This is a genomic window from Butyricicoccus pullicaecorum (assembly GCF_002160355.1).
In the GTDB taxonomy this organism is placed as follows: Bacteria; Bacillota; Clostridia; order Oscillospirales; family Butyricicoccaceae; genus Butyricicoccus; species Butyricicoccus pullicaecorum.
Genome location: NZ_NFKK01000002.1, coordinates 57672 through 173014, shown reverse-complemented (window position 1 = coordinate 173014; position 115343 = coordinate 57672). Strand labels below are relative to the sequence as shown.

The 115343-nt window shown below is 55.1% G+C and carries 112 protein-coding genes, 3 tRNA genes and 2 pseudogenes (2 of these 117 cut by a window edge); 46 read left to right on the top strand and 71 right to left on the bottom strand.

The window, feature by feature from the left end:
- From B5F17_RS02545 to B5F17_RS02535, 3 genes are all read left to right on the top strand, one after another.
- Positions 1-11: the final stretch of a LacI family DNA-binding transcriptional regulator gene (locus tag B5F17_RS02545; protein WP_016147427.1), read on the top strand. It extends 1027 nt beyond the left edge of the window; 11 of the gene's 1038 nt are visible here — the last part of the coding sequence; its start codon lies beyond the left edge, outside the window; the stop codon is at positions 9-11.
- Positions 12-543: 532 nt separating this feature from the next.
- Positions 544-1572, top strand: coding sequence for an inorganic phosphate transporter (locus B5F17_RS02540; RefSeq protein WP_087370431.1), 1029 nt, complete (start codon positions 544-546; stop codon positions 1570-1572).
- 16 nt (positions 1573-1588) lie between these two features.
- The gene (locus tag B5F17_RS02535; protein WP_087370427.1) at positions 1589-2188 is read left to right on the top strand and encodes a DUF47 domain-containing protein; all 600 of its coding nucleotides are present in this window, start codon (positions 1589-1591) and stop codon (positions 2186-2188) included.
- A gap of 104 nt (positions 2189-2292) precedes the next feature.
- On the opposite strand, the gene B5F17_RS02530 is transcribed toward B5F17_RS02535, so the two are convergent.
- From B5F17_RS02530 to B5F17_RS02515, 4 genes are all read right to left on the bottom strand, one after another.
- The gene (locus B5F17_RS02530; RefSeq protein ID WP_087370424.1) at positions 2293-3246 is read right to left on the bottom strand and encodes an alpha/beta hydrolase; all 954 of its coding nucleotides are present in this window, start codon (positions 3244-3246) and stop codon (positions 2293-2295) included.
- Between the two features lie 105 nt (positions 3247-3351).
- Entirely contained in the window at positions 3352-3816 is a 465-nt protein-coding gene (locus tag B5F17_RS02525) for a TspO/MBR family protein (RefSeq protein ID WP_087370421.1), read from the bottom strand.
- 15 nt (positions 3817-3831) lie between these two features.
- Positions 3832-4446: an HdeD family acid-resistance protein gene (locus B5F17_RS02520; protein ID WP_087370418.1), complete on the bottom strand. Its 615-nt coding sequence runs from the start codon at positions 4444-4446 to the stop codon at positions 3832-3834.
- 204 nt (positions 4447-4650) lie between these two features.
- Entirely contained in the window at positions 4651-5505 is an 855-nt protein-coding gene (locus B5F17_RS02515; RefSeq protein WP_087370415.1) for a Crp/Fnr family transcriptional regulator, read from the bottom strand.
- Positions 5506-5569: 64 nt separating this feature from the next.
- On the opposite strand from B5F17_RS02515, the gene B5F17_RS02510 reads away from it, so the two are divergent.
- Positions 5570-8188 (top strand): S-layer homology domain-containing protein, encoded by a 2619-nt coding sequence (locus B5F17_RS02510; protein WP_162608054.1) that lies wholly within the window; start codon positions 5570-5572, stop codon positions 8186-8188.
- 180 nt (positions 8189-8368) lie between these two features.
- On the opposite strand, the gene B5F17_RS02505 is transcribed toward B5F17_RS02510, so the two are convergent.
- The 23 genes from B5F17_RS02505 to B5F17_RS02395 form a co-directional block, all read right to left on the bottom strand.
- A tRNA-Ser gene (locus B5F17_RS02505) sits at positions 8369-8459 on the bottom strand.
- Positions 8460-8586: 127 nt separating this feature from the next.
- Entirely contained in the window at positions 8587-9195 is a 609-nt protein-coding gene (locus B5F17_RS02500; RefSeq protein WP_087370408.1) for a hypothetical protein, read from the bottom strand.
- Positions 9196-9264: 69 nt separating this feature from the next.
- Complete coding sequence (locus B5F17_RS02495) at positions 9265-9750, bottom strand: hypothetical protein (RefSeq protein ID WP_016147437.1); 486 nt, start codon at positions 9748-9750, stop codon at positions 9265-9267.
- 118 nt (positions 9751-9868) lie between these two features.
- Positions 9869-11242, bottom strand: coding sequence for a thioether cross-link-forming SCIFF peptide maturase (gene scfB / locus B5F17_RS02490; protein WP_016147438.1), 1374 nt, complete (start codon positions 11240-11242; stop codon positions 9869-9871).
- Between the two features lie 127 nt (positions 11243-11369).
- The gene (scfA, locus tag B5F17_RS02485) at positions 11370-11513 is read right to left on the bottom strand and encodes a six-cysteine ranthipeptide SCIFF (protein ID WP_016147439.1); all 144 of its coding nucleotides are present in this window, start codon (positions 11511-11513) and stop codon (positions 11370-11372) included.
- 30 nt (positions 11514-11543) lie between these two features.
- Positions 11544-11951: a TIGR04086 family membrane protein gene (locus tag B5F17_RS02480; RefSeq protein WP_087370405.1), complete on the bottom strand. Its 408-nt coding sequence runs from the start codon at positions 11949-11951 to the stop codon at positions 11544-11546.
- Between the two features lie 56 nt (positions 11952-12007).
- Complete coding sequence (gene yajC, locus B5F17_RS02475) at positions 12008-12316, bottom strand: preprotein translocase subunit YajC (protein WP_016147441.1); 309 nt, start codon at positions 12314-12316, stop codon at positions 12008-12010.
- A 115-nt stretch (positions 12317-12431) separates the two neighbouring features.
- Entirely contained in the window at positions 12432-13862 is a 1431-nt protein-coding gene (locus B5F17_RS02470; RefSeq protein WP_087370402.1) for a CehA/McbA family metallohydrolase, read from the bottom strand.
- A 193-nt stretch (positions 13863-14055) separates the two neighbouring features.
- Entirely contained in the window at positions 14056-14907 is an 852-nt protein-coding gene (locus B5F17_RS02465; protein ID WP_087370399.1) for an ABC transporter permease, read from the bottom strand.
- A gap of 33 nt (positions 14908-14940) precedes the next feature.
- Positions 14941-16128, bottom strand: a complete 1188-nt coding sequence (locus B5F17_RS02460; protein ID WP_087370396.1) for an extracellular solute-binding protein — start codon at positions 16126-16128, stop codon at positions 14941-14943.
- 22 nt (positions 16129-16150) lie between these two features.
- A complete protein-coding gene (locus tag B5F17_RS02455; protein ID WP_016147445.1) occupies positions 16151-17122 on the bottom strand; it encodes an ABC transporter ATP-binding protein in 972 nt (323 codons plus the stop codon).
- Positions 17123-17151: 29 nt separating this feature from the next.
- Complete coding sequence (locus tag B5F17_RS02450; protein WP_087370393.1) at positions 17152-17994, bottom strand: ABC transporter permease; 843 nt, start codon at positions 17992-17994, stop codon at positions 17152-17154.
- 84 nt (positions 17995-18078) lie between these two features.
- Positions 18079-18750, bottom strand: a complete 672-nt coding sequence (locus B5F17_RS02445) for a glycerophosphodiester phosphodiesterase (protein ID WP_087370390.1) — start codon at positions 18748-18750, stop codon at positions 18079-18081.
- A 555-nt stretch (positions 18751-19305) separates the two neighbouring features.
- A complete protein-coding gene (locus B5F17_RS02440) occupies positions 19306-20097 on the bottom strand; it encodes an HAD-IIA family hydrolase (protein ID WP_087370386.1) in 792 nt (263 codons plus the stop codon).
- A gap of 63 nt (positions 20098-20160) precedes the next feature.
- Positions 20161-20916 (bottom strand): glycerophosphodiester phosphodiesterase, encoded by a 756-nt coding sequence (locus tag B5F17_RS02435; protein ID WP_087370383.1) that lies wholly within the window; start codon positions 20914-20916, stop codon positions 20161-20163.
- Between the two features lie 29 nt (positions 20917-20945).
- On the bottom strand, positions 20946-21533 hold the full coding sequence (locus B5F17_RS02430; RefSeq protein ID WP_016147450.1) for a glycerol-3-phosphate responsive antiterminator: 588 nt from the start codon (positions 21531-21533) through the stop codon (positions 20946-20948).
- Positions 21534-21595: 62 nt separating this feature from the next.
- Positions 21596-21952 carry a DUF1667 domain-containing protein gene (locus B5F17_RS02425; protein ID WP_087370380.1) on the bottom strand — a complete coding sequence of 119 codons (357 nt, stop codon included), beginning with the start codon at positions 21950-21952 and terminating at the stop codon, positions 21596-21598.
- A gap of 18 nt (positions 21953-21970) precedes the next feature.
- Positions 21971-23233: an NAD(P)/FAD-dependent oxidoreductase gene (locus tag B5F17_RS02420; RefSeq protein WP_087370376.1), complete on the bottom strand. Its 1263-nt coding sequence runs from the start codon at positions 23231-23233 to the stop codon at positions 21971-21973.
- A 14-nt stretch (positions 23234-23247) separates the two neighbouring features.
- Complete coding sequence (locus tag B5F17_RS02415) at positions 23248-24678, bottom strand: NAD(P)/FAD-dependent oxidoreductase (RefSeq protein WP_087370373.1); 1431 nt, start codon at positions 24676-24678, stop codon at positions 23248-23250.
- 268 nt (positions 24679-24946) lie between these two features.
- Positions 24947-26080 carry a PepSY domain-containing protein gene (locus tag B5F17_RS02410; RefSeq protein WP_087370372.1) on the bottom strand — a complete coding sequence of 378 codons (1134 nt, stop codon included), beginning with the start codon at positions 26078-26080 and terminating at the stop codon, positions 24947-24949.
- Positions 26081-26119: 39 nt separating this feature from the next.
- Positions 26120-26908 carry a PepSY domain-containing protein gene (locus tag B5F17_RS02405; RefSeq protein ID WP_087370370.1) on the bottom strand — a complete coding sequence of 263 codons (789 nt, stop codon included), beginning with the start codon at positions 26906-26908 and terminating at the stop codon, positions 26120-26122.
- Between the two features lie 91 nt (positions 26909-26999).
- Entirely contained in the window at positions 27000-28358 is a 1359-nt protein-coding gene (locus B5F17_RS02400; protein WP_162608053.1) for a sensor histidine kinase, read from the bottom strand.
- Positions 28355-29029, bottom strand: a complete 675-nt coding sequence (locus tag B5F17_RS02395) for a response regulator transcription factor (protein WP_087370365.1) — start codon at positions 29027-29029, stop codon at positions 28355-28357. Before B5F17_RS02395 ends, B5F17_RS02400 begins: the two co-directional genes overlap by 4 nt.
- A 151-nt stretch (positions 29030-29180) precedes the next feature.
- Between B5F17_RS02395 and B5F17_RS02390 the strand changes: the two genes are divergently transcribed.
- On the top strand, positions 29181-30008 hold the full coding sequence (locus B5F17_RS02390; RefSeq protein WP_087370363.1) for a DNA-3-methyladenine glycosylase family protein: 828 nt from the start codon (positions 29181-29183) through the stop codon (positions 30006-30008).
- A gap of 114 nt (positions 30009-30122) precedes the next feature.
- Entirely contained in the window at positions 30123-32285 is a 2163-nt protein-coding gene (locus B5F17_RS02385; RefSeq protein ID WP_162608052.1) for an S-layer homology domain-containing protein, read from the top strand.
- Between the two features lie 42 nt (positions 32286-32327).
- Here the strand turns inward: B5F17_RS02385 and cutA are convergent, their stop codons facing one another.
- Genes cutA through B5F17_RS02360 form a run of 5 tightly spaced genes read right to left on the bottom strand, consistent with a single transcriptional unit; the run spans position 32328 to position 36186 of the window.
- The gene (gene cutA / locus B5F17_RS02380) at positions 32328-32657 is read right to left on the bottom strand and encodes a divalent cation tolerance protein CutA (protein ID WP_087370359.1); all 330 of its coding nucleotides are present in this window, start codon (positions 32655-32657) and stop codon (positions 32328-32330) included.
- Positions 32658-32673: 16 nt separating this feature from the next.
- A complete protein-coding gene (locus B5F17_RS02375; RefSeq protein WP_087370357.1) occupies positions 32674-33438 on the bottom strand; it encodes an ABC transporter ATP-binding protein in 765 nt (254 codons plus the stop codon).
- Positions 33435-34229, bottom strand: coding sequence for an ABC transporter permease (locus B5F17_RS02370; RefSeq protein ID WP_087370355.1), 795 nt, complete (start codon positions 34227-34229; stop codon positions 33435-33437). Before B5F17_RS02370 ends, B5F17_RS02375 begins: the two co-directional genes overlap by 4 nt.
- A complete protein-coding gene (locus tag B5F17_RS02365) occupies positions 34226-35182 on the bottom strand; it encodes an ABC transporter substrate-binding protein (protein ID WP_087370353.1) in 957 nt (318 codons plus the stop codon). The genes B5F17_RS02370 and B5F17_RS02365 overlap by 4 nt, the downstream gene beginning before the upstream one ends.
- A gap of 11 nt (positions 35183-35193) precedes the next feature.
- A complete protein-coding gene (locus B5F17_RS02360; protein ID WP_087370350.1) occupies positions 35194-36186 on the bottom strand; it encodes a radical SAM protein in 993 nt (330 codons plus the stop codon).
- 357 nt (positions 36187-36543) lie between these two features.
- Between B5F17_RS02360 and B5F17_RS02355 the strand changes: the two genes are divergently transcribed.
- The 4 genes and pseudogenes from B5F17_RS02355 to B5F17_RS02340 all read left to right on the top strand — a co-directional run.
- Positions 36544-36981 carry a PadR family transcriptional regulator gene (locus B5F17_RS02355; protein WP_087370348.1) on the top strand — a complete coding sequence of 146 codons (438 nt, stop codon included), beginning with the start codon at positions 36544-36546 and terminating at the stop codon, positions 36979-36981.
- Positions 36982-37020: 39 nt separating this feature from the next.
- Positions 37021-38406: a uroporphyrinogen decarboxylase family protein gene (locus B5F17_RS02350; protein ID WP_087370346.1), complete on the top strand. Its 1386-nt coding sequence runs from the start codon at positions 37021-37023 to the stop codon at positions 38404-38406.
- A 4-nt stretch (positions 38407-38410) separates the two neighbouring features.
- Positions 38411-39334 carry a CobW family GTP-binding protein gene (locus B5F17_RS02345; RefSeq protein WP_087370343.1) on the top strand — a complete coding sequence of 308 codons (924 nt, stop codon included), beginning with the start codon at positions 38411-38413 and terminating at the stop codon, positions 39332-39334.
- Between the two features lie 140 nt (positions 39335-39474).
- A pseudogene (locus B5F17_RS02340) lies at positions 39475-40092 on the top strand (sigma-70 family RNA polymerase sigma factor); the annotation flags it as partial.
- Between the two features lie 51 nt (positions 40093-40143).
- Here B5F17_RS02340 and B5F17_RS02335 read toward each other — a convergent pair.
- The gene (locus B5F17_RS02335) at positions 40144-40590 is read right to left on the bottom strand and encodes an RrF2 family transcriptional regulator (RefSeq protein ID WP_087370342.1); all 447 of its coding nucleotides are present in this window, start codon (positions 40588-40590) and stop codon (positions 40144-40146) included.
- Positions 40591-41019: 429 nt separating this feature from the next.
- Here B5F17_RS02335 and B5F17_RS02330 point away from each other — a divergent pair, with 429 nt between their 5' ends.
- From B5F17_RS02330 to B5F17_RS02275, 13 genes are all read left to right on the top strand, one after another.
- Entirely contained in the window at positions 41020-41766 is a 747-nt protein-coding gene (locus tag B5F17_RS02330; RefSeq protein ID WP_087370340.1) for a methionine ABC transporter ATP-binding protein, read from the top strand.
- Positions 41759-42442, top strand: coding sequence for a methionine ABC transporter permease (locus B5F17_RS02325; protein ID WP_087370338.1), 684 nt, complete (start codon positions 41759-41761; stop codon positions 42440-42442). Before B5F17_RS02330 ends, B5F17_RS02325 begins: the two co-directional genes overlap by 8 nt.
- Before the next feature lie 145 nt (positions 42443-42587).
- The gene (locus B5F17_RS02320) at positions 42588-43910 is read left to right on the top strand and encodes a dicarboxylate/amino acid:cation symporter (protein ID WP_087370336.1); all 1323 of its coding nucleotides are present in this window, start codon (positions 42588-42590) and stop codon (positions 43908-43910) included.
- A 41-nt stretch (positions 43911-43951) separates the two neighbouring features.
- Entirely contained in the window at positions 43952-44791 is an 840-nt protein-coding gene (locus tag B5F17_RS02315) for a MetQ/NlpA family ABC transporter substrate-binding protein (protein ID WP_087370334.1), read from the top strand.
- A gap of 132 nt (positions 44792-44923) precedes the next feature.
- Positions 44924-45655: an EFR1 family ferrodoxin gene (locus B5F17_RS02310; RefSeq protein ID WP_087370332.1), complete on the top strand. Its 732-nt coding sequence runs from the start codon at positions 44924-44926 to the stop codon at positions 45653-45655.
- Between the two features lie 33 nt (positions 45656-45688).
- On the top strand, positions 45689-46405 hold the full coding sequence (locus tag B5F17_RS02305; protein WP_087370329.1) for an alpha/beta fold hydrolase: 717 nt from the start codon (positions 45689-45691) through the stop codon (positions 46403-46405).
- A gap of 145 nt (positions 46406-46550) precedes the next feature.
- Positions 46551-46685, top strand: a complete 135-nt coding sequence (locus tag B5F17_RS15200) for a hypothetical protein (RefSeq protein WP_275532106.1) — start codon at positions 46551-46553, stop codon at positions 46683-46685.
- A gap of 5 nt (positions 46686-46690) precedes the next feature.
- Positions 46691-48262, top strand: a complete 1572-nt coding sequence (locus B5F17_RS02300; protein WP_087370327.1) for a recombinase family protein — start codon at positions 46691-46693, stop codon at positions 48260-48262.
- A gap of 174 nt (positions 48263-48436) precedes the next feature.
- The gene (locus B5F17_RS02295) at positions 48437-48694 is read left to right on the top strand and encodes a zinc ribbon domain-containing protein (protein WP_051113171.1); all 258 of its coding nucleotides are present in this window, start codon (positions 48437-48439) and stop codon (positions 48692-48694) included.
- Positions 48695-48700: 6 nt separating this feature from the next.
- Positions 48701-49369, top strand: a complete 669-nt coding sequence (locus tag B5F17_RS02290) for a response regulator transcription factor (protein ID WP_087370325.1) — start codon at positions 48701-48703, stop codon at positions 49367-49369.
- Entirely contained in the window at positions 49369-50265 is an 897-nt protein-coding gene (locus B5F17_RS02285; RefSeq protein ID WP_242968690.1) for a sensor histidine kinase, read from the top strand. Before B5F17_RS02290 ends, B5F17_RS02285 begins: the two co-directional genes overlap by 1 nt.
- 157 nt (positions 50266-50422) lie before the next feature.
- Positions 50423-51088, top strand: coding sequence for an ABC transporter ATP-binding protein (locus tag B5F17_RS02280; RefSeq protein ID WP_087370320.1), 666 nt, complete (start codon positions 50423-50425; stop codon positions 51086-51088).
- 5 nt (positions 51089-51093) lie between these two features.
- Positions 51094-53751, top strand: a complete 2658-nt coding sequence (locus B5F17_RS02275) for an ABC transporter permease (RefSeq protein WP_087370318.1) — start codon at positions 51094-51096, stop codon at positions 53749-53751.
- Positions 53752-53929: 178 nt separating this feature from the next.
- Here the strand turns inward: B5F17_RS02275 and B5F17_RS02270 are convergent, their stop codons facing one another.
- The 5 genes from B5F17_RS02270 to B5F17_RS02250 all read right to left on the bottom strand — a co-directional run bounded on the left by B5F17_RS02270 (position 53930) and on the right by B5F17_RS02250 (position 58555).
- On the bottom strand, positions 53930-54466 hold the full coding sequence (locus B5F17_RS02270) for a hypothetical protein (protein WP_087370315.1): 537 nt from the start codon (positions 54464-54466) through the stop codon (positions 53930-53932).
- Positions 54463-55185 (bottom strand): permease prefix domain 1-containing protein, encoded by a 723-nt coding sequence (locus B5F17_RS02265; protein ID WP_087370313.1) that lies wholly within the window; start codon positions 55183-55185, stop codon positions 54463-54465. The genes B5F17_RS02270 and B5F17_RS02265 overlap by 4 nt, the downstream gene beginning before the upstream one ends.
- Positions 55186-55207: 22 nt before the next feature.
- Entirely contained in the window at positions 55208-55543 is a 336-nt protein-coding gene (locus tag B5F17_RS02260) for a PadR family transcriptional regulator (RefSeq protein ID WP_087370311.1), read from the bottom strand.
- 134 nt (positions 55544-55677) lie between these two features.
- Entirely contained in the window at positions 55678-57807 is a 2130-nt protein-coding gene (locus tag B5F17_RS02255; protein WP_087370309.1) for an ABC transporter permease, read from the bottom strand.
- 7 nt (positions 57808-57814) lie between these two features.
- Entirely contained in the window at positions 57815-58555 is a 741-nt protein-coding gene (locus tag B5F17_RS02250; RefSeq protein WP_087370307.1) for an ABC transporter ATP-binding protein, read from the bottom strand.
- Positions 58556-58781: 226 nt separating this feature from the next.
- Between B5F17_RS02250 and B5F17_RS02245 the strand changes: the two genes are divergently transcribed.
- Both B5F17_RS02245 and B5F17_RS02240 read left to right on the top strand, forming a co-directional pair.
- Entirely contained in the window at positions 58782-59483 is a 702-nt protein-coding gene (locus B5F17_RS02245) for a LytR/AlgR family response regulator transcription factor (RefSeq protein ID WP_087370305.1), read from the top strand.
- Positions 59484-59485: 2 nt separating this feature from the next.
- Positions 59486-60811, top strand: a complete 1326-nt coding sequence (locus tag B5F17_RS02240; RefSeq protein ID WP_087370302.1) for a sensor histidine kinase — start codon at positions 59486-59488, stop codon at positions 60809-60811.
- An 80-nt stretch (positions 60812-60891) separates the two neighbouring features.
- Here B5F17_RS02240 and B5F17_RS02235 read toward each other — a convergent pair.
- From B5F17_RS02235 to serC, 12 genes are all read right to left on the bottom strand, one after another.
- Positions 60892-60968 (bottom strand) — tRNA-Arg (locus B5F17_RS02235).
- A 346-nt stretch (positions 60969-61314) separates the two neighbouring features.
- A tRNA-Arg gene (locus tag B5F17_RS02225) sits at positions 61315-61391 on the bottom strand.
- A gap of 103 nt (positions 61392-61494) precedes the next feature.
- The gene (locus B5F17_RS02220) at positions 61495-62742 is read right to left on the bottom strand and encodes a M16 family metallopeptidase (RefSeq protein WP_087370298.1); all 1248 of its coding nucleotides are present in this window, start codon (positions 62740-62742) and stop codon (positions 61495-61497) included.
- 186 nt (positions 62743-62928) lie between these two features.
- Positions 62929-63984, bottom strand: a complete 1056-nt coding sequence (locus tag B5F17_RS02215; RefSeq protein WP_143287654.1) for a DUF4179 domain-containing protein — start codon at positions 63982-63984, stop codon at positions 62929-62931.
- Positions 63968-64462 (bottom strand): RNA polymerase sigma factor, encoded by a 495-nt coding sequence (locus B5F17_RS02210; RefSeq protein ID WP_016147534.1) that lies wholly within the window; start codon positions 64460-64462, stop codon positions 63968-63970. Before B5F17_RS02210 ends, B5F17_RS02215 begins: the two co-directional genes overlap by 17 nt.
- Before the next feature lie 173 nt (positions 64463-64635).
- Positions 64636-66756: a polyribonucleotide nucleotidyltransferase gene (locus B5F17_RS02205; RefSeq protein ID WP_087370294.1), complete on the bottom strand. Its 2121-nt coding sequence runs from the start codon at positions 66754-66756 to the stop codon at positions 64636-64638.
- Between the two features lie 185 nt (positions 66757-66941).
- A complete protein-coding gene (gene rpsO, locus B5F17_RS02200; protein ID WP_016147536.1) occupies positions 66942-67208 on the bottom strand; it encodes a 30S ribosomal protein S15 in 267 nt (88 codons plus the stop codon).
- A gap of 204 nt (positions 67209-67412) precedes the next feature.
- On the bottom strand, positions 67413-67697 hold the full coding sequence (locus tag B5F17_RS14575) for a hypothetical protein (RefSeq protein WP_143287653.1): 285 nt from the start codon (positions 67695-67697) through the stop codon (positions 67413-67415).
- Positions 67698-67724: 27 nt separating this feature from the next.
- Positions 67725-68153 carry a hypothetical protein gene (locus B5F17_RS02195; RefSeq protein WP_087370292.1) on the bottom strand — a complete coding sequence of 143 codons (429 nt, stop codon included), beginning with the start codon at positions 68151-68153 and terminating at the stop codon, positions 67725-67727.
- 88 nt (positions 68154-68241) lie between these two features.
- Positions 68242-69969, bottom strand: coding sequence for a phospho-sugar mutase (locus B5F17_RS02190; RefSeq protein ID WP_087370289.1), 1728 nt, complete (start codon positions 69967-69969; stop codon positions 68242-68244).
- A 252-nt stretch (positions 69970-70221) separates the two neighbouring features.
- Positions 70222-71391 (bottom strand): phosphoglycerate dehydrogenase, encoded by a 1170-nt coding sequence (locus B5F17_RS02185; protein WP_087370286.1) that lies wholly within the window; start codon positions 71389-71391, stop codon positions 70222-70224.
- A 15-nt stretch (positions 71392-71406) separates the two neighbouring features.
- Positions 71407-72495, bottom strand: coding sequence for a 3-phosphoserine/phosphohydroxythreonine transaminase (gene serC, locus B5F17_RS02180; protein WP_016147540.1), 1089 nt, complete (start codon positions 72493-72495; stop codon positions 71407-71409).
- Positions 72496-72645: 150 nt separating this feature from the next.
- On the opposite strand from serC, the gene B5F17_RS02175 reads away from it, so the two are divergent.
- From B5F17_RS02175 to pdxR, 7 genes and pseudogenes are all read left to right on the top strand, one after another.
- Positions 72646-73464, top strand: a complete 819-nt coding sequence (locus tag B5F17_RS02175; protein ID WP_087370284.1) for an epoxyqueuosine reductase — start codon at positions 72646-72648, stop codon at positions 73462-73464.
- Complete coding sequence (locus B5F17_RS02170; RefSeq protein ID WP_087370282.1) at positions 73461-74816, top strand: aminotransferase class I/II-fold pyridoxal phosphate-dependent enzyme; 1356 nt, start codon at positions 73461-73463, stop codon at positions 74814-74816. Before B5F17_RS02175 ends, B5F17_RS02170 begins: the two co-directional genes overlap by 4 nt.
- A 38-nt stretch (positions 74817-74854) precedes the next feature.
- A complete protein-coding gene (locus B5F17_RS02165; protein WP_016147543.1) occupies positions 74855-75178 on the top strand; it encodes a cyclic-di-AMP receptor in 324 nt (107 codons plus the stop codon).
- On the top strand, positions 75178-76068 hold the full coding sequence (locus B5F17_RS02160) for a DNA polymerase III subunit (protein ID WP_087370280.1): 891 nt from the start codon (positions 75178-75180) through the stop codon (positions 76066-76068). Before B5F17_RS02165 ends, B5F17_RS02160 begins: the two co-directional genes overlap by 1 nt.
- Positions 76069-76103: 35 nt before the next feature.
- Positions 76104-76868: pseudogene (locus B5F17_RS15045) on the top strand (PSP1 domain-containing protein); the annotation flags it as partial.
- Positions 76869-77484: 616 nt separating this feature from the next.
- Complete coding sequence (locus B5F17_RS14770; RefSeq protein WP_016147546.1) at positions 77485-77925, top strand: MarR family winged helix-turn-helix transcriptional regulator; 441 nt, start codon at positions 77485-77487, stop codon at positions 77923-77925.
- A 105-nt stretch (positions 77926-78030) separates the two neighbouring features.
- A complete protein-coding gene (gene pdxR, locus B5F17_RS02145) occupies positions 78031-79434 on the top strand; it encodes a MocR-like pyridoxine biosynthesis transcription factor PdxR (RefSeq protein ID WP_087370273.1) in 1404 nt (467 codons plus the stop codon).
- A gap of 398 nt (positions 79435-79832) precedes the next feature.
- Here the strand turns inward: pdxR and B5F17_RS02140 are convergent, their stop codons facing one another.
- Both B5F17_RS02140 and rpsT read right to left on the bottom strand, forming a co-directional pair.
- A complete protein-coding gene (locus tag B5F17_RS02140; RefSeq protein ID WP_162608051.1) occupies positions 79833-80924 on the bottom strand; it encodes an S-layer homology domain-containing protein in 1092 nt (363 codons plus the stop codon).
- Positions 80925-81115: 191 nt separating this feature from the next.
- Positions 81116-81379: a 30S ribosomal protein S20 gene (rpsT, locus tag B5F17_RS02135; RefSeq protein ID WP_016147549.1), complete on the bottom strand. Its 264-nt coding sequence runs from the start codon at positions 81377-81379 to the stop codon at positions 81116-81118.
- Between the two features lie 158 nt (positions 81380-81537).
- On the opposite strand from rpsT, the gene gpr reads away from it, so the two are divergent.
- The 5 genes from gpr to B5F17_RS02110 all read left to right on the top strand — a co-directional run bounded on the left by gpr (position 81538) and on the right by B5F17_RS02110 (position 86517).
- The gene (gene gpr, locus B5F17_RS02130) at positions 81538-82419 is read left to right on the top strand and encodes a GPR endopeptidase (RefSeq protein ID WP_087370269.1); all 882 of its coding nucleotides are present in this window, start codon (positions 81538-81540) and stop codon (positions 82417-82419) included.
- A 69-nt stretch (positions 82420-82488) separates the two neighbouring features.
- Positions 82489-83547: a stage II sporulation protein P gene (spoIIP, locus tag B5F17_RS02125; RefSeq protein WP_087370266.1), complete on the top strand. Its 1059-nt coding sequence runs from the start codon at positions 82489-82491 to the stop codon at positions 83545-83547.
- 45 nt (positions 83548-83592) lie between these two features.
- Complete coding sequence (locus tag B5F17_RS02120; RefSeq protein ID WP_087370264.1) at positions 83593-85029, top strand: spore germination protein; 1437 nt, start codon at positions 83593-83595, stop codon at positions 85027-85029.
- Positions 85026-85676 carry a Ger(x)C family spore germination protein gene (locus B5F17_RS02115; RefSeq protein WP_087370262.1) on the top strand — a complete coding sequence of 217 codons (651 nt, stop codon included), beginning with the start codon at positions 85026-85028 and terminating at the stop codon, positions 85674-85676. The genes B5F17_RS02120 and B5F17_RS02115 overlap by 4 nt, the downstream gene beginning before the upstream one ends.
- Complete coding sequence (locus B5F17_RS02110) at positions 85669-86517, top strand: hypothetical protein (RefSeq protein WP_087370260.1); 849 nt, start codon at positions 85669-85671, stop codon at positions 86515-86517. Before B5F17_RS02115 ends, B5F17_RS02110 begins: the two co-directional genes overlap by 8 nt.
- A 457-nt stretch (positions 86518-86974) precedes the next feature.
- Here B5F17_RS02110 and B5F17_RS02105 read toward each other — a convergent pair whose 3' ends face one another.
- The 4 genes from B5F17_RS02105 to lepA are packed head-to-tail and all read right to left on the bottom strand — an operon-like array spanning position 86975 to position 91618.
- Positions 86975-88333 (bottom strand): PFL family protein, encoded by a 1359-nt coding sequence (locus B5F17_RS02105; RefSeq protein WP_087370717.1) that lies wholly within the window; start codon positions 88331-88333, stop codon positions 86975-86977.
- Positions 88334-88366: 33 nt separating this feature from the next.
- Entirely contained in the window at positions 88367-88636 is a 270-nt protein-coding gene (locus tag B5F17_RS02100; protein WP_016147556.1) for an ACT domain-containing protein, read from the bottom strand.
- A 59-nt stretch (positions 88637-88695) separates the two neighbouring features.
- On the bottom strand, positions 88696-89820 hold the full coding sequence (hemW, locus tag B5F17_RS02095) for a radical SAM family heme chaperone HemW (protein ID WP_087370259.1): 1125 nt from the start codon (positions 89818-89820) through the stop codon (positions 88696-88698).
- The gene (gene lepA / locus B5F17_RS02090) at positions 89810-91618 is read right to left on the bottom strand and encodes a translation elongation factor 4 (RefSeq protein WP_087370257.1); all 1809 of its coding nucleotides are present in this window, start codon (positions 91616-91618) and stop codon (positions 89810-89812) included. The genes hemW and lepA overlap by 11 nt, the downstream gene beginning before the upstream one ends.
- 317 nt (positions 91619-91935) lie before the next feature.
- On the opposite strand from lepA, the gene B5F17_RS02085 reads away from it, so the two are divergent.
- From B5F17_RS02085 to dnaJ, 7 genes are all read left to right on the top strand, one after another.
- Entirely contained in the window at positions 91936-92340 is a 405-nt protein-coding gene (locus B5F17_RS02085) for a hypothetical protein (protein WP_087370255.1), read from the top strand.
- Between the two features lie 236 nt (positions 92341-92576).
- On the top strand, positions 92577-92939 hold the full coding sequence (locus B5F17_RS02080) for a BlaI/MecI/CopY family transcriptional regulator (protein ID WP_087370253.1): 363 nt from the start codon (positions 92577-92579) through the stop codon (positions 92937-92939).
- Positions 92940-92950: 11 nt separating this feature from the next.
- Positions 92951-94117 (top strand): M56 family metallopeptidase, encoded by a 1167-nt coding sequence (locus B5F17_RS02075; protein WP_087370251.1) that lies wholly within the window; start codon positions 92951-92953, stop codon positions 94115-94117.
- 389 nt (positions 94118-94506) lie between these two features.
- Positions 94507-95544, top strand: coding sequence for a heat-inducible transcriptional repressor HrcA (gene hrcA, locus B5F17_RS02070; RefSeq protein ID WP_162608050.1), 1038 nt, complete (start codon positions 94507-94509; stop codon positions 95542-95544).
- Between the two features lie 13 nt (positions 95545-95557).
- Positions 95558-96100, top strand: coding sequence for a nucleotide exchange factor GrpE (grpE, locus tag B5F17_RS02065; protein ID WP_087370247.1), 543 nt, complete (start codon positions 95558-95560; stop codon positions 96098-96100).
- A gap of 48 nt (positions 96101-96148) precedes the next feature.
- Positions 96149-97987, top strand: coding sequence for a molecular chaperone DnaK (dnaK, locus tag B5F17_RS02060; RefSeq protein WP_016147562.1), 1839 nt, complete (start codon positions 96149-96151; stop codon positions 97985-97987).
- A gap of 84 nt (positions 97988-98071) precedes the next feature.
- Entirely contained in the window at positions 98072-99229 is a 1158-nt protein-coding gene (gene dnaJ, locus B5F17_RS02055) for a molecular chaperone DnaJ (RefSeq protein WP_087370245.1), read from the top strand.
- Positions 99230-99283: 54 nt separating this feature from the next.
- On the opposite strand, the gene B5F17_RS02050 is transcribed toward dnaJ, so the two are convergent.
- From B5F17_RS02050 to B5F17_RS02040, 3 genes are all read right to left on the bottom strand, one after another.
- Positions 99284-100648 carry a citrate/2-methylcitrate synthase gene (locus B5F17_RS02050; protein ID WP_087370243.1) on the bottom strand — a complete coding sequence of 455 codons (1365 nt, stop codon included), beginning with the start codon at positions 100646-100648 and terminating at the stop codon, positions 99284-99286.
- Positions 100649-100834: 186 nt separating this feature from the next.
- The gene (locus B5F17_RS02045) at positions 100835-101329 is read right to left on the bottom strand and encodes a DUF6773 family protein (protein WP_087370241.1); all 495 of its coding nucleotides are present in this window, start codon (positions 101327-101329) and stop codon (positions 100835-100837) included.
- 15 nt (positions 101330-101344) lie between these two features.
- Positions 101345-101539 carry a helix-turn-helix transcriptional regulator gene (locus tag B5F17_RS02040; protein ID WP_016147566.1) on the bottom strand — a complete coding sequence of 65 codons (195 nt, stop codon included), beginning with the start codon at positions 101537-101539 and terminating at the stop codon, positions 101345-101347.
- A gap of 150 nt (positions 101540-101689) precedes the next feature.
- On the opposite strand from B5F17_RS02040, the gene B5F17_RS02035 reads away from it, so the two are divergent.
- Positions 101690-102145, top strand: coding sequence for a lipoprotein (locus B5F17_RS02035; RefSeq protein ID WP_087370239.1), 456 nt, complete (start codon positions 101690-101692; stop codon positions 102143-102145).
- 200 nt (positions 102146-102345) lie between these two features.
- Here B5F17_RS02035 and tadA read toward each other — a convergent pair whose 3' ends face one another.
- Complete coding sequence (tadA, locus tag B5F17_RS02030; RefSeq protein WP_087370237.1) at positions 102346-102855, bottom strand: tRNA adenosine(34) deaminase TadA; 510 nt, start codon at positions 102853-102855, stop codon at positions 102346-102348.
- 98 nt (positions 102856-102953) lie between these two features.
- On the opposite strand from tadA, the gene B5F17_RS02025 reads away from it, so the two are divergent.
- Positions 102954-104249, top strand: a complete 1296-nt coding sequence (locus B5F17_RS02025) for an alanine/glycine:cation symporter family protein (RefSeq protein ID WP_162608049.1) — start codon at positions 102954-102956, stop codon at positions 104247-104249.
- A 72-nt stretch (positions 104250-104321) separates the two neighbouring features.
- Here B5F17_RS02025 and B5F17_RS02020 read toward each other — a convergent pair whose 3' ends face one another.
- The 11 genes from B5F17_RS02020 to rpoC all read right to left on the bottom strand — a co-directional run.
- Positions 104322-105497, bottom strand: coding sequence for an SHOCT domain-containing protein (locus B5F17_RS02020; RefSeq protein WP_143287652.1), 1176 nt, complete (start codon positions 105495-105497; stop codon positions 104322-104324).
- 95 nt (positions 105498-105592) lie between these two features.
- Positions 105593-106621, bottom strand: a complete 1029-nt coding sequence (mreB, locus tag B5F17_RS02015) for a rod shape-determining protein (RefSeq protein ID WP_143287651.1) — start codon at positions 106619-106621, stop codon at positions 105593-105595.
- Between the two features lie 165 nt (positions 106622-106786).
- Positions 106787-107443, bottom strand: a complete 657-nt coding sequence (locus tag B5F17_RS02010; protein WP_087370231.1) for a ComF family protein — start codon at positions 107441-107443, stop codon at positions 106787-106789.
- Positions 107440-109671: an SF1B family DNA helicase RecD2 gene (gene recD2, locus B5F17_RS02005; protein WP_087370229.1), complete on the bottom strand. Its 2232-nt coding sequence runs from the start codon at positions 109669-109671 to the stop codon at positions 107440-107442. Before recD2 ends, B5F17_RS02010 begins: the two co-directional genes overlap by 4 nt.
- Positions 109613-109972, bottom strand: a complete 360-nt coding sequence (locus B5F17_RS02000) for a hypothetical protein (protein WP_087370227.1) — start codon at positions 109970-109972, stop codon at positions 109613-109615. The genes recD2 and B5F17_RS02000 overlap by 59 nt, the downstream gene beginning before the upstream one ends.
- Positions 109973-110093: 121 nt before the next feature.
- On the bottom strand, positions 110094-111296 hold the full coding sequence (gene tuf, locus B5F17_RS01995; protein ID WP_016147575.1) for an elongation factor Tu: 1203 nt from the start codon (positions 111294-111296) through the stop codon (positions 110094-110096).
- 115 nt (positions 111297-111411) lie between these two features.
- Entirely contained in the window at positions 111412-113496 is a 2085-nt protein-coding gene (fusA, locus tag B5F17_RS01990; RefSeq protein WP_016147576.1) for an elongation factor G, read from the bottom strand.
- A gap of 31 nt (positions 113497-113527) precedes the next feature.
- Positions 113528-113998 (bottom strand): 30S ribosomal protein S7, encoded by a 471-nt coding sequence (gene rpsG, locus B5F17_RS01985; protein ID WP_016147577.1) that lies wholly within the window; start codon positions 113996-113998, stop codon positions 113528-113530.
- 285 nt (positions 113999-114283) lie between these two features.
- A complete protein-coding gene (gene rpsL, locus B5F17_RS01980) occupies positions 114284-114703 on the bottom strand; it encodes a 30S ribosomal protein S12 (RefSeq protein ID WP_016147578.1) in 420 nt (139 codons plus the stop codon).
- 51 nt (positions 114704-114754) lie between these two features.
- Positions 114755-115006, bottom strand: a complete 252-nt coding sequence (locus tag B5F17_RS01975; RefSeq protein WP_016147579.1) for a L7Ae/L30e/S12e/Gadd45 family ribosomal protein — start codon at positions 115004-115006, stop codon at positions 114755-114757.
- Between the two features lie 323 nt (positions 115007-115329).
- Positions 115330-115343: the 3' portion of a DNA-directed RNA polymerase subunit beta' gene (gene rpoC / locus B5F17_RS01970; protein ID WP_407922584.1), read on the bottom strand. 3517 nt of this gene lie beyond the right edge of the window; the window shows 14 of its 3531 coding nt (coding positions 3518-3531); its start codon lies beyond the right edge, outside the window — the gene reads right to left on this strand; it ends in the stop codon at positions 115330-115332.

Sequence of the window (115343 nt, the reverse complement as noted above, 5' to 3'; positions counted from 1 at the left end):
CTACACCCTAAAATGCATTAAAAAAGCCGGACATTTGTCCGGCTTTTCCTGTTTATAATCATTGCACCTTCATTCTCGGTGACCTTTCACAAGTCCCCGTATCCTTTTGATTCATCCTCACAGTTTGCTTATCTATTCTCCACAAATATACAATCTCTCGATTGTATATTTCGTACACGTTTACGATTGCGTTTTTCTTCAATTTATCGTATGATATTACTCAGAAAAAATAAGATATTGAAAGGTTGACTGACATGAAAAAGAATTTTTCCAACTTCCTGACCAAGATGGCAATGTTTGAGCTGGGCTGCGATCCTGGTCTGTCCAAGATGTTCGCGCACAACGACCGTCGCTCCAAGTAATTTAAAAGCGCTCTTTATCCTGTATAGAGCGCTTTTTTCTTGTCTTTCGCAAAAAATTCGATTGACATTGCACATGCAATCGACTATACTAAAAGAAAAACCTGGTTGTACATTTCATCCAGGTATTTTTTATTCCCTTTATCGTAAACGTTTTCGTTCTTTTCCATCATCGTAAAGGGAGATGAAATCTTTGCATGCAATTTTCTGGATATTGACCTTATTGGTCTTCTGTTTCACTTACGTAAACGGTTTTCGTGACGGCTGCAATGTCGTAGCGACACTGATCGCCAGCCGCTCCATGAAACCAGCTCCTGCCCTGCTCTTTGCGTCCATTGTCGAACTATTCTCACCTTTCACCGTTCTAATCATTGGCTCAAGTGTGTCCGGTACCATCCAGAAACTCATCGATCCGGCGGCTTACACCGCATCCCACGCGCAGACCATCGGACTATTGTTTTTGTCCTCCGGTCTGATCGCCGCTATTATCTGGAACCTGAGCACGTGGTTCTTCGCCATTCCGTCCTCATCCTCCCACGCACTCATCGGTGGCGTTGTCGGCGCTGGTATCATGGCTTTCGGCTGGCAGTCTGTGTCATGGGGATACTTTTGGACGCGCGTGGTCCTGATGATCTTTCTAACTCCACTGCTCAGCTTTGCAGTCGGCTGGCTCGTGATGAAAGCGCTGCTACGTCTTGGCCGCAGCATGTCCTCCCGAGCCGCCCCGTTTTTCCGCTATGCACAATACGTAAACATGGTTTTTCTGGCCTTCAATCACTCATTCAATGATTCTCAGAAGTCAACTGGTATTCTTATGATCCTGATTGGTATTTGCTTCGGTGCATCACCTGAACAGATTCCCCTCTGGGCAATTGGCAGCGCTGCTTTTGCATTGGCACTTGGCATCCTGACCGGCGGCCTCAAGGTCATCAAAACCGTAGGCACCGGTATCTATCGCGTGCGCCCCATCCATTCATTCACCTCACAGCTGTCTTCCGGACTGGTCATCTTGGGCGCATCGGTTATTGGCGCACCGGTCAGTGCCAGTCAGATCGTCAGCTCATCCATTATCGGTGTGGGTGCCGCTGAGCGCTATAAAGGTGTCAAATGGAACGTTGCAGGTAAAATTCTCATTTCCTGGATCATTACCGTCCCCATCGCAGGCGCCATCGGCGCTGTGCTACTGGCTGTCCTGCGGCTGATCTTTTTATAAATTGGGAGGCTCTACGATGTTACACAAAAAACCAAAAACCAATTTCTATACACTGCTCATCGAACAAGCCGAATGTACGGTCAGCGGTGTCAAGCTGCTGTGCGCATACTGCAATCATCCTGAGGAGACCTGCGGCGATCAGATCAAGGAACTCGAGATGCTGGGTGACCGTAAGCGCAGCCGTCTGATCGCAGCAATTAACGACTCCTTTATTACCCCCATTGATCGTGAAGATTTGTTCCGCCTGTCCGGTACCATCGATGACGTGCTGGACTATGCCTGGTATGCAGTCAAGGAACTGCGCATCTACCACATCAACCCCGATCCTGCAATTGGTGATATGGCAAATCTATTGCTGCAAATGGCCCAAAGCCTGCTTGACTGTCTGCGTATGCTGGAACACAATCCTACGCAGTGCAATGAGCATGCTGTCCAGATCAAGAAAATGGAAAACCGTCTCAATGCACGCTTTCATCAAGCAATGAACGATCTGTTTGAGCAGGATGATATCCGCACCATTCTCAAATACCGTGAGGTCTATGCACACTTCAACCACGCATCGGATAAAGGCGACCATGCAGCCGACCTGTTATTGGATATTCTGGTGAAACGCTAAATATGTAAACAATAAACTGAACCCGAAGGAAATCCCTTCGGGTTCTATTTTTATACACCAACGGTTTTATAAAGGAGCATCAAATACTTCTTGATACATCCGGCTTATGCCAGCTGTCTTAAAAATTCCGCCATCGCGTTCATCGCCTCTCCTGCACTCTTGAGCGGGAACATCTGGAATACATGCCACATATCCGGCCAGCTTTGCAGAACACTGGGAACGCCCGCTGCGATCAATGCTCTGTGCAGTCGCTCGGAGTCAGAATAAAGAATCTCTCGTTCTCCGACTTGAATCAGAACCGGCGGCAGTCCGGACAGCTCTGCAAACAAGGGAGAAAACTGCGGCTGACTGTAATCTGCATCTGGTGCATACGCACTGCGCACTGCCTGGATATAGCTTCCGGTCAGCATCGGGTCTAATGCTTCCCGCTGGATGTAAGAGTCCCCGCTCGCAGTCATATCCGTCCAGGGTGAAAAGAGAATGAGCCGACTGGGCAAAAAGCGTTGCTCTGCCTTGAGCGCAAGCGTCAATTCCAGCGCAAGATTTCCACCTGCGGAATCTCCGACGACAATCACGTCTTTGGCGCCCCAGCCCTGATGCATGAGGTATTCCCAAGCTTCGAGTGCATCTTCCAGTGCGGCAGGGTACGGCGCTTCGGGTGCCAGTCGATACTGAAATGCTAAAACTTCATAGCCGGTCACACTGGCCATCTTCGCCGCCAGTACTCTGGCATAGCCTAGATTGCCGCTCGTGTATCCGCCGCCATGGCAATAGAGAATCACTTTGCTCTTGTCATGTCCGCGTTCCGGACGCACCCAAGCCATAGGCATCTCGCCCAAGGCAAACGGTTCCCAGCTAAAGCCAATGGGAGGCGATACCAGCCGCCCCAAGACTTCCTGACTTTTTCTCTGACGGTTCAGACTTTCTGCGTCCATCTCATCGGGAGACGCTGCACTGTGGATTGTTTTCAGCGCGGCCATCATAGCCTCGGTCATTTTTTGACCCAGCAGCTCGGCTTTTTCCTGCCGATTCTTTGCTGTATTCATTTTAGAATTCATATAGAATCCACCTTTCCTGTACGATTGTATTGTTTTATTCTGACGAATTATAGGACGAAATGCGGTTGGCATCAGCGCAAACCTAACTTTTCCCAAACTGCTGTCTTATGGATTGAGCTGACAGATCACCCAGTTGAGATAGCCTGCAAAGCCAACCCAGAGCAGATAGGGTATCTGCATTCGGGCCGCCAAGCGGCTGATCGGATGGAAGGCGAGAATCATCAGGAAAATGAAGATCCATAGGACGATTAAGCAGGCCAGTGCTGCGGAATATGCGCCAAATCCAAAGAACAACAAGCTCCATGAAAAGTTCAGCACGAGCTGCATGCACCAAAGGAACACTGCCGTCTCAAACCCTTCTCCTCTTCTCCTGACAACATCGGCAAGTCCTAATCCCATTAAGATGTAAAGTACGGTCCAGACGATTGGGAAAACGTATCCCGGTGGTGTGAGCGATGACTTTTCCAGCAAAGGATATATGGTTTCAATACCCGGTGCGGCAAAATAGCCGGCCAAAGCACCCACGCCCAAGGTCAACAATGGGAACAAGAGATATCCAAGTTTTTTCATCATAAACCTCCTAGGCTATGCATGTACTCGTGTTGACCATACGCCAAGCAGCAGTACAATTGCGGCTGTCATCAGATAAATGCCCCACACTGTAGCGAGTGCAAACCAGCTGAAAATCGGATTGACACACATGAACAAACTCAAGAGCACATTCAAACTGCCGCCCAGTGCAGTCCATCCGCGTCCCGGTGTTTTGGGCGCTTCCGACAATGCTGCTGCAAGCTGACTCAGTCCAATTGATGCCGTGAGCACGCCGACCAAAAAGGAACTGGCCATAATCATTTGCAATACACCCGCTGTGCTCATAAGGGCTCCGGTCAGGAGGATACCCGATGCGATCAGCAGCAGAATTCCATTTGCCAATGCCCAGCTATTGCGCAGCTCCTTTGGCAAGCGGAAAAAGAGGATGCTCTGCGATAATCCATACAGGAACAATCCCACGGTGATCAAAAATGCAAGTCCTGTGCCTGCTGCCACGGGAAAAATGAAGATTGCCAGCCCCAGGACTGCCAGAATCAACGCAACTGCCAGCACGCTTTTTTGTGCGGTGCGGTCTGCGCCTTTTTCTTCTTCCACAGGCTCATACGCTGCATCGAATATCGTATACGACGAATTATTTTTCTGTTTCATTTTATCCTCCTACACAATTCCTGTGTGCCCATTCGGTATGATTACAAATGCGCTTTTACTTTCTATCAGCGCGTTCTCTACTTGTTTCTATCATACCATTCGCCGCGTTTTTAAACGGTTGTCCAGACAACGGAACATAAAAAATGTGCCCTGGAGACTGCATGTTGTTCTCCAGAGCACATCTATATAGAAGGGTAAATTTCTTTATTGATTGGGGTCGGGTTCCTCTTCGGTAATCGGCATCTCAATTAAGAGCTCAAATTTGCTTTTTTCAAATTTTAAAAGTCCTTCATCTCGCATTTTACACAGTTCATTGGACATCGCGCTGCGGTCTACAAACAGAAAATCAGCCAAATCCTGTCGATTCAGCGGAATGGCAAAGGTTCTCTTCCCCGCTTTATGGAACTGACCGGACAGATAATCTTGCAGGCGGTCTCTCATCGAACGCCGGATGCTGTCCTCCAGCTTTCGGGTCAGGCGATGCGCCTGCTGCGCGACCGCGACCGTCAGGTTTTGCAGAAAGCGAATCTGTACCGGTGCTGTGAGTACATTCTTCCGCAGCAGCTGACTGACATTCAAAAACAAAATCTCGGTCTCGGCTGTGGTTTCCGCTGAGATATGCAGGCGGTATTCTCCGACAGCGTTGAGTAAGCCGATCGGCTCCCCTTCGCCCAGGTTCTCCATCAGGTTGCTGTTTCCATTTGCACCTATATGGAATAAGTGCAGGTTTCCCGACAGGATGATGCCCACCTGGGTCATCGCGTCGCCGTCCCGCATCACTAAAGTGCGCTTGGGATAGACGCTGCGGTGCGATCCCATCGTTTCCAGTGCTTCCATAATTTCGTCATCTTCCATATTGCGAAACAGCAGCCCTTTTTTCAAAATTTCCAGCATTTTCTCCTGCTCTATCACGTTCTGATCGCTCCTTTCCAATCGTTCTGCTGACAAAACCACTATAACCAAAGCGGCTGTATTTGTCAATGAACTCCACCGTCTCCGAAGTCTCATTTTTTCAAACACGTTGTCTGGACAACCGATTTTCTGCTTCAATTCCTCCATAATGAACTTATCAAGCAAACGACTTCACCGTTCTGCACCTATCATTTGTAAGGAGGAACTCTACATGAAATTCTGGAAAATCCTGCTTGTCGCACTGTGCAGTACCGCTGGAATCAGTGCCGCAAGTGCCGTGGAATCCGACCAAGTCCCCATCGATTCTGATACCTTTCCCGATCCGGCTTTTTTAGATTGGGTCGAGCAGCAGGACGCGGACGAAGACGGCTTTTTGTCTGAATCCGAACGAGACGCTGTCACCAACATGGATCTGCGCAAGCAGGGTATCGAGGACTTGACCGGTCTGGAATGGTTTCAATCTCTGGAAAAGTTAAATTGCAGCGAAAACGACCTAGTAGAGCTGGAAATCATAGATTTTCCCGCACTGCAATCGCTGACCTGCAATGAAAATCCCAGACTGGAAACCCTGACGCTCAGCGATGTCCCGGAACTCGAGCACCTCTATTGCTTTCACTCCAACCTGTCCGAACTGGACTTGCACGACGTACCAAACCTCACCTATCTGGCTTGGGGCGGCAGTCCGCTGGAAGAGTTAGACCTGAGTGAAAATCCCGATCTTCACACCCTGCATGTTCTGGGCGGAAATCTGACCCACGCCGATCTGTCCCACAACGAAAATCTGGACACATTGCTGTGGAATCACACCTTGATTGAAACGCTGGACTTATCGCATCAAACCAATCTTACATACCTCAACTGCACGGACAATCAGCTGACTTCTCTCGATCTCAGCAACAACCCCAAACTGGAAACCATTTATGCCGGAAAAAACAAACTGCTTGCAATTAGAATCCCGGATGGTATCGAACCTTTCTGCGATCTGACCGAACAGCGTCCCGCTGCATTCGATTTGCCCGCAGGTGAAAACGGTTTTCTTCTGAGTGATCTTGTCCCCTGGATGGACGCCGATCAGATAAGTCAGCTCAATGGCGCTGTGCTGCAAGACAACCGTATGCAGCTGGACAACCCCAATCAGACCATCACATATCACTATACCGACGGAGCCGCTGAACTGGATGCTGCGGTGACCGTCACGGGAGAGAATGACTGGCAGGTTCCGCTGCACATTGACAGCTGGACTTACGGAGAACCGGCTGCACAGCCGCAGGCCCAGCCTGCATTCGGCACTGCTGCATTCTTCTACGCGGCTTCCCCCGAGGGCCCGTTCCAGCCAGAAGTCCCCATTCATGCAGGCACCTGGTATGTTCAGGCAATCGTAGAGGAAACCCCTCAGTATGCAGGTCTGGAATCGGTCGCTTCCTTTGAGATCTATCCCGCTCGTCCGGAATACCTCGCCCCAAACATGAAATCGGCAACTTATGGCGATTATCTGGCCGATGTATCGCTTGAATCTCAGTTTTTCTGGGAAAACGGTAGTCTGCGCGTGGGAAACGTCGGTGAGCAAACCCATCTGGCATTCTACGTCCCCAGTGACTTGATCGACTACCAAATGGTAGAGCACATTCCTGTCGTTGTAAACGTATCCCCCTATGACGGCACGCGTCTTCCCATTCCTCAGGTTTCCAGCCGTGCAGAAGCGGAAAACATCGTCATCAAGCACGGCGATTGGATTCTGCAACAGGGAACCGACTACACGACCACACTAGCGTCTCAGGGAAACAACGTCCTATTCACCATTCAATTTCAGGGCAATTACACTGGGACAGTGACCCAAACCTTCCCTGAATCCATCACGAGCGGTGGCAGCGGCAGCACCAACACCGGTAACAGCAGCAATGGTAACACCGGAAGCAGTGGAAGCAACGCGAGCACGACCTTTGTGATCTCCGCACAGGCCACGTCAGGCGGTACGATCAGTCCCGACGGTAAAATCCAAGTGAAGCGCGGCGCTACCCCGCAATTCACCATGCGTGCACAGGAAGGTTATCGACTGCGCGCCGTCCTGATTGACGGAAAGTCGATCGGCGCACAGGAAACCTACCGTTTTGATCCCATATCCAAAAACCACACCATATCTGCTGAATTTGTCCCTGTACGTACACTGCCCACGCCAGACCAAACCGGTGTATCTGATTATCTGGATACCCAAACACACGGTGCTTACGCGTCCGGCTATCCCGGCAATCGGTTTGGGCCCAAGGATGCCTTAACCCGTGCACAAGCAGCTCAGCTCTTCTATTCTCTCTTGAAAGATCAGGACATTTCGATGACAACCCATTTTGCCGATATACCAAGTGATGCTTGGTATGCCAAAGCCGTCAACACTCTGGCCTCTATGGGAATCATTTCCGGTGTCGGTGACGACAAATTCCTGCCTGATCGGCCGATTACCCGCGCAGAGTTTGTCACGATGGCCACGAAGTTCGCACAGCCTTCCCTCAAACACGAACTCGCTTTCCCTGATGTCACACCCGACGATTGGTTTTATGAGAGCGTCATGTGCGCCGCAGATTACGGTTGGATCTCCGGATACCCCGACGGTACCTTTGGTCCCAATCTCCTCGTGACCCGCGCACAGGCAACCGTTATCTTAAACCGTATGCTGGGTCGCTCCGCTGATCGGGACTTCATCGCCCATCACACCGAACTCAAAACCTTTTCGGATGTGCCGGCATCTCACTGGGCCTACTACGACATTTGTGAGGCTGCAAACGCACACACTTATGAACATATAAGTCACATGGAACTGTGGGAAGCATTGCTTTAAAAGCTCTCCCACTGCTGCAGCCTGCAATTCTCCCGTGACTGGTACCCGAATCGTAAATATAAAAAAGGGACTGACCCGCAAGTCAGTCCCTTTTGCAGCTGATCTTCAAAGTGTGAAGTTCCAAGCACCCCAGTCAAACAAAAGAAAAAGCACTGAAACGAGATGTTTCAGTGCTTTCAATGGCGGAGAGTCAGGGATTTGAACCCTGGGTACGGGATTACCGCACACACGATTTCCAATCGTGCGCCTTCGACCACTCAGCCAACTCTCCATCTGTATTTTGTTGTTTTCGCTTCGTCGTTTCGTTCGTATCTCTCAGCGACGATATTTATTATAGCGCATACATCCCCTTTCGTCAACACTTTTTTTCATTTTTTTGAAAAAATTTTTCAGCATCTTCAAAGCCCGAATTTTGCGGCCAAAAACAGCATCGGAATGCGCAAAATCGCGCCGCAGCAGGCCAATAAAGTGCAGAGTGCAATCGCGCTGCGAAACCGTGCCAGCGCATACCAATATCCTTTGCGATTATTCGGGGCATCCTGCCCTGCCAAAAAGCAGGCGGACGCGGTCAGCAAGAGACAGGGCACGGTCACGACCGCGCTCACACCTCCTGTCATCAGCGCCAGCAGCAGTCCGCGCAGCTGTAAGGTACTGAGAAAGGCGCCAGCGGCAAAGGACAGCAGAAAGCCTCTGGCGGCGCACAGGCCGGACAGCAGCAAGCTATGACCGCGCAGCATGCCGCACAGGATGGCAGCGCCCTGCCACGCCAGTGTGCCCGCCAGCGTCCGCGCCAGCAGCATCCACACATTGCCGTCCCCGATTCTGGCCTGCTCCACCATCTGCACCGCAATCTGTTCGAGCAGTGCACCCTCGCTGTGTCCGCTGCGCAGTCCGGTACAACTGCCCGCCAGCGCGCCGCATAGCAGCATAGCGGTCAGGAACACCAAATGCGGCGTGTCCCACAAAATTCGGAGTGAAAAAAAGCTGAGAATCTTCTGTCGTTTCATGGTCTGTCCCTCCTATTGGTACTTCCCCATGCAACAAGGTATTCTCAGCTCGTTTTCAATATGCTATTTTTATTCCGAAATGGTCAGCGTATCCACCAGCGCACGCGCGATATCCTCACAGGGAAGCTTCATATACGACGCAAACCCCTTGCTGTAATCTACCGTACCGTGCAGTGTGCCGTCCTCCTGCTGTGCAGTCTGGACTGCCATGATCTGCGTACCCTTTGCGATACGATCAGCGATGTCAGACACGCTCACGCGGTCGCTGACAGCGATCAGATAACGTCCCGACGTACAGCCGCATACCGGCGCCAGAACAGCAGCCATCTCCTCAGACGGTGCGGCAATCAAAACCACCTCGCCTTTGATGATTGCATTCATGTCATCGGTGAGCAGCTGACAGCCGTTGGCTGCAAATCGCTCGATCTCCGGGCCATCGGCCTTGGACAGAAAAATATTTTCTGCCGGAATCACATCATCTTTCAAAAGTGCGTCCACGGCACGGGAAAGATGGTCGCTCGTACCAAGGCACGCAATTCGGATCTTATGTGCCATAACTCATTCTGCCTTTCAAAACAACATTGCTTAACGTGTAATCTCCACGCATATTATATGATAAAGTAACCAAATTTTGCAATGCAATTTCTCGCAGATCGCACAAATTCGTTTGGTCTTACAAATCGCTGTCCATGGCTTCGACTGCTTTGAGGTAGATTGCACATTCCAGACGCTTCTTTTCCATCTTGCATCCCATCTCATACGGGACGTTCAGATCGTGGCTGAAATTGTGATTTGCCGCAGAGCAGCCGCCCGAGCAATAGAACTTTGCCCAGCAATCGCCGCACTTCTCGCGGGTATAGATGTTCATGGACGCAAACTTATGCGCGATGTCCATGTCGAACGAACCGTCCAGAACCGAACCCTGCTTGAATGCCTCGTTGCCAACGAACTGGTGGCAGGGGTAGATGTCACCTTCGGGCGTAACCGCAACGTACTCATAACCGGCACCACAGCCGCGCAGACGCTTAACAACGCAGGGACCCTGGTTGAGGTCTACCATGAAGTGGAAGAAGTGGAAGGGCTTGCCCTCCTTGCGGCGTGCCTCCATGATATCGGTCAGGCGATCGTACTCGGCATAGATCTTGTCCAGATCAGCCTCGGTCAGCTCGTAGCCGCAGCCGTCCTCAGCCGCAACCGGCTCAACAGACAGGCGGTCAAAGCCCTCGTCTGCAATATGTACGACATCCTCTGCAAAGTCCAGGTTCTTGCCGGTGAAGGTACCGCGTGCGTAGTAGTCCAGCTTGGGATCACGCTTCTCGACCAGCTTCTGGAACTTGGGCACGATGATATCGTAGCTGCCAGCACCCGAAACGGTCTTGCGCATCTCGTCGTTGACCGACGGACGGCCATCGAGCGACAGAACTACGTTATCCATGTTGGCGTTGATGTAGTCAATCTTCTCGTCGTCGAGCAGCAGGCCGTTGGTGGTGATGGTGAAGCGGAACTTCTTGCCGTGCTCCTCCTCGATCGAACGCGCATAGTCAATGGTCTGCTTAACCGTATCCCATGCCATGAGCGGCTCGCCGCCGAAGAAGTCGACTTCGATGTTGCGGCGCTTGCCCGAGCGTGAGATAACAAAGTCGATTGCCTTCTTTGCCACCTCAAACGGCATAATCTTACGGCCGGTGCCGAAGTCGCCGGTGGATGCGAAGCAGTACTGGCATCTCAGATTGCAGTCATGTGCGACGTGCAGGCACAGTGCCTTGACCGGTGCGCCGACCGGAATGTACTTGGACACGTCAATGTAATCGTCGTCCGCGAACAGCTGGCCGTTCTTCTTGAGGTCGTACAGCTCTGCGTACGCCTCGCGTACAGCCGCTGCGTCGTACTGCGGCAGCGCCTCCACAATGGCGTCCGGGCAGGTTTCGGTCATCTTCTCATCGATCAGGCCGGATACCGCGTAGGATACGTCGTCGAGCAGGTGCACGGCACCGCTATTGACATCCAGCAGGAAATTCAGGCCTTTCTTGGTAAAACGATGGATCATCGCTTGTTCCTCCGTATCTATGATGGTTCTGTGTTATCGGAAAAAGGATTTTGGGAATGTACGGGTCATCTGACACAAAACAGCGAGGCGCACCATCCGGCACGCCCCGCAGCTCGATTCCTCGAAATTACTTGCTCTGCTCGCACTTCTGGTTTGCAACGGTGCAAGAAGTCTTGCAAGCGGACTGGCAAGAAGTCTGGCACTCACCACAGCCGCCGTGTGCTGCAGTCTGCTTCAGGGTTGCGGAAGTCAGGGTCTTGATATGGGTCATGATACGTACCTCCCGTTTTTTAGAATATGTTTATTTTCTGCGTTTTTTATGCTGCCGACGACGTCGGGCACCCAAAACGCCGCCCACCGCCGCACTGGCGATGGTCAGAATCGCGTTGATCAGCAGGCGCGAAAGCTGCACCTGCTCACCAAACCACGCGAAACTCAAAATTGCAAGGCAGGCAAACACAATCACTCCGGCAGCCAGACCCCAGAGGGGCTGCCACGCAGATGAACGCTTGGCCGCGAGGAACGCGGCGCACAGACTGCCAAGCACCAGACACAGATCGGCCCAAAGCGCGATCTTGTCCGCCGGAAGACCGCCCATCAGGACGGCCAGCGCACAGGCGGCCATCAAGGCCAGCGTGAGCGCAAATCCGGTCAGCACGGCTGCACCGAGTACAGCCGGTACCGACGGCCCGGATTGATTTTTGTTCATAGAGGTCCCTCCCGCCCAAAGAACTTTGCTATCAAGCTATTCGGCGGGCGACGACATTATGCCTTCGGCTCTTCGACCTTGTCAGTCGGAGCTGCCTCCTTACCGCGGATTGCCCAGCGATACAGCTTGAGCTTGGTGCGGTCAGCAGAGGTCTCAATGACGAGGGTATCCTCCTTCAGGCTTACGACCTTACCAATGAAGCCGCCGATCGTGGAAATCTCATCACCGACCTGGATCGAATTTCTCATGTCACGCTCAGCCTTATCGCGCTTGCGCTGCGGGCGGATGAGGAAGAAATAGAAAATCACGACCATCAGAATGATGGGCAAGAATGTTCCTAAAATCTGGCTATAGTTGTTCAGCATCTGTAAAACACCTCCTACCGTATAACATCAGTACTACCATTATATACAAGCGGAGGCAAAATTACAAGCCCTAAAAACTTTGTAACCGCTGTCTTTTGGTTGGAACGCGTCACAATCAGGCGAAGTAGACCGGGCTGGACATGGCAAGCAGCTGACCGTACTGTCCGTCCTTGTCACCATATAGCTCAACACGCAGCCAGCGGTCGCCCTCAGCCTGCACGCAGAACAGGTCGCCGCGGTACGGATACTTCTTGGTGCCCGCAGGGCCGGTCAGTGCAATCTCGCGCACCTCGATGCCCCACTTCTCCCACATATCCCGGCGTTCGGTCAGGCGCACGTCCACGCGCACTTCGCATGCACCGGTCTTGAGGGTATCACCCAGATTGTATTCTTTGCCGTCCTGACGGACTTCGATGTCCATGGTGGGGCCAAGGGTCACATACGTGCGTCCGGCGCGCAGCGCATCCAGCGCATTCTCCTGCGTGACCTTGCCCTCAGGCAGTCCCAGATAGGTTGCCGTGGTGATGACATCCTCACTGTCCTTACAGTGCCAGTCACGGCCAGCCGTGCAGGCCAGATGATGTCCCTCATTAAGCAGCTTGGTCCACCACTCAATCGCCATGATGTTCTTGGTGCGCACCATCGGGTCTTCCTGCGACCAGACCTCGATATAGGTAATATCATCCCAGTTCTTGACCTTAAAATCCCAGCGGCAGCCCGCACACATCGGCGCACCGATATTGAACGGGTGTGCAATGCCCGCGATACCGCCCGCCTCACGAATCTGTGCGGTGTAAGTATCGATATCCTCAGGCAGGGCAAAGCGCCAGTCTACGTAGTGCTCACAGCCCAGCACCAGCATGTGACCAAAGAAGGTCGTCCACTCAATACCACGGATGGCCGGCACGGTCTCAGCGGCGAGCTCCGGCGTCAGCTCGGCCTGTCCAGCCTCGGTATTGTGATCGGTCAGCGCAAAGCCGACATAGCCGTAATCCTTGACCGCATGCGCCAGATCGTGCACCGTAAACCGACCGTCCGAGTGCAGCGTATGGCAGTGCATCTCAAAGGGACGATAGGTATAAGCAGGCTTGTCACAGCCGATGACGGTCAGGTGGTAGGTCAGTTCATGTTCCGGGATGGCTGCCTGCACATTGAGCACGATGCGCCAGTTACCCTTTGCTGCCTTATGTGCAAAAAATCCGCGGGACGAGCCCTGTTCGGAAATCACAATGACCTGTTCCGGGTCATGGCGATGGGCACAGCCTACATACTCACCCTCGTGGTCAAGTGAGAAGGTGACAAAGTTCATCAGTACCTTGCACTCGTCCATATCAGCCGGGAACAGCTTGCGTCCGGTCCAGCCGTTCTTATCCATACCCTTCTGTACCTCACGGGCAACCAGATCAGGGTCGGAAATGGTCTTGGGGCTATATTCACACACAAACTCCAGGTGATCGTAGTCGCGTTCGGTCTCGAACGAAATAATACGGTTGGTACGGTCATCTTCGGGATGGAAGACAAACTCTTTTTGCAGCAAAATTTCCATCTGGGAATTCTCCTCTTTGCAAGTAATATCGTTCTATTTTCTTACCCTTATCATACACCGTGTACCGGCACAGGGGAAGAGTCATTTGCGCATCCGCGGTCAAAAAATATACCCGATTTTTGTCTCTCTGCTTTTCAGCGTATGAAAAAAGAGAGGAGCCTGAAATTGGCTCCTCTCCTCCACTGCGTATGTGTTATTCCCACTCTTTTTCTTTCAGGTTGGTATAGATATAGATACCAGCCGAAACCGAACAGATCAGGAACATGATAACCGACAACGCTGCCGACCGGTTGTAATCCAGATAGCGGTTAAACTGGTCGTACAGGGCGATGCCGAGCATCTTCGGGCTATTGCCGCCAATGAGGTACGGGGTGGTGAACGAACCGACGTTGGTCATGAACACGAAGGTAGCTGCTACGACAACGTCCTTCATCGACAGCGGCAGAATCATCGTGCGGAATACACGCATCCGGCTCGCGCCGACGTCACGCGCGGACTCGATGACCGAATCCGGGATCGCGCCCAAACCAGCTGTGATCATCAGTGCCGCGAACGGGATGTTGAACCACAGGTTCATGATGATCAGGCCGCTGGCATGATACATCATGGCCGGTTTGAAGTCGTAGTTGAACAGGAGCTGTGCAATACGGTTGATGACGCCGGTATCACGGATAATGGTGATCATTGCATAGACCGCAACCAGACCGGGGATGAAACGCGGCAGCAGGTAGAGCGTGCCGATGGCCCGGGAGATCGGGGACTTGACAAAGCGCAGGTACAGCGCCAGCAGATACGCAATGACGATCGCCAGTACAACCGTTACAACAACGACATACAGCGTAAAGCCGATGTTCTTCAGCTGCGATTCAGTTACAAAGAAATGCTTGTAGTTTTCCAGTGTAAATTCGCCCGTTTTTCCATCCTGAAAGCTCATGATGACAGACGACAAAATGGGGTAGGCAACGGTCAGCATGACCACCAGGAACGCCGGCAATACCAGAGCGTACCCGATGAGCATTCTCTTTCTAGAATTTGTTTTATTCATAATCAATTACCTCGGACACAAGATTTGTAGGCGTTAACCGAGTGTACCGATCTCCTCATCCCAACGTGCGTTCAGGTCGGTAACCAGATCGCCCAGGGCCTGCGTACGGAAGTTGGAAACGTCCATGCTCATCAGTTCTTCTGCGCCAGTCAGGTCAACACCTTCGGTTACCAGCGGGATCGCTGCCATATCCTGTACCAGGATGGTCTGTGCCTCAGGCGAGAGCAGGTAGTCGATGAATGCGAAGCCGCCTTCCTTGTTGCCGCTGTAAGAGGGAACTGTGATACCCTGTACAGAACCGGTGAAAGAGGGCTCGATGGTGGTAATCTTGATCTTCTCGGGAACGGTGCCAGCCTTACGCTGAGACAGAACCATGTCTGCCCAGTTCGGGCACATGTCGATCTCGCCCTGGGTCAGCAGGTCCAGAGTACCCTGGTTCTTGTTCGGGTAAACAACGCTGCTGCCGGACTTGTACATGTACGGATGCAGCTCCTTGAGGAATGCGAAGCCCTCATCCCACTGCTCCATCCACTTGGGATCGTTGCTCATCAGCGCGCTTTCATCGTCGATGAAGTTATAGATAGAGGTACGAACGAAAGAGTCACCAGCGCCGCCGGTACCCGGAGTGTTGTATGCGAAGCGGCCCGGATGTGCCTTGATCCACTCAACCAGCTCGTCCATCGTGGTCGGTACTTCGTCTTCCGGAACGGTCTCGGAGTTATACGCCAGGATAACGGTGGTGCCGCGGTACGGCTGGATCTTGCCCTTGGCTGCTACCGGCTCTGCGGTCACGCCTTCAGCGTTCGGGATCTTGCTCATGTCCAGATCTTCCAGGACGCTCTCGTCGGTCAGGGACAGGATCTTGGTCAGGTCGTCGTCGCCCAGGTCAACAACGTCGAACTCGGTGTCGGTCTGGCCTGCCTTGTATGCTGCAACCAGCTGGTCAGCCAGAGTGCCGCCGCCAGTACCGGACAGGATGAAGTTCAGCTTTGCTTCGTAAGTGCCTGCATATTCAGAATTTGCATTAAAGTCGGAAACCAGCTTCTCAAAAGTCTGACGAACGTTATCCGAACCGGTTGCCCAGACCTGTACGTCCTTAACAGTACCGGTCTCGCCGCCGCTCTCGCTCGTACTTGCATCCTTGCTGCCGCCGCAGCCTGCCAGCGTACCGACGAGCAGTGCAGAAGCCGTCAGAATCGCAAACAATCTCTTAGTATTCATAGATCTCTTCCTCTCTTTCCTCTTATTCGGTGAACGTGTGGTATTTCTCGAAGTTCAGACCGACCGGATCGCCTACTTCCAGCTGATCAGAAATTTCACGGTTGACGAAGCACTTGATGACGTCGTCACCGCACTGCACGTTAACAGATACGTAGTGTCCGAGGACCATGATGGTTCTCACCTTGCCGTTAACCATGCCGCTGCCGCCTACTACTACATTAACATTCTCCGGTCGGACTGCGATGGTCTTGTCTCCATCCTTGATGAAGTTCATCTCGCCGATGAAGGATGCAACGTACTTGGAATTGGGGTTGTCATAGATCTCGGTGGGCGAGCCGACCTGCTCGAACTTACCCTTGTTCATGACAACGATTCTGTGAGAAAGCGTCATTGCTTCCTCCTGGTCGTGGGTTACGAATACGACCGTGATGCCCAGATCGGACTGGATCTTCTTGAGCTCCTCACGCATCTGCTGACGAATCTTCGCGTCGAGTGCCGAGAAGGGCTCGTCGAGCAGCAGCATGGAGGGCTTGAGGAGCAGCGAACGTGCGATCGCGATACGCTGCTGCTGGCCGCCAGACAGCTGGCTCGGATACTTCTTCTCGCTGCCGGACATGGAGACCAGCTTTAAGATGTTCTTGATATCCTCATCGATCTGTGCCTTGGGAATCTTGCGCAGCTTGAGGCCGAATGCAAGGTTCTCGTAAATGGTCATGTGAGGCCACAGGTTATAGCTCTGGAATACCATTGCGGTCGGGCGCTTCTCAGGCGGCAGACCGACGATGCTCTGACCGTCAATGGTGATGTCGCCGCTGGTTACGTCGTGGAAGCCGCCGATTGCACGCAGGATGGTGGTTTTACCGCAGCCGGAGGGGCCAAGGAAGGAAACGATCTCGCCCTCGTAGATATCCAGATTGATATGCTCGACACCGTCACCGTTGTCGTACTTTTTGGTCATATCTTTTAGCTGCAGCTTGATTTTTCTCTCGCTCATATGCGTCTAATCCTCCAACATATCTCAGATTATTTCATCTTGAAGCCGCCCGCGATGGCATCGGGGCCGATATACTTGCGCATCAGGAAAATCATGACAGCCGACGGGATCATCAGCAGTACGCCGAATACAGCGCCCGCCTGTCCGGGATAGTCCATGATAATGCCGTACATCTCGACCGGCATGGTAGTGATGCGTCCCATACCGACGAGCAGGGTGCCCTGTGCCTCCTCCATGGAGCCGAGGAAGGTGTAGAGCGTTGCAACCGCGATACCGGGCATTGCCATCGGCAGGGTGACTTTGAAGAAGGTACGGATGGGGCCTGCGCCAACGTCACGCGCTGCTTCTTCCTGCTGCGGGTGAACGGTGCGGAATGCGCTCGACGGCAGCCATACCATGAACATCATGGTCGTAATCATGTGGATGATGACGACGCCTGCGAGGGTACCCATCAGGTTATACTTGTAAAACAGAACGCCGATCGAAATGAAGATACCGATCTTCGGGAAGGCGTTGGTCAGCAGGAAGGACAGCATGAACAGCTTTCTGCCCGGATACTTAAAACGCGCCAGGGAGAATGCTGCCGGGATACAGATGATCATCGAGCAAACCGTGGTGATGATTGCTACAACGAAGGACTGTACCATAGAAGATTTCAGACTGTTCTGCTGGAAGATGAAATCCCACCAGTAAGTACCCCACTCGGTTGCCAACAGGTGCGGCGGTTCGTATTCATTTGCGAACGCCATCATAATCATGTTGAGCAGCGGGCCGTAGAAAAACAGGATAAACACCGCCAGAACGATGAACTCCCAGAATTTCTTTTTGCCGACCGCGAAGTAGAAGCGTTTGGGATTTAAATACTTGAACATACTTTTCGATCACCTACTCTTCTTGTTCTCTTTCTCTGCGTCCGCCGGTGACAGCGGATTCTTTTTCCCGGAAACCTGCCGGGTTCAGCCGTCAATCGCACCGCGCACAAGTTCCGGTGCACGGCTTGTGATGTTTTCGATGCACTTTGCCTTGGCAACTTCTGCTGCCCGCTCCGGATCGTTGATGGTCCAGGCCGAAACGACAATGTCGTTCTTGTCCATGACCTGCATAAATTCCGGTGTGCAAAGTCTTTCGTGTACGTTGATCACGCGGAATCCATATTCGCGACACAGGTCGGCGGCTTTCTGCATGTCCTGTTCGGTCAGCACTTCGCCGTCCTGCAGCCGATCATATAATCCCGGCATGAGTTCTTCGATGTTGATGTAAATAAGCACGTCCCTTCTCAGAGTTTCGTCCATACGGACACGCTCTAAGCTGACAGTTCCAGAAAAAATAAGACGCTGTAACAAACCATGCCCCCTTGCAAGGTCTATCACAGCATTCTCCAAATCGGGCTCCTTCAAATCACAATTGATCCACTTGTCAGTCGGTGCGACCAGTGCAAACACCGCGTCCAGCGCAGGTGCGTCCTGACCGTCCAGGATTGCGTCGTGGGAAATTGCAAGGATGCCGTCTTTTGTTTTCCGTACATCAACTTCCAGCGCATCCGCATTCGTCTGCAAGGCATGGCGAACGAATTCAAGTGAATTATCCGGTGTGCCGTCGCAGCCAGAATGAGCTGTAATGTGTACCAAGTTTCTTCACCTCCAAAAGTATCTGTGAGGAACTGTCCTCACAGGGTCCAATTCGCAGGTTTGAGAAAGCTGTACGTTATTTAGTTTTTCAGATGCCCGAATGGGCAGCGGCAACCAAAGGTGTGGGGTGATGAAGTCCACAGCCTATTGATTATGAAATATAAACAACAAACAACTTTTTACGAATTGGGAACTGTCTACATTGCACATGATATCATGCAAACCTCCAAAACGCAATCATTCTGCGCAAACATTTTTGTAGAAAATGACATTTCATCGACTTTTATAATTTTTTTTAAAAATCTTTGTCTATTTTGCAGGTTGTTTCCTTTGCAAAACACCTTGATTTTTAAACTTCATGGCATTCTATCTAATTTGTGTTTCCAGAAAGCATGACCTTATAAAATCGGCAACCTGTCGGTACAAAAACGTCCGGCGCGTGATTTGCCTGCCGCTCGAAGGCAAGTGTATTCTACCACAGATTGTGCATACATTTCGACCAACAAGCTGTCAGGTTTTTGCAAAATGTCTGTAAACTTGACAGCCTGTTTTTGCTCACAATGCCGCAAGCAGCGCCGCCGGATCGTCCAGCACCAGATCAGGCTGAAACCTGGTGGTTTTGAGATCGTCCAAACCGGCCTCTCCCGTGAGCAGCAAACAGGTATCCATTCCCGCAGCCAGACCGCACGCAATGTCGGTGTACAGGCGGTCTCCGACCACCAGCGTCTGTTCCCTGCTATAACCGGTCTCCTCCAGGCACAGCTCGGCCATCCGGGCTGCCGGTTTGCCCAGATAAACGGGCTCTTTTCCGGTCGTCGCGGTCAGCATACCGCAGATTGCGCCGCAGTCCGGGATGAATCCGAACGGTGCCGGACAGCGCAAATCAGGGTTTGTGCCATAAAACGGCACGTCGGTGCGCTGGAGTAATTCTGCCGTGCTGCACAGCTTGTCATAGGTCAGTTCCCCGTCATATCCGACCACGATACACGCCGGATTGTCCACAAGTTCGGTCACAATCTGCAAGCCAAACGACCGCAGTTCTTCCACAAACGACTGTGTTCCCTGTGCATAGATGGTCTGTGTTCCGTACCGATCACACAGCGTGCGCGCGGTCACATAGGACGCGGTCACAAACTGGCGCTCCTCGGTCTGCAAGCCGAACACCTCGACAAACCGTTTGACGTAATGACTGCGGCTGCGCGTAGAGTTGTTGGTGATAAACAGACTGGTCCCGCCTCTGCGCTCGATTTCCGCGAGCAGTTCCCGCGCACCCGGCAGCAATTCATCCCCTACCGCCAGCGTTCCATCAATATCGAACAAAAACAGTCTCTTGTCGGACAGATTCATCAAAATATCCCCCTGATTTTGAAAAAAGCCGCGCAGAATCTGCGCGGCTTAAATGGTTTTAAATTAAAGTGCAGCGTTGTGCGCGGCAATGAGCTCGCCTGCCATATCCGGATAGTTGGAAATGATGCAGTCCACGCCCTGCGCAATCATGTCGCGTACATCCTCCTCGGTATTGACCGTCCAGGTATTGACCTCCTTACCCATCGCGTGGTAGGCATCGGTCAGGTGACGCTGGTATTGCAGCAGGCACCAGCGCGGATGGATGGCATCCGAAATGGTCTGCGAGAAGTAGTACTCCGGGTTGTGAATGGGCTTGTCATACAGCAGACCGGTCTTGATCTCGGGATTCATGCGCTTGCACGACTCCATCGAGATGTGGTTAAACGAGGACAGAAAGACCTGATCCTGCATCTGAAAGCGCTCGATCTCACGGATGACCGCCTCTTCCAGACCGGGATAAAAGACCTCATAATTTTTGAGCTCCAGATTGCACACCTTATGCGTCTGCTTGCAGAAATCCAGCAGCTCTGCCCAGGTCATCATGGTCTGACCGGCAAACTCTGCGCCCTTCCAAGAACCCAGATCAAACTGGCACAGCTCCTCATAGGTGTAATCCTTGACGTAGCCCGTGCCGTTGGACGTGCGGTCGAGTACCGGGTCGTGAATGATAACCAGCTTACCGTCCTTGGAGAAGTGAACGTCGCTCTCAAAGCCGTCACAGTTGGTCTTTTCGACCGCAGCCTCAAAGGCAACACGGGTATTTTCCGGGTAATAACCGGAAAAACCACGATGAGCCAGACTTAAAATCTTCTTTGCCAAAGCGTATCCTTCCTTTCCTGTACGCCGCGTCAGGACTGACCGATCGGCAGCGTCCAAAGGGAACGATCCGAGGTCGAAATACCCCGCGCACCCGCAGAAAACGCCTGATTTGCGTCCACCGCACTGCGCACCAGTCCACCCGCGACCACAGCCGCGCCGGTCTCCCGGCAAAACGACTCGATCAGGCTGGGCGGCAGAATGCCCGGCATAAGCTCGACAAAGTCGGGCGACACGTTTCCGCTGACCTGAATAGCCTTCTGGTAGGACTGTCCATCCATGATGAAGCAGCGCAGCGCCGCGAGCATACCATATTCACGGATGGTACGCACCAGGTTGTTCTTGGTCGTAATGACACCGTCCGGGCGCACGATCTCGGCCAGAATCTGGACACCGTTGGCATCGCGTGCGATTCCTTCGGCCAGATCCAAGTGTACAAATACGATCTTTCCTTTCTGCTGCAAGCGGCTGACCATTTCCTTGACGTCAAACAGCTTGCCGCCCAGCAGAAACACAACCGCGCACGGCGATTCTGCCGCGACCGCCGCGTCCTCAAAGGAGTGCACAGCCGCAATAATCGGATGTTTTGCAAGGGCTTCTCTTAAATTTCGACTGGACATCGTTTTCCCTCCCGCTTTTCCGTTCGTTCTGTCATCCGGCCGCAGCGGGTCAATCGGTTCCTTTACGCCAGCGATTCCGACGCGATGACATCCACGCCGGTACCGCACACATCGGCTACGATCACATCGCCGATCTGCACCGGAGCGCTCACGCGCGTGCCGTACAGCACACGCATGGCGTCAAAAATCTTATCTTTCGGGATGGCGCTGCGCGTGCGCACAGCCAGCATCCGGCGGCGATCTTCCACCGTGACGGTCGAAGTCAGCATGCGCTCAGGGCGCAGCAGCTCGGCCTCGGCATATGCCGCACCGCGCTTACAGGTATTGCCCGTCACCGACAGGATTTTTCCATCCTCAACCGTTACCGTCAGCGCACAGCCGCGCGGACAGACGACACAGGTCATATTTTTTGTTTCCATTGCACACCCTCCCAGGACTCACTTGGCCGGGCGCAGACCGATTTCCACCGTCTGACCCACGAGTTTTTCCGCAAGCTGACGGGTGATCTGCACCGATTCCATCTCACCGGGTGCCGCCTGCGGCACGCGCTTGTGATAGACGACGTTTCCGTCTACCTTGACCTCGAGTTCCATGTCGGTGAAGACATCGCTGACGCGGAACAAGAACTTTTCGTCATAGCTCAGCGCCGCCGGATCGATGGTGGAGGGCACTACATAGCGTACACCAAAACCGGGCTTTACGTCAAGCGTATGGGCACCGTCCGTGCGCTGACCGAGGGCGTATTTTGCCGCACCGCGGCCTGCCAGACGGCTCTCGATGGTGACAAAGTCGACCAAATCGTGTACATGTACGACGTTGCCGCAGGCAAAAATGCCCTCACAGCGGGTCATCATGGACTGATCGACAAAGGGTCCGTTTGTGATGGGGTTGATCGGAATATCAGCTGCCGCGCTCAGCTCATTCTCGGGAATGAGGCCGACCGACAGAAGCAGGGTATCACAGGGTACATACTCGAAGGTCTCCGGGATGGGACGTCTCTTTTCGTCCACCTGTGCAATCACGACGCCCTCGACGCGCTCACGTCCGCGCACCTCAACAACCGTGTGCGACAGGCGCAGCGGAATGCCGAAATCGTCCAGACACTGCACAATATTGCGCTTGAGGCCGCCTGAATACGGCATGACCTCGAGCACCATCTTGACTTCTGCACCTTCCAGCGTCATGCGGCGTGCCATGATGAGTCCGATATCACCCGAACCCAAAATGACGACCTTTTTGCCCGGCATATAGCCCTCGATGTTGACAAAGCGCTGTGCCGTGCCGGCGGTGTAGACGCCCGCCGGACGGGTGCCGCCGATACCGACTGCACCGCGGCTGCGCTCACGGCAACCCATTGCCAGCACAATCGCACCTGCCTGAATGGTCAGAATGCCGTCCTTGCTGTTGACCGCGGTGACAACACGATCCTGCGAGATGCTCAGCACCATGGTATCGCACTTGTACTCGATGCCCAGCTCGTCGACCTGTGCATGGAAGCGTGCGGCATACTCCGGGCCGGTCAGCTCCTCGCCGAAGATGTGCAGACCGAAGCCTGCGTGGATGCACTGCTGCAAGATACCGCCGACATCGCTGTCGCGTTCCAGGATGAGGACGTCGTCACAGCCGTTTTCCTTGGCTGCGACTGCGGCAGCAAGACCCGCCGGGCCGCCGCCGATGATGACTACACTGCGTTTTTCCATTGCCGTCCCCTCCTTTATCTGGTTTTACCGGTGAGCATGTAGGATGCACCGCCGAACTTGGTGATCTCGGTCGGCTCGCAGCCCAGCTCCTCGGCCAGAATGTCCACAACACGCGGGCCGCAGAATCCACCCTGACACTTACCCATACCGCTTCTGGTACGGCGCTTGACGCCGTCTACCGAGCGCGCACCCGCCGGACGGCGGATGGCGTCACGGATCTCCTGCTCGGTGACCGTCTCGCAGCGGCAGATAATACGGCCATATGCCGGATTTTCCCGCACCAGTTCGGCGCGCTCGGCGTCGGTCATCTCACGGAAGCGCTTGACCGGCTCACGCGTGCCCGTCCAGTCCTCCCGCTCGGTCATGGTGACCCGACCGCTTGCACGGACAAGGCCGACAACCTCCTCAGCAACCGCCGGAGCTGCCGACAGGCCGGGAGACTCAATACCGGCAGCGTTGATAAAGCCGGGAACCGGGCTGTCAATGATGAAGTCACCAGTCGAGGGCGTTGCACGCAGACCGGCAAAGTTTGTGATCGCCAGACGCATATCCAGCTTTGCAACAGACTTGGCCGCACAGGTCTTGATCTCCTCCAGACCCTGCCAGGTCGTAGAGGTATCGTCCTTGTGCTCGACGACATTGGCATTGGGGCCGATGTACAGGTTACCGTCCACGGTGGGCGATACCAGAACACCCTTACTGCCGCCTGCCGGGGTCTGGAAGACCACATGGCCGACGGTCTTGCCCATGCTCTTTTCAAACAGGATGTACTCACCCTTGCGCGGGGTGATAGTGAAGCGATCGTCACCCACCATGCGTGCGATGTGATCGGCATACAGACCGGCTGCGTTGACAACCACAGATGCCGTCAGCGTCTGACCGCCTGCAGTGACGGTGAATCCGCCCTCGGTCTTCTGAATGTCGGTGACCTCGGCTTCGCGCAGGTACTCTGCACCCGCAGCGCAGGCAACCTCAAGCGCTGCCGTCGTCAGTTCATACGGGCAAACGATGCCCGCAGACGGTGCGTACAGGGCGCAGACCGCATTCGGCTGTACGTTCGGTTCCAATTCGTAAAGTTCGTTTGCGTCGATGACGCGCAGACCGGGTACTCCGTTCTGTACGCCCGACTGATAAAGCTGTTCTACTGTCTTAGCTTCCTCATCACTGAAAGCCAGTACCAGAGAACCAATACGCTTGAAGGGTACATCCAGCTTGCGGCATACATCCTCCATATACGCGTTGCCGCGCACATTCAGACGTGCCTTGTTGCTGCCCGGCTTGGCATCATAACCTGCGTGGACGATGCCGCTGTTTGCACTGCTGGTCTCTGCCGCAGGCTCTAAGCGTTTGTCCACGACGCAGACGCGCAGCTGATATTGAGACAGCTGATAAGCGGTCATCGCGCCGGTTACACCGGAGCCAATGACGATCACATCATACTGCATTCACCCTCGTCTCCTTTCTCTCTCTTCCATACGGTTGTGTCTTGTTCCCAAATTCGAAAAAAGTACGAAAAAAAGACACACGAAGAACAAGCGGTTCATCACGCCGCTTTCATTCTTCATGTGTCTCTCAATCTCTACACATTCTGTTGTGTTTATTATACGACACCTTTTTACGGTTTGCAAGCATTCACATAAAATTTCTCATGCACTTTACACAAAACACATAACCCCCGCAGAAAAATCTGCGGGGGGTTCAAAAAACAGGGTATCAGTCGTCCCAATCGTCGTCATCATCGTCCCAATCGTCGTCATCATCGTCCCAGTCGTCGTGATCGTCATCCCAGTCATAGGTGCTCTCAACGTCGTAATCGTAGTCTACGATTTTACCGGTCGATGCGTCGATCTCATAATCGTACTCCTTGACCGTCTTACCGCTCTTGACGACAAACTCAATCTCATAGACCAGTCTGCCATCGTCCCGATCAGCACGCGTCTTGACAAACTGTACGTCGGAGAACGACAGACCGGCATGATCGAGTGCAATCTGTTTTGCCTGGTTCATACCAATCGATGCATTGCTGCTCTGGCTGCCCGAGTAGCTGGTCTCTGCGTCGTAGTCATAGTCCACGATCTTACCGGTCGCAGCGTCGATCTCGTAATCGTACTCTTTCCAAGTGTTGCCGCTCTTGACGACAAACTCGATCTCATAGATGGTTCTGCCGTCGTCTCGGTCGGTCTCACTCTTGATAAACTGTACACTGGATGCCGACAGGCCTGCATGGTCGAGTGCGATCTGCTTTGCCTTGTCCAGGCTCACCGCACCCGTGCTCGGGTTGGTCTGTCCGGTCGGACCGGAGGTGTCAAAATCGGTCACGGTCGAGCCGCCGGTCAGGGTGACCGTCTGGGTGCTCTCGTTCCAGCTCACCGTCTTGCCCATCAGCTCACCGATGGCACGTACCGGCAGGTAGATCGAGCCCTGGTACTCAACCGGGTCTACTTCTCGACCCTTGGCATCGTAAAACGTGCGGGTCACACCGTCAATCACGACCGTATACTCCGGTCGAACGGTCAGGGTGATGTCATCTGCGCGTGCATTCTTATCAACCTTGCCGTCGGTCGTTCCGGTGACACGTGTACCGCCGATGCTGACCGTCTGGGTGGATGCATCCCAGTTGACGTTCTTGCCCATCAGCTCGCCAATCGCACGGACGGGCAGATAGGTGGTGTCCTGATAGCTGATCGGATGTACTTCTGCACCGCTGGCATTGTAGAAGGTGCGCTCGGTGCCATCGATGACCACATCGATATCCGGCCGAATCTCAGCCGAAGCCGTCCAGCCTGCGGCTGCTGCACTGCACAGGATCGCCGCCGAAAGTGCTGCTGCAAAAATCTGCTTTTTCATGGTTTGAATCCTCCTATTCGTTCTTACCGTGGTTTATGTTTAGTCATATACAGATTCAGCGTCCCATTCACGGATCGCACCGCTGTATGCGTCGACTTCGAACTCGTACTTCATCTCATCATAGATGATCGTACCTTCATACTGCTGCCGTCCATCGTCGGTCTCGAGGCGCATCTTGAGGTCACTCTCAGATGCACCCGGCACCTTGGCAAGTACGGTCTTCTTGACCGTATCCTCGCTGACGACCGTACTACTAGTCTGCGGTGCATAGTTCTCGGCATCGGCGTCCATCGCAAGGATAGCACCGGTCTGGGCGTTGATCTCGTAATCGTACTCGGTATAGGTGTCCTTGGCGTAGAACTCTACCTCGTACTTGGTCACGCCGTCATCCTGCTCGCGCTCGACCTTGACAAAGGTCACCTGATCGGCTGTCAGTCCGGCATCGTCCAGCGCGGTCTGCTTGGCTGTCGCCTCGTCGATCTCACCACTCGCAGCGGTCGTGGTCTGGCCGCTCTGCGTCTTGGCCGTGCCCTTCTTTTCGCTCTCGTATGCGATGACCGTTCCGGTCACAGCATCGATATCGTACTCATATCGCACGCCGTCCGCATCGGTAAATTCGATTTCATAGTAGGTCTTACCATCGTCTTTTTCCAGCTGGGTCTTGGTAAATGTCGCATTGTCCTGTGCCACACCGCTCGCGGTGAGCGCCGCCGTCTTGGCTTCGTCCTCACCAATCAAATCAGTCTGTACACTCTGGCCCTTTGCGCTGCATCCAGCCAGTCCCAACGTCAGCAGCAATGCTGCCGCTAAAATCTTCTTTCTCATCATACGCACTCCTCTCTGTGAGGTCTTGGTCTCTTTTGTTTGACCTTAGTATACCGAATGCGTATTAAAAGAACATTAAAAATCCAAAGAATTTTTAAATATTTTTCGGAGCCACCGGAAAGCGCACGGTGAACCGGGTTCCCAAGCCCTGTGTGCTACTCACCGTGACCGTTCCCCCGTGCATAGCGGTAATCTGTGCTACCATCGGCAGTCCCAAACCGGTACCCTGACCGCCCGAGCGCGAACTCTCGCAGCGATAAAACCGTTTCCAAATCTTCTCCTGCTGGTCTTCCGGGATGCCTTCGCCGTTATCAAGGACGGACAGAACAGCCTCGTCCTGTTCCTGCCGCACCTCGACCGTGATCTGTTCCCCACCGTACCGGCAGGCGTTTTCCAACAGATTTTGCAGTACACGAGTCATTAGGGTCACGTCAAACCATGCCATGACATGCGGCTGCAAGCGCGTGCGGATGTCACGGTCGGGATAGACCGTGCACTGTTCCTCGCATACCACCTCGGCCAGCTCGCTCAGGTCGGCCTGTTCGGCACTGAGCTTTGTCGTGCCCTGCTCCATGCGGGTCATCTGCAACAGCTGTCCGATCAGACCGGAAATGCGATCGGCCTGCCGGTGAATGACCGCCACCGCCTCGGCGTACTCCTCGGTCGTTTGGGCGTGCTGCTCAGCCTCCCGGCACTGTGCCAGAATGACAGCCGTCGGCGTGCGCAGTTCGTGCGAGGCATCGGACGTAAACTGACTCTCGGCCTCAAACGCTCTTTCCAGTCGCTCAAACATCTGGTCAAAGGCCGCGGCAAGCTGGCTGATCTCGTCCTTTCCGGGTGGCAGGCCAATCCGTCGGGACAGGTCGCGCCCCTCACTGATCTCTCCAGCGGCTGCGACAATGCGGTCAATCGGTCGGAAGGCACGACGCACGATGCAGTACGCACCCACGCCGCTGACCAGCACGACGAGCGGCAAAAGCAGGAGTGACAGGTCGAGCAGGCGGTGCATGGCATCGTCAAGCTCGGGCTGCTGCACCACGCCGCGCACCCAAACACCGTCGTCCCAGCCAAACGGCAGCCAGAAATCCAGCGTCAGATACACGTCGTCGGCCTCCTCGTCGGACACCGGACGAATCAGACCGTTTTCAAAGGAGACCGTCGCCGGGTAGGACAGCGGGGTCTGACCGGCGAGCAGCGCACCCGACTCGTTATAGACCAGCAGATACATACCGCTGCGCGTGAACTGGACACTGTCGGCAAATTGCAGCGCACCGTTTTCCATCGTGATGCCGGTCAAATTGCCGCGCACAAAGCTCTCCAGCTGTTCCTGCGCACTCTGCACCGCCACCCGGCTGCTCACACCGAACAGAAAGGCCATCACGATACACACCAGCGTCATCATCAGCGCCGTAATCCACAGCGTCAGTTTTTTTCGTACCGATAACCGTCTCATGCTTCCTCCCGCAGCACCCATCCCGCGCCGCGTATGGTGTGCAGCAATTTTTTGTCAAAATCATGGTCGATCTTGCGGCGCAGATAGGTCATATACACGTCTACCACGTTGGAGCCACCCGCATAATCATAGTTCCAGATATGATTTTCCAGCTGTTCACGGGGAACCACGGTCTCCTTATGGTGCATGAGGTATTCCAAAATCGCGTACTCCTTGGCCGACAGCTTGATTGCCTTGCCGCCGCGGGTCACCGTGTGCGCTGCCGTGTCCAGCGTCAGGTCGGCGAGCGTCAGCACGCTGCTCTTTTCCCCGCCGTACTTGCGCGTCGCCGCGCGGATACGGGCAAGCAGCTCGTCAAAGTCAAAGGGTTTGACCAGATAATCGTCGGCTCCCATGTCCAGACCGCTGATGCGATCCTGAATGCTGTCGCGTGCGGTCAGGAAAATGACCGGGGTGCGGTCACCCGACGCGCGCATCTCCCGCAAGACCGCATGGCCGTCCCGACGCGGCATCATCACATCGAGCAGTACACAATCGTAGGTCGCACAGCGCAGACAGTCCATCGCCTGTTCTCCGTCCAGGCAGGCATCCACGCTGTATCCCGCACGGGTCAGCGTCTGCACGATCAATCGGCACAGATCCTGTTCATCTTCGGCAATCAAAATACGCATCTTTATCCGCTCCTTACAATACGTCTTTCCGGTCTCATCATAACACGTTCCCACAGGTCAGGCAATAGATAGCCGGTTGCACGCGGCAGCCGGGTTTGCTATACTGAAGTCAACCAAAAATCCAATCTTTCGACTTTCAGGAGGACACCTTATGCATTTTATCCTGACCGATGACTTTGACGCGGTCAAGATCGCCGCAAGCGGCCAGTGTTTCCGCTGGTATCCGCTCTCTGACGGCCGCTGCCGTATTTTCGCCCGTGACCGCACGGTCGTGCTCAAACAGACCGCACCCGATACGCTGGAGCTCGACTGTACCCCCGAAGAATTCCAGGCATTCTGGCACGATTACTTCGATTTTCCCACCGACTACACCGCGATCCGTGCGTCGATCGACCCGAACGACCACTATCTCAGCCAATCGGCAGCGTGCGGACAGGGCATCCGCATTTTGCGGCAGGACCCGTTCGAAATGCTCATCACCTTCCTGCTCTCACAGCGCAAGTCCATCCCGGCCATTCAGAAATCGGTCGAGGCACTGTCCCGTGCGGCGGGTACGCCGATCGGCGAGGCTGATGGTCAGACGCTCTATGCCTTCCCCACACCCGCACAGCTGGCCGCACTTGATGACGATACCCTTGCCGCCTGCGGCCTGGGCTACCGTCTGCCCTACATCCGACAGGCTGCACAGGTGGCCGCACAAAATCCCGGTCTTTTTGACGATCTGGCCGCGCTGGATGATGCCGCGCTGCGCGAAAAACTGCTCTCCCTGCACGGTGTCGGCCCTAAAATCGCCCAGTGCGTGATGTTATTCGGCTTTCACCGCATGGACTCCTTCCCGCTCGACGTGTGGATGAACCGCGTCATGGACACCCGCTATCCGAACGGTTTCCCCTTCGACCGCTATGCACCGTTTAACGGCGTGATTCAGCAGTACCTGTTCTATTTTGTCCGCGCCGAACGCACAGGTGCGGCAAACTAAAAAATCTTTTGTCCAGAGTCCCCTTTGCACCCGGAACTTTTTGGTATAAAATAAGTCTAATAAAGTAGAGAACCTATGCACCTTGAAGGAATGAGAAAAAAGGAGGCGTTTTGTATGAAACGGACATTATGCCTGCTGCTCAGCGCCGCGCTGCTGGCCACACCGGTCGCAGCCGCTTCCAAGAGCAGCACTGCCGACCAGCGCTTATCCCAAGTCACCCAGACGGTGAAAGACATCCTCAAACTGGACAACTCTTACACATCCTTCCACGGCGAGTTACAGGAAGATCCTCTGCGTGCAATATGGGAGCTTGACTGGACAGCTGCCGACCAGTCCACGCTCACCGTGGCCGCCGGTGAGGACGGCACCATCTACCGCTATCAGTACAATCCGAGCGACGAGACCTCGTCCTCCAGCGGCCAGCTGCCCAGTTTTCCGACGATCTCCCGCGAGGATGCGCAGAAAACCGCACAGACCTTTATCGATCAGGTGCTCGGAGAGCATGAGAGTGCCGAACTGAGCGAATCCGACCGGACACCCTCGCTCACGTCGTCCGATCATACATTTTCGACCAAACTTGACCTGTACGGTCTGCCCACACCCATCAGTGTATCTGCGACCGTAGATTCGGATACCGGTGAGCTGCTCCGCTTCTCGCGCACCGACCGCTACACCAGCTATGTCGGCACCCCGATCGATCCGGCATCTCTCGGTCTGAGTGCTGACCCTTCTGTCAACAAACAGTCCTACGACAAGGCCACGGCACTGCTCGGAGAGCAGCAAACACTGCGTCTTGAATACGTACTGGGTGATGACCGCAAAACCGCTTCCCTGCGCTATGTTCCCGATACGACTGACAACTTCTATGTCGATGCGCAGACCGGTAAGCTCATCAACCTGACCGAGCAGACCCGCGAACTCTATGACAAGATGGGTGCCGCGGGCAGCGCAGATACGGCAGCCGAATCCACTGGAAACGGCAGTCTGTCCGAAGCTGAACAGGCCGGCATCGCCCAGATGGAAGGCGTTCTGTCCCAGGAAACACTGGACAGCAAGGTACGCACCTGGAAAGAACTCGGACTGACCGACTATACCCTGTCTTCGTGCAGCTATTCCATTGACACCGAGGACGGCACGGTATACGGCCATCTGCGCTACACGCAGAAGGCGGAAAACAATCTGAACCATCGCTATATCACGGTAAACGCCAAGACCGGCGAAATCGAGGACGTATTTAGTTCGTACTGGACGGATGATGCATTCAAAGGAACGGTTTCGCTGTCCACCGCGCAGAAAACAGCCGAGTCCTTCCTCAGCCGCCTGTGGCCTGACCAGTATAAGACCTGTGCGCTCTATAAGTCCACCGCGGCAAGCACCGAGGACGGCTCTACTGAGCATGACTTTGTATTCTGTCAGAAGGTCAACGGATACTTCTTCCCGGCAAACAGCATTGCGGTATCGGTCGATGCACGTGATGGCTCGATCACCTATCTGTCCCGCAATTTTGACGAACTGCCCACCTTTGACAGCGCGGACGGCTTGATTTCGTCCGAGGCTGCGCACACGTTCTGGATGGACACCTTTGAGACCAAACTCGGCTATCTATCCGTTCCCGAAGAGGCCGGACAGAGTGCAGACGGCGCAAAGCTTGCCGAGATGGGCTATCCTTACGTCGAGCGTCTGACCCTTGGATTCTACCTCGAACAGCCCACCATGATGTACGGCATCGACGCCAAGACCGGACAGCCGCTGGCACTCACCAGCGATGACGATACACTGACGTACAGCGACCTCTCGACCACCTGGGCCGCACAGGCCGCGCAGGTGCTCGCATCCTACCGCATCGGCTGGCTGGGCGGTACCCTCCAGCCAACAAAATCGTTGACGCAGCTCGACCTGATGGCGCTCCTGGCCAGCGTAGACGGTTTCCTCATCGATCTGTCCGAGGAAGACGCAGCCGATCAAATTTATGATTACGCCATTGGCAGCAGTCTGCTGGCACGCGGTGACCGGGATGACGACAAGCTGATCACCCGCGCCGAGCTGGTCAAGACCATCCTCGATCACGGCGGCTACGGCAACGCCGCACAGATTCCGGGTATCTTCCGCTGCACGTTCACCGATGCAAACGAGATCCCCGATGCATACTACGGTTACGCCGCCATTGCACAGGGTCTGCACATGGTATCCGGTGACGAAGCCGGACGGTTCGCAGCAAATCAGACGGCAACCCGTGAAGAAGCCATCGGCATGCTCTATCAGTTCATGCAAAGATAACAGAAAAGGACGTTTCCACACGGAAACGTCCTTTTTTCTTGCTTATAATCCGACCTGGTATAAGGGAATCGCATTGATGACCGGTTCTTCGTAGGGATGCACGGCTTTGATGGCGGCAATGGTCTGCTTAACGCGCTCGGTCTTGCAGGTCACCTCGACCTTGAGTTCAGGTGCAGTGCAAATCTCCCCTACCGTTCCGAGATATGGGTTTGTCCCGGTAAGCGGTCGCCAGCAGCCCGTTACCGGGTGATAGGACAGGCAGCAATCATACGCGCCGATGTGTCCGGCATCCACTTCTGCGAGTGCCTGCTGCAATACTCCCAAATGGCTCTCAGGAATAAAGATTTCCAGCTTACAATATGCAAATTCCATGGTTTTTTCTCCTTGTTTATCGGTCGAACAGGGTGTCCCCAATCTGTGCGCACAGCGTTCGGTATGCATCGGTGTGCAGAAATGCTTCTCGCTTTTCCATCGAACCCGGCACCGGAAAGACCGCCTTAACCGTTCCCGGTCGTGGTGTCAGTATCACCACGCGATGCGCGACCGCGACCGCCTCACGGATATCGTGGGTCACAAACAGGATGGTCTGGCCAAGCTCACGCCACAGACTGCGGACAAGCTGCTGCATCTGCTGGCGCAGCTGGGCATCGAGCGCGGCAAAGGGCTCGTCCATGAGCAGCACACGCGGACGCATCACCAGTGCACGCGCCAGCGCGGCGCGCTGCTGCATACCGCCCGACAGTTCATGCGGATACTGCTTTTCAAAGCCGGAAAGTCCAACCCGGGCCAGCATATCCATCGCCTGTTCACGTCTGTTCTGACGCGAAACGCCCTGCCGTTTGAGTCCGTACGTCACATTTTGCAGCACGGTCAGCCATTCAAACAGTGCAGGCGACTGAAAGACCAGACAGCGGTCGGGGCTGGGCTTTCCCACGACCGACACGCCATCCAGCGTGATCTCTCCCTGTGTCGGACGGTCAAATCCGGCAATCAGGCTGAGTAAGGTACTCTTTCCGCAGCCCGACGCACCAATCACCGACACGATCTGCCCCGCCGGAACTTCCAGCGACAGGTGATTCAGTGCATCTACGGTCTGCCCGTTTTCAGTATGAAACCGATGACACAGATTGTCAATCACAAGTCCCTGATTCATGCGTTCCTTCCTCCTTTGCGCACGGTCGGACTGATACAGCGGCACAGCGCACACAGCAGCCAGTCGGTCAGTTTGCCCGCAATCGCAATTACGATCATCGCGGCCAGCACGATATCGACCTGCCCGAGCATCCGTCCGTCGGTCATGACCGCGCCCAGTCCCTCGGTCACACCGGTGACCTCACCGAGCACCAGATACGCCCACGCGACACCCAAGCCCAGCCGCAGACCGACAGCAATCTGGGCAAATGCTGCCGGGAAAATCACGGTGGCAAAGAGAGTCAAACCACGTGCACCCAGCATACGGCCTGCACGGACAGTCAAATCGGGTACACCAGCCGCACCCTGCATGGTATTGAGATAAATGGGAAAGAACGCCGCCAGCGTGATGAGAAACCGGGTATTTCCCTCACCGACACCGAACCAGACGATCGCAATCGGCAGCCAGCCGATGCCGGGAACACTGCGAATGAGTCCGAGGAAAGGGTCAAACAATCGGCGCAGCAGCCGAACCCGTCCGGTGGCAAAGCCGAGCGGCAGTCCAAGCACGACCGCCAGCGCAAAACCGGTCAGGACACGGTATAAACTGTGCCACAGGTGCAAAAACATCGTCCCGGCATACGGGGTCAGTCCGTACCAGCCGGTCGCAAAGTCCACCAGCACCCGCGCAAGCGTCTGCGGACCGGGCAGCTGATAAGGTGCGACGATGCCGAACTGGGTCACAGTCCACCAGACCGCAATCACCAAAACCGGGACAATCCAGCCCACCGGGTCGAATCTTTTCGTTTTCATGCGGCATGCTCCAGGAAAGACAAATCGAACATGTCCTGAATGTCGGGCACGGTATCAATCAGACCGAGCGCCTGCATCTGCTCGGCCAATCGCTCGGTGTGTTCGATGTAAGCCTCATCAATCTGCCAGCACAGCTCAATATTGTCCGCCGAGGCGGTCAGCAACTCCCGGTCGGTTCCCATCGATGCGGCCAAATCCAACCAGTCATCTGGGTGATCGATCATGTTTTGGGTCGCCTGCACATGAGCATCGACCAGTTTTTGCACCAGCTCAGGACGCTGCTCGATGGTGTCCTCGGTGACGATCATGGCCGCGTTGATCGTGCCGATGCTGTCGTCAAAATACGGATATTCCAAAATTCTGCCGTATCCGTCCTGCACCGCCTGTGTCGGGTAGGGTTCCCCGCTCAGGAATGCGTCGATCTGTCCCCCAGCCATTGCCTGACCCATATCGAAAAAGTCAACGCGGACGAGTTTGACATCTGTATCCGGGTCAAGACCGGCGCGTTCGAGGACATCGAGCAGCAGAACGTGATGCATCGTCCCCGGCACATAAGCGATGGTCTTTCCCTTGAGGTCAGCCGTGGTCTGGATGTCCGAATCGGCCGCCACGACAAGCGCCGAACATTTATTGCACAGACTGGCCACAATCTTGATCGGCTCCCCGGCTGCCGCCGCCTGAATGGCGGTCGGGATGGTCGTGCCGGTCATATCCAGACTGCCAGCCAGTAATGCGGTCTTTTGATCGCCCGGATTGGTGAACGGTTTGACCTCAATGGTCATATCCGCATGATCCTGATAAAAGTACGGGGTCAAGGTCTGGGCGGTCTTCCAAGTGCCGACCGTCGCGTGCATGGTCTCCTGTGTGCTTTCTTGCGACGCACAGCCGGTCAACACTGTGGCCAGCACAAGGACACAGGACAACCGTGCGACCCACTTGTAAAACGATCTCATACAGATTGCCCTCATGCGGTCTGATGGACGGTGTAGCCCGCCTGCGCAAACAGCTCCTTGGCGCGGGCTGCATCAAACTGGTTCCACTTGCCGCCCGAACAGCAGCAGGTATCGCGCGGCACCGAACCGGTCTCAATCACCGTCACATTTGCGCCGAACTCCATCGCCAGACGGGTACCCGGATGAATGCAGATATCCGGGACACAGCTGCCGCAGGCCAGACGGGTGACTGCGATGATCTGCGCCATGCGTGCGTCGCTCACCTGCGGATGTACGCCGAGCGGCGTGCCAGCCACCGGAATGCGTGCCATGCTGCCCGACACGATGGCACCGTACTGCGCGGTCAGCAGAATCAGGTCGGCAATCTCTTCGTTTGTATGCTCAATACCGACCGGCTCGACCAGAAAGACCAACTTGAGCGGCGAGTCCTTGACTGCCTGCAAGGTGGACAGGCGCACCTTGGGGTCAAATCGGGTGTCCTTGCCCTCACCGAGGCGCAACGAGTGGTAGATAAAGTCCACACCGCAGTCTGCCAGCCAGTTGGCCTTGGCAAGGTCAAATTCTCCGATGTTCAGGCCGATTTCATAATCTCCCGGCACTTCTGTGCGGATGGTTCGAATCATGTCTCCCAGCGCATCCTGCGAATAAAACTCGGTCGTGCGCAGCACAATCCAGCGCACCCCGGCCTCGGCATACTCGCGCACCTGCTCTATGGTCGCCTGTTCATCATAGCTGCGCGTCTCGCGCACGATGCCCCACTTTTCACCCAGTGAGCAAAAATCACAGTTCATTGAGCAGGGCGCGAAATCCACCCCGATGGCACCCCATAAGTAAGCGCGGTCTTCGGTCAAGGTGTGTGCGACCCGGCGTGCCGCTGCGCCCAGTGCGCTCCATTCTGCACTCTCCGGCGCAATCGATAACAGCTGTACAATCTGGTCATGTGTCAGCAATGTTCCGCTCTGTGCGTTCTGCTCTGCGTATGCAATCAGCTTCAAGTTTGTCATATCCAGTCCCTCCTGCTTTGTCTGCAAATCGCTATCTCGTGTCAGTCTAATATTGGACTTACTCTAGTTTCATCAGCATAGCAGATTTGATTTTTCCTGACTTGCAGTATCTTATTTTTTTTAGAAATATCTTGCCGTCTTGTGCAATGGACAGGCAAAAAAATCGTGCTGTGCGCCTTTCTCTTCCATGATTTTCGTATTATCTGCACAAATTCAAAGCATTTATTTGTCTGTCATTCACAAATTTGTGCACATCTGTTCAGAAAAAGAAGATTGTACCAACCAGAGCAATATCCTACAATCCCGCGCCCATTCGATTTGTTATACTAGAGCCAACACAAAGGAGGGTCACCCGGTATGAGCATCAAAAATGCCAAATGTGCCTGTCAGGGCGGAACGCTCATGCGCTTCGTCCAGCCCATCATCCTGTCCGCGCTCGCACAGTCGCCCGATCATGGTTACGATCTGCTGCGCAAGCTCGGTCAGACTGCACTGTGGCGCGATGCAAAACCGGATGCAACCGGCGTTTACCGTGTTCTGCGCGAGATGGAAGCGCGGGGACTGATCTCGTCCACGCTCGACAGTGCCGCCCGCGGCGCGATGGGCAAGCGTGTGTTTGCCATCACCGACGCAGGCCGCGCCTGCATGGACAGTTGGATCGACACGCTGACCGACTACCGACAGGGCATCGATGAAGTCATCGACCTGCTCACGTCAGCTTGCCCCGATCACACACCCGCACCGTCTGCCTGCTGCTGTGCACAGCAAACACCGGATTCCGACCAATCTCTTTGAAAAAACACGTAATTTTACATTCTTAGGAGGATGTTCCACATGAAAGATCTGCTGCTCCGCACCCTGCGCCACGAGTCCATCGAACGTGCCCCCTGGGTTCCCTTCGCAGGCGTTCACGCCGGCCATCTGAAGGGCTACACCGCAACCGAAATGCTGACCGACGCTGACAAGGCGTTCGAGTCGCTGATGGAAGTCAACCGTCTGTACAAGCCCGATGGCCAGCCGGTCATTTTCGACTTACAGATCGAGGCCGAGTGCCTGGGCTGCGGCCTGACCTGGGCTGATGACTGCCCGCCGTCCGTCAGCTCCCATCCGCTCGACGGCAGCGACGAAGAGCCGCCTGTAACGCCCTGCGATTGCAAAATCCCGACCAAGGAGAGCGGACGCATCCCCTATGTACTCGATGTTATGCACCGCATGAAGGAAGCAGTCGGCGACACCACCGCACTGTACGGCCTGATCTGCGGCCCCTTCACCCTGGCTTCCCACCTGCGCGGCAATAATCTGTTCACCGATATGTTCGACTTTGAGGAAGAAGTCGAGAGCCTGTTTGCATTCTGCAATCGCGTGTGCATGAAGATGGCCGACTACTACATCGAAGCTGGCATGGATGTCATTGCACTGGTAGACCCGCTGATCTCCCAGATTTCCACCGCACACTTTGAGCAGTACATGACCGAGCCCTACACCGCGCTGTTTGACCACATCCGTGCACAGGGTGCGCTGTCCTCGTTCTTCGTCTGCGGCGACGCAACTCGAAACATCGAGGTTATGTGCCAGACCAATCCGGACTCTATTTCCGTCGACGAAAACGTGAACCTTCTGGCTGCCAAGGAGATCACCGACCGCTATAACGTTGCCATTGGCGGCAACATCCCGCTGACCTCCATCATGCTGCTCGGCAACCAGCAGGACAACATGAAGTTTGCCGTCGATCTGCTCGACTCCATCCCGGACAAGCGCAACTTCATCCTGGCTCCCGGCTGCGACATGCCCTACAACGTACCGGTTGAAAACTGCATCGGCGTTGCACAGGCTGCGATCGAGACCGACGTGGTACGCGAGATGGTCAAGAACTATCAGGCAGAGGAAATCGACACCTCGAACGTCGTCATTCCCGACTATGCTTCCCTCACCAAGCCGCTCGTCGAGGTCTTCACCCTCGATTCGGCACAGTGCGCAGCTTGCGGCTACATGATGGGCGCTGCAAACCAGGCAAAGGAAACCTTCGGCGACAAGATCGATATGGTCGAATACAAGTTTATTTACAAGGAAAATGTCGCTCGCTGCGTCAAGATGGGTGTACCCAACCTGCCGTCCATGTACATCAACGGTGAGCTCAAGTACCGCTCGATCATCCCCACCAAGGCAGATCTGGAAGCTGCCATCAATGAGGCGATCGCGGTCTGCGACAGCAGAAAGTAAGCCTATGAGCAAACTGTATCTGATTACCGGGTTTTTGGGTGCGGGAAAAACCACCTTTCTCAAACGATTCCTTGACCTGTTCGCCGGTCAGAAGATTCAGCTGATTATCAACGAGTTCGGTCAGGAGGGTGTCGACGGCACCCTCCTTTCCGGCCTTGGCGCATACTTGCAGGAAATCTCAGGTGGTTCGGTCTTCTGCTCCTGCCGTCTGGATCAGTTCGAGTCAGTTCTGCGTGGTTCTGTCGATCTTCACCCCGATGTGATCTTGGTCGAGGCCTCCGGTCTGTCCGATCCCACCGGTGTGCGCCGTCTGTTCTCTCAGGCCGACCGTTTCCCGCACATCGACTATCAGGGTGCGGTCTGCTTGGTCGACGCGGTACGTTTCCCCAAGCTGTATGCCACCGCGCGCACCTGTGTCAAACAGTTGGCTTCGAGTGATGTGGTGGTCATCAACAAGATTGACAAGGCTTCCGCCGAACAACTTGATCAGACCCGCACGCTCGTGCGCGGCCAGCGGCCTGAAATCCCGATCATCGAGACCTCTTTTGGTCAGGTTGATGGCTCTCTGCTCGATCTCCTGTCTGCACAGCACACCCCTGCTCCCGGCGAGTCCATGCCCTTGATCGCCGATTTGACCGTGCGCAAGCTGCAGGTTAAAATTTCCCCGGAAATTTCTCGCTATGACCTGCAAAAGTTCATCGAGATGTTTATCGAGGATACTTTCCGCGTCAAGGGATTTCTCCAGACAGTCGATGCCGGTCTGCTGCTCGCAGACTGCGTGGGCAACGTTGTCAACCTGTCCCCGGCTCCGGCTGATGTGCCAGAAGACAAAATCGGCTGGCTGACCATCCTGTCAGGTGCCAGAATGCCCGTTCACAAAGCCGTTAAGCAGGCTTGTCAATGGTATCAAAAGTATATTTTGGAATAAGTTTTTCTGTATTAAATCGCAAGCTCTCTCTTTTACGCTGATGTCTTCGGGCATCAGCGTTTTTGTATCTCCGTTTTTGTCGGCATGGGACGACCTCACGCATTCATACAGTAGCTCTATCACAGAAAGGAGCGTTTTTTATGCTGTTTTGGATGCACGCACTGTTTTTCATGCTCCGTGTGCAGGGTGCGGGCGGTTCATTTCCGCCGCCGCTGCGCACCAATGAGGAACAGGACTGCCTCGCCCGCATGGCGCAGGGTGACACCGCGGCACGCGATCAACTGATCGAGCATAACCTTCGACTGGTCGCGCACATCGTCAAAAAATATTACGCAGACCCGTCTGAGCAGGATGATCTAATCTCGATTGGCACGATTGGGCTGATCAAAGCGGTCAGCACTTATCAGCCGGACAAAGGGGTACGACTGGCGACCTATGCGGCACGCTGTATTGAAAACGAGATCCTCATGCACTTCCGTGCCGGGCGCAAGAGTCAAAACGATGTCTCGCTGGACGAATCTCCCGACAGTGATGGCGACAGCAATTCGCTTGCCCTGCTCGGAACGATCAGCGTGGAAGACGAACGCTTGCATCTGGTTGAGATGAGCGACCGTTACCAAACCATGTATGATTGTCTGTCCCGCAATCTGTCTCCCCGGGAAAAGCATATTTTGACCTTGCGCTATGGCCTGAACGGTCACGACCCGCTGCCCCAGCGTGAAGTCGCCGCCGCGCTGGGTATCTCACGCTCCTATGTATCGCGCCGCGCTTACTGTAAGTGCATAGAAAAACAGCCCGCGTCCGAATCTTCAGGCGTGGGCTGTTTCCGTTTTCTGTTCATCACAAGCAGGGCTTTGTTTCATCAAATCTGCAATGGTATATCCATCAAAAAATTCATTGACCAGCGTGTCAAATGCCTGCCACATGGGCAGCGTCCGGCAATCTGCCGCGCGCGGACAGGGTGCAGCGTCGCGTCCCAGGCAGGAAACCGGTGCAAAATCCCCTTCGGTCAGGCGAATGATGCTGCCGACCGTATACTGATCGGGGTCTTTGCTCAGTTTATAGCCGCCTCCCTTTCCACGCACGCCAATTAACATGCCATTCTGCACCAAAATCTTCAAAATGGCTTCCAGATATTTTTCGGAAATCTGCTGCCGCTCAGCGATTTCTTTAAGCGGTATATATTCTTTGTCGCGATGCTCTGCCAGATCGATCATCACGCGCAGCGCATAGCGTCCCTTGGTCGAAACAATCATTTTTTCACTTCCACAGGCTGTTTTGCCTATTATATCACAGGATTTATTACAAATTCAATCGTTCTCCCGCTTCTGTCCGGCAGGATATACAGAAAACTCCTTCTTACCCAAGTCAAGATAGGAACATTTACTAAATTTCTATAAACCTATTGACATAGTAGGTTTATAGGTTTATAATCCATACATCACTTTTTGACACCCAGGAAAGGAGGAAACACCATGAAAAACCAGAATTTTGCATCTGTAAAATGCTGTCGAATGCGCCACGCCCGGGTAAACGATACGGTTGTGACGTTATTTGGTGCTGCTCCGCTTTCTTTTGCGATAAAGCCATAATATTTACGCACAACAACATTGTTCTTTACCCGGGAGTATATATATGCTCCCGGATTTTTTATACCCATTTTTAGACAGGAGGGTTTGGAAGCCGTGATTGAACTACAAAATTTGACCAAACGTTTCGAAACGCCGAAAGGAACGTTCCATGCGCTTGATCAGGTCAGTCTTTCCATAGAGGACGGCGATATCTTCGGCATCATCGGAATCAGCGGTGCCGGAAAATCGACGCTTATTCGCTGCATCAACCTCTTAGAGCGACCGGAAGCGGGCAAAATCCTGATTGACGGCAACGATATCACCCAGTATTCCGAGCGGCAGCTGCGCACGCTGCGCCGAAACATCGGCATGGTATTTCAGCAATTCCATCTGCTTATGCAGCTGACAATCCTGGAAAACGTCATGCTACCCATGCAGATTGCAGGGGTTCCCAAGGCAAACCAGCGTAAAAAGGCGCTGGAACTTTTGGAACTGGTCGGACTGCTCGAACAAAAGGACAAGTACCCGGCTCAGCTGTCCGGCGGACAGCAGCAGCGCGTCTCCATCGCCCGTGCACTGGCCAACGACCCCAAAGTCCTGCTCTGTGATGAACCGACCTCGGCACTCGATCCCCTGACCACGAGTTCGGTGCTGCATTTGCTCAAAGATATCCATGAAAAACTGGGTGTTACCATCGTCATCATCACCCACCAGATCGAGGTCGTACAAAAAATCTGCAACCGCATGGCGGTCATTGACCACGCCGTCATCGCTGAACAGGGTGACGTGCAGACGATTTTCCAAAATCCACAGGCACAAATCACCAAACAACTTTTAGGGAGGGTTTCCTGGCATGTTTGAGACAATCGGTACATTTTTTGAGCGCTACGGGCAGATGCTCTGGCAAGGTACGCTGGACACTCTGGTCATGACTCTGTGTGCAACGTTCTTCGCCTATCTCATCGGTCTGCCGATCGGCACCATCTTACAGATCACCAAGAAAAATGGCATTTGTGAACATCCGATGCTCTACCGGGTGCTCAGCTGGTTGGTCAATATCGGACGCAGCCTGCCATTCATCATCCTGATGGTACTCGTCATGCCTGTGACCAAGGCGGTTATGGGTACCAAGTTGGGTGTCCGGGGTGCGATCTTTCCGCTGGTCATCGCGGCTGCTCCCTTTGTAGCTCGCATGGTAGAATCGTCCCTTGCCGAACTGAATGCCGGTGTCATCGAGGCCGCTCGTGCAATGGGTGCCAGCCGCTTGCAGATCATCACCCGATTTTATCTCCCCGAATCGCTTCCCTCTCTTCTGCGTGGTGCTTCCATCAGTCTGATCACCGTTCTGGCCTACACTGCCATCGCCGGAGCTGTCGGTGCTGGTGGTTTGGGAGATATCGCCATCCGCTATGGCTATAATCGCTATCAATTTGACATTCTATTGGTAACGGTCATTTTGTTGATCATTTTAGTCGAAATCATGCAGACCGTTTTCCATATCATCTGCAAGAAGGTCGACAAACGGCGCAGCGCATAAGCGCTCTGCGCAGACAAACACAGTAAGGATGTGATACGCTATGTACCACTTATTTCAAGGACTGGTACGACAAAACTTTCGATTTGGACGATGTCGCGGCTGACACCCTGCGATACATTCACCCAGATAGAAAGGATATACGAACATGAATTTTGAACCTTTGGAGTGGGGCGCACTGCTGCTGACCCTGATATTTTTCGCCCTGCTGTACTACCTCGACGTTAAGCGTCAATGGGATTTCGGGGTGCGCACCTTGTTGGCCACCGCCCTGGGTGTCGTCGTCGGACTGGTCTTCCCCGGTCACTACACCTACGTTGCGGCCTTCGGTTCCATCTACACCCGCGTCATCTCAGCACTGGTCATTCCCCTGCTGCTGTTTAGCATTGTTTCCAGCATCACAAACTTAGGCTCATCCATCCGTCTCAAAAGCATCGGACTTAAAACCGTGCTCTTCTTGCTGCTCAACACGCTGCTCGCGAGCATCATCACGCTGATTGCATCCACCGCAACCGGTATCGGCTCCGGATTCGTCTACGAGCTGGCCGCTGACTATGAAGCTGCCGAAGTACCGTCCATTCTGGACACCCTCATCGGTCTGTTCCCCAAAAATCTGGCGGCACATTGGGCAGAAGGTGAAGTCGTCCCGATCGTGCTGTTTCTCGTACTGGTCGGCATCGCATTCAACAAGCTACACCAGGAATATGCCGAACAGGTTGCACCGTTTAAGGCATTCATTGACGCTGGAAATCACGTGATGGGTATGGTGGTCAATATCGTCATTTCCTTCACGCCCTACGCGGTTCTGTCGCTGATCGCCCGTGCAGTCAGCCGCAGCACGCTGTCCGATCTGCTCCCGCTGCTCGGTGTGCTGGTTCTGACCTATATCTTATGCGCCATCCAGCTGTTTGTCGTGGAGAGCGTTCTGCTTCGCGTCATCGGAAAGCTCAGCCCGCTCGCATTCTTCCGCAAGCTCTGGCCGGCAGCCGTGGTTGCCTTCACCTCCCAGAGCAGTATCGGTACCATCCCGGTAACCGTAAGTCAGCTCAAAAAGCTGGGTGTCAACGAGGATATCGCATCCTTCGGCGCAAGTTTGGGTGCCAATCTGGGCATGCCCGGATGCGCAGGCATCTGGCCGGTACTCACCGCCGTCTTTGCCATCCACATTCTTGGCCTGTCCTACTCCCCGGCACAGTATATCTTCTTGATCGTGCTGGCGATGGTCGTCGCAATCGGCAGCGTAGGCGTTCCCGGAACGGCAACCATCACGGCAACCGCGGTATTTGTCGCCGCCGGACTGCCCGTTGAGATCATCTTCCTTCTCGCTCCCATCTCCAGCATCGTTGACATGGCACGCACGGCAACCAATGTCATCGGCGCTGCCACTGCTACCACGCTGGTTGCAGCGACCGAGGAAAATCAACTCGATCGTGCGGCATATTACGACAAAGCCGCACACGATACAGTATAAAAATCATCTGCTTTATCTTGCATTTTAAGGAGTGTGACCCCATGAAAAAGACTTTATTCGGTATTCTGGCTCTTGCCCTCACCTTCACGCTGTCCGCCTGCGGCGCACCTTCCGGCTCGTCTGCCGCAAACACCAGCGAGTCATCACAAACTACCGTTCTGCGCGTCGGCGCTTCGCCCACACCGCACGCCGAAATTCTGAACGCGGTCAAGGACATCTTAAAGGAACAGTCGGGCATCGATCTCGAAGTCGTGGAGTACAGCGATTATGTCATCCCCAATACTGCGGTCGAGGAAGGCGAAGATCAGGCCAACTACTTCCAGCACACGCCCTATCTGGACACCTTCAACGCCGAGAACGGCACCCATCTGGTCAGCGTGGCAAAGATTCATTATGAACCCTTCGGCCTGTACTCCCAGACGGTCAAGAACATCTCTGATCTGCCCGACGGTGCAAAAATCGCTATCCCGAATGACGGCTCGAACGAGGCGCGTGCCCTGTATCTGCTCGAAGAGCAGGGACTCATCACCTTAAACCACGATGCCGGATTCCAGGCCACCGTACTGGACATCACCAGCAATCCTAAGAACCTTCAATTTGAGGAAGTCGCAGCCGAGCTGGTTGCCCGCACGCTCGATGACGTGGACGGTGCGATCGTCAACGGCAACTATGCACTTGCAGCCGGACTCAAGATCGAGGATGCAATCGCAACCGAGTCGGCTGAATCCGAGGCGGCACAGACCTATGCCAACATTCTGGTCGTTGAACAGGGTCACGAAAACGACGAGGCGGTACAGGCTCTGGTCAAGGCACTGACCAGCGACACCGCACGCGATTTCATCAACGAGACCTATCACGGCGCAGTCGTTCCGCTGTTCTAACCTGCACGCCCCATCGCACCCCATGCGGCATTTTGCTGCATCGGGGTGCTTTTTTCACCCTGCTTCGCGGTTGACGCTCCTCCCGTTTTGTCCTATAATATCTCCATTCGATACCAAGAAAGGATGCTGTGCATGATCTACTATTTTTCCGGCACCGGAAATTCCCGTTGGGCAGCCCGGCAAATCGCGGCACGCCTGCACGATACCGCACAGGATATCAGTAAACTGCGTCAACTGCCCGATCTGACCCACGAATCACAGATCGGCCTTGTATTTCCCATTTACGCCTGGGGTGCACCCGAACCGGTGCTGTCCTTTGTCAAAAAGCTGCCCAAAACCCAAGTCTTCACCTTCGCTGTGTGCACCTGTGGTGAGGAAGCCGGCTATGCCATGAAAAAACTGTCCGATCTCTACCCGTTCCGCAGCAGTTACAGTCTGGTCATGCCCAATAACTATATCATCGGTGCAGATGTGGACGACGCGCAGACCATCCACAAAAAGATTCAGGATGCACGTAATGCCATCCAAGCCCTCACCAACGAGGTTGCCCAGCACCAGACCGTTTACCGTGTGCAGGAAGGCAAGCATGCCGGACTCAAATCCGGTCTTGTGAACTTTGGTTTCAACCGTTTTGCACGCGGCACCAAGGCATTTTATGCGACTGACCGCTGCAATAGCTGCGGACTATGCGCGCAAAACTGCCCTGCCTCCACGATTACCATGACAAATGGCAAACCGGTCTGGGGCAAAACGTGCTATCAGTGTCTCGGATGCATCAACGCCTGTCCGCAGCGCGCCATTGAGTACGGAAAATCCACGCAAAAACACGGACGCTACACCATCGATGCGTATGTAAACGATTGATGCACACAACATATTTCTCACAGGTGATTTCATTTGAAACAAAAGAAGATTTCTCTCCTTAAAAAAGTGCTGCTCGGTGTGATTCTCTTGTTTGTCCTGCTCGCGGGCGCATTTTTCTGGTACGTATCCGACTATTACCGTGCCGAGGATATCGCCGTCAGCGTACTGGCACAGGATGACGGCATCACCGTTCAGGACAACTTGACCATTCTTTCGCCTTCCTCCCCGACCGACACAGCGATGATCTTTTACCCCGGCGCAAAGGTCGAGGCCATCGCCTATCTGCCGCTGCTCGACCAAATTCGACAGATCGGCGTGGCCTGTATTCTGGTCGATATGCCCTTTCACATGGCAATTTTTGACGTAGACGCGGCGCAGGATGTCATCGCGCAGTTCCCGGAATTCGAGCACTGGTACATTGCTGGGCACTCCATGGGCGGTGCCATGGCCTCTCAGTTTGCAGCCGACCACCCGGACGAGATTGACGGCCTCATCCTGCTCGGCGCGTACCTCTACGGCGATTATCCGACCGCTGACACGCTCACTATTTACGGCTCGCTTAACCAGAGCGTCGAAGACAAGCTGGACTACACCGAAAACGTGGTAGAAATTGCAGGCGGCAACCACGCCCAGTTTGGCAACTACGGTGCGCAGAAGGGCGACCCGCCCGCGACCATCTCGGCTGCCGAACAACAGGCACAGACGGTCAGCGCCATTCAGACATTCATTGCGCAGCGTCAGGCTGCATAAACAAAACACCCGGAACCTCTGCGGATTGTATGAGACTTCCGGGTGTTTTTCCATCATATTGCGGCAGAACTGCACTGCCGTTACATGGTATCTGTCCCGATCTCTTTGCATATCCTGTACCACTCAGCAAAAGGAGGTCGACACCATGTCCAAAAAACAACCGATCATACGCTGTGTCTTCTCCCCGGATTCCGGGCAGACGCTCTCCAAACTGTTAGAGGACGCTTTTCGGCTTTATCTGCGCCAAACACTTGAACAAACGCCACGTGACTCGGTCTGACCAGCATGTATTTTGACAATCCTTCTGCCTACCACGCAGCACTGTACATCAGGCTTTCCAAAGAGGATGAACATGAAGGGCCGTCCCAGAGCGTGCAGAATCAGCAGTCCATGCTGCAAACATTTACCCAGCAGCACGGATTATCGGTCTACGACACCTATGTAGACGACGGTTGGAGTGGTACAAACTTTGACCGTCCCAGTTTCCAACGCATGATTGCCGACATCGAAGCCGGAAAAGTCAATCTGGTTATCACCAAAGACCTTTCCCGTTTAGGCCGTGACTATATTCTGACCGGTCACTATATGGAGCGGTACTTTCCCGAACACCGGGTGCGATATATCTCCCTGCTCGATGGCATCGACACCGGCGTGGACTCCACCGCAAATGACATCACGCCTTTCCGCGCCATCATGAACGACATGTACGCGAAGGACATTTCCAAGAAGATCAAGAGCGTCAAGCGAGATAAACAACGAAAAGGACTGTTTATCGGTGGAAAGCCAGTATATGGCTACAAAATGCACCCGACCGAGAAAAATAAAATCGTAATTGATGAGAACGTCGCCCCGGTGGTACGGCGCATCTTTGCCCTGGCGCTTTCGGGTATGAGCTGCCGTCAGATTGCCGCTCTGCTCAATCAGGATGGCGTGCCCACGCCGTCGGCTTACGCACATCTGTTCATTGCCAAACCCGGCGCATATTCCGGTCTGTGGAGTGGGGAGCGTATCTCCGAAATGCTTCAAAACGAGACCTACATCGGCAATATGGTACAGGGTCGCAGAGTGAAAATCAGCTACAAATCCAAGAAATGCCTCAACCAATCTCCAGAACACTGGGTGATTGTGGAAGGTACGCACGAGCCGATTATTGCCCCGGAGACCTTTGAAAAAGTGCAGGCATTATTAGACAGTCGCAGACACACACGCAGCCGAACCTATGATTTTGCACTCAAAGGACTGATTTTCTGTCACGAGTGCGGGCATCTGCTGTCGGTCATCAACCGCAAGAACGCCAAAGGCGACGACGTGCTGTACTTTATCTGCCGTACGTATCAGCGCAACACCCGCGCCGGTGTCTGTACCAGCCATTCCATTCAGGAACGAACGGTCACACGCGCAGTTTTTACCAAAATACAGGAACTCTGCGCGTCTGCCTTGCAGCCCGATGCGCTATTTTCCATTGCATACGAAGCTGTACAAAAATCCCAATCAAATCCCTCTCACCTATCCGAACTGGAAGGCATCCATTCCAAGCTCGATACCCTGACGGCAAATCTAGATCGAATATATGACGATCGTCTATCTGGGTTGCTGTCAGCGGAAGATTTCGCACGAATTTACCAGCGTGTGAGCCGAGACCGCCGTGCACTGGAAGAAGGAAAACACGAGCTGTCTCAGCAGGCCAGTTGTCCGGTCTCTACACAAGATCGTGCCCATGCGCTGGTGCAGCAATTTCTCCAAACCCTTGACAGCAATCGTGCACTTCTGGTCAGCCTGATTGCACGCGCCGAACTCACGCAGGACAAAGAAATCATCCTCTATTTCCGCTTCCATGCATCGGAGGCGATTTTTTAGCCGCTCCTTCACTGACACTAAGCGCGGCGCGATGTATCGCGCATTGAGAAAAAAGCGCTGCAAAAGCTGCGCACGGCGATGGAAGCGCAGGAAGGCCCGGCTTGACGAATACAGGTACGGGCGGTATGATGGAAAGGAAAATACAAAGATTGTGAGATGATCCCAATGCAGCCCATGAAATTCTGTCAAAGCTGCCGCCTTCCGCTCGTGCCGCAGGTGCAAGGCACCGAAGCCGACGGTTCTAAAAGCGAGAGCTACTGCATGTATTGTTATCAGAACGGTGCATTCACCGAAGAGCTGACCATGGAAGACATGATCACGCGGCGTGCACCTGTATTTGCAAATTCCAATCCCGATATGACCATTCAAGAGGCGTTTGATCTGCTGCACGAGCTGCTTCCCAAGCTCGAACGCTGGAAAACGATTGGGTGACCGGCGATGCCTCAGATTTTACTGCTTGAAGATGACGCTGCCCTGTCGAGCGGCATTGCACTGGCGCTCAAAGCGGCCGGTCGGGTCGTCCCCTGTGCCGATCTGGCCGCAGCGCGGCAGGCGCTGTCCGCCCAACACTTCGATCTTCTGCTGCTCGACGTCAATCTGCCCGACGGCTCAGGTCTGGACTTATGCCGCGAAGTGCGCCGCACCTCATCGGTGCCCATCCTCTTTTTGACCGCACGCGATGCCGAGTACGACGAGGTCGCCGGTCTGGAAGCCGGTGCAGACGATTACATCGTCAAGCCCTTCAGTCTGGCCGTGCTACGCGCTCGCGTTGGCGCCGCCCTGCGGCGTTCCGTTCAACCCGCTGAGGTCATCCAGGTAGGCGATCTGACACTGGACTTTTCCCGTCAGCTCTTTCAGCGCGGTAATGAGCCGCTGACGCTCAGCCGCACCGAACAGCGGCTACTGCGGCTACTGACCCAGAACGCCGGTCGGACGCTCTCCCGCGAAATTCTGCTCGAACAGGTGTGGGATGGCGGGGAATTTGTGGATGAAAACACGTTATCGGTCACCATTCGCCGTTTGCGGCAGAAAATCGAAACCGATCCCAAAAAGCCGGTCTATCTGCGCACGGTTTACGGCATTGGTTACGTCTGGGGAGAGGCATGATGGCACAAATTCTATTATTGCTCGCTGCCGCCGTGCTGCTGTGCGTTTCTGTCATGCTATTCTTTCGCACCCGGAAAACTCACGACCGGCTGGACAACATGATCGACTGCGCCATTCGCGGTGAATTTCAGCCCACGCGATACGACGAGAGCCAAATCTCACGTACCGAGCAAAAACTGGCGCAATATTTGTCCGCAAGTGTGCTGTCGCGCACGTCACTCGATGAAGATCGTGCACGCATTCAATCGCTCATCGGCGATATTTCCCACCAGACGCGCACGCCGATTGCAAATATTTTGCTCTACACCTCGCTGCTGGACGAGGAGCCTTTGACCGAGGAGCAGCACGCACTCGTCAAACAAGCCTGTCAGCAGGCTGAAAAACTGCGGTTTCTGATCGATTCTCTGGTCAAGACCTCGCATTTGGAAACCGGTCTGGTGCAGGCGCATCCGGTCACAAGCCCGCTCGCACCCATGCTGGAATCGCTCTATCAGACCTATCTGCCGGCTTCCCAGGACAAAAACATCGAGCTGACCGTCGCACCGACCACCGTTTCGGCGCACTTTGACCCCAAATGGACGACCGAAGCCGTGGGCAACCTGATTGACAACGCCATTAAGTACACACCCGAAGGCGGCATGGTTCAGATTACCGTGCAGGACGCGCCCATGTACTGCGCCGTATGTGTAGCGGACAGCGGCCCGGGTATCGCGGAAACCGAGCACGCCAAGATCTTCGCCCGGTTCTACCGTGCGCCCTCTGCCGCGCAGATTCCCGGCGTGGGCATCGGTCTGTACTTGACCCGTCAGATTTTACGCGCCCAGAACGGCTATATCAAAGTCAGCTCTGCGCCCGGAAAAGGTGCAGTCTTCTCGGCCTTTTTGCCAAAAAACTGAGCTCCAAGTCCCCTCCCGGATGCGGAGCTCTCTTTGCGTCCGCATAATTGTGACAAAAGTGTTAGATTTTTCTATCGATTTGTAAGGCTCTGGTAAGATTGTTTTGATATGATAGAGCCAGAACAAAACAGCATAACGCTTCAAGGAGGCTTTTTCTATGACAATCTTACAGACCGAACATCTGAAAAAATATTACGGCGCAGGTGACACCCAAGTCCGTGCGCTGGACGGTGTAGATTTCTCGGTAGAGAACGGTGAGTTTGTGTCCATCGTCGGTACATCGGGTTCGGGTAAATCCACCCTGCTGCACATGCTCGGCGGTCTGGATCGTCCGACCTCCGGTAAGGTCTTTGTGGACGGTCAGGACATTTTCTCTCTCAAAGACGACGCACTCACTATCTTCCGCCGCCGCAAGATCGGATTTGTCTTCCAGAGCTACAATCTGGTTCCCGTCCTCAACGTGTACGAAAACATCGTCCTTCCCATTGAGCTCGACGGCAACCCGATCGACAAACCCTATGTCGAGGAAATCCTGTCAGTGCTTGGTCTGGATGCCATGCAGCACCGTCTGCCCAATCAGCTGTCCGGCGGTCAGCAGCAGCGCGTCGCGATTGCCCGCGCGCTGGCGACCAAACCCGCCATTATTCTGGCAGACGAGCCGACCGGCAATCTGGACTCGCGCACCTCGCAGGATGTGCTGTCGCTGATGAAGGTAACCGGTGCAAAATTCGGTCAAACCATCGTGATGATTACCCACAACGAGGAGATCGCGCAGCTGTCCGATCGTATCATCCGCATCGAAGACGGCAAGATTCGGAGGTGAGCACCATGCGTCATGTTGCAAACCGCGCTTGTATTCGGCGCTTGTCCTTCCGCGCATTTCGTGCCAACGGTACGCGCAATCTGATTGCCATTCTGGCAATCCTGCTCACCACCGTGCTCTTTACCTCGCTGTTCACCATTGCAATGTCCATCAACAACTCGTTTGAACAGTCCAACTTCCGTCAAATCGGTGGATTCAGCCACGGCGGCTTTAAGTATCTGACCGAAGAACAATACAACGAGCTCAAAGAAGACCCACTTATCAAGGAATACGGTCTGCGCCGTTTTCTTGGCATGCCCTTTGACGCGCCCTTCAACAAAAGCCATGTGGAAATCGGCTATTCCGATGCCAACCAAGCGCACTGGATGTACTGTAACCCGATCGAAGGTCGCCTGCCTGCCGAGGGAACCGACGAGGCCGCGACCGACACCCGTACACTTGCGCTGCTCGGTGTGGAGCCCAAGCTGGGCACATCCTTCACAGTAACCTTTGACGTAGACGGCAAGCAGACCACTCAGACGTTCACCCTGTGCGGCTGGTGGGAATACGACGAAGCCATCGTCGCAAATCACATTCTGATTCCCGAAAGCCGCGTCGATGCTGTTCTGGATGAACTAGATATCACACCACCCGGCAAGGACGGCATGACCGGCAGCTACAATCTGGATGTGATGTTTGACAACGCCGTGAACATCTCGGAAAAGATGGACACTGTGCTTGCAAATCACGGTTATCAGGATCAATCTCGCACCGAGGATGGCTATATCTCGACCGGTGTCAACTGGGGCTACACTGCGACCTCGCTCTTTTCCGAGATGGATGCAGGAACCATCCTCTCGATTCTCTGCATCCTAGTCCTCATCCTCTTCACCGGATACCTCATTATATATAATGTATTCCAAATTTCGGTCACAAACGATATCCGATTCTACGGTCTGCTCAAAACCATCGGCACCACCAGCCGACAGATTCGGCGTATCGTGCGCCAGCAAGCTCTTCTGCTCTCAATCTTTGGCATTCCGCTCGGTTTGATTGTGGGCTATGGCGTGGGGGCGCTGCTCACCCCGGTCGTCATCAGCCGACTGGATGGTATCCCGCACATTGCAACCTCTCCCAGCCCGGTGATTTTCATACTGTCTGCCCTCTTCGCTCTGCTGACCGTACTCCTGTCCTGCCGTAAGCCCGGACGCATCGCCGGTCGTGTCTCTCCCATTGAGGCCGTGCGCTACACCGAGGGCAGTAGCAAACGAACCCGGGAACGTCGGACACGCGGTGCAAAAATCGCACAGATGGCATGGGCAAACTTAGGACGCAACCGCAAAAAGACCGTGCTCACGGTCACCTCGCTCGCGCTGGCTGTTGTCCTGCTCACTCTAACCGTGATCTTTACCAGCGGCTTTGACATGGACAAATACATCTCGCGCAATATGATCAGTGATTTTGTCGTAGCCGAAGCCAGTTACTTCCAGACCGGCGGCGGATTCTCGGCAGATACTGCTCTGCCGCAGTCGGTGGTCGACACCGTAAACGCACAAGGTGGCATCGCCGACGGCGGTGTGGTCTATGGCCGCACGACATCGGTACAGGAATTTGTATCCGAGGACTGGTTCCGCACTTCAAAGTCCCATTATGCCGATCAGGAAGAACTGAATGCCATGCTTTCGGTTCGTGAAAGAGGTGCAGACGGCACGATCTTGGACGATGCCCAGATTTACGGCATGGATGATTACACTCGCGATCACCTGAACGTTTTGGAAGGTGACCTGTCTACCCTAGACCAGCCCGGAACACGCAATATTGCTGCGGTCTACTCCACGGACGACTATGACAATCCGGTTATGGACTCGCATTGGGCAAAAATCGGAGATACCGTCACCCTGCGCTATGTCGAAGAGTTCGAATTCTACGACCCATCCACCGGTGAGGTCTTAGACCCCGAGAATATCCCGGACGATCAGCCCTACCGCACCCGCGCAATCAAATATCGCGACATTGATTACACGGTCACCGCACTGGTTGACGTGCCCTACCCGCTTTCCTACCGCTACTATGGTTCGGATGAATTCATCCTCAACGACCAGACCTTTATCCAGGATTCGGGCACGTCCAGCATTATGCTGTACGCCTTTGATATGCAGGACGAGGCAGCAGTACAGAACATGGAAACTTTCCTTGCAGATGCCACGCAAAATGAGCTGTCAAGCTACGACTTTGAGAGCAAGGCCACCTATGCCGCCGAGTTTGAAGGCTTCCGCAATATGTTCCTGATGCTGGGCGGTGTGCTGAGCTTCATTGTGGGACTTGTCGGCGTGCTCAACTTCTTTAACGCCGTTTTGACCGGTATCATCACCCGCAAACGAGAGTTTGCCGTGCTGCAATCCATCGGCATGACCGGTCATCAGCTCAAAACCATGCTCATGATCGAAGGTTCTCTGTATACCCTGTCCGCAATCCTCGTGACTTTCGCCTTAAACCTTATCTTCAGTCCCCTGCTGGAACATGGTATGAATCAGATTTTTTGGTTCTTCTCCTATCACTTCACCGTAACGCCCATTCTCATCATGTTCCCCATCTTTTTGCTGCTCGGCGTGCTCATCCCGCTCGTCACCTATCACGCGACGAATAAACAAAGTATCGTCGATCGCATCCGCGAAAACGATTAACCTCCGCACCCCGAATTGAAGCTTTCGCCAGCCTTTCTCGAAAGGCTGCGGGTTCTCAGGGCAGAGCCCTGAGCCGGACTCCGCAGAGTCCGGAATCCCCTTTTGATTCCCGGTGTCCGCCCCGGGAATCAATCAAATATTCCAACCAAAAGACCGCTCCTCTCGGAGCGGTCTTTTTTTATCCAATCACTTCTTTTTCATATACCAAATTGCCCGCAGTGTCATACGCTCGAACATTCCCTTGCGCATTCTCCAAACCACTCGATATGACGGTCAAAATAATATCCTGTGTCCAGTCATCGGCTGCAATTACCGTGCCATCCTTGCAGACCCACTCAATCCGGGCAATGTCCGGGTTATGGCGCTTGCAAATATCATAACAAATCTCATCATTTCCACCCATCGTCGTATAGATCGGCGCACCATCCCGCGGCTCAAAGTCCATACTGCCGCCACCGCCGCCGGTATGCCAGAAAGGGCCGAATCGTTCGGTTCTATGGAACACATACTCGCCATCCACTGCACGCAGTGCATAAACATACCCATCCTCATACGCATCCCGGCGAATGATTTCGCAAGTACCATAACCCAGCTCCTCGACAGAAGCCAGGACACAGGCATCCGATGTCAAATACAGTGCCGCCCGCCAGAATACAACTGCCAGAATCACCAGCACAATGGCAAAATTGCGAACGGTCTTTACTCTGCGTGTCATGCGGCTCCCTCCTCTCGTGCGGGCAGCTCAATCTGTACGGTCGATTTCTCGGCATTCTTCCATTCCGGCCAGCCAATCGTCAGCGTGCACGCATCTCCGCCTACATTTTCACGCGTAACCCAGCCGACTGTAATGATTCCGCTGTAGGATGCACCACTTCCATTGTAATGCATGTCATCATCTACCAGAATCTCCGGTGAACTGACACCCCAAGCTGCACGTCCAATACTGTACGAATGATACCTGACGCACACATCTCCATTTTCCAGTCGTGCCACCCAATCAATCGTCACACGCTTGGGGCCCAATTCGAGCGTCTCGCCCACGTCAACCCAAGTGTCAACCGGCGCTTCAAATTCCACATTGGCTTTGCTGTAATCAACCATATTGTAAATCGACATTCCCAGCGAAGTCACCGTTCCAATCGCCATCGGCGCACCAAGCAGCACGCAAACCACAATGCACAGCACCTTACTGACAAACCACGTCCAATTTCCAACCGTGTTATGTGCCCGGTCGAGTGCGCGGCCGATCTCTCCCGGATCACCCATGTTTTCCACCGCCTGTGCATAAGCATCCCGCTCGCTCAGTCCCTCAAATTCCTGCAAATCGGCTGCGCTGTCGTCCAGATGATCCATCAGCTCGCGCCCGATCTGCTCGCGATCGGGGAAGAAACGTACTTGCCGGGTCACGGCTGTAATAAACTCTTGTGCCGTCATCGGCTCATTCCTCCTGTCTGTCTTACGCAAAGGCCGGGCCGTTCAGAATATGCGCCACGGCAGTCGAAAAGGTCGTCCACTGCTGCCGTTCCTCTATCAGCTGCTTTTTGCCCTGTTCGGTAATGCTGTAATACCGCCGCCGGCGGCCATCCACCACCTTTTCATAGGAGCGGATGCAGCCCTCGGCCTCCAATTTGTGCAAAACCGGGTACAGCGTCCCCTCTTTGAATGCAAATACATTCTGGGAACGCTCGGCCAGCGTGCGGATGATGTCATATCCGTAACGGTCGCTCTCGCTGAGCAGCGACAGAAGCAACAGGCGCGTGCTTCCACCAATCAGGTTCTTATCCAGTTCCATAAGAATCCTCCTCTCCTATACCTAGAAGTTCTATGTATTCTGTGTCTTCATTATACCTCGGACTTCTAGGTATGTAAAGAGCTTTCCCAATATCCACACAAAAAAACGCTCCCAGAACGGGAGCGTTTTTCATCTCAGATACCCAGCAGACGACAGACTTGCTTTCTCGCACTGCGATACACGCCGTAAATCACAAGCGTACATGCCAAAACGATAATTAGACAAGCACCCATGCCGACAAGCTCCTGGAAGGTGAACTGGTTGTCGTTCAAATACATAATCATGGCATACAGGGCAAAAATACCGGTCGTACCCACGATGCAGGGCGTAATAAACACGCGGCTGACCTGTCCACGGACGGTGCGAAACAGATAATCTCGGCTGGCACCCAGGTGGCGCAAATCCTCATAGAGCTGCTTGTTGGCCAGCGCAATGGTCAAACACCGCGTGTACGCGATGATAATAACCGCCGCAAAACATATAATTGCAATAAAGATGAACAGCATCAAATAGACCGCCATCGTGCGCACAAAGTCATTCTGATCGAGTACGCGGAACTGGGGCATGTACTTCCAGTACAGCCGGAAATCTGAGGAATCTCGCTGGTCGTAGTCGATGGGACTGAGCTGATATTTGGCCAGATTTTCGGGTGCCATGGCGTATTCTTTCCCAATCGACTGGTAGTATTGCTCGGCACCGATGTTATAGGCGTCGATGACCTCCACTTCCGGGCCGGAACGGTCGACGATGGCGTAAAACAGTCGTTTTGCAAACGCATAGCTAGCGTCACAATCATCGACGTTAAAGAACACGATATGGTCAAACCATTTACGCTCATCCAGCCCGCGGGTGATGGTCTCATAGTCTCCATCATCCAGCACATAGCGGCCAAACAGCATGGTATAACACAGCGGTGCATCGCTGTTCGGGATGACATGCATCACCTCACCGGTCACCAGATTGGTCAGACGGGTAACATCCGGGTCAAACATGTTTTGATTGTCCCCGTTGTCATCACAAACCGCGCGGATGTGTCCGGGCTGCACATCGATTTGCTGACCGGTCAGCGCATTGTACGTGCGCTCGGACAGCACGATCTCAGACGACAACATTTCCACATACTCAGTCGTGTACGTCGTGCCGACCGGGGTTTCGGTCTCGATCTGCGTCGTGCCGTCCACGCCCAGCTCAGCGCCTTCGCCCTCCACCCAGCTCGTAATGGTCACGTCTTCCTCTTTGGCCATCTCACGCACCTCGGATTCGGTCACCATATTCTGGTCTGCGCGATAGTGATAGGCGTAGTCGATCGGTCGCTCAGCATACCCCATCATGGCACCGACACCCAGCATGGGCGTGTAGAACGACGCAAAATACGCACCCGCAATCAGCACGGTGATGACCAGCATGTTGCGCACGGTCTGGCGGCCCTGAAACTTCATGATCGATGTCGTGATGATGTGTTTATACCGGCTCTTTCCCCGTCGCCAGCCATTGACTACCGTGTGCAGCAAAAGCAGATACAGTCCGATAAACAGCGGGATATAACAGATGCCGCTCACGATAGACGGCGGATACCATCGCAGCACCCGGACGCAGAACGTCGGGGCAAGGTATCCCAGCAGACCGCCCACGATCATCAGCACGATGCCAACCGTTCCATACCACGCTTTCACTTCACGGATGGGCTCGGTCTTGTGCGACTCGTTGACGACATCGATGATATTGGTACGCCTCAAAAAACGTGCACCCATGACAAACAGCATAACGATGACGAAGACCGAAAAACAGAGTGCAAACAAACCGGCAGTCGGGTCAAAAGTCAGCACCATCTCTTCGCTGTCCACGACGACCAGACGGAACACTCGCCAGATCAGCCATGCGAGCGGCGCACCGAGTACTGCGCCTGCAATGCACGAGCCGAACGCAATACGGGCAAGATCAGCAAAAAGCAGGGTGCGAATCTGCTTTCTGGATGCCCCCAGCAGCAGAAACACACCAGTTTCTCGTGATTTTTGACGGAAGAAAATCGAACTTGCATAGAGGGTAAACATGGCGCAGCCCACGCAGGCCAATACAAAAACCATCATCACCTGTTTGCGGGAATCACCGCCCTCCGGCAAGACGGTCAGCACGGTCGGCGAGCGCATCATGGTGACGTAAGCCGTGATGAGCAGTACGGAGAAAAAGCTGCATCCGGTCAGCATGCGATAATGTCCCCGGTTTTTCCGTCTGAGCGCAGCGTATACTTCGGAAAATGTCCTCATATCTGACTCACTCCCTGCTCATTTCCTTAATTGCAGCCAGCAGATGATCCTGAAACGCTGAACGATCGCCCGCGTTGCGCAGCTCACGGTACACCACACCGTCTTTCATCAAAATGACGCGGTCACAGTACGAGGCCGAGAACGAATCATGCGTGACCATAAAAATTGTCGCGCCCAACTCCCGCCGCGCCTGCTCGAACGACTGAATGACCGCACGGGATGACTTGGAATCCAAGTTGCCGGTCGGCTCGTCGGCCAGAATGACGAGCGGGTGATTGATGAGTGCACGCGCAACCGCGGTGCGCTGCTTCTCACCGCCAGAAATCTCAGCGGGGTACTTGTGTTTGATGTGGTCAATGCCGAACAGCTCACACAGCCGGTCGGCCGTCTGCTCCATGTCACCGCCAGTATTGCCGCTGATGATGCGGGGCAGCATGATGTTATCTCGGACGGTCAGTCCATCGATCAGCATAAAGTCCTGAAACACAAAACCGAGCTTGGTGTTCCGCACCCGCGCAAGCGCATTCTCGTCCAGTGCAGCCAGCGCTGTGCCACCCAACAGAATTTCACCCGACTGAAACGGGATGTAGCACGAGATACAGTTGAGCAGCGTGGTTTTTCCCGAACCGGACGGCCCCATGACCGCGACAAACTCCCCTTTTTCAACCGACAAGGACACCCCTTTGAGTACCTCGTAGTGCTGTTTTCCTATCGCGTAGGATTTATGCAGATTTTTGACTTGCAGCATATACGCTCACCTCTCTCACTTTCTGTCCTCAGCATACACCCATCTGCATCGTGCCGCAAACCGCCTCGTCAGTTTCGGCACCTCTGCCGTAAATTTTTGCAGTCGGTTTAACGATGATGTAAAGTTTGGTCGTTCTGTTGTCAAGTCTAGCACCGCGTGCCATGTACAAAAGATAAGGATATGCTATAATGAAACCAGCTTATCAAGGAAAGGATTTTTTAACGCTATGCTGCGAATCGGTATCTGTGACGACGCGGCTGCTGCCCGTCTGGCACTGCACAGTGCACTCGAGCGCCTGTCCCCGGGCTGCGCCTGTTATGAATTTTCCTCGGGTGAAGGACTGCTGTCCTGGCTGGACAAACACCCCAACACCATCGACCTGCTGTTTTTGGATATCGAGATGGGGCAAATGTCCGGCATGGACGTGGCACGCGCCATCCGTGCTCAAGATCAGCGCCTGCACATTGTCTTTCTGACCGGCTATGCCGATTACGTCTTTGACGGCTATGCCGTTCGTGCACTCGATTACCTGCTCAAGCCGCTGTCGATGGACAAACTTTCTTCTGTGCTGGAACGCGCAGCACACGAGCTGGAAAACGATGCACCCGAAACCTTTTCGGTGCACAATTCCGATGGTTTGTTCCGCGTGCCCAAGCGTGATATTCTCTATTGTTACAGTGATCGCCGTCAGGTGCATCTGATCGCACGGACAGCCGAATATACATTTTATGACAAGCTCGATCAGGTTGAAGCAGCACTCGGTGCGGGATTTGTGCGCATCCATCAGCGCTATCTGGTTCGCATTTCGGCCATCGATCGGATTGAGGACAGCGCTGTTTTTCTGGGCAATCTGCGCTTGCCCATCAGCCGCGCCAATCGCGCCGCAGTCATGGCCGCCTGCGCCCGCGGTATGTTGGAGGACTTCTGAACATGAGCGTACTCTCTGGTTCTGTATACATCGCGCCACAGTTCTGGTATAAACTCATCATTGTGGTCGCCTTTAGTCTGCCCAGCGCCATCCTGCTCTGGCGACTTTTGGGCGCGTTCATCCCACAGCGCAAAACCCGAACGGCAGCCATCGTCGGTGTCACCGTCTTTTTTGTCTCGTTTGGTCTTCCCATCTATATTGGAGACCCCAACGTGCTCTATTTTTTCCCGGTATTCTCCAGTGCACTCCTGTACGCACTGCAAGGTGCACCGCTTCCACGCCTGACCTTCATCCTAAACTTTTTCTGTCTAGCCATTGAACTGGGTGCAATCGTGACCGCGATTGAGCATGCTCGCCCTTCGGGTATCCTGCTCGCCTATGCGGTGCTTCTTGCTTTGATCGTTCTTTTGACTGTCGGTTTCCGCCGTCTGCACCTCTTGCCTGATGAATATCCCGCGCTGTCCCCGAAGTTGTGGCGCGTCGCATTTATCATGGCTGTGTTTTCCTTTCTGGTGCTCCTGCTGTGCATTGCCATGCCCATCTTCCAGCCTTACTGGGGTGAATCCCCCTTGCAGGACGCGTTTAACTCCTTCTTTATCCTGCAGAGCTTTCTGATGACACCATTTATTTTGCTCTCCGTTCTGGTCAATCTCTATGTCGTGCAGCTCTTATCACGACACGAACAGCTTTTACAGGAACAGGCATTGTCCGAGGTCAATCGCGTGTACTACGACCAACTGGAACAATCTCAGATAGAGATGCGACGCTTGCGGCACGATCTGGCCAACCACCTGCAAACCATGCAGCAACTATCCGGCGATGCCCTGCATCGCTACATTGACGCACTGGCCGACACACCGGCCATGCAGCCGCGCAGACGTTATTGTGAAAATCAGATCGTCAATGCCGTCCTGCAAAACAAATCTGCACGCATCGAACAATCTGAGATCCAGGCGTCGTTCTCGGTCTCCCTGCCGAACGATCTCCCCTTGCAGGATATTGACCTGTGCGCACTGTTTGCAAACGGTCTGGACAACGCGATCGAAGCCTGTCTTGCACTCCCACCTGATACGCGTCGGCTATCGGTTCGCGCACGCACCGACAAAGGGCTATTTGTCCTGTGTATCCGCAACCGCACCGCAGATTGTTCCCCGCTGCAACCGGGTACGCTGCCGCAGAGCACAAAAAAAGACCGTGTCAATCACGGTCTGGGTCTGCGCAGCTTACAAGAAATTTGTACACGATATCACGGCGCGATGACCTTACAGCGCACGCATGGCATGTTTGAATTGTTAATCACAATTCCGCTGCCGCATGTTACAGATTAAAAAAACAGCCCGATCTCCCGCTCGAGATTGGGCTGTTTGCTTTTGGAGAAAAAGAAAACGGACATCCTTTCGGATGTCCGTGGTACGCCGGAAGGGATTCGAACCCCCGACCTTTTGGTTCGTAGCCAAACACTCTATCCAGCTGAGCTACCGGCGCATTTCGCAGTGCCGTTTGTCGACTGCTTGTATATAATATCATGCTACGACCAAGAAGTCAAGAAATTTTTTCTAGTTTTTTAAAAAAATTTGCGGTGCGATTTTTGTGACGTTTGATTGGTCAAAACATCACTATTTTTTAGATGCTTCCAAAACTCTCCGGATTCCTCGGGCCCGATATTCTCTGCTATTTGACTCATCCGGTACGTTAGACAAAAAACGTGACTGCTATTCTTCGGTAACTTCTTGCTTTTCATCATAATATCAAAAAACAGCCCAACCTCGCACTTGAGGTTGAGCTGCTTACTTTCAGAGAAAAAGAAAACGAACATCCTTTCGGATGTTCGTGGTACGCCGGAAGGGATTCGAACCCCCGACCTTTTGGTTCGTAGCCAAACACTCTATCCAGCTGAGCTACCGGCGCATTTCGCAGTGCTGTTCGCTGACTGCTTATATATAATAGCACGGTAGGATAGGGTTTGTCAACAAGTTTTTTCTGCAAACTTCAAAATTTTTTTGAGTCCCTCTTAGCCGATCAAGCTACGGTAATATGCCTCGTCTCCGGTATTACCGACCGCGCAGATCGAAGCCTGATCGAAACGGAACACTTCATTTGCCAGCGCACGCACCTGATCGGCCGTAACCGCATCATAGGCTGCAACCAGTTCGTCCGAGCTGACCACATGGTCGGTGAACAGCTCATAGCGTCCCAGATGATGCATGCGGGCATTGGTGCTTTCCAGACCCATGAGCAGATTGCTCTTGAGCTGTTCGCGGCAGCGGCTGAGCTCCTCGCGGGTCGGCCCCTCTGCGCAGAAATCACGCAGCACATTACAGATGAGCTTGGCTGCCTTGGCCTCGTCCTCCTGTCCCAAGCCAACATAGATCGAGAACATGCCGGTGTCCACATGGCTAGACGGGAAAGAATAGATCGAATAGCACATGCCGTTGCGCTCACGCACGGTCTGGAACAGGCGCGAAGACATACCGCCACCGATGATTGCATTCATAAGCTGGTATGCGTAGCGCTTATCGTCCAGCAGCGGCAGACCCGGGAATCCCAGGCACAGGTGATTCTGCTCAATCTCCTTGGAACGGATTACGACGCGCGGCTGGTAGTGTGCAGGCTCGATCTGGTTGCGTCCACTTCCCTGCATCTCACCGAACAGCTCACAGATATAGTCCAAATCGGCATCGCTGAAGCTGCCCGACAGGGCGACGACTGTATCTTCCGGGTGGTAATTCTTTCTAACGTAATCGTGCAGCGCCTTGGAATCCATGCGTGCAAGGGTTTCCTCGGCGCCCAGAATGGGTCGACCAAGCGCAGTTCCCTCGTAGCAAGCCTCGAACAGTTTCTCGGTTGCGACATCCTCAGGAGTATCCTCGTACATATCGATTTCTTCCAGAACGACACCGCGCTCAAGTTCAATGTCCTCATCGGCAAAGCTGGAGCACAGGAACATATCAGCCAGCAACTCAGCTGCCGTATGTAAGTGGGTATCGAGCACCTTCATATAGTAACAAGTACAATCCTTGGTCGTAAACGCGTTGGACTGTCCGCCCATCGCGTCCATCATCGACGCGATATGCCGTGCCGTGCGCTTCTCGGTGCCCTTAAAGATCATGTGCTCAATGAAGTGCGAGATGCCATTCTGCTCGGCGCTCTCGAACCGGCTGCCGTTTCCAATCCACACGCCGATTGCAGCTGACCGGACGTGGTCAATGCGCTCGGCGACCACACGCACGCCGTTGCGCAGGGTAATTTTCTGATACATAATTTAAACTCCACCGTTCCAAACATCCGACCGATTCGAATGTTTTCATCTATTTTCTGTTTTTATTATAGCATATCGCACCGTAAGACGGAACAGGAATTTGTATCAGGCCTGTGCACAAACTGGTCAGAATGGAAAAGCGGCCATCCCGCAAAGGACAGCCGCTTGCAATATTGGGTCTATGGTTTACTGCGCAGTCACTGGCAGCGTAACATCGCCTACCGTTACCGATTCCACATCATCAAGGTTATAAATGGCACTCTCATAGCATCCACTGAGGGTGAACGACCGATCGGACATATTGGCCGAGCCGCCGGCATAGGTGCCCAGATCGACGGTCTCGCCGCTCTTGAGCGTCATTACCACCGGGACATCACGCATCCGACGGAACGGAGAATCCTCTGGCTCACGTCCGCTTGTTGCCTCGTAGTTGTCTGCCATCTGCTGGGTTTCCGCATTGAATGCTTCGTAATATCCGCTCACACGGAAGCCAACCGGCGACAGTCTGACCTCAGTCACAGTTGCCGTACCGGCATCGGTCACAACCTGCACGGGGTCTGTCAGCAATTCCACGCTGCTGTCCTCATACTGGACATCAAAGCGCAGGTTCCAGCTTCCCTCGATCACCTGCTGCACGTCGCCGGTCTGGCTATCGTACACGGTCAGGTCGGACATACTCGCCTTAGCAGAGCCCATGGGAATGCTTCCATCGTCCACCGTGATCTGTTCTACGTACTGAATCTGATTGTCGTTCGGGTCTTCATCGACGAACCACGCGCCGCCATGACTGCCACCCAGATGGTTGAGGCTCACCGTCGCCTCACCAAACGACAGTGTCTTAGCGTCCGTGATATCCCAGCTGCTGCCGTCGTCCTTGGTCAGGGTAAAGACAACATTCAAATTGTGTTCATCACCCAAAATCGCATCAGCTGTGACCGTAATACCCGCATCAGTATCCGAAACGCCCAGCGGCTTGCCGATCTTGTCGATGATCTCGGTCTGTTCGGTACCAAAAATCGCAGAAAATGCATCGCTCGCCAGACCACTGTACACAGCGCCTGCGCCCATGGACATCACAGCCGCAACCGCTGCGATTGCAGCAACCGTGCGGCCAATCGGACGGCGGCGCTTTTTGGGCTGCACCGGCTCGAGCTGAGCGCGCATCAGGCGGTCTACCATGTTTTCTTTCTGTTCTTCGGAAAAATGCAGCTCACTCAGCATATCTTTATACTCCTTGTTCACAGGTCTTCCCTCCCAGTATGGTTCTCAGTTTACCGCGTGCGCGGTCAATACGGGTGTTGATGGTCGCCGGACGTTCTCCCAACATTTCTGCAATCTCGTGGGTCTTATAGCCCTCGTAATAGTGCAGATACAGCGGAATACGGTACTTATCCGGCAGCGACTGCACCGCAGTCATCAGACTGTCGTCCTGCATTTCGGGTGCTGCAACCTCGGCACAGGCTTCCATGTTGCACGTTCGCGTGCGCCAGCCGCTCTTGAGCACGTCCTTGCAGGCGTTGACAGCGGTGCGGATGATCCATGCCTTTTCATGCTCCCGGTCGCTGAATTTCTGCCCTGCGGTCAGGTATTTGAGAAAGACCGTCTGGCAGATATCCTCCGCGTCATGTGTGGATTTGAGGTAAGTATAACTGAGTCGCAAAATCAGATCGGAATAGGTATAAACCAAGTATTCCGCCTGCGTGCGGTCGAATGACTCCATAGGATTTGTCTCCTTCCCAGCGTGCCCGTTTGACCTAGGATCGGGCTTTTGATCGCTTTCACCTACAATACGAGCCGGAAGCGGGAATTCTCTCACAAGGAAAATAAAAATTTTGCTGCGTGTATTGGGACAAAAAAAGACCACGCGCGAAGCGTGGTCTTTGATAAACGGAATTAGAGCTTTTCCTCTTCCTTAACGTCCTTCATGGACAGGTTGATACGACCCTTGTCGTCGATCTCCATGACCTTAACATAGACCATGTCGCCGACCTGTACAGCGTCCTCAACCTTCTCGATGCGATGGTCAGCCATCTTGGAGATGTGAACCATACCATCCTTGTTGGCAGTCAGGTTAACGAATGCGCCGAAGTTCATCAGGCGAACAACCTTACCATAGTAGATTTCGCCGACCTCAGGCTCCTTAACGATTGCCTCGATCATGGACTTTGCAGCCTCACCGTCGGATGCCTTAACAGCAGCAATGGTGATGACGCCGTCGTCGTTGATGTCAACCTGTGCGCCGGACTCTGCAACAATCTTCTGGATCACGCTGCCGCCCTTACCAATAACCTCACGGATCTTGTCCGGATGAATCTGCATGGTGATCATCTTGGGAGCCCAAGCGGATACATCGTCACGCGGACGGTCAATTGCCTTGAGCATGATCTCGTCGAGGATGCCCAGACGTGCAACGCGGCACTTGCGGAATGCTTCCTTGATGACTGCCGGGGACAGACCGTCAACCTTGATATCAACCTGGATTGCAGTGATACCCTTCTTGGTACCTGCTACCTTAAAGTCCATATCGCCGTAGAAGTCTTCCAGACCCTGAATATCGGTGAAGGTGGTCTCCTGACCGTCGTCGGTAATCAGACCGCAGGAAATACCAGCAACCGGTGCCTTGATCGGAACACCAGCGTCCATCAGTGCCAGGGTCGAACCGCAGACAGAGCCCTGAGAAGTCGAACCGTTGGAGGAAACGACCTCAGAAACCAGACGCAGTGCGTAGGGGAACTCTTCCTCGGACGGGATAACCGGCAGCAGTGCGCGCTCTGCGAGTGCGCCGTGGCCGATCTCACGACGGCCGGGGCCGCGGGACGGACGGGTCTCACCGACCGAGAAGGACGGGAAGTTATAGTGATGGATATAACGCTTGGTCTTTTCGTCGAAAATGGTATCGAGCTCCTGTGCGTCGCCCAGAGTGCCCAGGGTGCAGATGGTCAGAACCTGAGTCTGGCCACGGGTGAACAGGCCGGAACCGTGTGCACGCGGCAGAACGCCAACCTCAGCAGCCAGCGGACGAACCTCTTCCATACCACGGCCGTCAACACGCTTGCCCTGAACCAGCCAGTTACGAACAATCTTCTTCTGCAGCTTGTCGAAGCACTCGGAGATCTCTGCGCCGTGCTCAGCGACGTACTCCTCGCCCAGCTCAGCCTCGAACTCGTCGCGAACGACCTTGATGCGTGCGTCGCGAACGGTCTTGTCGTCGGTATCCAGGCAGTACTCCAGCTTGCTGCGGCACTCAGCCTCGAGCTTGTCGAAGATCTCATGGTTGAGGTCGTGGTGCTCGTACTCAAACTTGGGCTTGCCGATCTGTGCCTTGATGTCAGCGATGAAGGCAACAACCTTCTTGATCTCCTCATGTGCAACCATCAGAGCGTTGAACATGTCGTCCTCAGGTACTTCGTTTGCGCCAGCCTCGATCATAACGATCTTGTCAGCGGTTGCGCAGACGGTAACGTCCATCTCGGAGCGCTTGCGCTGCTCAGCGGTCGGGTTGATGACAACCTCACCGTCAACGATGCCGACGTTTGCGCCGCCGATGACGTAGTCGAACGGGATATCAGAGATAGAAACCGCGATAGACGCGCCCAGCAGAGCGGTTACCTCGGGAGAGTTATCAGAATCGTTCTCCAGAACGGTGCAGACGATGGAAACGTCATTGCGCAGGTCCTTGGGGAACAGCGGACGCATGGGGCGGTCAATCTGGCGGGAAGCCAGGATCGCCTTCTCAGAGGGACGGCCCTCGCGGCGCATGAAGGAACCAGGGATACGGCCAACTGCGTACAGACGCTCCTCGAAGTCAACCGAGAGCGGGAAGAAGTCGATGCCGTCACGGGGCTTTGCCGAGGCGGTCGCGGTGACCAGAACAACGGTCTCGCCGTAGCGAACCAGGCAGGAGCCGTTTGCCAGCTGTGCCAGCTTGCCGGTCTCAACAACCAGCGGACGGCCAGCATAAGTGGTCTCAAACACGCGGTGGTCCTTAAATTCAAAGTGGTTGATGTTGCTCATTTAAGAATGCCTCCTTAATGATGGAAATTGCAGGCGGCATTGCAGCATTAGCACTTGAAGCGCATGCCAAAAATCAGCGTTTGGCCTGTCCTCCAATTGCTAAAGCCGCGGCGTTGCCGCCCTTGGGTTACATGGGAACAAGTAGCAAGCAAGGGGGGCACGGATGCCCCCCTCGATTTTGATACTTACTTACGGATGCCCAGCTTAGCGATGAGTGCACGGTAACGGTTAACGTCCTTCTTCATCAGGTAGTTGAGCATGCTGCGGCGCTGACCAACCATCTTCAGCAGACCACGGCGGGAGTGGTTGTCCTTCGGATGCTGCTTCAGGTGCTCGGTGAGCTCGCCGATGCGTGCAGTCAGGATTGCAACCTGTACTTCCGGAGAACCGGTGTCGGTCGGATGGGTGCGGTTAGCTTCGATTACAGCGTTCTTGTCTTCCTTACGGATCATGGTATTTTCACCTCATAAAAAATTTTAATAGTCCCCGCAGGCTGAGTATTGGACGGTGAAACGGCACGCTCTGACGTGTCCTGTGCCCGAAATACTAAGCAAGGGGCAAACAAATTACATTTATAATACCATGAACAAGTCGATTTGTAAAGGGGTTTCCGACAAACAGCCTTCAGCAGGAAGCAACATATCCCGACAAAAAATTCACAGAAAATTTATGAATTTTTCACATTGCATCCACACAGACTTTTTCCTATAATAGAGTACATCAGTTGAGCAAGGGCGCTCAGGTAAAGCGCAGCTTATCGACTGACGGTTTATTTTGTTAGATACGCGGTGGGGGTTGTGCAAAAGCGTGGCCTGAAACCGCGTTTTCTTTTTATATCCAGCGTTTTTCGGCATTTTTGTACGCAGTCGTACAGGATGCCGTTTTTTATTTCCTCTTTTCCAAAAAAGCAAAGCCACGCCTGACGGCGCGGCTTTTTTCATACCTATTTTGAGCTTTCTGTGCAGTTTTTATTCCCGCGGCTGCACCATGCACGCGCCGACACCGGCAGCGAGGGTCAAAAATGCAGCAAAGAATCCGATCACGGCATGGATGGCAAAACTGCCCATGCCCAGGAAGTTTTCAAAGTAAAACAGTCCATGGAACGGTGCCAGCATGGCATTTCCCAGCGTATCGACCAGTGTATGCTTCATGTTCAGGAAGATGGCAATGTCCATCACACCCAATACAAGCGCGTACAGCATGAGCAATACTTCAAGCAAACGGCTGTGCAGCGGCAGTCCCACCGGAATGATCACGAGCAGCAGCACCATATAAACGATCGATACGATCAGATTGGTCTGAGAATTGTCCGGGTTCATCGTGAACCACACATTCAGACCAACTGTCAGGGCAGCCCACAACAGCAAAACAGTGATCGGGCCAATAAATCTCCGCATATTCGCCTCCTTATCTCTCTGTACAGGACAAGAGGGCGCGGCAATGGCGCTGCGCCCCCCTTGTCCGAACATACGGAATGTTAATTTTTTACTTTACGATTTCCTTTGCAGCGTCAGCCAGTGCAGCGACCTTTGCGTCAGACTCTGCCTTGCTGTCTGCCTTAGCCATGATGTAAACCTTAACCTTGGGCTCGGTGCCGGACGGACGGATGATGAACGAAGTACCGCCTGCCAGTTCATAGTACAGTACGTTCTGGCCGGACAGCTCCATCTCCTCGGTCTTACCGCAAGAAACGCAGGTGCGTACGCCCGACTGATAATCGCGGATGTACTCGACCTTATGGCCTGCAACCTCGGTCAGCGGGGTTGCACGCAGCTCAGCCATGAGTTCCTTCATGCGCTCCAGACCTGCAACACCCGGCATAGTGATCGAGATGGTCTGCTCGGTGTAATAGCCGTACTTCTCGTACATGGTCTGCATTGCATCGTACAGGGTCATACCCTTGGTGCGATAGTATGCTGCCATCTCGGCAATCAGCATGGATGCAGTAACGGCGTCCTTATCGCGTGCGTAGTCGCCTGCCAGATAGCCGTAAGACTCCTCGAATGCAAACAGGTACTCGTGCGAACCGGTGGTCTCAAACTGCTTGATCTTCTCAGCCAGGAACTTAAAGCCGGTGAAGGTATCGAAGCAGTCAACGCCGTTCTTCTCTGCTGCAGCGCGTGCCATCTCGGTGGTAACCAGAGACTTGAGCACAGCCGGATGCTCGGGCATAGTGCCGGTCAGCTTCTTAGCCGTGATGACATAGTCGATGAGCAGCACGCCGACCTGGTTGCCCGACAAGGTCACATACTCGCCCTCGCTGTTCTTGAGCACGATACCGGTGCGGTCTGCGTCGGGATCAGTGCCGATGATAAGGTCAACGCCGTTGGCCTTTGCCAGATCGATCGCCAGATGGAAACCTTCCTTGTTCTCCGGGTTGGGGGACTTTACGGTCGGGAAGTCGCCGTCGATGACCATCTGCTCGGGCACACAGATAATGTGCTTGTAGCCGATGCGCTTCAAAATCTCGGGTACCAGACGGTAGCCTGCACCATGGAACGGGGTGTAAACCAGCTTAAAGTCGTCGGCAACCTGCTTGACGCAATCGGGATTGATGGCAACCTTGAGCACTTCCTTGAGGTATGCTTCGTCGGTCTGCCAGTCCATCATCTTGACCAGGCCCTGTGCCTTTGCCTCTTCAAAGTCCATGGTCTTGACATCAGCAAAGAAGTCCAGTGCGCCCATTTCCTTGGCGACAACATCGGCTTCCTTGGGCGGCAGCTGTGCGCCGTCTTCCCAGTATACCTTATAACCGTTGTACTCCTTGGGGTTGTGGGACGCGGTGATGTTGATGCCGGCGATGGTGCCATAGTAACGGATGGCAAAGGACAGCTCGGGGGTCGGGCGCAGCTCGTCGTAGAGCTTGACGCTGATGCCGTTGGCAGCCAGGATGCAGGCAGCCAGCTGTGCGAACTCGGGCGAGAAGTGACGGGAATCATAGGCGATTGCCACGCCGCGTGCACAGGCTTCCGAACCGTTCTGGACGATCAGATTGGCCAGACCCTGGGTTGCCGCACCGACCGTAAAGCGGTTCATGCGATACAGACCAACGCCCAGTACGCCGCGCAGACCAGCCGTACCAAAGGACAGCGGAGCAAAGAAACGATCCTTGATCGCATCCTCATCGCCGCGGATTGCCTCCAGCTCAGCGCGCTCATCTGCGGTCAGTGCCGGAGATGCAAGCCAGCGCTCATACTCAGCCATATAATTCATAATCCATTCACCTCATAAACGTTTTGTATCAAAATCCTTGTGGGAAATACTCCCTTATATAAATTATACAATAAACTTGGTCGTTTGCAAGGTAGTTTTTTGTAAATTTTGATACTGTTCGGTTTTCTCCTGCCAAAATGGTGCGTGGATTTTCTCACAAAATGCACAAAAGCGCGTCCCGGAATTCACATTTCGAAACGCGCTTGTTTCATTCTTGCATCAACGCTCGTCGATTTTCAGAAACCATTCGGCTTACAGATTTTCGATCGAACGTACACGAATCATGCCGTCAACCGCACGGATCGCATCCAGCACTGCGTCGGTCGGTACGCCGTTTACATCCACGATGGTGTATGCGTAATCGCCGCGCGAACGGTTGCCCATGTTCTCGATGTTCATGCCCTGTGCGGACAGCGTCGAGGTGATCTGTGCGATCATGTTGGGTACGTTCTTGTGAATCAGGCACAGACGGTGACCGCCCTCATAGGGTACCTTGAGGTTGGGGAAGTTGACCGAGTTGCGGATGGTGCCGTACTCGAGGAACTCGCGAATTTCGGCTGCTGCCATCTTTGCACAGTTGTCCTCGCTCTCCGGGGTGGAAGCGCCGAGATGAGGCATGATGACTGCATTCTTCTGTGCCAGCATAGCATCGGAAGCGAAGTCGGATACGTAGCGTGCAACCTTACCGCATGCCAGTGCTGCTGCCATGACATCCTCATCAACCAGCTCGCCGCGTGCGATGTTGATGATGCGCACGCCGTCCTTCATCTTGGCAACTGCGTCCTCGTTAATGAGGTGCTTGGTGTCCGGAGTGAGCGGTACATGCAGGGTGATGTAATCGCAGTTTGCGAAGATCTCGTTTACATCGGTGATGTGCTTGACGGCACGGGACAGCTTGAGTGCGCCGTCAACCGACAGGTAGGGGTCGTAGCCCCAGACTTCCATATCCAGACCGACCGCAGCGTTTGCGACCTGTACGCCGATGGCACCCAGACCGATGACGCCCAGACGCTTGCCCATGATCTCCGGGCCTGCAAACTTGGACTTGCCCTTCTCAGCAGCCGGACCGATGTCCGGGGTACCTGCCAGGGACTTGGTCCACTCGATGCCGCCCACGATATCACGCGAAGCCAGCATCAGACCGCAGACAACCAGTTCCTTGACTGCGTTTGCGTTTGCGCCGGGGGTATTGAATACGACAATACCTTCCTCTGCGCAGTGGTCGAGCGGAATGTTGTTGACACCGGCGCCTGCACGTGCGATGCACTTGAGGTTCTCCGGGAACTTGGTGTCATGCAGCTTGGCCGAGCGCACCAGCACGGCGTCGTACTGGTCGAAGTCCTCGCTGCACGTATATTCAGCCGGGTCCAGACGATCCAGACCGACCTTGGAAATCTTGTTAAACAGTTTGACCTGATACATTGTCCTGATTCTCCCTTAGCCGTTTTCCTTGGCAAACTTCTGCATGAAGTCAACCAGCTTTTCGACACCCTCGTAGGGCATTGCATTGTAGATGGAAGCACGCATACCGCCAACCGAACGGTGACCCTTCAGGTTGGACATACCGTTCTCGATCGAAGCCTTGACAAACTTTGCGTCCAGATCGGCATCGCCGGTGCGGAAGGTTACGTTCATCATGGAACGGGAATCGGCACGTGCTGCCGGCTGATAGAAGGACTGGCTGTCCAGATAGTCATAGAGCAGCTTTGCCTTGACCTCGTTGCGCTTCTGCATCTCGGTCAGACCGCCGATCTCGTTCTCGATCCAGTCAAGTACCAGACCCAGAACATAGATTGCGTAGGTCGGAGGCGTATTGTACATGCTCTCCTTGTCAGCCATCAGCTTCCAGTCGAGCAGTACCGGCATCTTGTCCTGCGGGTAGTAGCCCAGCAGATCGTCGCGCACGATCACGACGGTCAGGCCGGCCGGGCCCATGTTCTTCTGTGCACCAGCCATGATGACACCGTACTTGGATACATCAATGGGCTTAGACAGAATGTTCGAGGACATATCGGCTACAACCGGTACAGAACCGGTCTCGGGGCAATACTTCCACTCGGTGCCGAAGATGGTGTTGTTGGCACAGTGGTAGAAATAGTCTGCGTCCGGGGACAGATCGAGTTCTGCCTGGGACGGGATGTAAGAGAAGTTATCCGCCTCGGAGGATGCCGCGACATGGATCTCGCCAAACTTCTTGGCCTCCTTGTACGCGTTCTTCGCGAAGTTACCGGTCAGCGCATAGTCTGCCTTACCGGTACGCATCAGGTTGAGCGGAATGGCGGAGAACTGCATGGTTGCACCGCCCTGTAAAAAGAGGACCTTATAGTTGTCCGGGATACCCATCACGCGACGCAGAGAGGCTTCCGTAGACTTGATAATGGAGTCGTACACCTTAGATCGGTGACTCATCTCCATCACTGACATGCCTGAACCCTGATAGTTGAGCATCTCAGCGGCTGCGCGCTCCAGCACGGGAACGGGCAGCATCGAAGGGCCTGCGGAAAAGTTGAAGATTCTTTCTGTCATCGCTTGTGACCTGCCTTTCATTACGTAATACTTTATAGGGATAAAGTATGAATGAGTCTATTATAGTCCCCCGCCGTGCCGCACGCAAGTGTTTCTTTGGCAAAACCTTTATGCTATAATGTAGAAAAAACCGTCGAAGGAGAAGGAATTTTGAACATTGTCGATAGATTGTCCGTGTCAGACGGACTCTGTGCATGTGGTGTGTGTGCGATGGGCACTCTGCTTTCCCACATGGACGACCGGCAGCAGCTCGGTCTGTCCCGTCTGATCGACTCTCCCCGCAGCGTCCTCGTTGCCCTCTTCCCCTACCTCACCGGCGCACCCTCCGGCAACCTGTCGCTGTACGCCCGAGGTCGGGACTATCACGCGGTCATTGCCGACCGGCTGGGTGCGGCTGTCGAGGCGTTCCAAGCTGAATATCCGGAAAACCACTTTGTCGTGCTGGCCGACGACTCCCCCTTGCCCGAGGTCTACGCCGCAGCCTGCGCCGGTCTGGGCTGCATCGGGGATAACGGACTGCTCATTCACCCCGACTACGGCAGCTATGTCTTTATCGGCACCATCGTGACCGATCTCGACCTGCCGGTGACCGAACAGACACCCAAAGGCTGTCTGCACTGCGGTGCGTGCCGCCGTGCCTGCCCGGTCGATCTGGACAAAGGACGCTGTCTGTCCGCACTCACCCAGCAGGGCGGCACGCTGACCGAGGAACAGGCCGCGCTCGTGCGCGAGCACCCGCTCGTGTGGGGTTGTGATACCTGCCAGCTGGTCTGCCCGATGAACAGACACGCCAAACAGACCGACATCCCGGATTTCGGGCAGTTCCTGATTGATACGCTGACGCTGGCCGATGTGGACGGTCTGACACGTCGCCAATTCTATGAAAAATACCCCGACCGCGCGTTCACCTGGCGCGGTCCCGCGCCGCTCCGGCGCAATCTGACCCTCAAAGAAGGAGACAACTCATGAATACCCCTCTGTATCATGCGCTGCGCGCCCTGTCGCAAAAGCATACCGCACGCTTTCACATGCCCGGGCACAAGGGCAAGGATGTTCTGCCCGATTTCGGCCCCATTTTGCCGCTGGACTTCACCGAAGTCTATGAGACCGGCAACCTATACACGGGAGAAGGCCCCATCCGACAGGCCGAGGAACAGGCCGCACGCTTCTACCACGCACCCGACTGCCATTTTCTGACCGGCGGTTCGACCCAGGGCATCCACACCATGCTGTACGCAGCTGCCGGTGCAGGTGCTGACGTGCTGTTTGACCGCAACTGCCACAAATCCGCCGCGCATGCGGCTGCCATGCTCGATCTGTCCCCGGCTTTCGTCTTTCCCAAGACCATCGAGCCGTTCGGCATTCCCGGTCTGCTCTGTCCGAATGACATTGACCGCGCACTGAGTCAAAATCCATCCATCCGTGCCGTGCTCGTCACCTCCCCCAACTATTACGGCGTGCGGCAGGATATCTCGGCGATTGCAGCCGTCTGCCATGCGCACGGCGCCAAGTTACTGGTCGACGCCGCGCACGGTGCGCACTTCCCCGCAGTCGGTCTGCCCTCACCCATTCAGGAGGGTGCAGACCTCGCGGCACTCAGTGCGCACAAGACACTCTATGCGCTCGGCCAGTCAGCTATGCTGCTGTCGGGCGGCACGATAGACAATGACCGTCTGCGTGAGGGTGCGTCCCTGTTCGGCACGTCCAGCCCGTCCTACGCCATGATGGTCAGCCTGGATCTGGCACGCGATGCGCTCGAGCAGGATGACAGCTATCAGAAAGCAGCCGAGGCCGTTCACGCCCTGCGCCTGCATCTGGCCGAGCACACCAGGTTCCGGCCGCTGATCGGAAACGACCTCGACCCCTGCCGTCTGACCGTCTCGACCGCCGGTACTGACTGGACGGGCGACAAGCTGGCCGACACGTTATATGAGCGGTTTGGGGTGGCATGCGAGATGAGTGACGCGCGTAATATGGTATGTATCGTCACGTCCGCCGATCTGGACGACAATCTGGATCGTCTGCGCGAGGCGTTGGACACCTTATCGCGTGAAGTGCAGCAGACCGCGCTGCCCGCACCCTTGCCGCCCTTACCCGTCCCCCGTCCGGCTCTGTCGGTGCGCCGCGCCCTGCTCGGCAATGCCTCCACGCTGTTTCTGGATGATGTACAGCCCGGCATGGTCTGCGCCCGTCCGGTCACCCCGTATCCGCCCGGTGTTCCCGTGCTCTGGCCGGGTGAAGAAATCACCGCCGAACACATTGTATTTCTCAGAAATCAATGTTATAATACGATTGACCGCATCTCTGTATATCAGCCGTGATTTTTTTACGGTGAGAGGCGGAAAAGGAGGGTTTCCCTATGAAAATGCTGCTTGCAATCATCAATTCCGATGACGCGCATAGTGTAATGAATCACCTCATGGAGGCCGGATTCCAGATCACCAAGCTCGCCACCACCGGCGGCTTTCTGCGTGCCGGTAACGTCACCATCCTGATCGGTCTGGAAGACTCCCGCCTGGACGAGGCGATGGATCTCATCCGCAAATATTCCAACACCCGCAAACAGATCATCCCGACGACGGCAAATCTGGGCGTTGGCTTCCATCCGGCAATGCCGGTCGAGGTCACGGTCGGCGGCGCGACCGTATTCGTGCTGAACGTCGAGCAGTTTGAGAAACTGTAATGCCTGGATTTGACGCTCTGCCCGGCAATACCGCACTCAAAGCTAGCCTGCGGACTGCGCTTGATCGCCGTTTTCCGCAGGCTGTTCTGTTATCCGGCCCGGATGGCAGCGGAAAAACCGATTTTGCTCAAACCATCGCAGCTGCACTCCTGTGCACCGGTGCTTCGCCCCGTCCGTGCGGTGCGTGCGCCTCGTGCCACAAAGTCGCGCACGGTACCCATCCCGATTTGATTGTCATCGATGAGGGAGATGGCGAAATCAAGGTCGAGACCGCACGCAATATCCGTGATGAGGCGGCCATTCTGCCCAACGACGGTGACCGCAAGGTCTTCATCATCCACAACGCCGACCGCATGAACCTGAGTGCACAGAATGCTCTGCTCAAGGTGCTCGAAGAGCCGCCGCGCTATGTCTTTTTTATCCTGCTCTCGTCCCAGCCCGGTGTCCTGCTCCAGACCATCCGCTCTCGCTGCGCCATCTATCAGCTCGAGCCGCCGCATGTGTCCGCCGACCAGAACCCCGAGCTGCTCGAGCCATCCCGCGCGTTCCTGCGCGCCATGGCCAAGGGAGACGAATACGGCATGCTGCTGGGTGCAAATGGATTTGCCAAACTGAACAAGGCTGCTTTTCAGCAGGCCATGACCCTGCTCGGGACCGCGCTGCGCGATGCCGCTCTGGTATCGGTCGGTGCTGCCCCGCTTGTCCCGGCACTCTCCGCCGAGACCCGCGCCCTCGCCGGCGCACTGACCGCGGAAAAAATCCTCGCGGTCTACGATCACCTCACGCTGCTGTCCCGCCGCGCTGAGGTCAACGCAAGCGCACCCATCCAGTGCGCTGTCCTTGCGGCAGGTGCTTACGCCATCTGCCATCCGCCGCGATCATCCAAATAATATCCGCGGCATACTGAAACGGAGGAACATTTAGATTGCTGACTGTCATTGGTGTCCGATTCAAACGAGTCGGCAAAGTATACTATTTTGACCCCTGCGGCATCACGGTCAAGCGCGGACAAAGCGTTATCGTTGAGACCGCACGCGGTGTCGAGTGCGGCGAGTGCGCCATGGGCAACACCGAAGTGTCCGAGCGCGAAGTCGTCTCGCCGCTCAAAAAAATCATCCGCATCGCGACCGAACGCGATCTGGAAGTCGCCCGCGAAAACGAGCGCCAGGCCAAGGAAGCCTACCAGATTGCACGGCGCAAGATCGAGGAACACAAGCTGGACATGCGCCTGGTCGCTGTCGAGTGCACCTTCGATCTCAACAAGATCCTGTTCTACTTCACGGCAGATGGCCGTGTAGACTTCCGCGGCTTGGTCAAGGATCTGGCTGCCATCTTCCGCACCCGCATCGAGCTGCGCCAGATCGGCGTACGCGATGAGGCCAAGATGATCGGTGGTCTGGGCATCTGTGGCCGCGAACTGTGCTGCGCGTCCTATCTGGGCGACTTTCAGCCGGTGTCCATCAACATGGCAAAGGAGCAGAACCTGTCACTCAACCCGGCTAAGATCTCGGGTACCTGCGGCCGCCTGATGTGCTGTCTCAAGTACGAGCACGAGGTCTATTCCGAGCTGCAAAAGGTCACACCCAAGACCGATAGTCTGGTCGAGACCCCGGAGGGTCGCGGCACTGTCCTGTCTACTCAGATGCTGCGCGGTACGTGCAAGGTGCAGCTCGAGGATGCACCGGACGAGCCCCGCGTTTTCGCGTGCACCGACTGCCAGATGATTCGCTCGGGCCGCGCCAAGAAGAACAATAATAACGGCAATAATCACAGCGGCGAATGCTGCCAGAACTGCGCAAAGCAGCAAAAGCAGCCCGAGATCGACCCCATGCAGGAGCAGGAGCCGGTCGCAGTCGCGCAGCCGCCTGTCCGTCCGCGCAACGAAAAGCCGCGTCGTGTCAAGGCTGCGCCCCAGAGCACTGAGGACAAGCCCGCAGCGCCCGCACGCAAGCCGCGCCGTGAAGCCCCCGACGGTTCCGACCGTCCCCGTCTGGTCAAGGCTGCACCGCCTAAGGATGCCGTCGAGCAGCCCGCACAGGAAGCTGGCGAGAACACCGAGTCCGGCGAGGTCGTACGCCGTCGCCGTCGCCGCCGCGGTGGTGCCAAGCGCCGCCGTTCGTCTGGTGAGGGTAACGCTACGCCGTCCGCTGAATAAGGATTCTTCAAGAGGCCGTCTGTCCGACGGTCTCTTTTTTCGTCCTCTTTTCGACAAAAATCCGTTTTTTTCACCTTCATCTTGTCTTTCCCACAGGGGTATGCTATACTTAGTTTGCCAAATTAACTATTTTTGCAGATTGGAGGGTCTCATGTCGGACTTTGATTCCATCAATAATTTTCTGGTCGATATTTGGAGTCGTATCAACAAAATCGAAGAGCGCACCCTGACAGCCGGCATCGGCGATAATATCTCGCTGACCGAGATCCATATTATCGAAAAGATCGCTGCCGAGCAACCCAGCCGTATGTCCACCATTGCAAAGTCGGTCGGTGTCACGCTGGCCACCTTCACGGTTGCCTGTGACAAGCTCGAGAGCAAGGGACTGATTCAACGCACGCGTGATACTGCGGACAAACGCGTGGTCAACATCTCCCTCACGCCGCGCGGCGAGGCCATCCATGCGTACCACAAGGAGTTCCATGAGCGCATGATCTCGGCCGCACTGAGCGAGCTGTCGGACAGTGAAACCGCGCTTTTGGCGAGCAGTCTGCAAAAGCTGCAATCCTTCTTTGAACAGCAAGACCAATAACGACCATACCGGGGCACCGATCACGCACGATCGGTGCCTTTTTGACTTGACTTTACCGCGCAAAACGGCTATTCTGAACTCATATTATCTGCGGAGGCTGGATGTATGCTGACCTATCACCTCGATCACACTGCAAAAATGCCGCTCTACGAGCAGCTATACCGCGCCATCCGCGCCGATATTATGAACGGCGTGCTCGCTGGCGGCGACCGACTGCCCGCCAAGCGTCCACTCGCTGAGCACCTCAAGGTCAGTCAGATCACGGTCGAGACCGCTTACGGCCAGCTGACCGCCGAGGGTTATCTGCGTGCCGTGCCCAGAAGCGGGTATTTCGTGCAGCAGCTCGATGCGCTCCCGCGCACAGCTTGTGCGCAGGCTGCGCCTGAAAAGCCGCAGGAAAAGAGCGAACAGACCGCGGATTTTGATTTTAAGACCAACGTCGTCGACACCGATTGCTTCCCGTTTTCGACTTGGGCAAAGTTGTCCCGCGCAGTGCTCACCGATTACGACCGCAGTCTGCTGCTGGCCGCTGCGCCGCAAGGTGTACCCGCACTGCGCAAGCAGATTCGGCAATATCTGTACGCCTTTCGCGGTATCTCGGTGGACACCGACCAGATTGTCGTCGGTGCAGGTTCGGAATATCTGGTCACCCTGCTTATCCAGCTTTTAGGACGCACACGCACCTATGCCATCGAGACCCCGGGCTATCCGAAATTAACTCAGATTTTCCGGGCAAACGATGCGGAGACTGCACCCATTCCACTGGATAACGAGGGTTTGTCCATGGAAGCACTGCGGCAGAGTGCGGCATCGGTCGCCTACCTGACCCCGTCCCACCATTTTCCCCTCGGTATTGTCACCCCGGCTGGCCGTCGCGCTTCCCTGCTGCGCTGGGCAAGCGAGAGCGAAGACCGCTATTTGATCGAGGACGATTACGATTCCGAGTTCCGCTTTACTTCCCGCCCCATTCCGGCACTCAAAGAGCTTGACCACGAAGATCGAGTCATCTACCTCAACACCTTCGCCAAAAGTCTGGCTCCCTCGCTGCGTATCGGCTATCTGGTTCTCCCGCGCCGTCTGCTGCCCGCCTATCAGGCAAAGTTCGGCGGCTATGCCTCCACCGTCCCGGTGTTTGAACAGTACACACTCGCGCGGTTTCTCGAGACCGGCAGCTTCGAACGGCATGTCAACCGCATTCGCATTCAATACAAAGCGCGTCTGGAAAGTCTGCTGGATGCACTGTCACAGTCTGAACTGCGCGGAATGTATACGGTATCGGGTGCCGAGGCTGGTCTGCATATCCTGCTGCATGTGGAAAATGGAATGGATGAAGGCGAATTGATCGCATCAGCGGCGAAACAGGGTGTTCGGGTGTATGGATTGTCCGGGTATTATGTGGATACCGCAGTCACTTGCCCACCCGCAACGGTGATTTTGGGCTATGCCGGTATTCCATCGGAAAAATTGCCCGATGCAGTCACCGCATTGGGGAAAGCTTGGAAAAAATAAAACCGCACCCTTTTCCCGCCCGCAGGCGTAATAAAAGTTTCGCCAGCCTTTTCAAAGGCTGCAGGTTCTCAGGGCAGAGCCCTGAGTCGTGTCCCGCAGGACACGAAATCCCCTTTTGATTTTCGCTTTTGCGAAAATCAACTAAAACATAACAAAAAAAGCGCGACCCACAGGTCGCGCAATCTCCCTGCGTGCAAAGCACGCTCATAAGAAAGACCACCCGAACGGGTGGTCTTTCTCTTTTTGTTTATTTCAATTGAAACCCGGGTCGGACACCGGGTTTCAAGAGGGAGTTTCGCTCGCTGCGGCGAGCGACTTGAGGCGCTGCCTCAAGACTCCGCAAGCCTTTCGAGAAAGGCTTGAGCGAAAGCTTCATTTCGCCTGCGGGCGGGCTTGTCTTACTTCTTATAGTAGACTGTTTGTACCAGTCCATCCACAACCGACACCGCGCCAGCCTTATACTCATCGCCAGTCGAGCACAGACCAGCTGTGCGCTTGGAATACATATCGACTGCAATGGCCTCGCAATCATCTGCGACCTGCATCACCTCGCCGTTAACGCTCAGATTGGTACCATCCCAGACGATCTGGTCGTCGATCGACTGCGACTGTCCCAAAGTGATCGAATAACCATCTTCGTCCTTGGTCAGCTGAGTCAGCTCATACAGACCGGCATAGAACGTACCCGACTGGTAATTCTCGATTTCAATGTCAGGATAGATGGTACTGCCGACGCAGACCAGACGAACAGCCGGGCGTGTCTCATAGTACGCCACGCCGTCTACTGTCTGCAAGTGCAGCGCACGGTACAGCATGACCGCCATTTCCGCACGGGTCACCGGAGCCGTCGGGTTAATTTTACCATCCGAGCCACCGATGATACCGGCCTTGACCAGTGCGCCAACCGAATCGACCGCATAGTCTGCGACCTGATCTGCGTCGGTAAAGCCGGACAGGTCACCCTCTGCAAATTGCAGCCCGGTGCGATCCAGGGTTCGCTTGAGCAGAACCATTGCGTCCTGACGGGTCAGGGTCTGGGACGGATTAAAGTTGTTGTTCTCATCGCCTGCGGCAATGCCGATTGCACGCGCGGCAAGCACAGCGTCCGCATAGTACGCATCAGCCGATACATCGGCGAAATTTTCACCCTCGGCATACTTTTCCATATCGTATGCACGGTACAGCATGAGTACAAAGTCCGCACGGGACAGCGACTTACCCGGGCTGTAAATCAGGTTGCCCGTACCCGACACCACTCCGGTGTTGGCGAGGTAATCGATGGCATGAAAGCCCCAGCTGTAATTTGTATCGACATCGGCAAAATAGACCGATCGTTCCGGGATGAACGCCATGCCGCCTTCGCGCACAATTTCAGCCTGTGCGGCGATGTCTTCGGACTGCTCACTCATGTCCGCGGCGCAGGCCGAGCTCATGAGTACAGCCGCGCTCATGAGTGCGGCCAACACGGTACGAATCCATTTTTTTCGCATGTAAAAACCTCCTATTTTCAAAAATATCAGATTTTCCAAACAATTATAGCACATTGCACGGAAAATGTATATCTGTATTTTGCTGGTTCATTCGCCAGAAACAACAAATATCTGTAAGATTTCTACAAAAAATATGCAAAAAAACACCGTCAAACCACAATGGTCTGACGGTGTTGTGTTCTCAAAACGGATTACTGTGCGTTGTTGAGCTTGAGGGTCATCGCGCTCTTCTTGTGAGCAGCGTTGTTCTTGTGCATCAGATGCTTAGCAGCAGCCTGATCAACAGCCTTTACAGCAACCTTGTAAGCAGCCTCAGCGGCAGACTTATCGCCAGCAGCCACAGCCGCGTCAAACTTCTTCAGAACGGTCTTCAGCGCGGACTTAGCCATCTGGTTCTGCAGATTCTTGGTCTTGGTTACCTTTACGCGCTTCTTAGCGGACTTGATATTCGGCATTGGGTTCCACCTCCTTCGGCTTCTAGTCATCAGTAGTTTTACTATACCACTAGTTCCATGAAATTGCAAGCTTTTTTTTTATTTTTTCGCATATCGGCTAAATTTTTTTCACAGTCTAGGAGCAATGCACAAATGCAAAAGAAAGGAACGATGTACACATGGCATTTCGCACAGATTTGGCGCGTGAAGCGCTCAGCCACAGCAAAAATTTACGGAACGCAGCCGGGATTCGGCAGACGCAGCGGACGATCGACGGGTTTACGGTCGACTGCGTGGAAGTTTTGAGCCGTGAGGCTGCCGAGGAGCTGGGCAAACCATGCGGATCATACTGCACTATGACGCTCGCGCCGCTCACCCGACGAGAATCCGAGGCATTTCCGCACGCGGTCGAGGTGCTGTCCGGTCTGCTGACCGAACTGCTGCCCGAAATGGACGATGACGCATCGGTGCTCGTCATCGGTCTGGGCAACCGCGCAATCACGCCCGATGCCGTCGGGCCGCTGTGCACCGAGCACATTCTTGCCACCCGTCACCTGCGCAGCGCACTGCCCGAGCAGTTCGGCTCGTGGCGTGCGGTATCCGCGGCAGCCGTCGGTGTCCTCGGGCAGACCGGCGTGGAAGCCGCTGAGTTCACCCGCGGCCTATGCGACACCGTCAAACCTTCTGCGGTCATCGCAGTCGATGCACTGGCTGCCGGTTCCCTTCCCCATCTGGCACGCACCATCCAAGTGACCGATGCGGGTATCGTGCCCGGTTCGGGCGTCGAGAATGCACGGCAGGCGTTCAACCGTGAGACGTTCGGGGTTCCGGTGATCGCGGTCGGCCTGCCCACGGTTGTAGACGGTGCCAGTCTGCTCTGGCACGCCAAACAGCAGGGCGCGGTATGTCCCGAGCTGGAAGAGCTGTCCGGGCCGGTCTTTGTGACCCCACGCGAGATCGATCAGCAGGTGCACGACGCGGCCAAGGTGATCAGCTACGCAATCAACCGCGCACTTCAGCCTCATCTGTCCATCGGTGACCTGGATTTACTACTCAGCTAAACTTGTCTGCATACCTTCCCCTTCGGGCACATAGGTTAGACCGAGATCGAAAAAAGGAGTGACTGCCCTATGTCCCGTCGTCCATCCCGCAAGTCGACCGGCATCTTTGTGCCCGCAGCCGTCGCCCTGCTGTGCGCCGCCCTGCTGCTCATCGGTCACCGCATGGGTGGGGATGCGCAGGTGGACGCACTGCTCGATGCGATTGCGAACAATCGCACCTTTATCACCTCGTCGATCGCACTCGAGACCGGTGTCTCCGTCCCGGAAGCTGCCGCACCTGCGGCACAGCCGCAGGCGGAGACCCCAGCGGTCGCGGTCGAGAGTGCTCCGCCCCCTGTGGACGAAGCGGACACCGCACAAACGAATACTGACACCCTTCCGTCTCCACAGGACAAGCGTGATACCGACATCAGCGTACGCAATGATGCCGGATTGTCGGTCGATGTCGATGCCATGCTCAATGATCCGATCGATATCTCGGTGACTGCCGACGGCAGCCCGCAGGTGCTCATCTATCACACCCACTCGACCGAAGCGTACACGCCGGAAGGCAGCGATACATACACGGCATCGGGCGACTACCGCACGCGCGACACCAACCAGAATGTCGTGCGTGTAGGCACCGAGCTGACCAAGGTACTGGAATCCCGTGGCATCGGCGTCATTCATATCACCGATATCTTTGACGATCCGGCATACAATGGCTCGTATGGACGCTCACTGACTGCCGCCGAACAAGTGCTTGAACAGTATCCCGACATTGCGGTCACCATCGACCTGCACCGCGATGCGATTTTGAACAACGACGGGTCGCAGTACCGCGTCGCCACCACCTTAGACGGCCAAGAGGTCGCCCAGCTCATGCTGGTCATCGGCACCAATGCCAGTGGTTTGGCCCATCCGAACTGGCGGGACAACATGAACTTTGCCGTCAACCTACAAGCCGATCTGAACGGTGCCTATCCAGACCTCATGCGCGACGTCAACCTGCGTTCCCAACGGTTCAACACCCATTTACGGTCGGGTTCCATCCTGCTCGAGTGCGGCTCGTCGGGAAACACCTTGCAGGAAGCCATCCGCGCAGTCAAATTATTCGGCAATGTGCTAGCCGACCGTCTGCTTGCATAAGATGGCAATTCCCGCGCAAACTATCCCCCGAAAGGGGGTTTTTCCTTGTCTGTCCAGTTTACGGATGATCTGTCCGAAAATATCAAGGTCATGCAGACGGTATTTTCCGGTGACAATACCTTTATTACGCGCCGCGTGCGCAGTCCGGCCGGTCTGTCCTGCGCGGTCTTTTTCTTCGACGGCATGGTCAATAACACCGCCATCAACGAGTCGGTCATCCGCCCGCTCGTGCATGGGCAAACCGCCGGCATGACTGCCGAGGCCGTCGCGCAGGGTCTGCTGCAAATCAACGACTGCAAGGTGGTTCCGGATACCGATGCCATGCTGTCTGCGCTGCTTTATGGGGATACCGTCATTTTGGTGGACGGCGACTGTCGCCCCATCGTGGTCAACACCAAGGGATTTTCCCTGCGCTCGCCGTCCGAACCCGAGAGCGAAAAAGTGCTGCGCGGTCCGCGTGAGGGCTTCACCGAGTCCTTTATGATGAATCTGTCCATGCTGCGCCGACGGGTGAACGACCCCCGCCTGACCTTCTCCTTTGCCCGCTACGCCGGGCAGACCAACACGGTGATCTGCGTGTGCTGGATGAAGGGAATCACCCCACCCACACTGGTGTATGAGATGCAGCGCCGCATTCAGCAGATTTCGCTCGACGGCATTCTGGATGCAAACTATGTGTCCGAGTGCGTGCGCGACGCGCCGGAGTCACCCTTTCCGACGCTGGGAACGACCGAGCGCCCGGACGTCGCCGTCGCCCGTCTGCTCGAAGGCCGTGTGGTCGTACTGACCGACGGCAGCCCGGTTGCCCTGTCCGCGCCCTGCATCCTGCAAGAGTGTTTTCAGGCCAACGACGACTATTATATCGCCGTGCGGCAAGCCGCTGTGTCCCGTGCCCTGCGTGCGATTGGATTTATCTTATCCATTGTGATTCCGGCACTGTACGTCGCGCTGCTGGTCTTCCATCAGGAGCTTTTGCCCACCCGCCTGTTACTCGCCATCGCAGCCGCGCAAAAGGGCGTGCCGCTGCCGCCGTTTTGGGAGATTTTGCTGCTGCTTCTGGTGTTCGAGACGCTCAAGGAGGCAGGAACGCGTACGCCGAGCGTCATGGGTTCGACCATGTCCATCGTCGGCGGTCTGGTACTCGGACAAGCTGCCGTTTCGGCGCGTTTTCTGTCTGCACCCTCGGTCATTATCGTGGCCATCGCGGCAGTCACTGGTCTGACCGTCCCCAAATTGCAATCGGCAGCATTGGTATTACGTTTTTCCCTGCTGGCCGCCGGTGCACTGGGCGGAATTTATGGTCTGGTGTTCGGCCTTGCACTGGCCGTGGCCCATCTGTGCACGCTGCGCTCGTTTGGCACCCCCTATCTGCTCAACCTCATCCCGCGTGTCGCTGCTCGCACCGACGATACCTGGCTGCGCGTCTCTTGGCGTAAGATGCCTCGGCATCGCTTTCTTGCGCGTGAGGAGGACAAGCCATGAAGCGGATGTTAATTTTGATTGTGGCCGTCCTGCTGGCGTGCGTGGGCGGAAAAGGCCGAGGCGCGGGCGATCGTCTGCCCATCTTGAGCGCAGGCGTAAGTGCATCGTCCGACGGACAACTGGTGCTGACTGCCGAAGCTGTACGACAGGACAGCCTGGAAGGCAGCGCAGCCTCGCTCTATCTGACCACGTCTGGGAGCGATCCAGCGGCGCTATTCACCGGAGCGGAGCAGCTCTTAGCTGGACAGCTCTACCTCAGCCATGCGCGTACCTTTGTCATCGATGAGGCAGTCGCACGCGAGGGCATCACGCCGCTGGTACAAGCGCTGCTGGCACAGGATGACGTACGCCTGACGCTTCGGCTGGCCGTCGCACGGGACGTGACTGCCAACGAGATCGTCCGCGCACAGGCCGTGGTCGAAGAAATCCCGGGCGAGGCGTTGGGCGCACTGCTCGACGCGCACGCCGTGCAGGGCGGTCTGCCCGACCTGCCCCTCTGTCGGGTATCCGACCGCATTCTGTCGGGCGCAGACTTTTCTCTGCCTGCTTTGACGCTGACCGAGGACGGGCGCGTCATCCCTGCCGGACAGGCAGATTTTCGGCTGGGCCGCATGACCGGTTTTTCGGGAGGTGAGGGGCTTGCCTGACAAGATTTTTCCTCGTGGACGAGGTGCACTGTTCTTTCTGGTGCTTTTGGCGCATGTGCTATTTGTCCCCGCGATTTCGTGGCCAAGTGTGCTGCTTGCGGGACTGATTGCGCTGGGACTGAGCATGCTCTGGCTGGCAGCAGCCAAGAGGTGGCAGTTTCAGGACTTCTGGACGCTGCTGCGGCGCGTGCCGAACTGGGCAAGGAAAGCCATTAGCGCAGGACTGATCTTATTTTCTGCGTGGGTTGCTGTGCGTACGGCCTGGGACAGTGCGGGATTTTTATACGACACGGCGCTGCCCGAGTGGTCGCCCTGGGCGGGCGCGATTGTGCTTCTCGTATTGTGCTGGCTGATCGCGTCCCGCGGTGCGCCTGCGCTGTGCTTATGGGCGGTACCGATGGCGTGGCTGGCAGGCGGCATCATCGTGCTGTCGCTGGTGCTGTCTCTCCCCGACTGGCAGTTTGATCCCTCGCTTGGTGTGTTTTCACTCGGTGGGCTATTGCGTCCGCTGCGCATGATTTTGCCGGTGACTGTGCTGGCATTGTTGTTTACAGGATATGACGAGCAGTTACCGCAGAGCGGGGCGGTTTTAGTTGGCATCAGCTGTGCGGCGGTGCTGGCCGGACTGACTGTCTTGCGTGCAGGTGCGGTGCTCGGTGCTGCCGGTGCGCGAACGATTCCCTATGCGGTGTATGAGGCAGCCGGTGTGTTTGAAACCGGTATTTTACAGCGCAGTGAGGTTATTTTTGGTGCAGCGTTTGCGATCTGTATGCTGGCACGGATTGCGCTGGCGTGCTGTGTTATCCGACGGGCATGGCAGCTGCTCAGAGAGTCAAAATAAAGTTTTCGCCGGCCTTTTTCAAAAGGCCGCGGGTTCTTAGGGCAGAGCCCTGAGTCGGACTCCGCAGAGTCCGAAACTCTCTTTTGATTCCCGGTGTCCGGCCCGGGAATCAATTAAAACAAACAAAAAAGAAAGACCGTCCCCTTCGGACGGTCTTTCCCATGAGCGCACTTTGTGCGCAAAGAGTATTTCGCTCGCTAGCACTCATTTTATCCGCGCACGGCGCGGAAATTAAGATAGTGACCTACGGGCCGGCGAGCGATAATTTTTTATTTTAGTTGATTTTCGCATGCGCGAAAATCAAAAAGGATTTCGCCCGTTGCGACGGGCGACTCAGGGCTCTGCCCTGAGAACCCGCAGCCTTTGAAAAGGCTGGCGAAACTTTCATTACGCACACTCATTTTATTCGCGCTCAGCGCGAGAACAAGGATAGTGGCCTACGGGCTGCGGGCGGATTTTAGTTCTTCAGGCTATGGATAGGAGCCGGGATACGGCCACCACGATGAATGAACTTGGCCGGAGACTTGGTTGAAATCGGCATAATGGGTGCCGAACCGAGCAGGCCGCCAAACTCAACAACCTCGCCGACCTTCTTGCCAACTGCCGGGATAACGCGGACAGCGGTGGTCTTATTATTGACAACGCCGATTGCGATTTCGTCTGCGATCAGGCCAGAAATGACCTCTTCGGTGGTGTCGCCGGGAACGGCAACCATATCGATACCAACCGAGCAAACCGCGGTCATTGCTTCCAGCTTTTCCATGCACAGTGCGCCCTGCTGAACGGCAGCGATCATACCCTCGTCCTCGGAAACCGGGATGAAAGCGCCCGACAGGCCGCCGACGCTCGAGGAAGCCATAACGCCGCCCTTCTTGACTGCGTCATTGAGCATTGCCAGAATGGCAGTCGTACCGCAGCCGCCGCATGTCTCCAGACCGACTTCTTCCAGAATACGGGCAACCGAGTCACCGATTGCCGGAGTCGGTGCGAGCGACAGGTCGACGATGCCGAAGGGCACGCCCAGACGTTCGGACGCGATGGAGCCGACCAGCTGACCCATACGGGTGATCTTAAACGCGGTCTTCTTGATGATCTCTGCAACCTCACCGATCGAGCAGTCACCAGCGCGCTTGATGGCTGCCTGAACAACGCCCGGGCCGGAAACGCCGACATTGATGACGGTCTCAGGCTCACCGATACCGTGGAATGCACCAGCCATGAACGGGTTATCATCGACTGCGTTTGCGAATACGACCAGCTTTGCACAGCCCATCGAGCCGTTATCCTTGGTGATCTCAGCGGTATCCTTGATGATGCGGCCCATCAGTTCGATGGCGTCGAGGTTGATACCGGCCTTGGTGGATGCAACGTTGACCGAAGAGCACACGCAGTTGGTGGTTGCAAGTGCTTCCGGAATGGACTGAATCAGTACCTCGTCGCCCTTGGCAAAGCCCTTCTGGACGAGTGCCGAGAAACCGCCGACGAAGTTGACACCGGTGGTGGAAGCTGCACGGTCGAGTGCCTGTGCGATCGGTACATAGCTAGTTGCGTTGGTGGTTGCGCCGATCATGGCGATCGGGGTAACCGAGATACGCTTATGGATGATCGGGATACCCAGCTCGCGCTCGATCTGCTCACCGGTTGCGACCAGATGCTCGGCACGGCGGGTCACCTTGTCATAAATCTTGTCGCTGAGCACCTTGATATCATCCGAAGCCAGGTCACGGAGCGAAATACCCATGGTGATGGTTCGAATGTCCAGATGCTCTTCCTCGATCATCTTGATCGTCTCTACAATATCGCTTGTGTTAATCATTGCCATTTATCTGCACCTCAAACTGATTTCCGATTAAATGCGGTGCATCGCATTGAAGATATCCTCATGCATACAGTGCACCTTCATACCCATCTCGGTACCGACACCGTCCAGCTCTGCGCAGAGCGCGTCAAACGGAACCGTACAAGCGGTGATATCTACGAACATAACCATGGCGAACATTTCGTCCATAACGTTCTGGGAGATATCCTGAATGTTTACCTTGTGGTCGGATAACTTCTGGGAGATCGCGGCAATGATACCCGTTCTGTCCTTACCTACGACTGTGATGACTGCACGCATGTTTCATATCCTCCAAATACATGAAAAAGTGTGGGCGTCGACGGCAAAATAGCCATCGTTTATTCTATATCATCGACGCTGAGCACGTCGGTGATGATGAGATTGGAAACCAGAAAACCGGCTTCGGTCAGCCGCCATCCGGTTTGGGTCTTTTCGGTCAGACCCGGTCTTTGCAGGGCTGCAAGGTGCGCTTCATAGGGTGCAAAGTCCCGTCCGAAGCGTGTTGTAAAGTCCTGCACGTCTACGCCCGCGGCGGTGCGCAGGCGCAGCATGATATATTCACTGTGCGGGGAAAAATCTGGAATGTCTTCCTCATCCACAACCTGTGCATGATCGCAGAATGCGGTGAACGAGGACGGTTCGGCAAAGCGCCGTCCAGCAACATAAGAATGTGCTCCCGGTCCAAGGCCGAGATAGTCGGACAACGTCCAATAGCGGCTGTTGTGCCGAGACGCACGACCGGGCTGTGCCCAGTTGGAAATCTCGTAGTGCTCAAATCCGGCTTGCCGCAGGCGGTCACACAGGGCGAGATACAGATCTGCCTGTGCGTCTCCATCAGGTAAAACCGGATTTTCCCGTCCCATCGGTGTCCCCGGTTCCAGCTTCAGGCTGTAACAGGACAGATGCGCCGGAGACAGCGCGAGCAGCGCCTCGACCGACTGCATAAAATATGCCTGCGTCTGTCCGGGCAGACCATACATCAGGTCTAAGCTGATGTTGTCAAATCCTGCGTCCTGTGCGCGGCGAATAGCGCTCTGTGCCTCGGCAAAGGTATGCCGTCTGCCCAGCATGCGCAGTTCGTCATCGTGTGTCGACTGCACGCCGACCGACAGGCGGTTCACACCCGCGTTTTTGAGCATGCTCAGCAGATCGTCGGTCATCGAGTCCGGGTTGCACTCGACCGTGATCTCAGCATCGGGCAGGATGGCAAATCGCTCACGCAGGCCGTTCAGCATGCGCGTCAGGCGCTCTCCGCCCAAAAGCGAGGGCGTACCGCCGCCAAAATAGACGGTATCGGCCTGCCGTCCGGCAAACTGCGGTGCAAACTTGTCCGCGTGCCAGAACAATGCCTCGATATAGTCATCCATCTGGCTTTGCTTTCCTGCGAAGGAATAAAAATCGCAGTAACGGCACTTGGACGCGCAGAACGGGACGTGGATATAAAGTCCGAAATTATTCTTCATCCAGCTTGAGCACGGCCATAAACGCCTCGCTCGGTACCTGAACGGTACCCAGCGTGCGCATACGCTTCTTGCCTTCCTTCTGCTTTTCGAGCAGCTTCTTCTTTCGGGTGATATCGCCGCCGTAGCACTTGGCAAGCACGTCCTTACGCACAGCCTTGACGGTCTCGCGGGCGATGACCTTGCCGCCAATGGCTGCCTGAATCGGAATCTCGAACAGCTGACGCGGGATATTCTCCTTGAGCTTTTCGCAGATACGGCGTGCTCTGCCGTATGCCTTCTCGCGATGCGCGATGAAGGACAGGGCATCGACCTGATCGCCGTTGAGCAGCATATCGACCTTGACCAGATCGCTCTTGCGGTAGTCGCTCAGCTCATAGTCCAGCGAAGCGTAACCCTTGGTACGCGCCTTGAGGGCGTCGAAGAAATCATAGATGATCTCGTTGATGGGCATTTCGTAGTGCAGCTCGACCAGATTGGTGTCCAGATACTGCATATCCTTAAATACGCTGCGGCGCTCCTGACACATGGGCATGATATTGCCGACGAACTCCTGCGGGGTGATGATGGAAGCCTTGACGAAGGGCTCACGTGCCTCGTCGATGACTGCCGGGTCGGGATATTCATGCGGGTTGTCAATCATAACGGTCGTGCCGTCGGTCTTGACGATCTCGTAGACAACCGAAGGCAGCGTGGTGACCAGATCGAGGTCAAACTCGCGTTCCAGACGTTCCTGAATGATCTCCATGTGCAGCATACCCAGGAAGCCGCAGCGGAAACCAAATCCCAGTGCAACCGAGGACTCGGGCTCAAAGGACAGCGCTGCGTCGTTGAGCTGGAGCTTTTCCAGCGCGTCGCGCAGGTCGGGGTACTTGGAACCGTCCTCGGTGTAGATACCACAGTAGACCATGGGCTGTGCCTTGCGATAGCCGGGCAGGGCCTCGGGGGTCGGATTTTCTACGCCGGTGACCGTATCACCAACACGGGTATCTGCTACATTCTTAATGGATGCCGTGAAATAGCCAACCTCGCCGGCCGACAGCCCCTGTGTCGGGGACAGACCCAGCGGGTGCATATAGCCGCACTCAATGACCTGGAACTCAGCACCAGTCGCCATCATGCGCACCTTCATGCCCGGTTCCATGTGACCGTCCATCAAGCGCATATAAACGATAACGCCCTTGTACGGGTCGTACTGGCTGTCAAAGACCAGCGCACGCAGCGGTGCGTCCGGGTCGCCGGTCGGTGCCGGGATGTCGGATACGATGCGCTCGAGCACCTCGTGGATATTCAGTCCAACCTTTGCCGAAATCTCAGGTGCATCCTCGGCCGGAATGCCGATGATGTCCTCGATCTCCTGCTTGACGCGCTTGGGATCGGCTGCGGGCAGGTCGATCTTGTTGATGACCGGCACGATCTCCAGATTATCCTCAAGGGCAAGGTAGGTATTGCCCAGCGTCTGCGCCTCGATGCCCTGTGCGGCATCTACGACCAGCAGTGCGCCCTCGCACGCAGCGAGCGAACGCGAAACCTCATAGTTAAAGTCGACGTGACCCGGGGTGTCGATGAGGTTCATGTGATAGATCTCGCCGTCGTCCGCCTGGTAATCCATGCGCACCGCGCGTGCCTTAATCGTAATGCCGCGCTCTCGCTCGAGATCCATATTATCGAGCAGCTGCTCCTCCATCTCACGCTGGGTGACAGCCTTGCATTGTTCGAGCAGGCGGTCGGCCAGGGTGGATTTACCGTGGTCGATGTGCGCGATAATGGAAAAATTGCGGATATTTTCTTGTTTCTTCACACAAATACTCCTTCATGTAAAGTGATCGGGCGCAAAGATACGCGCCCTGATGTTCTTCTTTATTAGATAGGATACATTATATCAGAAAAAAACGCCTCTCACAAGAATTTCTCACCTTTACCCGCTGCCCGGAATGCCGAATTTGCGGCTTTTCGCGCCGGTTTTTTTGGTATTTTCCGCAGGAAAATGGTATTACCTTTGTGCAGGGCATACAAGTTTCCCGTCCGGGTTTGTCTGAAATCCCGATGGTTTAGCGCGGTGAAATATGCTATGATAGGTGTCGTAAATCGTCGATTTCAGTGAGGTGATCTGTACAAATGATTGCATATTTGATTCTAACCATCGTATATTTCCTCTGGACACGCGCACTGCTTCCCCGTTTGCCCGCCGATCTTGCCGGGTTGGCTGCGGTCGGTGTATTCAAATGGGTTCTGCTGTTCTTCATCGGTCTGACCTTTGCCCGTGCATTCTGCCGTTACTACCGTCTGCGCCGTCTGCCTGCGCTCATGCTGGTTGTGCTGGCATTGCTGTTCATCGTGTGCACGGCGTTCACTGCCGCACAGATCTTGCAGCCCTTCCTGTCCACCCTGCCCGCATGGCTCGTCCATCAGCCCGCGGCGCTCACCATCCCCATTGCCCTGTGCGCCGGTGCGAGCGTGAGCATGCTCTGGTGTGGTGCGACCTCGCCCAAGTACGTGTCCAAGCACGGCAGAGGCCATTAAAGCGCGTTGTCCACGAATTGTATCAGACCCATACCGCCGTCCGGTTCCCCGGACGGCATTTTTTATGATTGTGACCATTTGGTGTCGTTTATGTGAACTTTGCCGAAAGGCCTTGACCGGGTCAGACTATCGTGATAGTCTATATCTATACTATTGCAATAGTCCGTCGCAATCCGCATCCGTCCTGACGTCGGACGATGCGGCTCTTGCGCAAAACTCCAAGGAGGCCCCATCTTATGAAAGTGAAACTATTTGATTCCGAACGCAAGGTCATGGAGGTGCTCTGGCAGGGCGGTGAGCTGCCGGCCAAGGACATCGCCCGCGCACTGGCCGACTCGGTGGGCTGGAACAAAAACACCACCTATACCGTACTCAAAAAGTGCATCGAAAAGGGTGCTGCTGTGCGCGAAGATCCCGGTTTTCGCTGTCGTGCATGCATCACACGCGAGGAAGTCCAGCGACAGGAGGCGCACGAACTGGTCGACAAGCTGTTCGACGGCTCTCCGTCCTCTCTGGTTGCCTCTCTGCTGGGTGACAGCCAGAAGCTTCCCGATGAGGAAATCGAACGCCTGCGCGGTCTGATCGATGCGCTCAAATAAAGGATGTGCCTATGCTGATACAGTTTGTACAAAATAGCGGCGTTGCTGCCGGTCTGATTGCAGTCATCCTATTGCTGCGCCGTGTCCGCCGACTGCCTTCCGGCTGTCTGGACGCACTCTGGATTGCCGCCCTTGTACGTCTCTTCATCCCCTTTAATCTCCCCTCGCCTTTCAGCATCTATCGCCTGCTGGCGCATACACCACAGCCCGACACCCTGTCCACGTCTCTGACACAATCTACTGTCTTTGCTGTCAATCCCTTGTCTCCTATGTCTATTTTCGGAGTTGTATGGGCAATTGGTACCGCGTTTGCTCTGACACATCTGGCGCTGTCCTACCTTCGTCTGCTGCATATCTGCCGCAATGCACAGCCAGTTTGTGATCCATCGATCTTACAAGCTGTGCAGAACGCCGGTCTGCGTCGTCCGGTCTCGGTGCGTACCCATCCCTCAATTACCGTACCCTGTACGTTTGGGATTATACGGCCGGTCATCTTGCTGCCGGTCGATCTGGAGGCCCAAGAAGATGCGTCTATGCCCTACCTGCTGGCGCATGAACTGGCACACATCCGCCGTCTGGACTGCCTGCGCAAGCTCTTGTTTCAGGTTGTCCGCTGTGTGCATTGGTTCAACCCGCTCGTATGGCTGATGTGCCGTGCCGCTGGCCGCGATCTGGAGCGCGCCTGCGACACCACCGTTTTGGACACCCTTTCCGGCGATCAGCGCGCTGCCTATGCCGGTGCTCTGCTCAACCTCGCCCGTACCCCGCGCACCGCGCCCCTGTACAACACGTTCGGAACCAGCGACCTAGAAGAAAGGATTTATTCTATTATGACATTCAAAAAACGTTCTATGATCAGCGTCCTGATGACCGCTGCCGTTGTAATGACCACCACCTCGGCTTTCGCCACCAATGTTCCCGAGCAGAATCAAGCTGCCGTTTGCCAAACGGCAACCGTTGTGGCAAACAGCGAGATTTCTAAAAGCGCTGATGATGACAGAATCACAGTGACCATCACTTCCATTGACGCTTCCACCGACCCGATCGATGTGGAAAACTCTCTGGATGTCGTATCACGCGAGACTCTGCCCGACGGTTCGATTCGTCTGACCCTCAAAGACGGCAGTGAAGTCATCGCAATCAAGGCAGTACCTTCGACCGAAGCGACTGCAAAATAAATCGGGTTTGCTCGGCAGTACCACTGCCTTGAAAAACCGTCCCTGTATCTTTCCTGCCGCCGTTCGGTTCCCCGGACGGCGGTTTTTATCACAATTCAAGGGCCGACTCTGCCAGTATGCCGTCGTAATTTCTCTGCGCTGATTGGCAATAACATGCGTCGTCCGCTAATTTTTCTCGCTGTCGTCCGGTTCTGCCGAACGGCGGTCTTTTTTGACCTTTTCCTTATTATTTACATGCTTCGTGCGATCATTTACGATTTGTCCATATAGATTCACAAATAATTCACATAATACCCTTGACAGGAAGGGGCGGCAGTGGTAAATTAAGTTTAGCACTCAGAGATACCGAGTGCTAACAAGAACATCAGACATAAAGGAGCATTGGCAAAGTGGAGCTTTCCGAACGCAAACAGCAAATTCTCAAAGCGATCATTGCCGAATATATCCGCACGGCCGAGCCGGTCGGCTCCAAGGCGCTTGCCGCCCTTCCCGAGCTGTCCTTCTCCTCCGCCACCATCCGCAACGAGATGAGTGAGCTCGAGGAAATGGGCTACCTCGAAAAGCCGCACACCTCCGCCGGACGCGTCCCTTCCCACAAGGGCTACCGCTTCTACGTCGATCATCTGATGCGCCGCCCTGAGGTCTTCCCCGCCGGTCTGAGCGATCAAACCGCGCTGATGACCCTCAAAGAAAAGGAACTCGACCGCCTGATTCAGGAGGCCGGACGGCTCATCTCCTCGCTGACCGATTACGCCGCCGTCGCGGTCACCCCGCACCTATCGCGTGTGACCATTCGGCAGTTTGAGCTCATCCCGGTCAACGACACCACCTACGTCATCGTCATCCTCACTGACGCCAACGTGGTCAAGAACAAACTCGTTCACACCGCCGCGCCGGTCACCAAGGAACAGGCTGAGCTTTTAACCTACGTGCTCAACCAGACGCTGACCGCCATCCCCATGGCGCAGATCACCGCCGAGCGCTTCGACGTCGTCCGCCGCGCCGCAGGGCTGACCGCTCTGCTTGCACCGGTCGCCGAGTTCATTTCCGAACTGATCGAAGACTTGGGCAGTCAGAAGGTATTCCTCGAGGGCGCAAACAAGCTGCTGCGCTTCCCCGAATACCATGACACCAGCAAGGCGCAGACACTGCTCGCCTACATGAGCGATGACAAAAAGCACCTCATTCCCTTACAGAAAGAGATCGACGGCGTTCAGATCTTCATCGGTTCGGAAAACGGCGAAAACCCGCTGTCCGACACCAGCATGATCTACGCCAAGTATGGAATCGGCGACATTGGTCAGGGCATCATCGGCATCGTCGGCCCCACCCGTATGGATTACGCATCGCTGTCCGCACGGCTGTCCGGCTTCGCCAAGGGCTTAAACCGGCTGATCGCTGAAACATTCTACGACGAAAATAAATAACCGAGGTATTGCAATGGCAAACGAAAAGGAAAATCTCCAGACCGAAGAGGAAGTGGAGACCGTTCAGACCGAAGCGGCAGACGAAACCGCTGAGACTCAGGCAGGAACGGAAGAGAGCGCACTGAGCGCACTGCAGACGCAGTACGACGAGCTGAATGATCGCTACCTTCGCATGGCTGCCGAGTATGACAACTTCCGCAAGCGCAGCCGCGCCGAGCGCGACAGCGTACATGCAGAGGCCGTCGCTTACGCCGTCAAGGCGCTGCTGGCAACCGTCGATAACCTGTCCCGCGCACTGGCACAGCCCACCGAGGACGCTGCCTACAAGCAGGGCATCGAGATGACCTACAATCAGATGATGGAGAGCTTCCAGTCTCTGGGCGTCACCGAGATCGTCTCCGAGCCGGGCACGGTTTTCGATCCCAACCTGCACAATGCAGTCATGCACATCGATGACGACTCGTTCGGTGAGAACGTCATCGCGGAAGTCTTCCAGAAGGGCTTCCAGCTCGGCGACAAGGTCATCCGTCACGCGATGGTCAAGGTTGCAAACTAAAATTTGTTAAAAAAACATCTGTTTTTATTAGATAAGGAGTCTTGAATTATGGGCAAGATTATTGGTATTGACTTAGGTACCACCAACAGCTGCGTCGCCGTTATGGAAGGCGGCGAGCCGACTGTTATCGCAAACGCTGAAGGCGCTCGTACCACCCCGTCGGTTGTCGCTTTCTCCAAGACCGGCGAGCGCATGGTTGGCCAGGTTGCAAAGCGCCAGGCTGTTACCAACGCTGACCGCACCATCAGCTCGATCAAGCGTCACATGGGCTCGGATTACCGTGTTTCCATCGACGACAAGCAGTATTCTCCCCAGGAGATCTCGGCAATGGTTCTGCAGAAGCTGAAGGCTGACGCAGAGGCTTACATCGGTTCTCCGGTTACTCAGGCTGTCATCACCGTTCCGGCATACTTCACCGACTCGCAGCGTCAGGCAACCAAGGACGCTGGTAAGATCGCAGGTCTGGAAGTTCTGCGTATCATCAACGAGCCGACCGCTGCTGCACTGGCTTACGGCGTTGATAAGGAAACCGAGCAGAAGATCATGGTTTACGACCTCGGCGGCGGTACCTTCGATGTATCCATCCTGGATATCGGCGACGGCGTTCTGGAAGTTCTGGCAACCGCTGGTAACAACCACCTGGGCGGCGACGACTTCGACCAGCGCATCATGAACTGGATGGTTCAGGAGTTTAAGAACAAGGAAGGCATCGACCTGTCGGCTGACAAGATGGCTATGCAGCGCCTGAAGGAAGCTGCTGAGAAGGCAAAGATCGAGTTGTCCGGCATGACCTCCACCTCGATCAACCAGCCGTACATCACGGCTGATGCAACTGGTCCGAAGCACCTCGAGCTGACCCTGACCCGTGCAAAGTTCAACGAGCTGACCGCAGACCTCGTTGAGGCAACCATGGGTCCGGTTCGTCAGGCAATGAGCGACGCTGGCCTCCAGTCCGGCGATCTGGCAAAGGTTCTGCTGGTTGGCGGTTCCTCCCGTATCCCGGCTGTTCAGGAAGCTGTTAAGAACATCACCGGCAAGGAAGGCTTCAAGGGCATCAACCCCGACGAGTGCGTTGCAATCGGCGCAGCAATCCAGGGCGGCGTCCTGGGCGGCGAAGTCAAGGACGTTCTGCTGCTCGACGTTACCCCGCTGTCTCTGGGCATTGAGACCCTGGGCGGCGTATGCACCCGTCTGATCGAGCGCAACACCACCATCCCGACCAAGAAGAGCCAGGTATTCTCCACCGCAGCTGACAACCAGCCCTCTGTTGAGATTCACGTCCTGCAGGGCGAGCGTGAGATGGCTGCCGGCAACAAGACCCTTGGCCGCTTTACCCTCGACGGCATCGCTCCGGCTCCCCGTGGCGTTCCGCAGATCGAGGTTACCTTCGACATCGACGCAAACGGCATCGTAAACGTCTCCGCGAAGGATCTGGGCACCGGCAAGGAGCAGAAGATCACTATTACCGCTTCTTCCAACCTGTCCCAGGAAGAGATCGACAAGGCAATGCGCGAGGCTGAGCAGTTCGCTGCTGAGGACAAGAAGCGCAAGGAAGAAGTCGATGCACGCAACAGCGCAGAGCAGCTGGTATTCCAGTCTGAGAAGGCAATGAACGAGCTTGGCGACAAGATCAGCGCAGACGAGAAGAGCGCTGTACAGGCTGAGATCGATAAGGTGAAGGAAGCTCTCAAGGGCACCGACACCGAGATGATCAAGATGGCATCCGACTCCCTGTCCAAGAAGTTCGGCGAGATCGCGCAGAAGATCTACGCACAGCAGGCTCCGCAGGGTGACCCGAACATGGGCGGCCAGCAGGCCGGCGGTGCACAGGGTGCACAGGGCGACTTTGTGGACGCTGACTTCACCGAAGTGAAGGACGAGAAGTAAGACACACGGAACATAAGGCGGAAAGGATGTCCTGACATCCTTTCCGTTTTCCGCTGTCTATCCCACTGTGCGAGGTAAATCTACATGGCTGATAAAAGAGACTATTATGAAGTGCTTGGCGTGGCAAAGGGTGCGTCCGATGACGAGATCAAGAAGGCACACCGCAAACTCGCCAAGAAATACCACCCCGACTTAAACCGCGACAATCCGGAAGCGGCTGAAAAGTTCAAGGAACTCAACGAGGCTTACGAGGTTCTGTCCGATAAGGACAAGCGCGCAAAGTACGACCAGTTCGGCTTCGCCGGTGTTGACCCCAACTACGGCGCAGGCCAAGGCGGCTTTGGCGGCGGCTTCGGCGGCTTTGACATGGGCGATCTGGGCGACATCTTCGGCTCGTTCTTTGGCGGCGGCTTCGGCGGCAGCTCGTCCCGTTCGCGCCGCAATGCGCCCCAGCGCGGCGAGACCCTCCAGCAGCGCATCATGCTCTCCTTTGAGGAAGCTGCGTTCGGCTGTGAGAAGGAAATCACCATCAACCGCACCGAGTCCTGTGACGAGTGCGGCGGCACGGGTGCGGAAAAGGGTACTTCGGTCGAGACCTGCTCGAACTGTCACGGTTCTGGCGTCGTGATGCAGACCCAGCGCACCCCGCTCGGTATGTTCCAGACCCAGGGCGCTTGTCCGAACTGCCGCGGTACCGGTAAGATCATCCGCAAGCCCTGTAAGAAGTGCGGCGGCACCGGCAAGATGCGCAAGAGCCGCACGCTCAAGGTCAAAATCCCGGCTGGTATCGATGACGGTCAGTCCATCCAGCTGCGCGGTCAGGGCAACGCCGGCGTAAACGGCGGCCCGAGCGGCGATGTCATCGTCACCATCTCCATCCGTCCCCATCCGCTCTTCACCCGCGATGGCAACAACGTCATCTGCGAGATCCCGATCTCCTTCCCGCAGGCAGCACTCGGCGATACCCTGCAGGTGCCGACCATCGACGGTAAGGTCGAATACACCATCCCCGAAGGCACCCAGACCGGCACGGTCTTCCGCCTGCGCGGCAAGGGTATTCAGAACGTCAACGGACGCGGCCGCGGCGATCAGTATGTGCGTGTCAACATCGAAGTTCCCACCCATCTGACCGACCATCAGAAGCATCTGCTGCGCGACTTTGAAGCTTCCACCACCGATGAAAACCAGACCCAGCGCAAGGGTTTCTGGGATAAGGTCAAGGACGCATTCAAGGGCGAATAAGATAAATCCATACAAAAAGCAATCCCCCGATCGACGTTAGATCGGGGGATTTTTTTATCGCTCGCTGAGCGGAATATAGTCGTGTTCTTCGGCAACCGTCCGATAGGCCGGGCGGATGATCTTATCGACGTTGATAAGCTCTTCCAGGCGGTGTGCGCTCCAGCCGACGATACGTGCGATGGCGAACATCGGGGTATAGAGTTCATACGGCAGGTCGAGCATGGAATAGACGAAACCGGAATAGAAGTCCACGTTTGCGCTTACGCCCTTGTAAATGCGTCTTTCCTCGGCAATGACCTCGGGTGCGAGGTTTTCCACCATGGTATAGAGCGCGAAATCGCTGTCTCTTCCCTTCTCATGTGCGAGTTTTTCGACGAAGGACTTGAAAATCTGCGCACGCGGGTCGGAAATCGAATAGACCGCATGACCCATACCATAGATCAGACCCTTCTGGTCGAAGGCCTGACGATTCAAGATCTTGCGCAGGTATTCCTTGACCGCCTCCTGATCGGTGGGGTCGGATACATGCTGTTTAATATCGTCAAACATCTGCACGACCTTGATGTTTGCACCGCCGTGCTTGGGGCCCTTGAGGCTGCCCATCGCGGCCGCGATCGCCGAATAGGTATCGGTACCCGACGAGGTGACAACATGGGTGGTAAAGCTCGAGTTGTTGCCGCCGCCGTGCTCCATGTGCAGGACCAGCGCGAGGTCGAGCACCTGCGCTTCAAGGGGTGTGTATTTCATATCGGGACGCAGCATGCGCAGGAAGTTACCGGCGGTCGAGAGCGTATCGTCGGGGTAATGGATGTACAGACTGCCGCCCTTTTCGTAGTGATTGTAGGCGTGGTAAGCGTAAACCGCGATCATCGGGAATACCGAAATGAGCATCAGACACTGGCGCAGCACGTTGGGCAGACTGATATCGTCGGCATTGTTATCGTAAGATGCGAGTGTCAGAACGCTGCGCGACATCTTGTTCATAATGTCGTGCGAGGGCGCCTTCATAATGACGTCACGCGTGAAGTTGGTCGGCAGCGTGCGTCCCTTGGCCAGCAGAGACTTGAATGTCTCAAGCTCAGCCTTGTCCGGCAGTCGTCCGAACAACAGCAGATATGCGGTCTCTTCGTATCCCTTGCGGCCATCCTTCAGGAAACCGCGTACCAGGTCTTTGATATCATAGCCTCGATAACGCAGTTCGCCCGGAATGGGTACTTTGACGCCATCCACTTGCTTGCTGGAAATGATGGACGAAATATTGGTCAGTCCGGCCAGCACGCCCACGCCGTCCAGATCACGCAATCCGCGCTTCACATCGTATTCCCGATAGAGTTCGGTCGGTATATTGGTATGTTCACGACAGACGCCCGCCAGTGTCTCGATCTCCGGTGTAACTGTCAGCATTCCTTCCTGCGGCATTCTAGTTCTCCTCCTTTTGTATCACATTTGCTCTTTTGTACTTTATCGTATGAATATATAATACCACGCGATATCGACACTTTCATCTCAAAACCATCACATTTTCGTGAATAAATTATGAACAAAAAACAAGCGGATGCATCAATACACCCGCTTGTCTAGACAAAATTGCAATTTTTATGCGATTTATTGCGCGTCATCCGAATCATACATCTGCGCTCTGCGGCGCTTGGCGACGCGGAAACTGAGGTAAGTCACCGGCATGACGCACACGACCATACAGACCACAAACGAGACCAGCATAACCGCATAAGCCAGCGGCGAACCTTCTCCCCTGAGTGCGCGCAGAACACAGGCAATCAGACCGATGGCTGCTCCGGCGGCGACCGATTCCAGCAGATAGTGCTTCCACGGGAAGGTATCCGCCTCAGCGTATCCAGACTCGTCATCCATGAGCCCTTTCCGCCACAGCAGCACCAGCGCCACCAAATTGACGACTACAAACGCGATAAACTCAAAGCCGATGTACTGGAATCCGGCCATGCCGGACGGGATACGATCGACGCACGACTTAATCATCAGATCAAGGCCGACCACAGCGTTAAACAGATAATAGGCGATGCGGTATACCTGTCCGACCTCGTGCACGATGCGTTCATCCACAACTTTTTTCTGTGTCATCTTAGTGACCTCCTATCATTCTTCCCAAAACAGTTCGTCCAGTGTCTTTCCCAATGTCTTGCAAATGGCGATGCACAGATTGAGGGTGGGATTATATCCGCCCGCCTCAATCAAACCGATGGTCTGCCGGGTCACGCCCACGGCCTCGGCCAGCTGAGCCTGTGATAAATCCTTCTCAATTCGTGCGAGCTTGAGCCGTTTATTTTTCATGCGCTCACCTCTCTCTGTGCTTACAGTATATGCTTTATCTTCCATTATGTCAAGTATATATTACATTATAGTTTTTATATTTTGCATTCGTGCTCGATGGAACTTTTTTCCGCGTCCTATCGTCTATTGAAATAGAAAGGTGGGAGATCGATGAAAAAATGGTTTTTGGGACTGCTCGCTGCGGCACTTCTGAGCGGCTGTGCAGGCAATGCAGGCAATACGCAGACTGCGGACGAGATCGCGCAGGCACTGGACACGCAGGGGTTGACCGGTACGGTGGAGACCGCTTCACAGAGCCGGATACAGACTCTGATCGGTACACCCTACGCCTACACGACCGAGGATGGTGCACAGATCGGGGTATTTGTCTATGAAGATGCCGATGCGGCGCAGGCTGACGCGGCCTGTGTGAGTGCCGACGGGTTTGGATACAACCGGGAAGGCGCGGACGGCACCGGATACGGGGTACAGACCGGTTGGGCTGATGCACCGCATTTCTATCGCAAGGACAATATCATTTTGCGGTATATTGGCAGTGATGCGGATGTTTTAACGGCGTTAGAGGCTGTGTGTGGCGCACAGTTTGCCGGAAGTGCTGCGGAATAAAAGAAAGACCGTCTCGATGAGAGACGGTCTTTTTATGTTTTGGGATTGCGCGTCTGCGGACGCGCTTTTTGATTCTTTTTTTAGTTGATTTTCGCAGAAGCGAAAATCAAAAAGGGGATTCCGTGTCCTGCGGGACACGGCTCAGGGCTCTGCCCTGAGAACCCGCAAACCTTTGAAAAGGTTTGATCGAAACTTCAGCATCAGGTTTCGTTCAGATCGTTCATCTGAGCTTGTTTGCGCAGTTGTTTTTCCAATTTTTTGCGTTCACGCAGCTGACGGAAGAACTTTTGCAATTCCTCGGTGCATTCCTGTTCCATCAGACCTGAAACAAGTTCGGGTTTATGATTATAGGGCAGGTCAAAGAGATTGACGACCGAGCCGCACGACCCGGCTTTGAGGTCGGGTGCACCGTAGTAAACGGTCTTAATGCGGGCGTTAATGATCGCGCCGGTGCACATGGGACAGGGTTCAAGGGTGACGTACAGATCGCACTGGTGCAGCCGCCAGCCGCCCAGCTTTTTACATGCCTTGTGGATGGCTTCGATCTCCGCATGACCGAGCGCGTCCTTTTTGGTCTCCCGTCGATTGCGTCCGCGTCCGACGATCACGCCGTCGCGCACCACGACGCAGCCCACCGGCACCTCGCCTTCGGCAGCCGCCTTGCGTGCGAGTTTGAGCGCGGCATTCATAAATTTTTCGTGTTCGGTCATGGGCTTGCGTCCTCCTGTCGATTTTTGCCTGACTATCATACCATATTTTTCGCATATCGACCAGCCCATGCACATAAAAAAGAAGCATGGAATGGATTTTGAAACTGCGTTATACGCTCTGGGGGCCGTTCACCGTCGTGCTCATCGCCGCAACCGGTCTCCTGCTCACCCTGCGCACACGCGGGGTACAATTTTGGTGCGTCGGTCAGCTCTTGCGCCCGTCATCCACGCGCCGACAGGACGGCATCACGCCTTTTCAGGCGCTGTGCACCTCGCTGGGCGGTACACTGGGCGTGGGCAATCTGGCCGGGGTTGCGTCCGCACTCACGCTCGGCGGTCCGGGTGCGGTGTTCTGGATGCTAGTCGCCGCCTTTCTTGGCATGGCGACCAAATACAGCGAGCTTGTACTTGCGGTCAAATACCGCATCCACACGCCCGAGCCGCTTGGCGGGCCGATGGTCTATCTGTCCCGCGGAGCCGGTCTTCCGGGGCTTGCCAAGGTCTTTGCGATCTGCTGCGTGATCTCGGCGCTGGGCACGGGTGCTGCCGCACAGGGCAGCGCCATTGCAGAAGCGCTCGCGCCCATCGTTCCCCTGCACCGTGGTCTGATTGCGCTGTCGGTCAGCCTATTTCTGCTGCCTATCCTGCGCGGCGGCGGCAAACGCATTGCACGCGCATCAGCGGTACTCGTCCCGATCATGACCGTGAGCTACCTTGTGGCTGGCGGGTGGGTACTGATCACGCATGCATCCGAGATTCCGTCTGCCCTGGCGCTGATCGTATCCAGCGCGATGGAGCCGCTTTCCTGCGGCGGTGGACTGATCGGTTTACTGACCGCGCGCACGATCTCGGACGGCTTCGCTAAGGGTATCTTTTCCAACGAGGCCGGTATGGGTTCTGCGCCCATTGCGCACGGCTCGTCGGACTGTGAATCGCCCTGTGCCGAAGGGATGCTGGGCGCGGTCGAGGTATTTGTAGACACCTGTGTCGTCTGTCTGCTGACCGCGCTGGTGCTGCTCACGACGGGCGCATGGCAGAGCGGTGCCGACGGTCTGACCATGACCACACGTGCATTTGCCACCGTTCTAGGCGATGCTGCACCGTGGTTTATCGGGATTACTGTGGTCTTTCTGGCAGTCTCGACCGTGCTGGGCTGGAGCTTTTACGGTCTAGCCTGTCTCAAGTGGCTGGGCGCAAGACCGGCGCTGTTGTCGCTCTATCCGGTCGGGATCGTGTGTTCGGCCGCGCTTGCGGGCTGTGTCCCGCTGACCGCACTCCTGCTCGTCACCGACATTTCGGCCGCCTGCATGTCCTTCCCCAACCTCATCGGCCTTTGGACGCTGTCGGGTGAGGTCTCCGCCGAGACGCGGCGTTTTCTCGCTCGACGGAAATAGAATTCCCCTACGCATATTCTGCCATCCCTCTGACCAAAGTACAAAACTTGTGTTTTGGTGAGGGATGGTTTTTTATATCTTTTCGAGCAGCCGTACCTTTGCTGCGTCGTACTCTTCCCGACTCAGATATCCACGGTCGACCAGATCAGCCAGGATTTTGAGCTGTTCCACCGGGGTCGGCTCGCGTCCCTGCACAGTCTGCGGTACTTTTGCAGCCTGCAACGGCAGCTTGTCAAATTCCTTTTCGGGCATGAGCTGACGCAGGCTGTCCAGCGAGCTGTACGACAGCTTGAGCATGCGCCCGTCTGCCATCATAAGCTCGGTGTAGCGCGAATCATGTTCAATCTTCTCGGTGTGCACAGGTGTGACCGAAACAGCATCCTCCAGAAAGCCCACATGCGTCAGATGTGGCCGCCAACAGGCGCCATAGTCAAACTCGACTTCTCCGCCCGAGGTAATATACTCGTGCGACAGTTCGCCCTGTGCCCGATAATAAGTAATCGCGGACACCTTCCAGTGCCAGACCTCCAAAAATTCCGGCTTGCGCGCGTACAGGGTCGGTGGCTGGTAAAAATACAGGTCATCACCCTCGCGCCACATGTCATATCGTCCGGACGGGTATCCAGCCGGTGGGTTTTCTCGGGAAAAGACGACCGAATAGTCCGGGCCGTCCCATAGATCAAACAGCGCATGCGCAGATACAACATCAGGATATTTGGCAAAGAACGTACATGCGCGGTGCAGATCATGCGCCCTGAGTACAGCGGTCTGTTCCCCTGTCAGCATGACTTCAAATTTCGACCACTGGAAGGACAGGTGGTCTCCCTCCTCTTTGACCGGTTCACGCACCGGCGGCGTGTGTTCCAGTCGATAAGCAGTGCGCGGCAAGCGAATTTCGATCAGTCGGTCAAGGGCCTCAGGTTCAGAAAAATCATAAGGGTTGACCTCCGGAAACAACGCGAAAGCATCCGAATCGATACGCAGACGCACGCATCTATAATTGGAATTGACTTCCGGAAACTGTACGTATGTATTCGTGTCGACGGGCAGCTGTACGCCTGCATAGGGCAGCCACGACTGCCCCTCGAGGCAGTCCAGTTCAATCGTATCCCCGACATCACGAAACGCCGTACGGCGATCATCGTACGCATTTCTCGCGGCGTACAGCCGTTCCTGCTGCACATCCTTGTCGATTTTCTCTTCTCGCAGTCCAAACAGACCCATCATCTTACCTCCTCGTAAACGCAAAAAGCAGCGCCGAAAAGGGCGCTGCTCTTGCCATATCCGCCTGCACGCCCTTTTCGGGTGACAAAGCGGTCAAAAATTCTTGATTTGTGTAAAAATCAGCCCATCATCTGACGGCGACGGGACAGATTCATGGTGCCATCCTGCATGGATGCCAGCTGATCAAGGCACTTACCGGTGCCGTAAGCGACGCACGAGATGGCTTCCTCTGCCACGTGGGTCGGGATGCCGGTCTTGGCTGCAATGAGCTTGTCAAAGCCCCAGATCAACGAGCCGCCGCCGGTCATAACGATACCATTGGTCGAGATATCGCCGGTCAGCTCAGGAGGCGTGCGCTCGAGTACGGTGTGTACCGCCTCGACGATGGAAGTCGTGACCTCCTCGAAGGCCTCGAGCACCTCGGTCGAGGTAACGGTAAAGGTGCGCGGCAGGCCGGTCATCAGGCAGCGGCCCTTGATCTCCATGGAGACCTCCTCAGGACGCGGATAGACACAGCCGATCTGCATCTTGATCTCTTCTGCCGTGCGCTCACCGATGAGCACATTGTGCTTGCGGCGAATGAACTTGATGATGGCCTCGTCAAACTTATCGCCCGCAATCTTGATGGACGTGGACTCGACGATACCGCCCAGCGAAATAACCGCAATGTCGGTCGTACCGCCGCCGATGTCGACGATCATGTTGCCGTTGGGCTGGGCAATGTCAATGCCCGCACCGATGGCAGCTGCAAGCGGTTCCTCAACCAGGAACACGCGCTTTGCACCAGCCTGCGTGCCTGCGTCGATAACCGCGCGCTCCTCGACCTCGGTGATGATGGACGGAACGCACATAACAACATTGGGCTTAAACAGACGAAAGCCCATGACCTTGCGGATAAACTCCTTGATCATGCGCTCAGTCATCTCATAGTCCGAGATGACACCCTCACGCATGGGACGGATGGCAACAATATTGCCCGGGGTACGTCCGAGCATTTTCTGCGCGCTCTCACCGACCGACAGGATCTTGCCGGTCTGCTTATCGACCGCGACAACAGAGGGTTCGTTCAGCACGACACCCTTTCCCTTTACATAAACAAGCACGGAAGCCGTGCCCAAATCAATACCAATATCGCTTGAAAAAATCATACGGTGACAACCAGCCTTTTCACATTCTGCGGGCAAACGCCCGGCCTCTGAAGCAATATATTCTCAGCTATTTATATTATAACTGCATTTTGGGCAAATGCAAGACTCGACCGAAATTTTCACGAATTATTCACGATTCTGCGGGCTGTTTTCCTACATTTTTCGTCACTTTTTTGCAGATGTGGGCGTTTGTGCCAGGCAGAGGAAAAACACCTCGGACGCGCCCATCTGCCGCAGGATATCCACGCAGGATGCGGCGGTCGAACCGGTCGCCAGCACGTCATCGACCAACACCACGCGCTTGCCGATCAGGTCACAGCCCCGGATGGGTGCATAGGTGCGGTTGGCATTTTGTCGGCGGGCCGCTGCATCCTTCATGCGCAGCTGGGACTTGCCGAACCACGACCGGCGCATGGTACGCACACAGGGCAGACCGCTACGCGCAGCGGCGTGCTTTGCCAGCACGTGTGCCAGATTAAACCCGCGCTTCCACCAGTGTCCGAGCGTGGTGGGCGCGTAGGTGATGAGATCGGGCTGCCAGTCGGGCAGTTTGCGCAGCAGGCTGGCCGCAACCAGACCACCGCCCCACTTGCCGAGTGCTGGTTTGTCGTGATACTTGCAGTCGATGAGCACGCGGCGCACCTTGTCCAGATACAAGAGCGCAGCTGCGCTGTCGGATGCGCCCTCGACCGGCTTTCCCTGATCGGTTCGGTACCGCTCGCGCACCTCCTGTGCACATGCCGGGCACAAAAGACCGCTTCCGGTTAGTCCGGCATGACAGAGCACACAGCGCGGCGGGAAGAATAAGTCAAACAGCTTCATACTTGTTCGGGATCAATCATGCGCAGGCGAGTGCGCAGCGCCGAATAGCGCTTGTTGCGTGCGTTGGTCTTGACCATATACTCGATGGCGTCCCCATTGCCCACCAGCACGAGCAGCCGCTTTGCGCGGGTGATCGCGGTATACAGGATGGAGCGCGTGAGCAGACGACGAGACATACCGTTGGACACGGCGACGACCACCGCCTCGAACTCACTGCCCTGCGCCTTATGTACAGTCATGGCGTAAGCAAGCTCGAGTTCTCCCAGCATATCATAGGTATAGGTGGCAAATTTGTCATCGAAACGCACGATCAGGCATTCCTGTGCCGGATAGATCTGCGTGATCTCGCCCACGTCGCCGTTAAACATGCCCGTACCGGTCTCCGAGCCGTCCAGACTTTCCCACACGATATCATAGTTATTGCGTACCTGCATGACTCGGTCGCCCTCGCGGAAGATAGTATCACCGAACCGCTTTTCGGGCTTACCGGCTGCGGGTGGGTTGAGGGCTTCCTGGAGCATGCGGTTGAGCGGAATTGTGCCTGCACCCTGCCGTCTGGCCGGGGACAGTACCTGAATCTGGCTCGGGTTCAGGCCGTAGTAGCGCGGCAGGCGTTCCTTGCACAGCGAGACCACAGTTGCCATGATATCAGCTGCATTGTCCTTTTTCATCACGAAAAAGTCACCGTCCTTGCGCGACGGTGCGGGCATCTGTCCGAGATTGATGGCATGCGCGTTCATGACGATGTCGCTCTGCTGTGCCTGACGGAAAATTTCGGTCAAGGCGATGACCGGCACGCAGCCTGAGCCGATCAAGTCACGCAGGAAGTTACCCGGTCCGACGGGCGGGAGCTGATCGGCGTCGCCTACCAGTACCAGACGTGCGCCCTGCGGCATGGCCTCGATGAGCGCCTGCATGAGTACCACGTCGACCATGGATACCTCGTCGAGTACAACCACGTCACATTCAAGCGGATTGGTCGCACAGCGCTGGAAGGCCAGTCTGCCGCCGTTGGCGTATCCGGCTTCGAGCAGGCGGTGGATGGTCTTGGCCTCCATGCCACACAGCTCGCTCAGACGCTTGGCCGCACGGCCGGTCGGTGCGGCAAGCAGGACGGTCAGTCCCAATGCCTCGTACAAGTCCAGCATGCCGCGCACGGTGGTGGTCTTACCGGTACCAGGACCACCAGTCAGGATGGTTACACCATACTTTGCCGCTGCCACGATGGCTTTGCGCTGGAGCGGTGCATAATCAATGTCAGAGTCGGCTTCCAGCGAGGCCAGCAACTCCTCGAGATCGAAGTCGTACTGGTATTCGCGCTCAGCCATCACACGCAGGCTGTTCGCCAGATAGTCCTCGGCCTCGTGCATGACGCGCAGATAGACCGCGTCGCGGTTGCAGATGAACTCACGCACGAGCTGGCCATTGCTCTCCAGCCGCAGGATACCCTCCTCGACGCGCTCGGGTTCCATGACGACATCGTCATCACTCAGCAGATCGGCTGCCGCCTTGACCAGCTTTTCCACCGGAATAAAGGTGTGTCCGTTGTCTAGGTTAAAGCGCATGGTATACAGGATACCTGCGTCACACCGCTCGGGGGACAGTCTGGGAATATCCAGATGGTCGGCCAGCTGGTCGGCCATGTAAAACTCGATGCCGTAGTATTCATCACACAGCATATACGGGTTTTCGCTCAGTGCGTCGACTGCCGCTACGCCCAGACGCTTATAGAGCAGCGGTGTAAGCGAGACCGGCAAACCGTTTTCGGTCAAAAAGTCCATCAGCAGGCGCATTTCGCTCATTTCGGTGAACTGCTTGCCAATATCCCGCGCCTTGCGTGCGGTGATGCCGCGAATCTCGGTCAGGCGCTCGGGTTCGTTTTGCAGCACATCGAAGGCCTCCGCGCCGAAAGTCTCCGCGATGCGCATGGCGAGCTTGGGGCCGATGCCGCGGATAAGTCCCGAGCCGAGATACTCTGCCACGCCGCGGGCGGACTCGGGCAGGCGGCGCTCGAAGCTGTTCGCCTGAAACTGCTCGCCGTAAGAGGGATGGGTGATCCAGGTGCCGTTACAGATCAGCTCCTCACCCAGTCCGAGATTGGGGATGATGCCTGTCACCGTGACCTCCTCGCCGTCCCGGGCGAGCAGGCGCAGGACGACATAGCCGTTTTCAGTATTTTGAAACACGATCTGTGTGACCGTGCCATAAATTGTTTGCTGTTCCTGCACGTTGTCGGTTTCCTTTCCAATCCTGTTCGGACTGCGTTCCGGAACAGGAGAAATCCTCGTATGTGGTGCCGGTATCCACCCAGATGACGGTCAGCCCGGGCAGAAATGTCCGTTTGGCCTGATCGATCTGGCGCAGAAGCTGTTCGGCCTCGGCGCTGTCGGGATCGAGGTAGAGATACAGCTCAGCTTTACCGCGCACGCACACTGTACTATGAAAGATTATATCATAGACTGTTTTCAAAATGCAAATCAAGCCGGCTGCCGCCAGCATGCCCACTGCGCACTGTCCAAAAAATCCCATGCGCCCGCACCTCCTTACCGCATCCTATGCGCCTTGGGTGCAGTGCGTGAAAGGATAAAAAAAGCCCCTGCCTTTCGGCAGGGACTTTGTATCTTGTCATTGTGAGGCAAGGAAACGAAAATTACTCGTTAACCTTAACAACAACGCCGGAACCTACGGTACGGCCACCCTCACGGATAGCGAAACGCAGGCCTTCCTCGATAGCGATCGGGGTGATCAGCTCAACGTCCATCTCGACGTTATCGCCAGGCATGCACATCTCGGTGCCTTCCGGCAGAGAGATAACACCGGTTACGTCGGTGGTACGGAAGTAGAACTGGGGACGGTAGTTGTTGAAGAAAGGAGTATGACGGCCGCCCTCTTCCTTCTTCAGAACGTAAACCTGGCCCTTGAACTTGGTGTGCGGATGAATGGTGCCGGGCTTAGCCAGAACCTGGCCACGCTCGATATCAGTCTTCTGGATACCACGGAGCAGAGCACCGATGTTGTCGCCAGCCTCAGCGTAGTCGAGCAGCTTGCGGAACATCTCGATACCGGTAACAACGGTCTTGCGGGGAGCGTCCATCAGGCCTACGATCTCAACTTCCTCGGACAGCTTCAGGATACCACGCTCTACACGGCCGGTAGCAACGGTACCACGACCGGTGATGGAGAATACGTCCTCGACAGGCATCAGGAAGGGCAGCTCGTCGTTACGAACCGGATCCGGGATATAGGAGTCAACAGCGTCCATCAGCTCACGGATGCAAGCATACTCGGGAGCGTTGGGATCGTTGGACTCGCAGGTCAGAACGTTCAGAGCGGAGCCACGGATTACCGGAACGTCGTCGCCCGGGAACTCGTAGGTGGACAGCAGCTCACGGATCTCCATCTCAACGAGGTCGAGCAGCTCGGGATCGTCAACCTGGTCAACCTTGTTCATGAATACAACAATGTAGGGAACGCCTACCTGACGAGCGAGCAGGATGTGCTCACGGGTCTGGGGCATCGGGCCGTCAGCAGAGGAAACAACCAGGATAGCGCCGTCCATCTGAGCAGCACCGGTGATCATGTTCTTAACGTAGTCAGCATGGCCCGGGCAGTCAACGTGAGCGTAGTGACGCTTAGCGGTCTGATACTCAACGTGAGCGGTGTTAATGGTAATGCCGCGCTCCTTCTCCTCGGGAGCCTTGTCGATTGCGTCGTATGCCTGATACTCAGCATCGCCAGCCATTGCCAGAACCTTGGTGATTGCCGCAGTCAGAGTGGTCTTACCGTGGTCGACGTGACCGATGGTACCAATGTTAAGATGCGGCTTATTACGTTCAAATTTTTCCTTAGCCATTTGAGAAAGCCTCCTTGTGTGTTTTTGGAATCGCTCTTATTACAAAGAACGATCATCTAGAATAAGAGTCCAGTGATAAGACTATTCTAAAATACTTTCGCAAAAAAATCAACTATTAGTTGTCGTTTTTATTGCGTGCGTCGACAATTTTATCCTGTACGGACTTCGGAACCTCAGTGTAGTGGCTCGGCTGCATGGTGTACTGGCCACGGCCCTGGGTGCTCGAACGCAGAGCGGTTGCGTAACCGAACATCTCAGACAGCGGAACTGCTGCGGAGATTGCCTCTACGCCGCCGCGCGGCTCCATACCCTGGATCTGACCACGGCGTGCATTCAGGCCGCCGATAACGTCGCCCATGTAGTCCTCGGGAACCATTACGTCAACCTGCATGATGGGCTCCATCAGAACCGGATCAGCCTTGCGCATTGCTTCCTTGAACGCCATAGAACCAGCGATCTTAAACGCCATTTCAGAGGAGTCGACTTCGTGGAAGGAACCATCGTACAGAGTAACCTTGACGTCAACAACCGGATAGCCGGCCAGAACGCCTGCCTGCATAGCACCCTGGATACCCTGGTTAACAGGCTCGATATATTCCTTCGGGATGGCACCGCCGACGATCTTGTTGATGAACTCGTAGCCCTTACCGGACTCGTTCGGCTCAACGATGATCTTGACGTGACCATACTGACCCTTACCACCAGACTGACGAGCGTACTTCATATCGACGTTCGCGTCGCGGCGGATGGTCTCCTTGTAAGCAACCTGCGGCTCACCTACGTTTGCCTCGACCTTGAACTCGCGAAGCAGACGGTCAACGATGATCTCGAGGTGCAGCTCGCCCATGCCGGCGATGATGGTCTGACCGGTTTCCTCATCGGTGTAGGTGCGGAAGGTCGGATCTTCTTCTGCCAGCTTAGCCAGCGCGATACCCATCTTCTCCTGACCAGCCTTGGTCTTGGGCTCGATTGCAACGCGGATAACCGGCTCCGGGAAGTTCATGGACTCCAGGATGATCGGGTGCTTCTCGTCGCAGAGGGTATCACCGGTGGTGGTATTCTTAAAGCCTACTGCCGCAGCGATATCGCCGGAGTAAACCATGTCGATATCCTTACGGGAGTTCGCGTGCATCTGCAGGATGCGGCCCAGACGCTCGCGCTGACCCTTGGTAGCGTTCAGTACAGAGGAACCTGCACCGATGGTACCGGAGTAAACGCGGAAGAAGGTCAGACGACCTACATACGGGTCGGTCATGATCTTGAACGCCAGAGCGGAGAACGGAGCATCGTCAGAAGACGGACGCTCGTCCTCTTCCTCGGTGTCCGGGTTAACGCCCTTGATTGCAGGAACGTCGGTCGGAGCGGGCATGTAGTCAACGACTGCGTCGAGCAGCAGCTGAACGCCCTTGTTGCGGTAAGCGGTACCGCACAGTACAGGGATAATCTGTACGTTGCAGACGCCCTTACGCAGAGCAGCCTTGATCTCCGGGATGGTCAGCTCTTCGCCCTCGAGGTACTTCATCATGAGGTCCTCGTCGAGCTCAGCAACTGCCTCGAGCAGAGCATCGTGGTACTCCTGAGCCTGATCCATCATGTCAGCCGGGATGTCCTCATCGCGGACGTCCTTACCGAGGTCATCATAGTAAACCTCAGCGCGCATGGTGATCAGGTCGATAACACCCTTGAAGGTGTCCTCAGCGCCGATCGGCAGCTGAATCGGAACCGCATTACACTTCAGGCGATCCTTCATCATGTCAACAACATTGAAGAAGTCTGCGCCCATGATGTCCATCTTGTTGACGAACGCCATACGCGGAACGTGATACTCGTCAGCCTGATGCCAAACGGTCTCAGACTGCGGCTCTACGCCACCCTTTGCGCAGAATACGGTAACAGAACCGTCGAGTACGCGCAGGGAACGCTGTACCTCAACGGTGAAGTCAACGTGGCCCGGGGTGTCGATGATGTTGATGCGGTGATCCTTCCAGTGACAGGTGGTAGCAGCGGAGGTAATGGTAATACCACGCTCCTGCTCCTGCTCCATCCAGTCCATGGTAGCGGTACCGTCATGGGTATCGCCGATCTTGTAGTTTACGCCGGTGTAGTACAGAATACGCTCGGTCGTAGTGGTCTTACCGGCATCGATGTGCGCCATGATGCCGATATTTCTGGTTTTTTCAAGCGAATACTCTCTAGGCATATTGGCTCTCCTTTCAAATTCCTGCCGCTAATTAATAACGGTAGTGAGCGAATGCCTTGTTTGCCTCTGCCATCTTGTGCGTATCCTCACGCTTCTTGACAGAGCCGCCCAGATTGTTGCAAGCGTCCATGATCTCGCCAGCCAGACGCTCGCGCATGGTCTTCTCGCTGCGTGCGCGGGAGTACTTGGTGATCCAGCGCAGACCCAGGGTCTGCCGACGCTCCGGGCGAACTTCCATCGGAACCTGGTAGGTAGCACCGCCTACACGGCGAGCCTTAACCTCCAGAGACGGCATGATATTTTCCATCGCCTCGGTAAAAACCTCCAGCGGCTCACGACCGGTCTTGTCGCGAACGATGTCAAAAGCACCATAAACGACCTTCTGCGCGACACCCTTCTTGCCGTCGAGCATGATAGAGTTTACCAGCTTGGTGACGAGCTTGGAGTTGTACATCGGATCGGGCAGAACGTCTCTCTTGGGAACATTTCCTCTTCTTGGCACTTTACTTCCCTCCTTCATATAGAAATGATTTCATTGGTACTCGGCACATTCTTTTCGTGCCGTTTTGCGCCTGTCCGGGTTTTCACTCGGAAAAACAGGACAAAGCGGTGGGCCGGTCTGCTCAAGGTTTGGGCAGACCGAACGGTTGCTTTGTGAAGCTGTGAAAAGCTCTCAAAGACTTTGATGCAGACAAATTTCCGGCAGGTTTTCGTAGAGACCGAGGACGAGGGCGCGGGGTTTAAGCCGCGCAGTCATCTATCGAACAATACGGAAACGAAATGCGGATTACTTGCCAGCCTTCGGGCGCTTTGCGCCGTACTTGGAGCGAGCCTGCTTGCGGTTTGCAACGCCCTGGGTATCCAGAGTGCCGCGGATGATGTGGTAACGTACGCCAGGCAGGTCCTTTACACGGCCGCCGCGAACCATTACAACAGAGTGCTCCTGCAGGTTGTGACCGATACCGGGGATGTAAGCAGATACCTCCATACCGTTGGTCAGCTTTACACGAGCGATCTTACGCAGTGCAGAGTTCGGCTTCTTGGGGGTCATGGTCTTAACGGTGGTGCAAACACCGCGCTTCTGCGGAGCAGACTGCTCGGTGGTCTTCTTCTTCAGAGAGTTCAGACCAACCTGGAGAGCAGGAGCGGTAGACTTTGCAACAACGGTCTCACGGCCCTTACGAACGAGCTGGTTAAAAGTAGGCATTCTATTTCCTCCTTCTTTCAAAGATATTCTATATTAAACAGGTTGCCCTGTTTAATTAGCAGATTTGAGCAGGGTGACAACGGCAGCGCCGACATCAATGCCAGCGGCGTCTCCGAGTTCAACCATCGTGGGAACTTCGGAAAGCTCGACACCCAGTTCGCAGCACAAGTCACGGATCGGACGGATCACACGCTGTTCGGCGTCATCAGCCACAAAAACGGTCTGCGCGTTTCCCTCGCGGATTGCCTTTTTTGACTGTTTTACGCCGACGACTTTTGCCGCCTGCGATAATTCAGAAAGCATATTCTAACCTCCTATACCGCATACTCCTACAGTATACCCCCCAAACGCCCCCAGGTCAAGCATTTTTTCTCGATTCCCTTTTTTTCACAAGAAAATCGCTCTAGAGCCCGTCCGACCTGTCTATTTTTCCCTTTTCACTCTGATAAATACATGAATTTTTCAGAGTTTTTCCGGCGAATGCGGTCGGTTTCCGGGATTTGCACCCGTGATCGACACAAAAGCAGAGGTTTTGCAAACAGTATGCAGTTTGTCTGTCAGTTTAGAAAGAGCCCCGAAACTTAGGTTTCGGGGCTCTGCTGTTGCGTTTATGGAAAGCAGGTCAATCAGTCGAGATTGA

Bases quoted from the DNA above. Each gene is read 5' to 3' on its own strand.
- B5F17_RS02010 (WP_087370231.1), bottom strand. From the start codon at position 107,443: ATGAAGCTGTTTGACTTATTCTTCCCGCCGCGCTGTGTGCTCTGTCAT.
- B5F17_RS14770 (WP_016147546.1), top strand. From the start codon at position 77,485: ATGTCGGACTTTGATTCCATCAATAATTTTCTGGTCGATATTTGGAGT.
- B5F17_RS02245 (WP_087370305.1), top strand. From the start codon at position 58,782: ATGCTGCGAATCGGTATCTGTGACGACGCGGCTGCTGCCCGTCTGGCA.
- B5F17_RS02530 (WP_087370424.1), bottom strand. From the start codon at position 3,246: ATGAATTCTAAAATGAATACAGCAAAGAATCGGCAGGAAAAAGCCGAG.
- rpsT (WP_016147549.1), bottom strand. From the start codon at position 81,379: ATGCCGAATATCAAGTCCGCTAAGAAGCGCGTAAAGGTAACCAAGACC.
- B5F17_RS02270 (WP_087370315.1), bottom strand. From the start codon at position 54,466: ATGACACGCAGAGTAAAGACCGTTCGCAATTTTGCCATTGTGCTGGTG.
- B5F17_RS02410 (WP_087370372.1), bottom strand. From the start codon at position 26,080: ATGAAAAAGCAGATTTTTGCAGCAGCACTTTCGGCGGCGATCCTGTGC.
- B5F17_RS02390 (WP_087370363.1), top strand. From the start codon at position 29,181: ATGCATTTTATCCTGACCGATGACTTTGACGCGGTCAAGATCGCCGCA.
- B5F17_RS02300 (WP_087370327.1), top strand. From the start codon at position 46,691: ATGTATTTTGACAATCCTTCTGCCTACCACGCAGCACTGTACATCAGG.
- tadA (WP_087370237.1), bottom strand. From the start codon at position 102,855: ATGACCGAACACGAAAAATTTATGAATGCCGCGCTCAAACTCGCACGC.
- mreB (WP_143287651.1), bottom strand. From the start codon at position 106,621: ATGATTTTTTCAAGCGATATTGGTATTGATTTGGGCACGGCTTCCGTG.
- scfB (WP_016147438.1), bottom strand. From the start codon at position 11,242: ATGATCCATCGTTTTACCAAGAAAGGCCTGAATTTCCTGCTGGATGTC.
- B5F17_RS14575 (WP_143287653.1), bottom strand. From the start codon at position 67,697: ATGAAAAAAGCCGCGCCGTCAGGCGTGGCTTTGCTTTTTTGGAAAAGA.
- B5F17_RS02470 (WP_087370402.1), bottom strand. From the start codon at position 13,862: ATGGAAATTTTGCTGCAAAAAGAGTTTGTCTTCCATCCCGAAGATGAC.
- B5F17_RS02080 (WP_087370253.1), top strand. From the start codon at position 92,577: ATGAAAGTGAAACTATTTGATTCCGAACGCAAGGTCATGGAGGTGCTC.
- B5F17_RS02345 (WP_087370343.1), top strand. From the start codon at position 38,411: ATGAGCAAACTGTATCTGATTACCGGGTTTTTGGGTGCGGGAAAAACC.
- B5F17_RS02045 (WP_087370241.1), bottom strand. From the start codon at position 101,329: ATGACACAGAAAAAAGTTGTGGATGAACGCATCGTGCACGAGGTCGGA.
- gpr (WP_087370269.1), top strand. From the start codon at position 81,538: ATGGCATTTCGCACAGATTTGGCGCGTGAAGCGCTCAGCCACAGCAAA.
- hemW (WP_087370259.1), bottom strand. From the start codon at position 89,820: ATGAAGAATAATTTCGGACTTTATATCCACGTCCCGTTCTGCGCGTCC.
- B5F17_RS02295 (WP_051113171.1), top strand. From the start codon at position 48,437: ATGAAATTCTGTCAAAGCTGCCGCCTTCCGCTCGTGCCGCAGGTGCAA.
- B5F17_RS01975 (WP_016147579.1), bottom strand. From the start codon at position 115,006: ATGCTTTCTGAATTATCGCAGGCGGCAAAAGTCGTCGGCGTAAAACAG.
- B5F17_RS02400 (WP_162608053.1), bottom strand. From the start codon at position 28,358: ATGAGACGGTTATCGGTACGAAAAAAACTGACGCTGTGGATTACGGCG.
- B5F17_RS02035 (WP_087370239.1), top strand. From the start codon at position 101,690: ATGAAAAAATGGTTTTTGGGACTGCTCGCTGCGGCACTTCTGAGCGGC.
- B5F17_RS02205 (WP_087370294.1), bottom strand. From the start codon at position 66,756: ATGAGCAACATCAACCACTTTGAATTTAAGGACCACCGCGTGTTTGAG.
- B5F17_RS02220 (WP_087370298.1), bottom strand. From the start codon at position 62,742: ATGTATCAGAAAATTACCCTGCGCAACGGCGTGCGTGTGGTCGCCGAG.
- B5F17_RS02440 (WP_087370386.1), bottom strand. From the start codon at position 20,097: ATGAATCTGTCCGACAAGAGACTGTTTTTGTTCGATATTGATGGAACG.
- B5F17_RS02320 (WP_087370336.1), top strand. From the start codon at position 42,588: ATGAATTTTGAACCTTTGGAGTGGGGCGCACTGCTGCTGACCCTGATA.
- B5F17_RS02420 (WP_087370376.1), bottom strand. From the start codon at position 23,233: ATGGAAAAACGCAGTGTAGTCATCATCGGCGGCGGCCCGGCGGGTCTT.
- tuf (WP_016147575.1), bottom strand. From the start codon at position 111,296: ATGGCTAAGGAAAAATTTGAACGTAATAAGCCGCATCTTAACATTGGT.
- B5F17_RS02520 (WP_087370418.1), bottom strand. From the start codon at position 4,446: ATGAAACAGAAAAATAATTCGTCGTATACGATATTCGATGCAGCGTAT.
- B5F17_RS02405 (WP_087370370.1), bottom strand. From the start codon at position 26,908: ATGATGAGAAAGAAGATTTTAGCGGCAGCATTGCTGCTGACGTTGGGA.
- B5F17_RS02395 (WP_087370365.1), bottom strand. From the start codon at position 29,029: ATGCGTATTTTGATTGCCGAAGATGAACAGGATCTGTGCCGATTGATC.
- dnaJ (WP_087370245.1), top strand. From the start codon at position 98,072: ATGGCTGATAAAAGAGACTATTATGAAGTGCTTGGCGTGGCAAAGGGT.
- B5F17_RS02455 (WP_016147445.1), bottom strand. From the start codon at position 17,122: ATGAGCGAGAGAAAAATCAAGCTGCAGCTAAAAGATATGACCAAAAAG.
- B5F17_RS02105 (WP_087370717.1), bottom strand. From the start codon at position 88,333: ATGATTAACACAAGCGATATTGTAGAGACGATCAAGATGATCGAGGAA.
- B5F17_RS02100 (WP_016147556.1), bottom strand. From the start codon at position 88,636: ATGCGTGCAGTCATCACAGTCGTAGGTAAGGACAGAACGGGTATCATT.
- dnaK (WP_016147562.1), top strand. From the start codon at position 96,149: ATGGGCAAGATTATTGGTATTGACTTAGGTACCACCAACAGCTGCGTC.
- B5F17_RS02085 (WP_087370255.1), top strand. From the start codon at position 91,936: ATGATTGCATATTTGATTCTAACCATCGTATATTTCCTCTGGACACGC.
- B5F17_RS02000 (WP_087370227.1), bottom strand. From the start codon at position 109,972: ATGGGATTTTTTGGACAGTGCGCAGTGGGCATGCTGGCGGCAGCCGGC.
- B5F17_RS02040 (WP_016147566.1), bottom strand. From the start codon at position 101,539: ATGAAAAATAAACGGCTCAAGCTCGCACGAATTGAGAAGGATTTATCA.
- B5F17_RS02385 (WP_162608052.1), top strand. From the start codon at position 30,123: ATGAAACGGACATTATGCCTGCTGCTCAGCGCCGCGCTGCTGGCCACA.
- B5F17_RS02265 (WP_087370313.1), bottom strand. From the start codon at position 55,185: ATGACGGCACAAGAGTTTATTACAGCCGTGACCCGGCAAGTACGTTTC.
- B5F17_RS02335 (WP_087370342.1), bottom strand. From the start codon at position 40,590: ATGATTGTTTCGACCAAGGGACGCTATGCGCTGCGCGTGATGATCGAT.
- rpsO (WP_016147536.1), bottom strand. From the start codon at position 67,208: ATGATCCGTAAGGAAGACAAGAACGCTGTAATCGAAGCTAACCGCACC.
- B5F17_RS02425 (WP_087370380.1), bottom strand. From the start codon at position 21,952: ATGGAAACAAAAAATATGACCTGTGTCGTCTGTCCGCGCGGCTGTGCG.
- cutA (WP_087370359.1), bottom strand. From the start codon at position 32,657: ATGGAATTTGCATATTGTAAGCTGGAAATCTTTATTCCTGAGAGCCAT.
- B5F17_RS02140 (WP_162608051.1), bottom strand. From the start codon at position 80,924: ATGCGAAAAAAATGGATTCGTACCGTGTTGGCCGCACTCATGAGCGCG.
- B5F17_RS02050 (WP_087370243.1), bottom strand. From the start codon at position 100,648: ATGCCGCAGGAAGGAATGCTGACAGTTACACCGGAGATCGAGACACTG.
- B5F17_RS02350 (WP_087370346.1), top strand. From the start codon at position 37,021: ATGAAAGATCTGCTGCTCCGCACCCTGCGCCACGAGTCCATCGAACGT.
- B5F17_RS02525 (WP_087370421.1), bottom strand. From the start codon at position 3,816: ATGAAAAAACTTGGATATCTCTTGTTCCCATTGTTGACCTTGGGCGTG.
- B5F17_RS02415 (WP_087370373.1), bottom strand. From the start codon at position 24,678: ATGCAGTATGATGTGATCGTCATTGGCTCCGGTGTAACCGGCGCGATG.
- B5F17_RS02500 (WP_087370408.1), bottom strand. From the start codon at position 9,195: ATGAAACGACAGAAGATTCTCAGCTTTTTTTCACTCCGAATTTTGTGG.
- B5F17_RS02170 (WP_087370282.1), top strand. From the start codon at position 73,461: ATGAATACCCCTCTGTATCATGCGCTGCGCGCCCTGTCGCAAAAGCAT.
- B5F17_RS02510 (WP_162608054.1), top strand. From the start codon at position 5,570: ATGAAATTCTGGAAAATCCTGCTTGTCGCACTGTGCAGTACCGCTGGA.
- B5F17_RS02355 (WP_087370348.1), top strand. From the start codon at position 36,544: ATGAGCATCAAAAATGCCAAATGTGCCTGTCAGGGCGGAACGCTCATG.
- B5F17_RS02240 (WP_087370302.1), top strand. From the start codon at position 59,486: ATGAGCGTACTCTCTGGTTCTGTATACATCGCGCCACAGTTCTGGTAT.
- B5F17_RS02275 (WP_087370318.1), top strand. From the start codon at position 51,094: ATGCGTCATGTTGCAAACCGCGCTTGTATTCGGCGCTTGTCCTTCCGC.
- B5F17_RS02495 (WP_016147437.1), bottom strand. From the start codon at position 9,750: ATGGCACATAAGATCCGAATTGCGTGCCTTGGTACGAGCGACCATCTT.
- spoIIP (WP_087370266.1), top strand. From the start codon at position 82,489: ATGTCCCGTCGTCCATCCCGCAAGTCGACCGGCATCTTTGTGCCCGCA.
- B5F17_RS02165 (WP_016147543.1), top strand. From the start codon at position 74,855: ATGAAAATGCTGCTTGCAATCATCAATTCCGATGACGCGCATAGTGTA.
- B5F17_RS02535 (WP_087370427.1), top strand. From the start codon at position 1,589: ATGTTACACAAAAAACCAAAAACCAATTTCTATACACTGCTCATCGAA.
- B5F17_RS02255 (WP_087370309.1), bottom strand. From the start codon at position 57,807: ATGAGGACATTTTCCGAAGTATACGCTGCGCTCAGACGGAAAAACCGG.
- scfA (WP_016147439.1), bottom strand. From the start codon at position 11,513: ATGACCCATATCAAGACCCTGACTTCCGCAACCCTGAAGCAGACTGCA.
- yajC (WP_016147441.1), bottom strand. From the start codon at position 12,316: ATGCTGAACAACTATAGCCAGATTTTAGGAACATTCTTGCCCATCATT.
- B5F17_RS02325 (WP_087370338.1), top strand. From the start codon at position 41,759: ATGTTTGAGACAATCGGTACATTTTTTGAGCGCTACGGGCAGATGCTC.
- B5F17_RS02365 (WP_087370353.1), bottom strand. From the start codon at position 35,182: ATGAGATCGTTTTACAAGTGGGTCGCACGGTTGTCCTGTGTCCTTGTG.
- B5F17_RS02315 (WP_087370334.1), top strand. From the start codon at position 43,952: ATGAAAAAGACTTTATTCGGTATTCTGGCTCTTGCCCTCACCTTCACG.
- B5F17_RS02465 (WP_087370399.1), bottom strand. From the start codon at position 14,907: ATGAATAAAACAAATTCTAGAAAGAGAATGCTCATCGGGTACGCTCTG.
- B5F17_RS02370 (WP_087370355.1), bottom strand. From the start codon at position 34,229: ATGAAAACGAAAAGATTCGACCCGGTGGGCTGGATTGTCCCGGTTTTG.
- grpE (WP_087370247.1), top strand. From the start codon at position 95,558: ATGGCAAACGAAAAGGAAAATCTCCAGACCGAAGAGGAAGTGGAGACC.
- B5F17_RS02250 (WP_087370307.1), bottom strand. From the start codon at position 58,555: ATGCTGCAAGTCAAAAATCTGCATAAATCCTACGCGATAGGAAAACAG.
- B5F17_RS02185 (WP_087370286.1), bottom strand. From the start codon at position 71,391: ATGTATCAGGTCAAACTGTTTAACAAGATTTCCAAGGTCGGTCTGGAT.
- B5F17_RS02075 (WP_087370251.1), top strand. From the start codon at position 92,951: ATGCTGATACAGTTTGTACAAAATAGCGGCGTTGCTGCCGGTCTGATT.
- B5F17_RS02360 (WP_087370350.1), bottom strand. From the start codon at position 36,186: ATGACAAACTTGAAGCTGATTGCATACGCAGAGCAGAACGCACAGAGC.
- serC (WP_016147540.1), bottom strand. From the start codon at position 72,495: ATGACAGAAAGAATCTTCAACTTTTCCGCAGGCCCTTCGATGCTGCCC.
- B5F17_RS02260 (WP_087370311.1), bottom strand. From the start codon at position 55,543: ATGGAACTGGATAAGAACCTGATTGGTGGAAGCACGCGCCTGTTGCTT.
- B5F17_RS02290 (WP_087370325.1), top strand. From the start codon at position 48,701: ATGCCTCAGATTTTACTGCTTGAAGATGACGCTGCCCTGTCGAGCGGC.
- B5F17_RS02115 (WP_087370262.1), top strand. From the start codon at position 85,026: ATGAAGCGGATGTTAATTTTGATTGTGGCCGTCCTGCTGGCGTGCGTG.
- fusA (WP_016147576.1), bottom strand. From the start codon at position 113,496: ATGCCTAGAGAGTATTCGCTTGAAAAAACCAGAAATATCGGCATCATG.
- rpsL (WP_016147578.1), bottom strand. From the start codon at position 114,703: ATGCCTACTTTTAACCAGCTCGTTCGTAAGGGCCGTGAGACCGTTGTT.
- B5F17_RS02450 (WP_087370393.1), bottom strand. From the start codon at position 17,994: ATGTTCAAGTATTTAAATCCCAAACGCTTCTACTTCGCGGTCGGCAAA.
- B5F17_RS02540 (WP_087370431.1), top strand. From the start codon at position 544: ATGAAATCTTTGCATGCAATTTTCTGGATATTGACCTTATTGGTCTTC.
- B5F17_RS02375 (WP_087370357.1), bottom strand. From the start codon at position 33,438: ATGAATCAGGGACTTGTGATTGACAATCTGTGTCATCGGTTTCATACT.
- B5F17_RS02195 (WP_087370292.1), bottom strand. From the start codon at position 68,153: ATGCGGAGATTTATTGGCCCGATCACTGTTTTGCTGTTGTGGGCTGCC.
- B5F17_RS02460 (WP_087370396.1), bottom strand. From the start codon at position 16,128: ATGAATACTAAGAGATTGTTTGCGATTCTGACGGCTTCTGCACTGCTC.
- B5F17_RS02515 (WP_087370415.1), bottom strand. From the start codon at position 5,505: ATGGAGGAATTGAAGCAGAAAATCGGTTGTCCAGACAACGTGTTTGAA.
- B5F17_RS02310 (WP_087370332.1), top strand. From the start codon at position 44,924: ATGATCTACTATTTTTCCGGCACCGGAAATTCCCGTTGGGCAGCCCGG.
- B5F17_RS02285 (WP_242968690.1), top strand. From the start codon at position 49,369: ATGGCACAAATTCTATTATTGCTCGCTGCCGCCGTGCTGCTGTGCGTT.
- B5F17_RS02280 (WP_087370320.1), top strand. From the start codon at position 50,423: ATGACAATCTTACAGACCGAACATCTGAAAAAATATTACGGCGCAGGT.
- pdxR (WP_087370273.1), top strand. From the start codon at position 78,031: ATGCTGACCTATCACCTCGATCACACTGCAAAAATGCCGCTCTACGAG.
- B5F17_RS02210 (WP_016147534.1), bottom strand. From the start codon at position 64,462: ATGGAGTCATTCGACCGCACGCAGGCGGAATACTTGGTTTATACCTAT.
- B5F17_RS02160 (WP_087370280.1), top strand. From the start codon at position 75,178: ATGCCTGGATTTGACGCTCTGCCCGGCAATACCGCACTCAAAGCTAGC.
- B5F17_RS02430 (WP_016147450.1), bottom strand. From the start codon at position 21,533: ATGTCCAGTCGAAATTTAAGAGAAGCCCTTGCAAAACATCCGATTATT.
- B5F17_RS02480 (WP_087370405.1), bottom strand. From the start codon at position 11,951: ATGAACAAAAATCAATCCGGGCCGTCGGTACCGGCTGTACTCGGTGCA.
- B5F17_RS15200 (WP_275532106.1), top strand. From the start codon at position 46,551: ATGTCCAAAAAACAACCGATCATACGCTGTGTCTTCTCCCCGGATTCC.
- B5F17_RS02190 (WP_087370289.1), bottom strand. From the start codon at position 69,969: ATGAATTATATGGCTGAGTATGAGCGCTGGCTTGCATCTCCGGCACTG.